Genomic DNA, 115343 nt, shown 5'->3' with positions numbered 1-115343 from the left:
TTGTCAGAGAAATGTTTCATTTCCTTAAAGCCCATTACCTTAGCGTAATATTCGACCCACTCCTCCATCCTCTCCACGTTACCCACTACATGATCGATCCCAATTAACCCGGCATCTTTAATCGGAAGTGGCGCCGAGTATGCGACATATCCGGGTAAAAATGCTCCTTGATAATTTTTCCGTTCAATTAACGTATGGATGGTATCCCCATATGTACCAAGAACGGCTTTTTTAATCACACCTGCTTCATCCTTGATTTCAGATGGGGCAGCAATCACAATGGCACCTCTTTTCACTGCCTCTTCAAAAGCTTTCTCGACATTATCGACTAACAGGGCTATGTCCTTCACACCGTCACCGTGTTTTTTTACAAATTGGGAAACTTCACTGTCTTCGGTATAGGAGCCTGTTAAGACGAGGCGAATATTCCGTTGCTTTAAACAGTAGGAAGCGGTTTCACGATTGCCAGTTTCAAGACCAGCGTAAGCTACTGGTTGAAATCCAAAGGCAGTGCAAAAAAAGTGACATGCCTGCTTGGAATTCCCTGTGTAAATTTCAATATAATCAACATCTCGAACGGGGAAAAAATCATCAACCAATTGGTCTGCCCTTACTCTATTTTCTTTCATTTAGAAACCCCCATCAGTTTAAAAGTAATAATATTCTGAATTAATTCTAAATGAAAGAATCTTGTCCTTTCAAGGATGGGAAGTAAAGCAATAACGCTTTTTTGTACTAAAGTAATTTAGATATCTTTGAATTATTTCCCAAAATACAAAAAGAAACTTGCCCAAAACAGGCAGTTTCTCCTTTAATGATATTGGAAATACTTTTTATAAAAGCAAATCTAAAATAGACACTCAAAAAAAATTTTTTCCCATTAGGAAAGAATGGCACGATCACTTGACATTTGTACCCCACGTATCCTTTTAAACTCCATCAGTAAACCTTCAATTGTTAATTGTTTCTTATTTTCCTCATTGACCTCTAAAATAATTTGGCCCTTATCCATCATGATTAATCGATTGCCTAAATCAATGGCTTGCTGCATGTTATGAGTAACCATTAATGTGGTCAGTTTATATTTGTCAACAATTTCTCTCGTTAAGTTCGTAATTAATTCCGCTCTTGATGGGTCAAGTGCTGCCGTATGTTCATCAAGAAGGAGGATGGAAGGCTCTGTGAAGGTAGCCATTAACAGGGATAGTGCTTGACGTTCTCCCCCGGATAACAAGCCTACCTTTGCACTTAGGCGGTTCTCGAGGCCCAGATGCAGGGATTCCAATACCTCACGAAAATAATCACGTCGCTTTTTTGTAACTCCTTGTCGAAGTGTTCTCATTTTATTCCGAGAATAAGCCATGGCAAGATTTTCTTCAATCGTCATACTTGGAGCCGTACCGGCCATTGGATCCTGAAAAACACGTCCGATCATTTTTGACCGTTTAAACTCTGACATATTAGTGACATTTTTTTCGCCAATCTGTACTTCCCCTACATCCGGGATTAATACACCTGAAATGATATTCATTAAGGTTGATTTCCCCGCCCCGTTACTGCCAATTACCGTTACGAAATCACCAGGCTGAAGGGTTAGGTTCACATGATCAATGGCGATTTTTTCATCAGGTGTCCCTTCATTAAATATCTTATGAATCTGATTTAATTGTAACATGATTGTCCCCCTTCACTTGGCCAGAAGTCTGCAAGATGTTTGATCTCTCAGATCTTCTGCGGGCTTTCCGCTTTCTCTCTTTGGAACTTTCAATAATCTTTGGAGTAGTAAGAGCAAGAATAACAATGAGAGCAGTAATCAGCTTCATATCACCAGGATCCAAGAAATCCACTCGTAATGCTAAGGTAACAACAATTCGATAAATAATCGATCCGCCAATAACAGCGAGAGTGGTCCTAGCAATCGTTTTTGTACCAAATAAGGCTTCACCAATAATAACGGAGGCTAGGCCAATCACAATCATCCCAATCCCCATACCCACATCTGCAAATCCACCTTGCTGGGCGATCAGAGCACCTGAGAAAGCTACAAGAGCATTTGAAAGACCTAAGCCAAGCACAACAAGGAGGTTGGTATTAGCAGAAAGGCTGCGAATCATCCGTTTATTATCTCCCGTAGCCCTGACGGCAAGCCCTATTTCGGTTTTCAAAAACAGATCGGTAAAGAATTTAATCACAAATGTTACGATAATCATAAAAATAAGAATTCCCCATGTTTCCGGCAAGCTGTCGCCAAGACCCACCATGGAGAGAATGTTATTTAAAAATGAATCAATTCCTGTCTTTTCAAAAAATTCACTAATTTTCGTAAAAGCTGTATCTGTATTTAATAATGGGATATTTGAGCGTCCCATGATTCGAAGATTTATTGAATAAAGTGCAATCATCATTAAAATTCCGGATAGCAAGTTATTAATCTTTCCAAATGTATGGAGAAGACCTGTCATACATCCAGCTGCAAAACCGGCGAATAACGCCATGATTGTTGCTAAAAATGGATCGGTTCCATTCGCAATCATTACAGCTGAAATTGCTGCCCCCGTCACAAAACTCCCATCCACCGTTAAATCTGGAAAATCCAGAATACGAAAGGAAAGATAGACGCCTAGTGCCATAATCGCATAGATAATACCTGCTTCAAATGATCCAAATATGGCTGTAAACATTGAGATCATCCTTTCTTTAAATCATTAAGCCTGCTTCTAAGATGCAATAACCTATTTTCAAGCTAATGTTTGGTTCATGGATGGAGCCTTCAAACGAAGGCTCCATTCATGATCAATATTATTTTATTTACCTTCGAAAAACTCGCCTAAACTTTTCCAAGCTTCATTTACTGTTAAGCCTTGAGCTTCAGCAGCCTTCGTATTAATGACAAGTTTTAAGCTGTTTGGAAGTTCTACTGGAATTTCAGATACCTTCTTCTTCCCGCTTAAAATATCAGCAGCCATTAAACCAGATTGATAGCCAAGATCGAAATAGCTGAACCCGCTGGCAGCAACGGCTCCTTTTTTCATGGAATCAAGTTCACCAACGAAAAGTGGAATTTTTTTGCTGTTTGCAACGGCAATAACCGTATCAAGAGCAGTAACTACGGTATTGTCAGTTGGAACATAAATCGCATCAACACGGCCAACTAATGATTCAGCTGCCTGCTTCACTTCTGCTGTAGTTGAAACAGATACTTCAACAAGTTTAGCACCCTTCTCTTCAGCAATTTTCTTAACTTCTTTCACCTGAACCACTGAATTTTGTTCACCAGAGTTATAGATCACACCAATATTTTTTGCTTTCACTTCGTCCGTAATAAAGCTAATTGTTTTTTTCGTTGCTTCTGGATGGTTATCGGTTGTACCCGTAATGTTTTTCCCTGGTTTATCAAAAGCCTCTACCAAACCTGCACCTACAGGATCTGTCACCGATGTAAAGATAATCGGAATATCCTTTGTTGCATTCAATGCTGCCGTTGCACTTGGAGTGGCATTAGCAAAAATTAAATCCACTTTGTCACCGACAAAATTATTGGCAATTGTTTGAGTGTTGTTCATATCTGCCTGAGCATTTTGTTCATCATAGCTTACCTTAATCCCTTTATCCTTTAAGGCTTTTTTAAAGCCTTCTGTCGCAGCGTCTAGAGATGGGTGTGGGGCAAACTGGGTAATTCCAACTTTGAACTCCTTATCCGCTCCTTCTTTTTCAGAACCCCCTGCTTTTTCTTTACTTCCGCAGCCTGCAAGCAACATCATTCCTGCTAAGGCAATCGACAATGCTTTAACTTTTTTCTTCATCTAGCTAAATCCCCCTTAAATAATAAAATACTAATTTTCATAAAATTTAATATATTAAAAATTATTCTAGTATTTTTTTGCACGAAAAGCAATAGAAATGCGTAAAATATTTTTTCGCTTTAAAGCAGCATAAATTAATAGGAATTCTTGACATTATTAAAAAACTTTATTTTCTTTTTAAACAACAAAAAATGCCTTCTTTTAAATGGAAGGCATTCTAGAAAACTATCTGGATAATATTATTTTTACCAATCACGGGTATTTTCAAGTAAGAGGTCAATTTCAACTTTTTTCATTTTATTGTTGCTTTTCTCAGATGTTAGATTTGACGTTGCTTCTAGTAATTTGTCGATATCAATGATCACGGTTCCCATTTCTAACCTCCTGAATTTAGTAAGTTTTTTGTTTGATAGATAATTCGACTATTCCACCAAAATAATGGGGGTACTTTCTCAAATCAATCAAAAAAATATGAAAAGTACTATTACTTATTTGTTTATAAATAGTGAAAGTATGATATATTTCACTAATTTTTCATAAAAAGGTAAATCCAGCCAATAATTTGACTGGATTTTATTAACTAAATTTCCACTTTACTAAATACTGTTTTTTTCATTTCTGTTTGTTTATTACCTTCACTGAAAAAATACTTCATCATTGGGGGTGTAACGATGGTAGTAATTAGTACTACTACCACTAAAACAGCAAATAATTCCTGACTGATTAATTTTGTCTCCAAACCAATCGAGGCAATAATTAAGGCAACTTCTCCACGTGAAACCATAGCAGCTCCAATTCCAAGTGAACTCTTCCAGGAAAAATGAGCTATTTTTGCTCCCATTGCAGCACCGATTAACTTGGTTAAAATGGCTAGGATGCTAAAACCGATAATTAGCCCGAAATTTTTCGATATTCCGTCAAAGCTTACTGCCACCCCTATCGAGGTAAAAAATATAGGTACAAAAATGGAATAGCTGATCGTTTCCACTTTCTCAAATATTTTAAGTTTATATTCTGTTTGACTAATAGCAACACCAGCGATGTACGCCCCTATAATTGCCGCAACACCTGTTATTTCAGCTGCATAGGCAAACAGGAAGCAAATGATTAATGCACCCGTGACGAGCGGCTCTGTGACCTTTAATGGAGCAAATTTCTTTAAAACCCATGGAACCACCTTCCAAGCTACTAAAATCGCAACCATGAAAAAGAGGACCTTTTTAATAATCATCATGCTTAAATTCACTTCTCCACCGGCCATACTCATTAAAAAGGCCAGGGCGACAATCACAAGAACATCATCAATGACGGCAGCCCCTAAAATCGCGGTCCCTTCTTTAGATTTCATCTTATTTAACTCTTTAAGTGCTTGAACGGAAATACTTACACTTGTTGCAGAAAGTAATAATCCTAAAAATAAGGCTTCAAATGTTGTCATATTCATCAAAATTCCTGCTAAGTAACCTGAAACTAAAGGAACAATGATCCCACTGATTCCAACGAAGGTTGATGCCTTCCACGTGCGTTTAAATTCATTTAAATCAGTCTCCATACCTGCTATAAACATTAACAAAATGACACCAATTTGGCTTAGGTCTGCCAATGTTTTCGTATCTGAAACGAGGCCTAACACAGCTGGACCTAAAATAACCCCTATTAACAACTTCCCTAGAACCGAGGGCTGACCTAATTTAACGCAAATATCCCCAGCAATCTTAGAGGCAAATAAAATAATCGCTAATTCAAAAAATAATTCCATACAATCACCTTTCCTTCGTAAAAAATTAAAGGGTCTGCTTAAAAAAATCAGACCCTTTTTGGGAGAAAACAAAAAAAGCCTGTCAACCACGGGACATAGATATCCCTTGGTGACAGGCTCCTCCAAAAACAATAAATAATTTTTTTAATTATTACTATTATAACTAACATTATGTTTTTATTCAATGGAAATTAATTGCAGTCGTCTTTCCCCTTTAGTCCCACTTTTTCATTTTATCAATTACTTTTTCCTTGAAACTGGTAATAAAGGTCGATTCACCTTTATTTACTTTTTGCTTATTCCATTCATTAAAGCTTGCTACGGTAATCAAGATAAGACCAGCAATTAATAAATAGAACCACCAAGGCATATTCCCCCAGTATGGTCTAGTTTGCAGAAAGACATTTAATAATAATACACCAGCCCCAACAAAGAAATAGGATTTAATTTGCAGGAACATACCTGCCATCATTGCTACCAATGAAAGTGTTCCTAAAATGATTGCATCATAAATCGTGTTGCTTGCTAAACCATCTTGGATTAATAATAGGGATACGATTATTAGGACTCCCCATTGAACAGCCTTCGTAATATCAGAATATCTTCCCTTTAAACAACGTCGAATGAAAATGATTAGAATTATAAACGGAAGGACAATCATTTCACGTTCCCATAATGACGGAATATGAAGCATAGCGATTATGGAATAGTATGGTTGTAACAAATAGGCTCCACCAAGTATTGTCAAAAGGACAGAGAACCTGGCAGGCACCCTTTTCCTTTGCAGCAAAAAGGAAGCTGAAATAAGCAATCCTGGCAGTGCCTGACACCAGATGTATTGATTCTCGAAGCTGTACATAAAAGCGAAAAACATGAATGAAACTAGGGTAAATCCATCGAATTTTGTTTGCTGAATGTTCGGTCCATATTCAACTAGCTTTTTATAAACGAATTGGCCAATAATCAAAAGAACAATCCCTAAGCCGCCAGACAGAATCATTTTATCGAGTTCATCTAATTCACCAAGATAAGAGTATTCAATCGTTGCAATAAATGCTAAGAGTAATGGGATGACCCCTAGAAGATCCCATTTGATTTTATGCATATAAAACAGTGTCCCAACAATATAGGCAAGCGTGACAAGATACGGCAGCAAATCAAACGGATAGGTAATTAATGTAAACACAATTCCGATTGTTGAAAATGGCACGAAATAATAAGCTGTCCGTTTCTTAAATTCATCCTTAGCGAAAAATGCAAATAGAAGAATGAAACCGCTAGTGATTGGGAACTCATAATTTCCAAAATATCGATTGATTAATTGATCTAACCCAGTTGAAACAATAAAGTAGAGGGACGTAAAGCTCCCATAAAGAAAAACTTTTATCTTCCATTCTACCTTAGTAAACTTTGTACTAAAAGCATATACAAACACTGCCAAGATAAAGCTATAAATCGAGTCTGTCTGATAGGCAAACCATGTGAAGAATAGCGCTAGTGGATAAATGCTGTGTCCAACCCATGCAAAGGCAATGGAAAGATTCAAGTCATTTTTCTGATTGAGATAAGCGATTAGAAGCATGACCACTGCACTTGTTGAAGCAATTAGTGAATTAATTGTATGACTTAATGAAAATATAAGCCTAATAGCTTGGATAATAGAAAAATACGTAAGCAGTACTGAGATACTTACAATAAAAGGAACCCACTTCGTCCCAACTTTTTTATATAAATAAAAATACATGGCGATTCCAACCAACAAAACAAGCGGCTGAACCCATAAATGGTTAATCGGACTTAGCAAAGCATGGAAAATGGCAAACGTATAGAGTACCTGTGAGGTATATAACGATATACTACCTAATTCCTTTTCCCCAACTTTTTTCCATACAAAACCACATAATAAAACCATGATTGCCCCAGCGGCAAAATTTATTGCATAACCATATTCATTAAGATAAACAGAAAAATTTGTATTAATTTCTTCTCCATAAGCTACGATGGAAAGACCAAGTAAACCAGGAATACTCCATAAAGCGGCTTCCTGAAGATAAATCCGTGTTTCCTTCTTATACAGTAGAAAGGCAACAACCACCAATAGTAATAACATAACGCCTAGTTCCCACCATAATAACCAAGAAATTGCAGACAAAATTGCAAGCACCATTATCGATAAGCCGACATCTCTGGAGGCAGTCTGAATGATCTTTACGTACTTTGAAAGTAGCTCAATGCCTAACCCAAAATATAGGATAAAACCTGCTAAAGACAACTGAAGAGAAAAATTGACCATCTCGAAAGGCTGGCTTACTAATGCAATCGTTTCATAAATGCCAGAAGCTGCAAAAACTGCGCTTAAATAAGGAAATAATCGTCTAGAACCTTGAGAGGATAAATAAATAAAGTTAACTGCAATGATAAAATAAGCAATCATAAGCACAATCGATGGATTGCCTGCACGAAGGAGAATTCCTTCCAGGCTAATGTAAATAAACGCTAAACCTGAGATTACTGCACTTGTATATTGGAAGACTTTATTTAATGTGAATTTATCATCCATTGCCTTTGGAACGAATACAATCCCAAATCCAATTAATGCATAAACAATCGCCCCAAAACTATCGAGGAAGCTATGCTCAATTAATTGATAGGCACCATAAACGATCATGGCACTAAATATGAAATGATATTCTTTTCGACCGCTCACATACATCATTGATAAATAAATAATCGCTGTTAACAGCAGGTTGAAGCTGTATAAGACCTCATTATCGTATAAAAAAAGCATAAATAAGGTACAAAGAACAAGATTTACTTGGACGTACGGAATAAATTCATACGTAAATAATTTGAATGATTCCTTGTGTTTCAACTGATGATATACAAAAATAAAGATAGCATTAAAAACCATCAAACCTAGGTAAAAGAAATCAATTTTCAGATGGAAGCTGGCTAAGAGAAAGGCAGTTCCTATGCTTATCGAGACATAGGTAAACCAAACAAATAATCTAGAAACTAAGTTCTTTGCAAAAACATAGTAAACAATTATTGGCAGCAAACTCCCGAGCGTTCCGAGTAGGTAACGTCCCTCCCCGGATATTGATAAATATGGTCCTAATAACCCAAACCATCCAAGCGATAGGATAAAAATTGGCAAAAACAAACTTCCAAGAACAATGAAGGCAAAGGCCGTCTTTTCAATTTTTAATATTTTCTTCGTTAAAAAAGCAATACCGTAAAATAATAAGGCAACAATTGCTATTGATCCACTTTTCATGAAACTTGTCATTGATTCCCAATTACTCGTCGCAACAAACAATCCACCAATTAATAAAAAGATTACCCCAATGTTTAATAACCAGGTAATATTCCTTTCACGGATTTCTTCTGGTGTTAACGTTTTTTTCACTTTTTGCGGTTTTGGCGGTGCAGCTTTTTTAATTGGCGTATTATTTTCAGTGGATGGGGGTTTTGCCTCCATTTCTAATAAATCCATATGATATTGATAATGTGCCCTTGCTACCGTGTCGACAATTGCCTCAGAAAGGTACCCTTCTTCACGTAAAGTGAATAACTCTTTTCTAAAAATTTTCCTCTGCTCTTCTCTTATATTCGAATCCATGAAATCTCCCCACAATCATACCAAAATGGCGATCATACAAAATTTTCCTCTATAGTGTAATTTTACACCATTACTAAATATTTTCAATATATTCTCAAAAAAACATGTTACTATGCAACACTTTTTTTAAAGATTTTACGTTTGGGTAAAATATCTGTATGATGTAAGAGGATTTACTTAAATAGACGGAGGAAACTATGCTTACATATAATGAAAAATTAGCGATTATCGAATCATTTTCAGAGTTGGAACGAAAGAATGTTTCACTTGGACGAGTCAATTTTCAGTTCGAAGGCAGTATCTCTGATAAGAAGAACATTGTTTATCACTTACACCCAAATGGGAATGGATTTGTTTATGCTGGACAGTTGGACAATTATGATACAGATGAAAAAGGAATGGTCAATATACGTGAGTTCTCCGAAGAACAACTCCGTAAATTGTTAAAACAAACGATTCAATCCCTATCATCAGTCGAAAAAACGGCTGCTGAAGAAGCCATTATTGGAGATTCAAAAGAGGAGCGCTGGGTGGATAGTGAAAATAATGCCCTGATTCTAGTTGAAGAAAATGAATCCTGGAATATCTATTATGGGTTAAACCTTGATGCTACCTTTGATACCTATGAGGAAGCTGAGGCGTTTTTGCAAGAAGAAGGCTTTACAAGGAAGTAATTTGATTTAAGAAAAGCGCAAGCGCCCTGTTCAGCGGCGTATGGCCTGGAGCGCTCCAACTGAGATAAAGGAANNAGAGCGAAGGACACTAGCCGCTAGGGCGCTGGAGCTGGACAATTTTCAAGGTCGAAATTTATACTTTCTTATCTTTAAACAAAGGCGGTGCATTTGCACCGCCTTTTCTTTATTCACCTATTTTGTCGATCCATTCGTCTAGGCGGATAATGCTTTGTTTTGCACGTTCATATTCAATGGTTCTGTAATGGTGCATGCCGCCTTCTTCCTCATCCTTTTCGTCGGCCCATTTAACAATTTGTTGTAATGGTGTCCGAACGATATCGTTTGATGGTAGAAAGGAGTCAGTATGAAATAAAATGGCAAGTGCAATCGTCTTAGCTTTGATTGGATTTTCACCAAGACGAATCAGGAGCTTGTGAGCCCGCTCAGCCCCTTTAATTGGGTGAATGTCATTTTGTTTGTATAAGTCATAATCCCATTTTCCATTTTTATACCATGTATAATGCCCCATGTCATGGAGGAGCCCTGCTTTTGCAGCAATGTCAACATCCAGTTGATGCTCCTTCCCTAATTGAAAGGCATGGTAGGCTACAGCAATCGCATGGGCAAGACCAGAACGGTTCAAATATTTTTGGGCAATATGATGTTCAAATATATTCAATAAGGTAACGTCTCTCATGCGATCTCTCCTAACTTTTTCAAAATAATATATTTCATTTATTATATGATAACAAATGATACATGGCTATTTTTTTATATAAAAAAAACAGAAGGCATTCGAGGGCCCGCCGCTCTTTTAAACAAATGATATTAGCGTTTTGACTTTCTGTACCCTTCATCCTGCGCTTCTTTTTCTGAACAAAACCAAACGATGTTGTCGGTGGTGGAGTCGTAAAAACTACCGCCGGGTACATGATAGATATGAGAATTTGCATTCCCTTTGATCTTCCCTTTACAATCTAAGTTTGATTCTTGATCATCAATTGGGTTATTTTGATAGTTGTTCCCTGAAGATGCTTTTGAATTTGTACCTGTTTCTTCCGTTTTTTTGACATTTTCAGTATTATACCCATCCTCTTGAGCATAATTTTCAATCGACCAGATTCCTACACCTTTTTCTTGTGCTTTCTTTTGAATCGCATAAAATTCATCAACATATTGGGTGTTCGGAGCATAAATATAGGCCACACGAGCAAGGCCTTTTTCCAACAGCATTTCATTAAACATTTTTCCATTAACATAAATATAGGCAAGTAGGCGCCCATATTTATCACGTCCGTCTCCAATTCCAGGTTCAATTTCAACTTTAGTACCAACGGAGAGAATTTCCTTTGTATACTCGGAGGCTTCTGGTCCAAATGGCTGTACCCCTAAGCGGGGATGATGTGTCTCAGGTGTATCCACACAGAGCATTCTTACCTTTTCTATCTTCCCTTTAAGGTTAACATTAATAGTATCACCATCGACATTCTTGACGATAGTTGCGGGAAGTAATTTCTTATTACCGGTTTTCGATTGAGGTACTTCTGTTTGAGAGAGTGAAGGTGTCTTTGGATCGCTCGTTTCATTCGTATGAACTTCATTGTTTTTTACAACAGAGGAAGTTTTAGAGTCACTTTTCTGTATAGATGGTTCGCTACTAGAACACCCTGAGAGAATGATAGGAATAATTACGATAAACGATATTATTAATTGGAGAATTCTGTTGTTCATAGATAGTGCCCCTTTAAATTATTTACTTTATCTATTGTAACAAAATAAAAAGAGAGAAGTTAATGCTCCTCTCTCTTTGACCTAGTTACTTTTCTTCTGTTACTTTATCAACTTTTGGTCCTAGATATTCATAATCGTTAGGATTGATCGGTGTATATCCTTCTGGCTTATAGAACCGCAGCAGGTCTTTGTAAACTATTTCATCGGACATATTTAGCTCTGTATTAACTTTGCTATCTACATCCTTACATGTAGTACTATCTTCTAATAACTCACCTGTTAAAGAGGAGTAACATTTTTCATTAATTTGGATAGCCTCAGATGTTACAAAGTCACCGTTTCTGAATAATGCCCAATTACGGTGTTGTTTAGAAAGTAAATCTGAACCAAATTCCATATAATCTTTCGTATCAATACCTAATAAATGGAGCACTGTTGGACGAACATCGACTTCCCCGCCAACTTGGTGTTGAATTCCACCCTTTACACCAGGTACGTGAATAAATAATGGTACACGCTGTAATTTTGCATTGATTGCAGGTGTAATTTCGTCCACACCCATAACCTTCGCCATTGCATCATTATGGTTCTCAGATATTCCGTAATGGTCACCATACATGACAATTATTGTATTGTCATACATACCATTAGCTTTTAAATCATTAAAGAATTGCTCAAATGCCTGATCCATATAGTTTGCAGATTGGAAATATTGGTTTACAACCGTATCACCGTAATCCCCAGCAGGAAAATCAGTATCTTCCGGATCCATTTCAAATGGGAAATGATTAGACAGTGAAATGAACTTTGTATAGAACGGCTGCTTTAAGCTTTCAAGTAATGGAATAGATTCTTTAAAGAAAGGTTTATCTTTCATTCCATAGTTTTTTGTATTTTCATCTGACATGCTGTAGTATTCTGCATCAAAGAATTGATCGTATCCAAATGCTTTATAGATAACATTTCGATTCCAGAACGTCTTATAGTTCCCGTGTAACACAGCAGAACTATATCCCTGTCCTTTTAGAATAGAAGGCATAGCTTGATAAGTGTTCTGGGCTTTGTTAACAAAAACAGCACCTTGTGCCATTGGATATAATGAATTTTCCATTAGAAATTCGGCATCCGATGTTTTCCCTTGTCCTGTTTGATGATAGAAATTATCAAAATAGAAGGTATTATTGTCATGTGCTAATGAATTCAAAAATGGTGTTACTTCTTGTCCGTTAGGCATTTTATAATCAATCATAAAGCTTTGAAAAGATTCCATCGAAATATAAACTACGTTCATACCTTTTGCTTTACCAAAATATTTTGGATTTGGTGCAGCATAGTTTGCTTTACGATAGTTCTCAACATCTGTAATATCACTGCTATCCGCTAAAGCCCGCTGACTTGATGATTTTATATTTTGGATGACGTCATAAATGGTAAAGTTATACGCTCCAAGATATTTTACTAAATAATTTCGGTCAAAAGAACGTGAAAGTAACTGCGGACGATCCTTTTCTGCTAAACCTAAATTAAATAGAAAAGTAGTAATTGAAAATAATAGAACAATCTTAAAGGTCTTTCTGTTCGTTACCGTAACTTTTTTGAATACGGTTAATGCTAACGCGATTAAAATAAACATATCTGTAAAATAAAAAATGTCAAACGGAGACATTAATGAAAGTGCACTGTCGCCAAGTTGACCAGCATTTGTTTTGGTTTGCATTAGAACCGGAACCGTAATGAAATCATTAAAAAAGCGATAATAGGCAATATTTGCATACAATAAGAATGATAATAGAAAATTTGTTAATATCATAATCAATTTTGAATGCTTTTTAAAAAGCAGGGCAAATCCAAAGAAGAAAAGTGCTGAACTTAATGGATTTATTAAAAGCAAAAACTTCTGTAGGCTATTTTCAATACCTAAGTTAAATTCAATTTGATATGCAGCATAGGTTTTGATCCAAAATAATATAACGGCCGCTATAAAGAATGTAATATGACTATTGGTTAATGTTTTTGGTAGTCTAATTTTATTCATCTTTAAATTCTCCTCTCACTTACCAATTAAGCTTCGGTAAACGAACCTCAATCACTATATCACATTTCTTTAAAAAATAAAAACATAAATCTTGCTATTTTTATCTATACTTTTCTACAACATTCTACACTTTTCCCCGCCATCTCGGGCAAGCAAAATCATTACCTTCAACAGCTTGGGCATTTCTTAAAAATTGAGATATACCTTTTATTTTTATGTCCGTTCTCTTTGGGACATGACTGTTTTCAATCTTCAATAATATAAGACGAAATAAGTTTTATTTAGTTTCAAATTTTTTTCTTGTTAGATTTTCTATGCTTCCATAAATTATATCTTAGTCGGAACAATCCTTGAGTCATCATTTCTACATATCATAAACCCGAACGTATGAAGGAGCAATATGAATTTAGACTTATCTTTAACTGACGGTAAATAGAAAGATTACTTGAATGAACTCCTTAAACATTGGATAGCATATACACAGAGGAATGTAGAAAAATTTTAAAAGGAGAATACGATGCCCAGAATTAGGCCTGAATTTACAAAAAGCCCATATTTTGTTGATGAACCAGGAAATTGGCACTTAAAGCCTGGCGCTCCAAAAGATCTCCAAGTCGAGCTTGAAAATTATCTTAATAGCTTGGGTGATGATGACGAGCCAGGAACTATCAATGGTATACATATCAACTACCCTTAAGAATTTTTAATGCCAATTATATAATAGAAGAAAGCGGCTGCAAATGTATTTTATTGGAATGAAATGAAGATCTTTAAATGACTATTTTATAGGAGTGGATATAATGAATATTAACCGTGTAAAACAAATTTTGTCATCATCTGCAGATATAGAAGTAAAATATAATGGTACATCGGTTTGGATTGACCAATTAAATGAAGATGGACAGACAGCAACAGTACATTTACGAGGCCCATTAGAAGAACGTTCAGTTGTAGAAATCGGAGAACTTATCGAAGAATAATTTTTTCGACCATCTTTTCATTGAAAAGATGGTCTTTACTCATCCAAATTTTGTTAGTGGTTTAATATACTATCCTTGGCAAGTAATTGTATCGTCATGTCATCCATTGGTGGATTATGAAGGCCTGCTCTTACATCTCGATAATACCGCTGTAACGGATTTTTCAATGAAAGACTTTTTGCACCTACGATTCGCATTGCTAAATCAACAACTTCGATTGCGTTATTGGTAACGGTTAATTTTGCTGCACCTAAAGCAGCCCCCATTTTTTCCCTAGCTTGATCGTTTGAATAATCCCACTGTTTTGCAACCCCATATAAGAAATACTCGGACTGCATTAATTTCAACTCAATCTCTCCAAGTTTTTGCTGAACATTTGGTAAATCGATAATTGGTCCGACAATACTATTCGGAGAATATTCTTTAGCAAATTGAATAGCATATCTTTGGGCCGCTTTTGCTATGCCCAGATAACATGCTGGAATATGAAGTAGCCATCCATTCGCTCTTTTTCCGTTCGAACTAAACTTTTCCACAAGATATTCATCATCTACCAAACAATTATCCAAAATTAAGTCATGACTCCCTGTTCCTCTTAACGCGATACTGTCCCAAGTTTCCTCAATAACCACTCCTTTTGTAGATCGTGGAATTAGAAAATTGGCTACTTCATTGGTCTCTTTGATTGTTGCACTAACTATAAAGTAATCTAGGACGGGTGACATGGTAGTAAATGTTTTTCTCCCTTTAATAACCCAGCCATTCTGACTTTTTTCTGCAGTAGTTTCCGGTCTGCCGCCTCGTGTAGGACTACCAGTCTTTGGTTCACTTTGAGCACTATTTATTAATGCTCCATTTTTCACTTGTTTACATAGATACTTAAAGATCGACTCATCCCAAGAGCTTTTTTCATTTAGATTCATAATAATTCCCATATGCCATCCAATCGAAAGTGCTGTTGCCCCGTCACCTTCCGCAATCGTTTCTTGTAGTCGAATAAGTTCATAAAGTGAGATATCCTCTCCACCATGCCTTGAGGGAACAGTTAATGCCGTATAACCTGTATTTTTCAGATCCTGAATATTTGCAAACGGGAAATTACCTTCTATATCTATCTGAGGTGCTCGTAATAGGAATTGTTTTGAAAGTAGTCTCATTAACTCTATTCGTTCTTCCAATGTATCTTTTTCTTGAAAGTTCATCTCTCATCTCTCCTATCCCATTAACAAAAAATCATTCAAACCCCTAGTCTATATACCAGGGGTTTGTTTCTTATTCTAAATTAGCGAATTTTTCCAAATCGCGGTTTTCACCGATTACTACTAGAACATCACCGTAATTAATTTTTTCATCAGGAGATGGTGAAATGTTAATTTCATCTTCATGCCGAATCGCGATGACGCTCAAATTAAACTTTGCCCTTAAATCTAGCTCCCTTAAGGTTTTTTCCATCATCCTATCGGGGATTTTTACTTCCTCTACACTATAATCCTTCGATATCTCAATAAAATTTAACACATTAGGTGATAACAGCTGATGGGCGACTCGAATTCCCATATCTCGCTCAGGAAAGACGACCCAGTCTGCCCCAACCTTTTTTAATACTTGACCATGTAGTTTATTTAATGCTTTGGCAATCACCTTTTTTACACCAAGTTCCTTCAATAATAAAACAGATAGAATACTTGCCTGAATATCGTTTCCGATTGCTACAATAACTGTATCAAAATTACGGATCCCAATCGATTTTAATGCCTCAGCTTCGGTTGAATCGGCAATCACGGAATGAGTAACGAATGGATGGGATTCTTCAACTCGTTCCTCATTCACATCCACTCCAAGCACTTCCTGCCCAGATTCATATAACTTATTGGCAATACTTAGTCCAAACCTACCTAATCCAATCACTGCATATTGATTAGCCACTGTCTCCTTGTACCTCCTTGGTGTTAAAAACTACCCAATCGTGATTTTTCCCTTCGGATACCGGAATGCATCAGGTTTTCTGCGTATTGTCACCGCATAAGCAATAGTTAATGGTCCTACCCTGCCAGCAAACATAGTAAAAATTATTAATGCCTTGCCAAGTGATGATAATTCTGGTGTCAATCCCATCGATAGCCCGACAGTTGCAAAGGCAGAAGTTACCTCAAATACTATTGTTAACAAATCTTGTCCGTGTTCTGAAATGGTTAGAATAAGTGTCATTATCATGACGAGAAATAACCCACTAAATGTGACGGTTAATGCTTTATAAATCGTTTCATATTCAATCCGCTGACGGTAAAAAATAACATCCTCTTTCCCGCGAATTTGTGACCAAACAGCTCCAATGAGCGTTGTAAAAGTGGTGGTTTTGATCCCCCCGCCTGTCGACCCAGGCGATGCACCAACAAACATGAGTAACACAATTAATAATAAAGATGTTTGAGTTAGATCACCAATATTTAATGTGTTAGCCCCCGCTGTTCTTGCCGTAACAGATTGGAATAATGACCCTAGGATTTTCCCTGAAAACGACAATGGTTTTAGCGTTAAACCATTGGAATATTCAAGCAGGAATATACCAGCTGTACCTACTACTATTAAAACGCTGCTCGTCATTAAGACAATCTTTGTATGTAATGATAGCCGTTTTAAAACACGATATTCAAAAAGTTCGTTCATAACGATAAAGCCGATCCCACCTAAGATAATTAATGCACTAACGGTCAACGTAACTGTTGGATCGTTCACATAACTCGTTAAACTATGAAACTCCCCCATTAAGTCAAATCCCGCATTGTTAAAGTTGGAAATTGAATGGAAAATTCCATAATAAATCGCTTTTCCTATCGGCATGTCAAAGGAAAAACGGAAAGATAAAAGCACAGCACCAATTATCTCAATCACCGCTGTAAAAATTAAAATTCGTCTTACTAGCCGTACAATCCCCTCCATTGATAAATTATTTAATGATTCTTGAAGTAGAAGCCTTTCTTTTAAAGATATTTTCTTCCCTAATAGGAAGGCAAAAAACGTTGCAAACGTCATAAATCCAAGTCCACCGACTTGAATCATACATAAAATAACCACTTGACCGAATATTGTAAATGTGGTCCCGGTATCTACGACAACTAAACCTGTTACGCATGTTGCAGAGGTTGCAGTGAACAGGGCGTTTAAAAAAGACAAACCTTGCCCATTTGTAGTCGAAACCGGCATGGTTAGTAGAAATGTTCCTAGTAATATGATCAAACCAAAACCTAGAACAAGAATCTTAGGAGGATCTAGAATTATTTTTTTGCGCAACATAGTTTTCTCCCTTACCACTTTGATGTTATTTTTAACAATCAATTAATAATCATGTGTTATCTATGATCTTAATTTTTTTCTCCTTGTTCATGCCTCTATTTTAAATATTCGTAAATCTATAATACAGGAAAAATATACAACTACGAACAAAGCATGTAAATTAAAGATGTGAATTGGTACACCTTAGAAAAATTTTTACCATGAGTGTGTCAAATGTGTGTCATAACTCACTGTTGATTGACTAAGTGTTGTTCTATAATACAAGAAGTAAAATTATCCATGTTCATAAACACTCTTTCTTAATATATAACGACTTTTTGAGGAAATAATAAAATAGCATGGGAATTGATGGGGGATTGTAATGAAACAAGGATCAAAACAACTATTTATACAAACTGGAAGTCTGGTAGCAGGTTTTATGGTTTGGGTACTGATATCATCACTAATGCCGTTTATTAAAGTAGATATCCAACTTTCTTCATCTCAAATTGCCTGGGCTACGGCGGTCCCTGTTATCCTCGGTTCACTGCTTCGAGTTCCGATAGGGTACTGGACCAATCGCTATGGCGCTCGAATTTTATTTACAATCAGCTTTATTATACTGCTCATACCAATTGCATTGTTAAGCTATGCTAATTCCTTATTAACTTTAATCTTAGGAGGATTTTTACTAGGGATTGGCGGTGCTGTCTTTTCCGTCGGTGTTACCTCCCTTCCCAAGTATTATGAAAAAACAAAGCATGGGTTTATTAACGGAATTTACGGAGCAGGAAATATTGGTACGGCTATTACATCCTTTTCCGCACCCGTACTTGCTACCGCCTATGGATGGAGAAACACCATTAAAATCTTCATGATTATTGTATTAATCTTTGCGCTTTTAAATTTTATATTTGGGGACAAAAAGGAACGAAAAGTTCACATTTCCTTACTTGAACAAATCAAAGAGGTATATAAAAATCCAAAACTTTGGTTTCTAAGTTTATTTTATTTTATCACGTTTGGTTCCTTCGTTGCTTTCACCATTTACTTACCATCGTTTTAGCAAATCACTTTGAATTAGATAAAGTCGATGCAGGACTTCGGACAGATTGCTTTGGCAACCTTTTTTCGACCCATAGGTGGATGGTTAGGCGATAAAGTTAATCCTTTTCTTATTTTAATGGCTGTGTTCTTTAGCCTAACTTTTGCAGGATTTCTTTTGTCATTTACTCCATCACTGCCGATTTATTCCTTTGGTTGCTTATTAGTTGCTTTCTTTGCGGGACTTGGAAATGGCGCTATCTTTAAACTAGTCCCTTTATATTTTTCCAATCAAGCGGGTATTGTGAATGGAATTGTTTCTGCCATGGGAGGACTGGGTGGTTTTTTCCCGCCAATCATTCTCACGATTCTCTTTGGTTGGACTGGTCATTATGCGATTGGGTTTATGTCCCTATCTGAATTTTCTTTAGCAAGTCTGGTTATCGTAGTATGGCTATATTATCAAGATAAGTTGGATATTTCTGCCAAGATTGTAAACCATGCCTTAGATGGTATTTGTGTAACCGATGTTAATGGAATTATTCAAAGTGTTAATCCCGCATTCACAAAAATCACCGGTTATAGTCAAGCAGAGGTAATTGGTAAAACCCCAAGCGTTCTTCAATCCGGTGAACATGACAACGAGTTTTACAAAAAAATGTGGTTCAGTTTAAAAACCAACGGGGTTTGGGAAGGTTATATTTGGAACAAACGCAAAAACAATGAAATTTACAGAGAATGGCTAACTATTACAGCCATTAAAGATGACGTAGGTGAAACAAAAAACTTTGTAGGGATGTTCTATGAAGATAACGAAAAATCCTAAAAAAGGCAGAACAAAAGGAGATCTTCCACATGGAAGATCTCTTTTTTTCGTTCACCAGTTATAAATTATTACAACTTTTTGTCAACTTCCTTAAGTTCACAGTTCGTTCACTGTTTTTGTGACGTACGTCACAAAATTACATTTGCAATTGTTTTATAGTGATTACAACAAGAAACACCATACCAGTAAATTATTAATTGAAAAAAATAAGGGGGAAAATATCATGGCCCGAATTAATTATTGGAATCCTGAGGACGAAAAATTTTGGAACGCTGAAGGAAAAAAACATGCAAGACGAAATCTGTGGATATCAGTACCATCATTGATGATTGCTTTTATCGTTTGGCAGATTTGGTCAGTCGTTGCCGTTAGACTTAACGACATCGGTTTCCATTTCACTGAAGAACAATTATTTACACTTGCAGCAGTTCCTGGTCTAGTTGGTGCGACACTTCGCTTTGTTTATACATTTGCTGTCGGTTCCATTGGCGGAAAAAACTGGACAGTAATTTCAACAGCAATCTTAGCAATTCCAGCGATTGGTATTGGCTTTGCAGTCCAAAATCCGGAAACACCATTTTCTATCATGTTATTGCTTGCAGCTCTTTGCGGACTAGGCGGCGGTAATTTCTCATCTTCGTCAGCAAATATTAGCTTCTTCTTTCCGAAAAAGGAAAAAGGGACAGCACTTGGTATTAATGGTGGTTTAGGAAACATGGGTGTATCTGTCGTTCAATTCGTTACACCATTAATTGTTACCTCAGGAACGTTTGCATTAGTTGGCGGTAAACAAGTTTTGGCAAATGGTCAGGAGGTTTGGTTACAGAACGCAGCATTTATTTGGGTGATTCCTATTGTCATCTTGACAGTTTTAGCAATGTTTAAGATGGATAATGTACCAGGTGCAAAGCAATCAGTTGCGGAACAATTTGTGATTGTAAAACGGAAACACACTTGGATTATGACAGCTCTTTATGTAGCAACATTTGGTTCATTCATTGGTTATTCAGCGGCATTTCCGCTTTTATTAAGATCACAATTCCCTGAGCATATATCACTTGCCTTTCTTGGTGCATTAGTTGCCGCTGCGGCACGACCTGTTGGTGGTTGGATGGGAGACAAACTTGGGGGTGCAAAGGTAACTGCCTATGTTTTAGTCATCATGGGAATTGGCGCTGCAGGAGTTATTTATTTCCTAAATGGAAAACAATTTGCTGGATTCTTATTATCCTTCTTAATTCTGTTCGTTGCATCTGGTATTGGTTCAGGCTCGACTTTCCAAATGATTCCGAACCTTTTTATTCCTAAAGAAGCAGCACCTGTAATTGGGTTTTCAGCGGCATTTGCAGCCTACGGATCATTCTTTATTCCAAAGCTTTTCGGATGGTCAGTTAAGGCGACAGGCACTCCTGTTACAGCTTTTTACTTCTTTATTGCTTTTTATGTAGTGGCATTTGGACTCAACTGGTATTTCTATCAAAGAAAAGCTACAGCAGCTAAATCATTTACACAACAAGTCGGATAAATCCGGCTTGTTTTTTTATGTAAAAGGCTGTGTTAAACTTGGCTGTTGATTTCCGTCCAGGCGGTTCGGGGAGCCTCCTCGGCGCTAAGCGCCTGTGGGGTCGCCCCTTCCTCTCCAATCAACTTGGCTTTAAAAATCAACCTTTAACACAGCCTTTTGAAAAATAAAAAAACGCAGTCATTAAACTGCGTCTTTAAATAAATTCTCTATATCCTCGATATTGCAACAGCACAAGCCTTATATTCGGCTGTTCCTGAAATAGGATCAAACTCATTTAAGGTTAAGACATTGGTCGGTGTTTCACTCCAGTGGAAGCTCATAAAAACGAGCCCTGGGACTACTTGTTCGGTAATCTTCGCCTTTACCTGTAGTTCTCCTCTTCTCGAGCGAACCTTTACCACTTCACCATCTGTTATACCTAAAGCTGCAGCATCGTTTGGATGAATATCAACTGTTTCTTCTGTTTGTTTTAATTTAACTCCAGCGGCATAATGACGCGTCTGAGAATGTGTATTGTAAGATTCATAACGTCTTCCTGTTGTTAGTGTAAATGGATATTCAGCATCAGGGAGTTCCAATGGTGCAGTATAATCTACCGGTACAAATGATGACTTTATTGATGTCGACTCCATTTGGTGGAACCTCTCGTGCAAGATAAGTGTTCCTGGATGGTTTTCATCTGGGCAAGGATAATGAATACCATACTCTTTTTCAAGTCTTTCATACGATATGCCCCCGTACATCTCCCAAGCTAGTTTTCTAACTTCATCCCAGATTTCTTCACTGTTGTTATAGTGAATTGGATAGCCCATAATCGTAGAAAGGTCACATAGGATTTCCCAGTCTTCTTTCACATTTGGGTGTGGTTCTACCGCTTTGCGAACTCTTTGAACTCTCCGGTCGGTGTTGGTATATGTTCCATCCACCTCACCCCATGAACGTGCTGGTAAAACAACATCAGCCATTCTTGCTGTTTCCGTTAAGAAAATATCTTGAACAATTAATAAATCAAGCTTTTCAAACAATGTTTGTGTATGATTCATATGAACATCAGCAAGGAGCGGGTTTTCACCAATGACATAAAGTGCCTTTAATTCACCCGACTCGATCCGATCAAAAGTTCTCGTTTGTGTGTCACCCACTCTTGGGTTTAGTTCAACATTCCATTCCTTTTCAAACCGCGCCCGGGAATCACGATTTACTACGCTCATACCACCTGTTAATTGGTTTGGCAAACAGCCCATATCACCTGCACCTTGAACATTATTCTGACCTCGAAGCGGCATGACACCAGAGCCTGGTTTACCGATATTCCCAGTTAATAATGCAAGATTTGCTATATCAAATACATTATTTACACCACAGTGATGCTCCGTAATCCCGAGCGTGTACGCAATCATCGAACCGTTTGAAGTGGCGTACTCTCTTGCAGTTGCAGCAATGTCTTCTGCATTTAAACCGGTAATCGATGCAGCGTATTCCAGCGTAAAAGGCTCGACTTGCTTTTCTAACTTCTCGAAATCAAGCGTAACCTGTTGGACAAACTCCGGACTGTATAAACCTTCTTTTAAGATGACTCTAATGAAAGCATTGATAAGAGCAATATCTGAGCCCACATTTAATTGCAAATGGCGATGGGAAGATTTTACCATATCTATTTTCCTTGGATCTATGACAATTATTTTCAAACCAGATTTTGCAGCTTTTTTCATACGATTTGCAATAATGGGGTGTGCTTCTGTTGTATTTGAACCCATCAAAAGTAACACTTCTGCTCGATCAATATCATCTAGTGTATTAGTCGGTGAACCGCTTCCAAAAACAGTTGCCAGACCGGCAACGCTAGAGGCGTGTCAAGTACGGTTACAGCCATCAATATTGTTACTATTAATGACCGCCCTCATAAATTTTTGAGTTACAAAATTGGATTCGTTTGTATTTCTCGCGCAAGCGAACATGGATATCGAGTCTGGACCCCACGTAGTTTTTATGTTGGATAATTGACTAGCAATGAATTGATATGCTTCATCCCAAGTGGTTTCAACTAGCTTTCCTGCTTTACGGATTAGTGGAGATGTTAATCTATTTTTTGCATGTACGTATTCATAGGCAAATGCGCCTTTTACACATGTTTGCCCTTTGTTCACTGGTGCTTCTTTGTCACCGCGGATTTTCATGATTTTGTTGTCTTGTACTTCAAGGACTAAGCCACATCCAGTACCACAATAACCGCAGATCGTTTTAACAAAATTTGCTTCTCCCACCATTTTCACTCCCCTATAAAAACATTAATACCTCTATTACCATATTAATCTATTTAGTAAGATTGTGGATTTCTTTTTCAAAGAATATTTGTCTTTTTCTTGAATGAAAATTTTGGATAAAAAAAAAACGAGAGATTAGATCCCCCCGCTTTCAGGCAATTTTTGCCGGTAATAAGATATTAAAAGTTGTTCCTTTATTAGGTTCACTTTCCACAAAAACCTTACCATTATGGCTTTCAATAATTTTGAAACTAACCATTAAGCCTAAGCCGTTACCATTCTTCTTGGTTGTGTAAAAAGGTTCTCCTAGTTTCTTTAATTTTTCTTTGGATATTCCTACTCCTGTGTCTTGAATAGAAATTTGGACATTATTATCATGTATGATTGTTTTAACATGTAATTCGCCACCATTAGGCATAGCTTCAATTCCGTTTTTAATGAAATTCAGAAATACCTGCTTTAAGCGATTCTCATCACATTCAATTTGAATAATTTCATGGTTACAATCAAAGGTCAAAAGAACATTTTTCTTTCTCGCTTCGAATTCAAGCAAGGAGACAACATTCTTAATAACAGGAACAACATTTTTTTCTTCCAATTCCACTGCCTTTGGTTTTGCCAATACCATAAAGTCCTCAACAATCGTATTAACCCGTTCAATTTCATCTAGAATGATACTCAAAAACTCCATTCGCTCCGGATCTTTTTCGTCTAACTGCAAGAATTCCGCGTACCCTTTCATCGAGGTTAGTGGATTCCGGATTTCATGAGCAACACCTGCAGCCAATTGTCCAACAGCCGCGAGCTTATCCTGGCGATGGAGGACCTCTTCTGTTTTCTTCCGCTCTGTTATATCATTGCGAATTGCAAGGTATTGGTATGGCTTTCCTTGACCATTAATAAATGGAACAATGGTTGTGTCCACCCAATAATAAGTTCCATCTTTAGCTTTATTTCTGATTTCTCCCTTCCAGACATTTCCAGAACCAATAGTTTTCCAAAGATTTTTGAAAAAGTCCTTTGAGTGGTAACCAGAATTTAGAATATTGTGGTCTTTCCCAAGGAGTTCTTCTCGATTATATTTAGATATCTCACAGAACTTGTCATTTACACTGGTGATGATTCCTTTTGCATCTGTAAATGCGACAATTGATGATTGATCAAGCGCAAATTTTATATCAATATTCTCTTTAATTGTTTCCTTAAGATGCTCTTCCGCCTTTTTGCGGTCAGAAATATCTGAACGTATTGCAATATATTGCACAGGTTTACCTTTTTTATTCAAAAAAGGAACAATGGTAGTATCAACCCAATAAAACGTCCCATCCTTTGCTTTATTACGAATTTCCCCGCGCCATATTTGTCCAGCTTGTATCGTACGCCATAGGTCTTTGAAAAACTCTTTAGAATGATAGCCAGAATTTATTATTCTATGGTTCTGACCGATAATCTCTTCCTTCTTATACTTAGAAATTTCTTCAAATTTATCATTTACAAAAATGATTGTTCCTACTGGGTTTGTAATCGCAACAATGGTTGAAGCATCCAGTGCAGCTTTGATGTCTTTTAAGTTTGTATCGGTTGCCACTAATTGTTTACTAATTAATGTACTCGATAAGATTAGTCCACCGATAATTAAAATAGACACGAATAATACCAAATAAATAATAAAGGAACTATCAGAACTAGATCCCCCAAGAACCTTTGTTGTCGTAAATGAAGCTCTCATTAAAAGAAAATGACCTTCGATAATTGCTAATGACATAATGATTGCACTAATTGGTTTTAACCAAACCTGATTACTTTGGGTATAACTTTTTGAAGAAAAAAGAATCCATAAAGAAAATAAAAAGGAACCAAAGATTAAAAGTCCTGAAAAAACAAGCAAGAGGAAATTAAATTTAATATTTACATTCATTGCATATAATCCGATTACCTGTATGGCAATTACTGCAAAGGTTAGAAATAAACTGCCCACGATTAGATGATAATATTTAATTTGTTTTCCATAAAATGAAAGGAAAGCCATTCCTGTAAAAGCAATCCCAATAACCATTGAAAGAATCGTAAGTGGAATTTGATAACTTGCGAACCGATTTGTATCTTCTGAAATGAGTCCGATAAAGTTCATGATCCAAATCCCGATTCCCATAGATAATGTTCCACCCAAAAACAGGAGCCTCTTATTTTTTTCAGACGACTTAATTAAGGTAAACATATCTAATGCTGTATATGATGCCATGATGGTTAATCCAATGGCAATAATAATGAAATAAGGTTGAAAAGTCCCGATCATTGCAATCATTTACCAGCATCTCCCCAGTTTCTATATTGCTTTTCTACTATGATTGTAATGTAAATCGTAATGTTATGGAAGGAATAAATATCGAAGATTGTTATTTCCCTTTATTCTAACCGATAAATAACCGTTCATTTAAAACAAGAAAAAAGGAATAAATTAATTCTTATGATAAAAGACTTATTTTTAAAAAAAGGGCTGATTTTTTTAAAAAAAGTCTACACATTTTAATTTTTTTCGGCTATACTGTACTATAACAAGAGCAATTAAAATAAACTGTATTAATAAAGGGGGATTTTTATTATGTTAATGAGTCCTGTTGAGTTTTTTCGTACTTTGCAAAAAAAGGAATGTTCAGAGTGTGGTCAGCACATGGAGGAACAAGCAGAAAGTTACTTTATGGAATGTGACCGCTGTTTAGCTAAAAAAGAGGAATAGTTCAAAAAAAACTCTCCATTTTTGGAGAGTTTTTTTTGATATTAATCATTTATGGTATCTACTGTATTCAATTTATTTCCGTTTTGGAGAGAATTAGGAAGGCATAATCCCTTTTAGGGAAGCAAACCCTTAAGATAAGGAGTTGAATTGAATGTTTAAAAAGGATAATTCTCGAACTGAACGAACAAGTGACCCTCTAAAAGAAACTTTTGCTGGTCGTACGAAAACTGTTTCAGGTGATTCAGTGGATGAACTTAGAAATCTTGAAGAAGCCAACACTTTAATTAGCGGAGATGAGATTCAACAGCAAAATGAAAATCTATAGGAAGGCGGTTAAATTATATGGGAATGATTGAAATAGCTAATGCTAAACCGGGTGATGAAGTTTATATTATTTATCGGAATCCTACTTTTCTAACTGCCGCAAATATTAAAGCCGCCGAAATTGTCCAACATCCAAATAACCCTGATAACTTAGCGTTATATCTTAATGAGAAATTTCTTGACCTTGAAGAGGATGATGCACTTTTTAGCAGCTCTGATGCAGCAAAAAAGGCATATGATACACATTTTTTTGATTTTGGGGAATAAGAAAAGACTGTCATTTATCTATGACAGTCTTTACAAATATATAATTTCTTAAATTTGCGGAAGTTCTCTCATCTCCTGTAGCATTTCATTGCCACACATTGGGCAGAGTAAGTCCTCTGCCACAAAATCTTTCCTCATCCAACCTATACACGCTTCATCTATACAAGAATAGATTTCAGTATCAACCAAGATTGTTTCAATTTCTTCTTCTTTAGCTCTTTTACCGTAAAAAATGGGAACCGCCTCCTTTTTTATTAGTATGCACAAAAAAGCGGCTTTTCATTTCCATAAAATCCATAGGAGTTGGAAAAATAATGTTTACAAATAAAAACCAATACACAATCGTTGGAACGGATATCCAAGAAGTTAAGAGGTTAAATAGCCAATCTGGCTTAAGTTATAATGAAGTCAAGAAGTTACTTGCTGGCATGTACCTTGATAATAAAAAAGAAAAGTAGAGATTTTTTCTATTTAAATTATGAAAAAACTAAAGCCTTCCTATTAAATGGAAGGCTTTAGTTTTTCTATAGGAAATAAGGAATTAGATATGGTACGATAAACGAAATTAATAAGGCGGCAATTCCCATTGCTGCTCCAGCAACAGCTCCCTGGATTTCTCCCTCCTTGACTGCTTCAGCTGTGCCAATTCCATGTGCTATGGTCCCGATTGATAAGCCTCGAGCAAAAGGATGATGAATTTTAAATATAGTCAGAAGCTTTGGACCAAACATAGCTCCAATCATTCCAGTAAGAATAACAAAAGCAACAATGAGTGATACATTAGCTTTAATTATTTTCCCAATTTCTGTTGCAACTGGGACCGTAACTGACTTTATCGTTAACGAAAGAAGTAGCATTTTAGAGAAATAGAAGCTTTTAGCAATAACTAGGGCAGTGGTAATCGTTGTAAATGTCCCAATTAAAAGTCCAACGCAAGCAGCAACCCTATACTTTGCAATCAAATTCCGATTCTTGTAGATTGGCACTGCTAAGGCCACTGTTGCTGGACCGAGCAGGTAAGTCATAATTTTTTTAGCAGGAATATATTCACGATAAGTAATATGTGATCCTACTAATAGGATAATAATGATGAATGTACTTAAAAATACTGGGCTTGTTAAAGGGGAGGAATACTTTTGGCCAAACCAACGAGATAGTTTATAGACAGCAATTGTTAGGAAAATACTATAAACTGTGATCATGATAATTCACTTTCACCTTTTCTTTTTTCATAATCACTGATTGGGTGGCTTTACCTGCCGATAAAAGTCCAATAAAAGTACTTGTTACAAGGACAAATAAGATAATGACGCCCTTATGTATGAAGATGGGCCCCAATGTCATTAATCCTACGGCAATAGGAATGAAAAAAAAGCTTAAATGTTTTAATAACCATGTGGCCGCTACGTCTATTTGTTCGACTTTTATTACACCTTTCCAGAGTAAAACTAAAAGGAGTAGTATACCGATAACATTTCCTGGAATTTGCAAATGAAGAATTCGTGCAATTTGATTTCCAATCTGATAAATCACAATTAATATCAATATTTGACTAGAAAATGTCAGCACTTTTTTCACTAAATCCCCCTCCTTTTCTCTGAAATAAAAAAGTACAATCAGCAATATTCTAAATTTTTAAAAAAATATAATCAATAATACTACAGTATAAAGGAATCACTTTAAATTTGCATTAACTTTTGTTCACAAAATATCCATATCTTTTTTCGAATAACTTCTTTATCTTAATGGTAGGAGGGATACATATGAAAAAGATCTATTTAATATGCAGTCTTACTGTGTTTATTGGGATTGCAGCAGGAATTTCTTTCTTTCTCATTCGCGATGCAAATGCAAAAATACCTGCAGTAGTTACCTTGATAGACCAAAACGGTGATTCATATAATTTTGGTAAGGATCATACCAAATTAAAACTTGTTGAATTCATCTACACTCATTGTCCTGATATTTGTCCAACAACCACCGAAAAAATGATTGACCTGAAAAAAGATTTTGAAAAGATTGGCGTTTTTGGTAAGGATATTGAATTTTTAACAATTACCATCGATCCATATCGAGATACTCCCGAGATATTAACTAGTTATATGCAGGGGTTTGAGATAGAGAATAACAAACAATGGTTATTCTTAACAGGAGACAAGCAAAACATAAAAAGGGACCGCCAAGAAATGAAAAAGGTTGCGGATGCGATGCAATTTCAATTTAAAGATCCTGGCAATGGTCAATTCATCCATTCAACCTTTACCTTCCTGGTTGATGAAAACAATAAATTCATCGACAAGTTTCCAATGGGAAAAGACTTTAATAAAAAAGAAGTTTATGACACAGTAATGGATAAATTAGACTAAACAAAAAAGCGATTAGTCCACTTGGGATTTATCGCTTTTTATTACTTTTTTCTTTAATTCACGGATGAAGGGTATTTTTTTATTTGCTGTAAAGACAATAGGTAATTAGACTTTGGTTTTGTTAAACTCGCTTTTATACCGGCCTTTTTTAACTTGTTAACGAGTTCAGTCAGTTGATTCTTCGCCATATTTCTCACACCTTCTTTTACTTGCTTCATATCCCAATTCTACATCAAAAATATGAATAAAGTGTGAAATTGGAGAAATTTTTTTAGAAAATTTTTCTTTTAAAAAGAACTTCATCTGAAAGAATTCGCTCTTCTACTATTTTAATGGTATAATCAGTAGATATTTTGTTCTTGGAGGATGTTTTAAATATGATTACTGTAAGTAACGTAGGTTTAAGATATGGAGACCGGAAATTATTCGAAGATGTAAACATTAAATTTAATCCTGGTAACTGCTACGGACTAATTGGTGCAAATGGTGCCGGAAAATCAACCTTTTTAAAAATTCTATCTGGTGAAATTGAAGCACAAACAGGAACTGTTCAGCTCGGACCTAACGAACGGATGGCTGTGTTAAAGCAGAACCATTTTGAATATGAAGAATACGAAGTATTAAAGACTGTCATTATGGGTCATACGAGACTTTACCAAGTTATGCAGGAAAAAGACGCTATCTATATGAAGGAAAACTTCACGGATGAAGACGGTATGAAGGCTGCTGAGCTTGAGGGTGAATTTGCCGAATTAAACGGTTGGGAAGCAGAACCAGAAGCAGCTATTCTTCTAAAAGGACTTGGCATTGGTGAGGACCTTCATTATAAGAAAATGGCTGAAATAACTGGGTCAGAAAAAGTGAAAGTGCTGCTTGCACAAGCTTTGTTTGGCAGACCAGACGTTTTACTTCTCGATGAGCCTACAAACCACTTGGACATCAAAGCCATTCAATGGTTGGAAGACTTCTTAATTAACTTTGAAAACACTGTTATTGTTGTTTCCCATGACCGTCATTTCCTTAATAAGGTTTGTACTCATATCGCCGACTTAGATTTTGGGAAAATTCAAGTTTATGTTGGTAACTATGATTTCTGGTATGAATCAAGTCAATTAGCTACAAGATTAACTTCAGACGCTAATAAAAAGAAGGAAGAAAAAATCAAGGAATTACAAGCCTTTATTGCACGCTTTAGTGCCAATGCCTCGAAATCTAAACAAGCTACTTCTCGTAAGAAGCTACTGGATAAAATTACGCTTGATGACATTAGACCTTCATCTCGCCGGTATCCTTTTGTTGGCTTTACGCCAGACCGAGAAATTGGGAATGATTTGTTACGCGTTGAAGGATTAACAAAAACCATTGATGGTGTAAAGGTTCTTGATAACGTTAATTTTATTGTCAATAAGGGTGATAAAATTGCTCTTGTTGGAACAAATGAAGCTGCTAAGACGGTACTGTTTAAAATTCTAATGGGCGAAATGGAAGCAGATAGTGGTACCTTTAAATGGGGAATTACTACTTCTCAAGCGTATTTCCCGAAGGATAACTCCGAGTATTTTGAAAACAGTGACTTAAACCTAGTGGATTGGCTTCGTCAATTCTCACCTAAAGATGACAGCGAGAGCTTTTTACGTGGATTTTTAGGAAGAATGCTTTTCTCTGGTGAAGAAGTTCTGAAAAAAGCAAGTGTCCTTTCCGGGGGAGAAAAAGTTCGCTGTATGCTTTCTAAAATGATGTTAAATGGTGCGAATGTTCTCCTTCTTGATGAACCAACTAACCATTTAGACTTAGAATCGATTACGGCTCTTAATAATGGTCTTATTAACTTTAAGGGCTCGTTGCTTTTTGCGTCCCATGACCATCAATTTATCCAAACAATCGCCAATCGAATTTTCGAATTAACACCAAAAGGCTTAGTAGATAAGCAAATGAGCTATGATGAATACCTTGAAAATGATGAGATTCAGAAGCAAGTTGCACAGATGTACCAATAAATAATTAGACGGCACCCACGGTTTGTAACGTGGGTGCCTGCTTGTTTAGCTTTTTTTCTGTTTTCTGCTTGATGATGGTTCAGTCCGTGAACCTGTTTCGGTTGTAGTTGTTCCCTGACCTTCTACTTGCGGGGAAGTCAACCCGATTGTCGATGGATCCTTTTTACGTTTTCCCATTTTTGTACACCTCCCCTATTAGTTTTTGGATGATTATAGCTACTTATTCCGAATAATTACGGTAAAGTTAGGCAAGATAATTTAGAGGAGGAGGTGTTTTGTATGGCAAAAATTGGTGTGGAACAATCTCTTGCACAAGTTCAACAGGCTTTACGTGAAAAAGGACATGATGTGATCGAATTAAAGCAAGAGTCGGATGCTCAGAATTGTGATTGCTGTGTGGTTACAGGACTAGATTCTAATGTAATGGGTATGCAGGATACCTTTACAAAAGGATCAGTTATAGACGCAAACGGCCTGTCTGCTGATGAAGTATGTCAACAAGTCGAAAGTAGACTACAATAATCAGGTTATTTTTCAAAGACTAAAGGATTTACTTTAGTCTTTTTTTTGTTTCTAATCTTTTATGATTAAATCAATTTGCTATAATGATTTATGAATGAAGATGTTTGAAAGGACGAATTACCTATGTGGAGACGAAAAGTGTTGATGCTGGCATCGTCTATATGACAGATCTAAAAGGATCTGATAAAGTATAGGTTATTACTGTCGCTGAGGAACATTCTCACGAACCAATTATTTATTCTGCAGGTATTATAAAGTCATCTGTTAACAAGAAAGAGGTTTCTCTATTTTATGATTATTTACAAAATCCTACGGCACGAGCGATATTTAAAAAATATGGTTTTAAAGTATTGGATTGATCTTTTTGATGCAAAGTGAATTCTGGTCCCCCATTATTTTATCGCTAAAGGTTGCGTCTATTTCTGTTACCTTAGTGTTTGTGTTTGGAATCTTATTAGCTAGATTACTATCCAAAGGACTCTTTAGGGGAAAAATGCTCATTGAAATTTTTCTGTTGCTTCCAATCGTATTGCCCCCTACAGTGATCGGATTTTTACTGATATTCTTTTTTGGTGGGAATAGTCCGGTTGGATCAATAATAAATAAACTATTTGATAGTTCCATTATTTTTACACCTTTTGCTGCAGTGATTGCTTCAACCATTGTTGCTTTTCCCTTAATGTACCAAACGGTAAAGATTGGTTTTCAAGCTGTTGATAAGGGAATAGAAGAAGCAGCAAGAGTTGATGGTGCAAACGAACTGAATGTATTTTTACTTGTAACCCTGCCATTATCTACAAAATCAATTATTACGGGCCTTATTCTCAGTTTTGCAAGAGCACTAGGTGAATTCGGAGCAACCTTCATGTTCGCCGGCAATATTCCCGGAAAAACACAAACTGCTCCCACCGCCATTTATATAGCCATGGAATCTGGGAACATGAAATTAGCCTGGCTCCTTGTCATATCGATGATTATTATCTCATCCTTAATGTTACTTGCTACCAATGTAACACAAAAAAAGCCATGAAAAGGTTTCATCCTTTCCATGGCTTTTATGATAAGATTAGTATTTTTTTATAAATTTCTTCCTTACACCTATAAAAATTCCCGCAAATGCGATGATAATGATCCCATATATCGCATTAAAATGGGAAACCTGTTGTTTCTTAACACTAATTTTATCGCTTTTAATTGTAACCTTCTCCGGAATTGGCTCTTTATATTTTAATGGTACTAACTGAACTACTTGCCCGTTAGTATTTTTTATCGATAGTTTCCCCTCAGTATTTACCTCTTTAATTGTACCATTTATTGATTCAGTGATCAGGGTGTCCATTTCAGGACAAAATTCTTTATTATCCTTTTTGTAAATTTCATCTTGCTTTAATATTGAATGCTGAAAGTTCTTAAAACCATAATCAAACAAACGGGCTGTATCATCATATTTCTCTCTTTGTTGTTCAGAATTTAAAACGACTGCTGTCAACCCTAATTTGGCATTTCTAGCTGTAGTAGCCAGAGTTTGTTTTGCCTCACTTGTATACCCTGTTTTGCCGCCAGTTATTCCTGGATAAGCTAACTCTCCTTTAAGCATGCGGTGGTGGGTTAGGATTTTCGTTTTCCAAGATTGCCCCTCCCATTTGAGGACTTTTGTTCCAAAGATGTCAGCAAAAATGGGATTCTTAATTGCATAATTAGTTATTATTGCTAAATCCATTGCTGTCGTATAGTGGTTTTTATCAAACAAACCGTTGGGATTGATAAAATGTGTGTTCTTGACGCCAATCGTTGATTTTAAATACCCATTCAAATGAACAGCAAACTGTTCAACACTTCCATCTAAATGTTCCGCGATTGCTACAGCTGCATCATTTCCGGAATTAATTAGCATGCCTTGGATCAATTTTTTTAAAGGGATCTTTTCCCCTTCATCTAAATATACCCTTGTTCCATCTTGTCTAACTGCATTACCACTAACAGTTACGATGCTGTCCAAGTTTCCCTTTTCAATTGCATAGATTGCAGTTGCTATTTTCGTTAGACTTGCAGGGTACATTCTTTGATTGGCATTTTTCGCAAAGAGAATAGCACCTGTATCTGAATCTAACAGAACAGCCCCCTTACTTTTCAGTTCTATCGGACCATTTATTGCCGCAAAGGTGTTTAAATGGTTAGAACAAATAATTAGGATAAAAATAATTAACGATATTAACTTTTTCAATAGATAACACCCAACTTTTACATTATTTCCAAATTAATATTACCAGATAGTTTTGCAAAATAATAGTTTCAAAATAGAAATTATTAATTAAAGATCAATTATAGGAAAAATAAAAGCCGGCAGGTATCATCCGCCGGTAATAGTTCTAATTTCTTTTTTTTGATATCAATAAAGTTATTTGAGCCATTATTAATGGTAATGACGATTTTCTGCGGTAAGCCAAGTATTTAGGCTCCCAAATGTTTGTATATTTCTGCTTAAATTTTCTCAGACCTTGGAAATGATAAATAAAGTGTCCGTGCAGGAAAATTTGCGCAGCAATTTTCTCGCCTAGAAAAGAAAACCTTGATAATCCTACATTCGCAAGTGGGGCCATCCCCATATTAAAGCGGCCGTACCCTTGTTCCTTTGCCCAATCAAATAAACAGAGGAAAAGATAATCAACAGTACCTGATGATACTTCGGGTCTAAATCTCATTAAATCAACAGATATCGTCTGATAGTCATCGTAAACATACATAATGCTCATAAAGCCAAGTGTTTGCATATTTTCATCTTTTAAAATGGCAATCGGCGCCTTATTTAAATATTCTTCATCAAAGAACCCCAAAGAAAAACCCTTCTCAGTTCGCCCTAGAAGCCACTCATTAGATATTTCTCTAAGTTCTTCCACCAGCCCTGGTGAAAATGGAGGGTTAACTACTTCAAAAGAATAGTTTGCTCGCGCAAATTTATTTCTTAATGTCCGTAAGCCCTTCATTTTGTTTCCTGAAAGGGAAAAATTCTTCAGATCAACAAACGCCTCTTCACCCAATTTAAAAAAAGCAAAGCCATGGCCGTGGAGATACGGAAGCATATCATCACTTACCTGATAAAAAACAGGAGTAAAACCATGTAAATCGGCTATTTCCTGAAATTCCTCAATTGCATTAGATAATTCGTTTTTTTCCCCAATCGGGTCGCCGAGAATAACTAACTTGTCTGCATATTGTTGATAGGATAATAAAACATTCTTTTTACTGTTCCAAAAGATTAATTTGTCATGTAAAAAAATTAAATGGGAAAGTACCTTTCCTTGATACTTGGTTAAATGAGCAATAATTTCTTTATCTCGATCATTGGACCTCTCCAATGACCACTTTTTAGGCAAACTGATTAAATAGCCAAACATAAGTATTAATAAAGCAATGACAAGTCCTATAACAGCACTCGTAAATAAATCCCGATAATCGACAATTACATAAGGCAAAAGCTTGGAAGGGATTTCTATTTTTGAGATCGGCAGGTTTGCATACCCTATTAAGAGATACATTGCAGTAATCATTAGAATAATCGTAATATCAAAGATCGTTTTTCCCCATGTCAGTACATAACTCTCACGATAAAATTGACCTTTTGACATCCGTAGTAAAAGGGCAACAATAATTAAAAATATCGCTTCCTCATAATCAATCCCTTTAAAAATAGAGAATAGTGCCGCTAGAATTAGGGCGAACATTGTCAACTCATACGCTCTCTTCACACTATATTCAATTCCTCGAGATAATCCTAGTAACAAAAACCCTGCAGCCACCGATAATTGGTGTGATACGTTAATGATTGGAAACGATAAAAGCTCCTGGGCTACCTTTAGTCTGGACATAATTCCAGGGATACTTGCAGATAAAAGCAAGATTAAACCTGATAAAAAAACAAGCATCGTTAACAAGACATGACTAAATCCTTGGACAACAGCTTTAGGAAGATCATTCCAGGTTTGGTTCCATTTTTCCCAATAAAGCTTAACAAAGAATACAAGGCTTAAAAGGAACGGTAAAAAATAATACCCAATCCGATAAAATAAAAGCAAAACAAGCACTTTTTCTTCGGGAATAAATAACTCTTGCATCCCCCAAATAAACACTAAATCAAAGGACCCTAGCCCTCCTGGAATCATACTTATGATGCCTGCACAAGCAGCTACAATATAGACAGGAAATAGACTGTCTGCAGTAATTGAAATCCCTAAAATCCTGCATAAGATCAAAATTGCAAAAAATACCGCGAGCCATTCGATAATTGAAACCAAGATAAGCTTCAAAGTAATATTTGTACTTAATAGTGACTGACTGCCCTTATTTGATTTAATCATATGGATGATAATAAAAAGCGGTAAGTATAAACCGACCCCAAGGACAGCAAAATAGAGCCATCTTGTATCAACAAGCAGTGGAAAATTTCGATGCTTTATTATAACGATCCATGATAAAACTGATACCCCTGTTAAATAAAATAAGGATACAGAAGCAATAACCCCCAAAAGCCTTCGCTTGTCCTGTTCGAGCTTATGAAAGAAGTACGTCCTTAACATTCCCCCTATTAATCCACCGAAGCCAATTAAATTTGAAAAGGAATTCGCAATGAATGATTGTTCCAAAAGATCCCGAATTGGGACTTTCAATTTTAATATCCTGACTAATATCACATCATAAAGCAACATTGGTAAAACAGCGACAAAGGTGATTGCTATTATTAATAGAAGAAGCCCGATATTAAGCTGATTTAGTTCATCCTTCAGTAACTGTATATTTAAGTTTTGGGTGAATTTTTTTATTTCAATAATTGCAAAGATTAACAGTAACAACGGGAAAATAAATTTAGCGATTTTTAAAATCTTTTCTTTTCGAATCCCCAACAAGCTAACCACCTAATTTTTCAGCTAATTCAACCTAGTCTCCGCAAGTGTTCTTTTAATTCCTGATTTTACTATAAACTTTTCTATAGGAAAAACAAAGAAATATTTCCTCACATTGCTGGGTATTAATACTCATTGTAGACATTTTTTTAAATGTTCAACCATTGATAGTGAACCAAGAGTAAAGAGATTTATTTATCAAAGAGAGTACAAAAATAATAAAAAAGAGACAAGTTTACTCACCTAATAGGCATATGAATAAAGTAGGACAAATATACGAGGGGGGTACCAAATGAAATTTGTAGTATTTAAAAAGGAAACACTACTATTTTTTGCAGCTATTGGTGTTGTACTTGTTTCGCTATCGGCATGGTTCATATTAAAAGCTGGAGATACAACTGTTTTTAATCAGCAAGGAAAAGCAAATATCCGTGAAATTCACATGGTTACTGCGGAATTCAGTACAAAAATGAAAAACGGAAAAGAAATGGAGGCTTACCGCTGGGATCCTGGTACAGTTTTCTTAGAAAAAGACGAAAAAGTAAGGTTATTCATTAATGGGATTAACGGTGAAGAGCATCCTTTTTATATAGAAGGAACAAAAATAAAAGGGATAGTGAGAAAAGGAGAAGAAACCATTGTTCCGCTCCAGTTTGAAAAAGAGGGTACCTATCGATTGATTTGTGAGGTTCATTCAGATCGGTCACAAAATGGCCCAATGATTGCTTATATTGTGGTAGATTAACGCAGGAGATCTTTCTCCTGCTTTTTTTATTCCAATTGTAGTTCTGTTTTAATAATTAATACTATTGACACCTTGTTATTATTGGATTTTTTCTATATAACAGTTTATCTGTTACCCTTAATAATTATAGTACAGTTTTTATTTTTTAATCTAAATGTCAGAAAGAATCTGCCTAGGATAATGAAAAATATCCCTTTAAATCAGACTTCACAAAACCTTAACAATTAGTTACTAATATGCGTACCTTTTTTCACAATATATCTGTTATACTTTATTCATAAAGTAAATACAAAAACTGTTATATAGATTTTATAAAAAATATGAGGTGAAATATGATGGAACAATGGAATGGATTTACCAAAGGTGCATGGTCAAAAGAAGTTAACGTTCGCGATTTTATCCTAAAAAACTTTACTCCTTTTGAAGGAGATGACTCTTTCTTAGCAGGTCCAACTGCAGCAACCACTAAACTTTGGGATCAAGTAATGGAATTAACAAAGCAAGAGCGTGAAAATGGCGGAGTATTGGATATGGACACAGAAACCGTTTCTACTATTACTTCCCATGGTCCTGGATATCTTAATGAAGATCTTGAAAAAATAGTTGGTGTACAAACTGATAAACCTTTTAATCGTTCTATGCAGCCATTTGGCGGCATTCGCATGGCGAAAGCGGCTTGTGAGGCTTATGGTTACGAATTAAACCCTGAAATTGAAAAATTCTTTACTGAGTTCCGTAAAACTCACAACCAAGGTGTCTTCGATGCCTATACCGATGAAATGATGCTTGCACGTAAAGCTGCAATCATTACTGGACTTCCTGATGCATATGGCCGCGGTCGTATTATCGGTGATTACCGTAGGGTTGCCCTTTATGGTGTTGATTTCTTAATCCAAGAAAAGCACAAGGATCAAAAGAACACAAGCAAAGTAATGACTGAAGATAACATGCGTCTTCGCGAAGAACTCGCTGAACAAATTCGTGCGTTAAAAGAACTGAAGGAAATGGCAAACAGCTATGGATTTGATATTAGCCAGCCTGCTAAAAATGCTGCTGAAGCATTCCAGTTTGTGTATTTTGGTTACTTAGCAGCGATCAAGGAACAAAATGGTGCTGCGATGAGCCTTGGTCGTGTATCAACGTTCTTAGATATTTACGTAGAAAGAGACATACAAAACGGTACATTAACTGAAGAAGCTGTACAAGAAATTGTTGACCATTTTATTATGAAACTTCGTCTCGTTAAATTTGCACGGACACCAGATTATAATGAATTATTCAGCGGTGACCCTACATGGGTAACTGAGTCAATTGGCGGTATGGCAAATGATGGTCGTTCTCTTGTAACGAAGAACTCCTTCCGTTTCCTTCATACATTAGATAATTTAGGTGCCGCACCAGAACCAAACTTAACGGTTTTATGGTCACCGCAGTTACCTGAGAACTTTAAAAAGTATTGCGCAAAAATGTCAATCAAAACTAGCTCCATTCAATATGAAAACGATGATATTATGCGTCCAGAATATGGCGATGACTATGGAATTGCCTGCTGTGTATCCGCTATGGAAATTGGTAAGCAAATGCAATTCTTCGGAGCTCGTGCAAACCTAGCAAAAGCACTTCTTTACTCCATTAACGGCGGCGTTGATGAAAAATTAAAAATCCAAGTTGGACCACAATATCAGCCAATTACTTCTGAAGTATTAAATTATGAAGAAGTCATGCAAAAATTTGATCTTATGATGGAATGGCTTGCTGGACTTTATATTAACACATTAAATGTAATTCACTATATGCATGATAAGTACAGCTATGAAAGAATTGAAATGGCGTTACATGATACCAAGATCCTTCGTACGATGGCAACTGGTATTGCTGGCCTATCCGTTGTTGCTGATTCACTTAGTGCCATTAAATATGGTGAAGTAAAGGTAATCCGTGATGAAAATGGTCTTGCGGTTGATTTTGAAACGAATGGAGACTTCCCTAAATACGGAAACAACGATGACCGTGTTGATGCGATTGCTGTTGAAGTTCTTAAAACCTTTATGAAAAAGCTTCGCAAGCACCAGACTTACCGTGACTCAGTTCATACACTTTCAATCTTGACGATTACATCAAATGTGGTATATGGAAAGAAAACTGGTAACACACCTGATGGCCGTCGTATGGGAGAACCATTTGCACCAGGTGCTAACCCAATGCATGGACGTGACACAAAAGGAACATTAGCTTCCCTTTCTTCTGTTGCAAAACTTCCTTACAATTATGCAATGGATGGAATTTCAAATACCTTCTCAATTGTGCCTAAAGCTTTAGGTAAAGAAGAAGAAAGCCAAGTGCGCAACCTAGTATCCATCCTAGATGGATATGCTATCAAATCAGGTCATCACTTAAATGTTAACGTCTTTAATAGAGAAACATTAATTGATGCAATGGAACACCCAGAGCTTTATCCACAATTAACAATCCGTGTATCTGGTTATGCAGTAAACTTTATTAAATTAACAAAAGAACAGCAATTAGACGTTATTAATCGTACTTTCCACGAATCATTATAAAGCGGAAGCGCTGCTAGGCGCTGGAATCAGAGAACTAGTTCAATACCAGGAGCCCTTTATATCGGGCTCCTATTAAATTAAAGGGGGATCATCATCATGAACGGAAATATTCATTCAATCGAAACATTAGGGACAGTCGACGGACCAGGGATCCGATATGTAATTTTTACACAAGGCTGTCTATTAAGGTGCCAGTTTTGCCATAATGCTGATACTTGGGAAATCGGCAGCGGCAAAGAAATGGCTGTTTCCGATATCATGGATGATCTAATGTCTTACCTCCCCTTCATTCAATCGTCGGGTGGCGGTATTACAGTAAGTGGTGGAGAACCACTGTTGCAAATTCCTTTCTTAATAGAATTGTTCAAGGAATGCAAAAAGAAAGGGATTCATACTACCATCGATTCCTCTGGTGGCTGTTTCTCCCATTCCAAGCTTTTTATTGAACAGCTTGAAGAACTCTTACAGTATACTGACTTAATCCTTCTCGATTTGAAGCATATTAACCGAAAAAAGCATATCCAGCTAACTGGCATGGCCAATGATCATATCCTTGAATTTGCAACATTTTTATCAGACCATCAAGTTCCGGTTTGGGTACGCCATGTGCTTGTCCCTACGGTTACGGATGATCCTGAAGATCTGGAAAAACTCGGTGAATTTATCGGAACGCTTAAAAATGTGCAAAAGATTGAAATCCTGCCGTATCACAAGCTCGGTGTTTATAAGTGGGAAGCTCTAGGACTTGAATATCAACTTAACTCTGTCGAACCACCTTCAGAGGAAAAAGTCGAGTTTGCTTATAAATTGATAACTGCAAGCTGGAAGGCACCGATTGGACACTGATTCACTTCTGAATCAGTGTTTTTTTAAGAACTTATTAGTCCAATTAGTAATGTCTTCAAAATATGGTATAATCGCAATTATAAAATTGATTCTTTACTCTTTCTACTATATACTCATATCATTGACAATTAAGTGAGGTGATAATTTTTGTTTCAATTGCTTATAGATATTTCAGATATCAATGCCCTAAACGCCCTTTACGTCAGTATTTATTTAGGAATCACTTTAAAATTCTTATGGGCTTGGAGTGTGGAATATTCTTTTCTTGGCTCCTTATCTAATCAAGCAAGAACAGAAATTATTCACCCATTGGCATTTTACCGTAAGAAAAGTTGTTTAAATGGAAGCTATATTCTGAAAAGAATTGTTATATATTTTCGTAGAAAAGAATATTCTCAGGATGATACTGAAGAGCCTATTTCCTTCCTCTATACTTAACAATTTATTTACAACATTCTAGGAGGAAATATGAAAACAAAACGATCTTCACTACTATTATTCTCACTGCTTGGCTTAATAACATTATTACTATCGGCTTGTTCATCTCAAACACAAAAAGGAACTAACAATACTGGATTTTTTCAACATTATGTTGTCAATCCTTTTTCTATATCTATCCATTCCGTTGCTGAATTCTTTAACGGAAACTATGGTTTGGCCATAATTATTGTTACAATAGTTATCAGACTAGCGTTAATGCCGTTAATGCTTAGGCAGTATAAAAATCAAATGGGTATGAAGGAAAAGATGGATGTATTAAAACCCGAAATGGACGTTATTCAAGCAAAGATGAAAACTGAAAAGGATCCTAAGAAAAAGCAAGAACTACAAGCGGAAATGATGGGCCTTTATAAAAAGCACGGGGTAAACCCATTAAATATGGGCTGTTTGCCAATGCTCATTCAAATGCCTATTCTAACTGGCTTCTATTATGCGATTCGCGGTTCTGAAGAAATTAAAACCCACGAGTTTTTATGGTTTAGTCTCGGAAATCCAGACATTATTATTACAATCATTGCCGGGGTTATTTACTACTTCCAGTTTAAAGTTTCCCAGTCCAATATGCCAACAGCACAGCAAGACCAAATGAAATACATGGGATTGCTATCTCCATTAATGATTGTCATGTTTTCTTTTAATGCACCAGCAGCCCTGCCTCTTTATTGGGTAGTTGGCGGTACATTCCTAATTGTACAAACTATGATTAGCAAAAGTCTTTATCAGATAAATAAAACACCAAAAGTCCAAGTCAAACAAAAATAATCAGATTGAAAAAAGAAGCATCCTTTGATGCTTCTTTTTTTAGATCCAGCTTCCTAACAATAGCCCACAAAAGGTAAGTATGATTCCTATCGTGAAACTGCTTAGCAAATAGCTGTAATAAAGCTTTTTCTTTTTTTCCTTTTTAAGATTTACCGATTCAAGCATTAATGTTGAAAAAGTCGTAAATGACCCCATAAATCCAATACCTATTAAGGAATATAATGACCCTTTTACATTCAGCCCGAGGAGTAACCCCAATAAAAAAGCACCAATTAAATTGACTGTTAGGGTAGCTGAGGGAAAGCCTGTTTTATTTTGGTTTCTGCTAATCGCAAAGCGGCTAATCGCTCCAAAAAAACCACCAATTGAAACAAATATAATCTCAATCATATAACTCTCCTCGATTTTTTTGCTTGTTCACTAAGTAACATTCCTGCCTTAGCCAAAAATAGACCTCCAAATAAACTAACAATTAAATAAAGGAAGCCAAATATGTATTTTCCTGTTTCAAGTAAATGAACTGTTTCAAAGGAAAAAGTTGAAAAGGTAGTATACGAACCAATGACACCAGTGGTAAGTGCGGTAAACAAATACGGATGAAGCTTATTTGAACTAACAAAATGATTTGTCATAAAACCCAATAGAAAGGAACCTGTTAAATTTATTAATAGGGTTCCTATTGGAAATTCTTTCCCCCATACCACTACAGCAAAAACTGATAATAAATAGCGGAGCAAACTTCCAACGACTCCGCCTAATCCAACTAAGAAATATATCAAAAGCACACACCCCTAAACATTTTGCTTTTTATTATTATCAACTTAAACCGGTTAGGATAGTTTTTTACAAAAATGGCAACCTAATTGTAGTACTTTGACAAAGGAGTGTTAATACAACATGAGAAACAGCTTATTCGTCATTGCCACCCTCGTTTCGAGTCTTTATTTAACAGGTTGTGCAAAGAATAATATCGATGGTGATGTAGCAACCGGCAACGAAATGCAAATGAAATAACTAGAGTGAATTTTAATAACCCTAATCAGGTCGGACCAGCTCTTTCAAGTGCAGATACTAGTGATCCGGAATTAGATCGCAACAGAAATTATAACACTATTACCAATGGACGCAATTATAACAAAGTTGGAAGCAATCAAACCAATACTAGAGTAGCGGACAAAGCTGCTGATAAAGTAGTCAACTTAACAGAAGTAGACAACGCAACTGCTATTATAAACGATAATAATGCTTATGTTGCGGCTAAATTGGACGTTTCAGCTCGTAATGAATTGACTTCAGCTATTAAAGAAAAGATTGCTCGAGCAGTTAAAACTGTTGATCGGGACATTGACAATGTTTATATTTCTGTTAACCCTGATTTTTATGATCGAATGAATACTTATTCAAGAGATATTCGAAATGGAAGACCGGTTTCAGGTTTTATCGATGAGTTTTCCGATACCATCCGCAGAGTGTTTCCTAATGCGAAGTAAAATAAAGTGGGACGGGAAGTAAAATGCCTGGCAAATTGACCAGGCATCTTACTCTTCACTGCAGTTTCAATTTAAGCTCTGTTCTTACATTGTCCCATTCATGACAAAGGATACTAAAAAAGACCGTGTCCCTGGTGTATCCATCGGAAATAATCCGATCTTTTCGTAATATTCCTTCCTTTACTGCTCCAATTCTAGCAATAGCTTGCTGTGACCTTTCATTTCGAGAGTCTGTTTTTAATTGAACACGCGTCAGGTTCCAATTTTCAAAGGCATGCGTTAATAACAGGAATTTACATTCTGTATTTACCTTTGTCCGCCATACATCTGGGTGATACCATGTCGAACCAATTTCAGCACTTTTATGTCGCGGGGATATGTCTAAGAATCGGGTGCTGCCAATCACTTGATTTTCGTTATTTACAACGGTGAAAGTGTATTCTGATCCATTTTCTCTAGCTTTCAATGCTGCTTTAATCATTTGTTCCATTTCATTTTTCGATCGAACCTTGGTCGCCATATACGTCCAAATTTCATTTGGTTTTGCCGCTTCCCATAAGCCCTCTAAATGGTCCATACTGATTGGAATCAAATTTACATTTTCCCCTTGTAACGAAAAAAGGTTGTTCCATAATTTATCCATTATTTAATATCTCCCCTTCATTTACCGTACCATTACCACTTTTTCCATATAAAAAGACTGCGGGCTATGCTCCACAGTCCTGTTTATCTATGCATCTTGGAAATATTCCTTGTAGAAGCCGCCTACTTTTCCGGTATTGTCAATAATGTAATAAAATTCTTCTGTCTCATTTTTCACATCATAGATTTTCCCAGCAGTTAAGGCGTTATTGACAAGGTATTTTTTTGCATCCGTGTGAACGCATTTTATTTTTTTTACTGTTTCACGATCACGCCATGATAGATGAATCATTGTTGCCACCGTTCCTTTCGATCAATGTCCAATTTCTAGTATAATCAATCGGGCTGGTCCTGTGCAACCATATCATGCGTCAATTCCGAAAGTATTAGTTTTTTATTTTCACCAATTCTAATTTTATCTGTAATTAATTTAAGAAATTTGAACTTTTTTCAAATTTTATTAATTTGGGGTTCTCAAACAGACTGTAAACCATTACAATTATAAAAACTGAATATTCAATCCATTTACCAAGGAGGCATTCATAAAAAATGAAAATTATGAGTAATGAGCAATTGGTTGTTTCGTATCGGGATGCATTAAAGTCTGACAAGGAAAAAGAATGGATTAAGATCTTAAAGGATGAAATCAAACGGCGTGGTTTAAAACCATTTAAAAATCGTTAGCATAAACCCCATGAAAAAACCGCTGAAAGGATTCAGCGGTTTTTCAATAAATAAATTATCTTCATTTAGCTTACAGGATGTATTTATTCATGATCTCGATTGGAAATAATCTAAATTAAAGTTGGTTATTTAACTCTCTAATAGGCAGAAAGCCTAACCCATTAAGTTTTGAAGCAATTTTGTCTGCTGCATCAACAGGGTGATCTGCAGATATTTCAAAGAATTCCCCTTCATACTCTTGTTTTGCATGGTCATAGCGTGGATCATAATAATGTTCAAGTAAAATTCGAATCAAATCAGGATAATTACGATCTGTTAACATTTGGATGAGCGATTTTTTAATGTCTTGATCTTTAACACGTCTTAACACCTTTTCAATACCATCAGAAATCTTTTCGAAATACCAGTGTTCTTCCTTGTATGGCTGCACATACTCGGCGACAAGATGCTTTACCCGTTGATCAATGTGGGTGTTGAGATTGACGTTAATACCTTGCATTTTTTTATCCATTAATTGTTCAGTTTGGACAGCTTTTCCAATTCTTTTGCTTTCCGCTTCAACCAGAAAATAATCAGCATCTTTTATTTCTTGAAGACCTTTAAATAGAAGGGAGTCAAATGTTTTTTGGTTATGACCGTCACCAAGACCAATCGTTCCAAATATCGAACCGCGATGGCCCGCCATCTCTTCAAGGTCTAAGATCGGATATCCCTTCTTTTTCAATATCTTTAAGACCTCTGTTTTACCAACACCGGTCAGTCCGTGGAGGACGATTGCTTTGTTAGGAAGCATTGTCGGCAATTGTTCAAGAATATAGTGGCGGTATGCTTTATAACCTCCAACGAGTCGCCAAGAATAAATTCCGGCAAACTCTAAAAACGTAACCACTGCCTTACTTCGCATTCCACCACGCCAGCAATGGATAATAAGTTCCGTATTGTCTGAAACGTATTTTTTTATTGTTTGAAGGAGTTCAGGAATTTTAGGCGAGACAATTTCCATTGCCTTCCATTTCGCAATTGCCGACCCTTCTTGTTTGTAAATGGTTCCGATTACTTGTCGTTCCACATTTGTAAATAAGGGAACATTGATTGCTCCCGGAATTGCACCATCTTTAAACTCGATCGGTGAGCGTATATCAATGATTACTGGGTTCTTTATCGTAAAAAGTTCTTCAACCGTCATGTCCTTCATTAATCTACGCTCCTTGTAAAAGTAATATTATCCGAAAAATAACATATCTAATGAAAACAAACAAAACTTCCACAACGGGAAGTTTCAGAAAAGTATACATCATGGAAATTTATTTTCATAATAAAGTATAAACACCATTATACAGGATTTATCACTAGCTTTCAAGAAGCTGGGAATTACTGCTTGTTGTCAATATTTTTTCTACTTGTGAAATGGTGTACCTGTTAAAGTTTCAATAACAATTCCGTAAACTAAATTATATAAATTTTAGAGGGTTCACGCAGTAACAAATGACACTAACTATTAAAAAGTCTACTCTCACCATCGAGAGTAGATTTTTTATCTATACGATCTTTGATTTTGGTTTGAAGACTGACATCAACTGTTCCATCTCGAGCAAATTTTCACTATTAAATAAATCGACAATTTTACTGCCGACAATAACTCCATCACAGTATTTTGTTAGGTCAGTTATTTGATCTTGATTTGAAATGCCGAAGCCAGCCAAGACGGGAATTGGACTTACATCTTTTACAGATTTTAAAAATTGATTCAATTCCGAATCATATTCATTTCTTACCCCTGTAATCCCCTTAATTGTAACCGTGTATAAAAATCCATTGCCCTTGCTTGAAATCGTTTTGATTCGCTCCATTGGTGTTGTCAGTGTTACGAGGCGAATCAACTCAATTTCTGCTTTCTCAAGTTGTGGCGTAATGATTTCCTCTTCTTCTGTTGGCAAATCGGGAATAATACATCCATCCACACCAGCAAGACGAATATCTCGGACAAATTCATCGATTCCATAGGAATAAATGGGATTTAAGTAGGTCATCATGAGGATTGGAACTGACACATCCTTTCGTGCTTTTCCTAGTTCTGCAATAATCCCCTTTAAGGTTGTTCCATTTTCAAGTGCCCTTATTCCAGCTCGTTGAATAGTTGGTCCATCAGCCACAGGGTCTGAAAACGGAACCCCAACTTCAATCGCGGTTGCACCAAATTTCTCCAACAGTGTTAGACGTTCAACCAAACATTCTAGCCCACCATCCCCGGCCATTATGTAGGGAACAAAAGCTTTTGTATTATTTTCTTTTAATGCCGTAAAAGTTTTTTCAAAACGGTTCATTTCTTATCTCTCCTCTCTCAGCCGTGTTTTCACGGTATCTACATCTTTATCTCCGCGTCCTGAAAGGCAAACTACAATCTTTTTTGAATCGTCCATTTCAGCGGCAAGCTTCACTGCAAAGGCTATTGCGTGTGCGCTTTCTAGCGCTGGGATGATTCCTTCAAGCTTGGATAAGAGCTGAAATGCCTCCAGTGCTTCTTTATCGGTAATCGATTGATATGATGCTCGACCAATGTCATGCAAATAGCTGTGTTCCGGTCCTACGCCTGGGTAATCAAGACCTGCCGAGATGGAATGGGCTTCTTGAACTTGACCATCTTGATCTTGTAATAGATACATTAGTGCGCCATGTAGTACACCTGGACTTCCCTTTGTTAAGGAAGCCGCATGATACTCTGTATCTACACCCTGTCCAGCAGCTTCCACGCCATAGAGACTAACCATTTCATCCTCGATAAAAGGATGGAACATCCCCATCGCATTACTCCCGCCGCCAATACAGGCAACCACTGCATCCGGAAGCGCCCCTTCGCTTAATTGGAATTGTTGTTTTGTTTCCTTACCAATAACACTTTGAAAATCTCTGACCATTTGCGGAAATGGATGTGGTCCCATTACAGATCCTAATAGATAGTGGGTATCATCTACATTTTCAACCCAGTATCTTAAGGCTTCGTTTACGGCATCTTTTAATGTTGCACTTCCAGATGTAACACTGACGACCTTTGCACCCAGCAATTCCATTCGAAAAACATTTAGTGCCTGCCTTTTGATGTCCTCCTCACCCATAAATACGATACAATCAAGATTTAATAAGGCACAAACGGTTGCCGTTGCTACACCATGCTGACCTGCACCGGTTTCAGCTACAATTTTCTTCTTTCCCATACGTACCGCTAGTAGTGCCTGCCCAATCGCATTGTTAATTTTATGGGCGCCAGTATGGTTTAAATCTTCTCTTTTTAGAAAAATCTTAGCCCCGCCCGCGTGTTTCGTCAGGTTATCTGCATAATACAATGGGGTTTCTCTACCCACATAGTCTTTTAACAATTTTCGAATTTCCGCTTGAAAGGAAGGATCCTTTTTGGCGCTTTCATAGGCTTCACCAAGTTCAATTACTGCTTTCATTAATGTTTCTGGGACAAATCTTCCCCCGAAAATGCCGAAGTGGCCTTTCTCATTTGGCAATGTATATGTGTTCATTCCCTTTACCTCCCTACAGGTGTGCTTTTGGCTTTTTCTATAAATGTTTGAATCTTTTTTAAATCCTTTTTCCCATCGGTTTCTACCCCTGAGCTAACATCCACCATATATGGCCTAATAATTTTTATCGCTTCTTCAACATTGTCTGCATGCAAGCCACCAGCTAGGATGACTTTTTGGCTATTAATCAAGTGAGGATTGACCTCATTCCAATTAAACACCGTTCCATTTCCGCCTCTATATTTTCCTTTGGGACTGTCGAGTAAAATAAAGTCACTTGGAAAATCAGCCAATTCTTCTAAGCTTTCATTCCCTTGAAAACTGATTGACTTAATGACAGGCAAGGAAAGCGATTCACTGAATGATGCTGTTTCATCTCCGTGTAATTGGATATGTGTCAGACCCACAGTGGAAGCGATTCTTTCGATATCATCTTTTGTTTCATTAACAAAAACACCGATCTTAAACACCTCTTTAGGTATCTTAGCAATTATCTCACGTGCTTTCTCAATCGAGATCCTGCGCTTACTATCTGCAAAGACAAACCCAATAGCATCAGCACCATATTGAGCCGCCGCAACCCCTGTTTCGACATCAGTAATTCCACAAATTTTTACTTTCATCTATTTACACCTTCATTAAGGGGCAAGCGAAAGTCTAAAAAGGATTGTTTCACATTTGCACTTTTCATTAATGCTTCTCCCACTAAAATCCCATTCGCTCCTGCATTTCTAACACGTGCTACATCCTCTTGGTGATGGATCCCGCTTTCACTAATGAGATACGCGCCAGTGCTTTTTACAATGGAAGCTAATGTCTCTGTCACCTCAAGCGAAACATGAAAGGTTTTTAAGTCGCGATTATTTACTCCAATCAGCTTTGCACCTGTCTTAAGTGCACTCTCCAATTCCTTCTGATTATGAACCTCCACCAGTACCTCCAAGCCTAAGTTCTTAGCATATTGAAGGAGTTCAACCAATCTCTGATCGTCTAATGCAGCTACAATAAGTAAAATGATATCAGCCCCATTGGAAGAAGCAAGATTTATTTGCATTTCATCAATGATAAAGTCTTTACAGAGAATCGGCAGATTTACCTTGCTCCGAACAGCTCTTAAATCGGAGAAAGAGCCCTTAAAAAAGGTTTGGTCTGTTAGTACAGAAATAGCAGAAGCGCCATATTCTTCATATAACCCCGCCTGAAAGGAAGGATCAATCAGATTATTAATGATTCCTTTTGAAGGAGATGCTCGCTTAAATTCAGATATTATCGATATTTGTTCTGCTGTTTTCAGTTTTTGAATTAAAGATCTTTTCGGCTGGTTTGTACCTTCGAATAGTTGGTTTCCCTCTCGAAGGAAGAGAACTTCTTTTTTCTTTTGGTCAATGATTTTATCTAAGATTGTTGCCACTTATATCGCCTCTTTCTGACCCGCTGCTTGAGATTTTTCAATCAAAGTAGCTAATTTTTCATAAGCAGCACCAGAGTCAATGATTTCTTTCGCAACATTGATCCCATCCTGAATGGAGTTTGCTTTACCTGCTGTATAAATTCCTAGTCCGGAATTAAGTAAAACCGTATCACGGTAAGCACCTTTTTCCCCTTTTAACACATTAATTAATATGTCAGCATTTTCCTTTGAGTCTCCACCCTTAATACAGCTGTTATCATATTGTGGGAGATTGACTTCTTCTGGGAGGAATGATTGATTAGCAATTTTCCCATCTTCTAAAATGGTTAAATAATTTTCCCCCTGAAGTGATGCTTCATCCATGAAACCTGCACCATTAATAACAATAGCCCGCTTACGTCCTAACTTCAAAAGAACTTCAGCAAACACATTCAATAAATCTCTCCGATATACACCCAACAATTGATAGTCCAACTCAATCGGATTGGTTAGTGGTCCGATAAAGTTAAAAATGGTTGGGATCTTCAATTGTTTTCGAACTGTCATGACTTTCTTTAACTTTGGATGAACGTTTGGTGCGAATAAGAAGGATAATCCTATTTCCTGAAGAATTTCTTCTGTTCTTTCTGCGGAAAGATTTAAATGGATTCCTAAGTATTCCAGCACGTCCGCACTGCCCGTTTTACTCGAAACACTTCGATTGCCATGCTTGGCAACAGGAATTCCAGCACCAGCAATAACAAAAGCAGACGTAGTACTCACATTAAAACTGGAGGATCCGTCCCCACCTGTTCCACAATTATCAAGAACGCCTGAAAATTTCTCATTAAATTTCAGCGTATTTGCCTTCATCGCTTTTACAATCCCCGTAATTTCTTCAACTGTTTCTCCTTTAGATTTCAAGCCCATTAAAAAGGCAGCAATTTCAGATTCGGAAACCTCCTCACCCAAAATGAAATGCACGGCTTCTTTCATCTGGTTTTCAGAAAATGATTCACGTTCAGCTAATTGGAGTAAATAATTCTTCACTTTTATTCATCCTCTCTATCTCAATTAAAAAGTTTTTTAGGATTTGTTTACCTGATGGAGTACCAATCGATTCCGGATGAAACTGAAGACCGAAAACGGGATATTGACGATGTTTTATGGCCATGATTTCCTGGTCATCATCAGAATGAGCAATGCACTCAAGTTCCTCCGGAATACTACTCTTCTCAATAATTAATGAATGATACCGCATCACTTCTAATGGGTTGGGAAGACCGTTAAATAATCCATCGCTCCGATGTGTAATCAATGATGTTTTACCATGTTTGATAAGGGCAGCTCTGTGAATCTCCCCACCGAAAGCTGCACCAATGGCTTGATGGCCGAGACAGATTCCTAAAATAGGGATTTTATTAAAAAACGTTTGAATTAACTCGATACAAATTCCTGCATCCTCTGGCTTCCCTGGTCCCGGGGAAAGAATAATGGCTTTAGGATTTAAATCTCTGATTTGGTCTATGCTTAATTGGTTATTTCGTAAAACCGTAATTTGTTCACCTAATTCCCCTAGATACTGATAAAGGTTGAATGTGAACGAGTCAAAATTATCAATCAGTAAAATCATTTCTCACCCTCCAAGAAAGAATTAAGTTTATTTATTGTCTCTTGATATTCGGACTCTGGATTTGAGTCATAAACGATACCAGCCCCTGCCTGTATATATGCTGAACCCTCTTTTAAAATCATCGTTCGGATGGCAAGGGCAAAATCCATATTTCCGTCTGCTGATAAATAACCAACAGCCCCTGAATATAACCCTCGTTTTGATTTTTCCAAGGAGTTAATAATCTCCATTGCCCGAACCTTCGGGGCTCCTGAAACAGTCCCAGCGGGCAGGCAGGCCGCGAGGGCATCTATTGCTGTTTTATCAGCATTTAACTGCCCGCTTACTTCAGAGACAAGATGCATCACATGCCGGTATTTTTCTACCGCCATATACTTATCTACTTGAACGGAACCAAAATCGCAGATCTTGCCAAGATCATTTCTGCCGAGGTCAACAAGCATCTTATGCTCAGCAAGTTCTTTTTCATCATTTTTTAATTCTTTTTCAATCAACAAATCTTCATCGTTTGTTTTCCCACGTCTTTTGGTCCCTGCAATTGGGTTTGAAATAACTGTGTTGGCTCTTGTTTTAATTAAACTTTCAGGGGATGATCCAATGACGGTATAAGCATCAAAATCAATATAAAACATATAAGGAGTAGGATTATTCGCACGATGTTTACGATATAGCGATAATGGTTCTCCGTTAAATGTTGATTTCATTCGTCTCGAAAGGACTACTTGAAATATATCACCTGCTAAAATATGCTCCTTCGCCATTTCTACATTTTTGATAAAGTCTTCTTTGTTTGTTTCGGATTCAAACCCTGAGAAATAAAATGGCTCCTCTGCTGGGTAGAAGGTAGGCTGTTTTAGCTCCTCTATCCTTTGATTGATTCTTTTTTCAATTAAAGCGTTATCGCTCTCCTTGGCTAAAGGACAACCACAAATCAAGACCTTGTCTTCAAGATGATCAAAGACAATAACTTCTTCATAAAACATTAAGTGTACATCCGGCATTTCCATTCCATTTGAATATTCATCCCCAATTACTTCATATTGCCTGATAATGTCATACCCCACGTACCCAACCGCTCCTCCAATAAATGGAAAGGGAAACTTCTCTTCATAGCTCATTGGCGGCATAAGTTTTTTTAATATTTCGAGAGGGTTGCCTTTTAAAACTTTCTTTTCTCCATTCCGCTGAATAATCTCATTATTATCCCCCTTCGAAATAAGTTCGAAAGCTGGGTCTGCACCAATAAAGGAATATCGCCCAGAGTCATTGTACTTATGAGAACTTTCCAATAAGAACTTCTTTTTCCCGCTAATTTTTTGTAATATGGAGATTGGTGTAAGCATGTCTCCTTCGATCTCGTTTATGATATAACTAGGTTTAATTATCATGTTTCGACTCCTTTCTAAATAAAAAAAAATCGTCCTCTATATGCGCAATTAATTACGCATATAGAGGACGATTCTATGGTCGTGGTGCCACCTCCGTTTGAAGCAGTGGATAAAACCTGCTTCCTCTTCAGATACGGAACAATCCGTTCGATATCCTATCCTTTTAACGGTGGAGTTCCGTGCATCCCTACTCTTACTTCAAGATGCCTCTCACAAGTCCATTCCACAAATCCTTTCTTATCGGGCTCCCACCTACCCCGACTCTCTTGGAAGAAATAAATTAGTGTACTCCTCTTGCTCAACGAGTTAATTATTAAACTTTAGTGTTGTTTGACTTTTATCCTACGCAAATTCCAAGTGAAAGTCAAGTGAAAGATTTAGAAAATTTCAAATCAATCCTTTTCCATTTAAAGGATGCCCTAACTAGGGTTTTTTGAAGCGATTAAGCGAATAGTAATAGTAGCAAATCATGAAGGCGGGATTGAAGATTAATGGAACATATTGAACATTTAAGCCAAAATCCAAAAGCTGTAAAAAAGAAACAATCTGCAGCCGGACAAAAGCGGTCCAATGAGATATCTAATCAAAAGTGGGCAATCGTCTCACTGTCTTCCATTCCTTTAGTCATGACATTGGGAAATTCAATGTTAATACCAGTTCTACCTTCAATGGAAAAAAAATTATCAATTACATCTTTTCAAACGAGTATGATTATTACTGTTTATTCGATTGTCGCCATTTTTTTAATACCTGTCGCAGGATACCTATCAGACCATATTGGTCGAAAAAAGGTTATTATCCCCAGTCTCATCATCGCCGGAATTGGCGGTTTAATTTCAGGATTTGCCTCATGGAAACTTGATGACGCCTATTGGATTATTTTAGCTGGCAGAGCACTGCAAGGGGTCGGAGCAGCAGGTGCGGCTCCTATTGTCATGCCATTGGTTGGTGATATGTTTAAAAACGAAGATGATGTCAGTTGTTGTTTGGGTCTAATTGAAACATCCAATACGTTTGGGAAAGTATTAAGTCCTATTTTAGGGGCTTTTCTAGCGGGATTCATATGGTTTTTGCCGTTTTTTTCATTCCCTGTATTTTGTGCCGTTTCCGTTGTGTTGATCATATTTCTGGTCAAATGTCCAAAAACAACCGAGAAACCAATTCCTTTCAAAGAGTTTTTCATTAACGTGAAAAAAACCTTTACTGAAAAGGGCCGTTGGCTATACGGTATCTTTTTTATTGGTGGAATACTCATGCTAGTCCTTTTTGGGATTTTATTTTATCTTTCGGAAATTTTTGAAAAAGAATACAACATTAAGGATATTAAAAAGGGATTTTTTCTTGCATTACCACTAGGAGCACTTTGCCTATCATCGTTTATAAGCGGTAGGGTGATTAAGAAAAATAAAATATTGATGAAATGGATCACGTTTGCCGGAATCCTCGCAACAGCCTTATCCATTGGTGCACTATGGTTTTCGATTAAGCTTTGGTACATGATTACCATGTTTCTTATTAGCGGAATTGGAATCGGTGCAGGCCTTCCATGTCTAGACGCTTTAATTACCGAAGGCGTTGAAAAAGAAGAAAGAGGAACCATTTCATCAATTTATAGTTCCATGAGGTTTATTGGAGTTGCTGCTGGACCTCCGATTATTGCATTGTTATTAAAGCATGCGATCCATTGGATTTTTATCCTCTTAGGCAGTCTAAGTATCATTGCTGCACTTGTCGCATTAATGGCTATAAAACCCAATGCACAAGGACAAAAGAGCTGAGGAATCCCTCAGCTCTTTCATTTTGTAATTATTTCACTGGTTTTTTTAAGAAACCGATTAATAGTGCTGATACAACTGATCCAACTAAAATAGCTAGTGCGTAAAGAAGGGCACCATTTTCAACCAATGGGACTACAAATATTCCACCGTGTGGTGCACGGAGACCAATTCCGAACGCCATTGAAAGTGCACCTGCGATGGCTGAGCCTGCCATAACGGAAGGAATGACACGCAATGGGTCTGCTGCTGCAAATGGGATTGCCCCTTCGGTAATGAAGGATAAGCCCATTACATAACACGCTTTACCAGCATCTCTGTCTTGGTCATTAAATTTATTTTTGAAGAATGTCGTTGCAAGAGCAATTGCTAGCGGTGGCACCATACCAGCAGCCATAATCGCTGCCATCGGCTCATAAACACCACTTGCTAATAAACCTGTTCCAAATACATAGGCTGCTTTATTCACTGGACCACCCATATCAAAGGACATCATCAGTCCAAGCACAATCCCTAATAGTACAGCATTACCCGTTCCAAGTCCTGTCAACCAATCCGCAATTGTTCCATTAAGCCAGGCAACTGGTTTATTCACTACATAAAGCATAATGAATCCTGTAATGGCAATTCCAAAAAGAGGGTATAATAAGATACTTTTAATACCTTCTAAAGATCTAGGCAGTCCGGCAAATACTTTTTTCAGAAGAAGGACAACATAACCAGCGAGAAAACCCGCAACTAAGCCTCCAAGGAAGCCTGCTCCGCCACTTGCTGCCATCATACCGCCTACCATACCTGGAGCAAAACCTGGACGGTCTGCAATACTAAGGGCAATAAATCCTGCAAGAACAGGTACAATAAGCCCAAATGCGTTGCCGCCGCCAATCGTCATTAATGCTTCTGAGATTTGGTTATAAGATGGATCGTCAGGCTTAAAGGAGTTATAACCAAACATAAAACAAATTGCAATTAGAATTCCACCGCCGACAACAAACGGAAGCATGTTGGAAACACCATTCATTAGGTGCTTATAAAAGCCTGTACGTGACCCTTTTTGATCAGATCCGTTTTCACTTTGTCCGCCATTTCCTCGAAAAATAGGTGCATCCTGCTTTAGCGCTTTGTCAATTAATTGTTCTGGGCGACGAATTCCTTCTGCTACTGCTGCTTGAATGACATGCTTGCCGTTGAATCGTTCCATTTCCACATTGATATCTGCAGCAATAATGACTGCTGTTGCATTTTCAATTTCCTCTTTTGTGAGAACATTTTTTGCGCCCCCAGAGCCATTGGTTTCAACCTTAATATCTACACCCATTTCAGCTGCTTTTGCTTTTAAGGAGTCGGCGGCCATATAGGTATGTGCAATACCAGTTGGACATCCTGTAACAGCAACAATTGAATTCTTTTTACTTATTGTTACTGTTTCTTGTTTTTCTTCTTTATCATTTCGGTTAATGGTGTCAATGATTTCTTCAGGAGTGGTTGCCTTTAGAAGATCGTATCGGACTTCCGCTTTCATTAACAAACCAGAGAGTCGAGCTAATGCTTCTAAATGTGTATTATTCGCACCATCTGGAGCAGCAATCATAAAAAATAGATGTGCCGGTTTACCGTCCAATGATTCATAATCAACACCTGCAGCTGATTTACCAAAGACAATAGCGGCTTCTTTCACTACTTTTGTTTTAGCATGCGGGATTGCGATCCCATCCCCAATTCCAGTTGTACTTTGCTCTTCACGCTTTAGAATCGCTGCTTTAAATTCAGTACGATCCGATATTTTCCCCGCATTAAAAAGAACATCAACCAGTTGATTAATCGTGGCTTCTTTTTGATTGCCTTCAATATTTAAAAGAATCGTATTTTTTGATAACAATTCAGTAATTTTCATGGTTTTCTCTCCCTTAACGAATCTCTTTTATATGAACTTGTGGAAGGAGTTCTTCTACTTTTTCCTTAGTACATAAACCTAGTGAAAAGGCTGTTGCACTACCTGATGCCACACTGTAACGAAATGCTTCTTCAGTATTTCTGGTCCGCACGTAGGCAGCCAGGAAACCAGCGACCATGGAGTCCCCTGCCCCAACTGAATTTTTCACTTTCCCTTTTGGAACTTCCGCAAAAAGTGTCATTCCGTTATTTATCAGTACCGCTCCTGCGCCTGCAAGAGAAATAATTACATTTTTCGCTCCCATATCCACGAGTCTTTTTCCATATGGGATGACTTCATCTGGGCTAGCAATGGTGGTGTCAAATAATTCCCCCAGTTCATGATGATTCGGTTTGATTAAAAATGGGCTATAAGGAAGAACCTTTTTTAATAAATCACCTTCAGCATCAACAACAAATTCTGCTCCACTTTCACTGCAAATTTTCACTAATTCCTCATAGGTTGTTTTAGGTAAGCTAGCGGGGATACTTCCAGCTAGGACTAATAGATCATCTGCTCCTAATTGGTGAATTTTTTGTTTAAGAAGTTTGAAGTTTTGTTCTGAAATATTTGGACCGATAGCATTAATTTCTGACTCTTGACTGGTTTTAATCTTTACATTGATTCGAGTATCTTCATCAACCTGAACAAAGTCTGTATCAATTTTTTCATTATTAAGATATTGCTCAATATAAGCTCCAGTAAAACCACCAATAAATCCAAGTGCCTTACTTTTGGTACCAAATTGGTTTAATACCGTTGAGACATTTATCCCTTTTCCACCGGGAAACTTCGCCTCATTTACTGTTCGATTTAATTCTCCTAGCTGAAAGCTCTCTAATTTGACTATATAGTCGACTGAAGGGTTTAAAGTTAATGTGTATATCATGATGTCACTACCTTTATTGTTGTTCTATTTATATATTGCTTCTGCGTTTCGTCATCTACATCATTAGTGATAATAGTTGCTTCATGGATATCGGCAATTTTGGCAAACGAGATTTCAGAAAACTTTGTATTATCTGCTAAAACATAGGTTTCTCTTGAAAGAGACATTGCTTTTTGCTTCACCATTGCTTCCTCCTGGTCTGGAGTTGTAAATCCAAATTGTGGATGGATGCCATTAACACCTATGAAACATTTATCAAAACGGTAGAGGTCTAAGCCTAAGAAGGCTCCCCTTCCGATGAAAGCATTTGTATTCGGCTTCGCCAAACCGCCAATTAAATAGGTCGATATGCCTTTATCTAATAGTGGCTTTAAATGCATTAATCCATTCGTGACAACAACGATTTCCTTTAATGGCAAGAATTCAATCATTTCAATCACAGTGGACCCCGCATCAAGATAAATACAATCACCTTCCTCCACTAAATTCGCTGCAAATTGAGCAACCAATCGTTTTTCTTGAAGGTTTTTGGAGGATTTCTCAATCATACTTGGTTCTTGAAGTTTCCCCTGTAATCTTGAGGCACCTCCATGGATCCTCTTTAGAAATTTTTGGTCTTCTAGCAAAGAGAGGTCTCTTCGAATTGTTGACTCCGAAGACTCGGTTAACTCCATAATTTCATTGATTTTAATAACATTTTTATCTTTTAACAATTGTAGTATAATTCGATGACGTTCTGGTGTTAACAAGTCATCACCACCTATTTTTTTATTCTTCTTAAGTACATAATACTGAAAACGATTGCAAAAATCAATCATTTTCTTTCAAATTCATTCATAAATTGAATGATTTTGAACGTTATTTGAATTTTCTTCTCTTCCTTACATATTCTTTCAAAAAACTCGACGTTTTATCGTGTTTATAATAATATAAAAAACCGCTAGAAAAAATTTCTGGCGGTTTTTGCATGTTCTTTATTGATACAGACTTAACGGCTGTAACTGAATATGTATTGGCACTGTCGTTGTTGTCATCAATTCTCTCTCCTTACTTGTGAAACAATTCACATGAATATTTATAACCTGTTACTCACTTTTCCTATAAACCCATTTGTTTTTTTACAGATATATATTACCTTATTCCTGCAATATAATAATCCCATTTATGGAATTATTCACATTTATTTCAAATTGATTTGAAATTATTATGTAAAATTAACACTATTCGAGAAAAATATTAATAACAGTGCTACTTCTAGTTTTTCTTGTTGATTTAAATATGTGTATAATAATTAGGATGAATAATTTGAAGAGGATGATACACTTGAACATTACTGGACACTCAGTTGAAAAATTGGAAGATCCATTCGGTTTATTATCAGGTGACCGATATGAGTTTTTCTTAGATCTTGATGTAGATGAAGAGGATGAGCTTTATTCGGATAAAGGAATTGGCCTAAGGGCCATTTTCGTCAGCGACGAAAATGGTGACAAAATAACCAACTTTTATCTTTATGAACAAGGGAGCGAAAAGGTGCTTGACTTTGATCTGGAAAAGGATGAAGAAGAACTGGTCCTTGCCTATTGTAAAGATAACGCAAAAGAATAATAAAAAGGCAGGGAGAATGAAACCTCCCTGCCGACAATTTGATCACATAAAATTCTTACTATGATTGTGAATTACTTGCAATTCTTTAGTACTTTCAGTCATTTCACTTTTGCAGATCGGACATAGTGGCACATCAGTGCTTTTAAAATTGTCGCGAATCCAGCATTTACAAGTCTCTGAACTACATACCCAAATTTTAGTTTCTTCTAATTTGATTTCCTCATCATTTTTTCTACCAAACGCCAAAACGATCACCCCTTGTAATTAGTGCATGACTGTTTTTAAATACTTAGTTTGCTAGCTAAATAATATGGAAAATATCAAATACATCATTTAGCAGTATCCTGTTGACTTTCAAACCATTCTAATTGTGCATAAATCATATATATAAAAGGTGATGCTTAATCATGGTGCATCACCTTTTTTTAAAAGAATTAAACTGTTTTAACGTTAGAAGCTTGTGGTCCGCGAGCGCCTTCAACGATTTCAAAAGAAACTGATTGGCCCTCTTCTAAAGTTTTGAAGCCTTCTGATTGGATAGCTGAGAAGTGTACGAATACGTCTTGACCGCCTTCAGCTTCAATAAATCCAAATCCTTTTTCTGCATTAAACCATTTAACTTTACCGTTGTTCATGGAAAAACCCCCAAAATATAGTTCACTTTTAATTTATCCTACATTTAAAAAAATAAAAAAGACGCACTAACACGTTTGGGCAATAGACATCACCCACATTTTCGTGCAGTTACGACTACTTAAACCAATAAATATTTAACTAACTTAAAAGCGTACCTTTATTTTATCTCATTTCGGCTATTCAGTCAACAAAATTTCAAAAACTAGGAAATTCAGAGAATATATATCAGTTAAAAATATAATAGTTTCCTATCACTCACCAGCAATCAGATTTTTTACTTTGGGGGTGAATTGTATTCCAAGAGCAATGAACCCCAAATTGAGTTCATAGCTCTTTTTTGAAATTACCTTGTAAAAATATTTCCATGAAATTGACGACAAATTTCTGTAAATCCGCTTCCATGCCAATGTAATCAAGAGTATGAACCGGTTCTTTATCAGGTTTTGGTCGAAAATCAGCGATGCTTTTGCCTTTGGCATTACCAAATTCCTCCACTCTTACTCTTCTCGGGATATATTTTACGAAACCCGGTTCCGTTAATGCCATTAACGGGACCACATCATGTAGTGGTGCACCTTTAATTCCAGGCACATTCTTCTGATAGGCTTTATAGTAATAATCAAAGGCTGGTTTTAATAATGGTTTAAAGGGTGTCGGGCTATTTTTGCTAAGAAAGTCAATAATATCAGGAGTAATGAGTGCTTTATTCGTTATGTTTAGAGGAAAAAGATGAATATTATGAGCTTTTTCCATAACGGTATCTGCCGCAATTGGATCCACATAAAAATTCGCCTCAGCTTCAGCAGAAATATTTCCAGGGACCAAAAAAGCCCCTCCCATAATATAAAATGAGTTTACTCCCTTTAATGCGTCATCCCCATATAAGATAAACATCAATGCTAACTCAGTCAATCTTCCGACAGAAACAATCACAAGGTTTCCTTTATATTGAGTAACAATTTCAAGAATTTTGTTAATATCATAAACTTTTACATTCTGGATCGTATCTGGCAGCTTGATTGGTCCTAATCCCTCTTTGCCATGTATCTCAGGGTAAAACACAATTGATTCACCTGATATTGGTCCTGCTGCACCTGCTATGATTGGAATATCTTCTCTCCCACCTAAAGTTAACAGGTAGGCTGTATTCTTAACCGATTTTTCTTTCGGTGTATTTCCATACCCACTGACAATACCAACTAGGTTTATTTTCGGATTAAGTAAGGCATACATGATGGCAAACGAATCATCGATACCAGGATCAGCAATCATGAGCACATTATAAGCCATAGCCTCTCCTCCATTATTCCAATTTTCTATATTTATTAAAATTATGCAAAGAAAATGGTTGAAAGAACATGAAAAACCGATCCGAGAGAATTCGAATCGGTCGTTAGCAAATTTCTTAGATTATGCTTCCTTTTTGACTCTTGTTGCTGCTTTCTTTCTAGGAGCTGCCGCTTTTTTGGGTTTTGTGCGATCAATTGATGCCTGTAATGCTGCCATTAAGTCAGTGACATTTGACGCTACTTCCTTCGTTGCGGCTGATACAGTTTCTTGTCCACTTCTTTTAGACTCAATCAATTCCAACAATGCAGTCCGATATTCATCAGTGTATTTTTCCGGCTCAAAATCTGTTGTTAATTGATCAATCAGTAAGATAGCAGTGTCTAATTCTCTTTTCGTCACTTTGTCTTCTGAAGGTACACTAGGTACATCACCGGCTTTACGAACTTCATCAGGATAATGAATTGTTTCCATGACTAAGACATTTTCATATACCCGTATAACGGCTAATTGCTCCTTTGATCGAATGATGATTTTGGCAAGTCCAACTTTTTGAGACTCCATCAATGCCTTTCGAAGCAAGGAATAGGCTTTTCCGCCCCCCTCACTGGGAGACATATAGTAGCTTCTATCATAATAGATCGGATCAATTTGTTCCATTTTTACAAAATCAATAATTTCGACCGCTTTCTCTTCGTTTTCTTTTCTTAACTTTTCGAGTTCTTCATTATCAAGGACAACAAACTTCCCTTTTGTATATTCATATGCCTTAACGATATCCTCTGGCTTCACTTCTTCCTCACATACAGAACAAACTTTTTCATATTTAATCGGGGCATGACATTTGTTATGCAGGGTCCGGAGCTTTATATCTTTATCTTCTGTCGCCGTATGGAGCTTGATGGGAATGTTTACAAGTCCAAAGCTAATACTGCCCTTCCACATCGTATGCATCGTTAAATTCTCCAATCTTTTTGTTAATATTGTACGTCACCAAAACAATCACATTCCTAAAAACAATTGGAAAAGGATGAAATCGACGATAATTAAACAAAATAAACTAAAAAAGAAGGGACATTATTACGATGAAACCGATGCTGCCAAGTCTTACATTTGATCTACCAGTTCATCCTGATTGGTTCTATGAAGTTAAATATGATGGATTTCGCACTATTTTGGAATGGGATTCACAAGGAATTAAACTGACTAGCAGGAACGGAAAGTCACTTCTCTCCCAATTTCCAGAAATAAGGGAATTTTTGTTAAAACATGAAAAACAATTCAAACCCTACATACCTCTTCAATTAGATGGGGAGCTCGTTTCATTAGAAAACACGCATAAAGCTAATTTCTCAATGATTCAAGTCCGAGGCCGATTAAAATCGGAACGAAAAATTATAGAACAAGCTAGCAAGTCTCCATGCCGCTTGATGATATTTGATGTGCTTGTGATGACCGGAAAAGCATTACATTCTCTTGTTTTCCATAAACGGAAGAAGGAACTCATCAAACTGTTTCAAAAAATCGGATTGGAATTGGAGGCTGACCCCTATGATGAACAATTACTTCAGCTTGTCCAGGCTCATGATGATTTTGATTTGTTATGGGAAAAAGTTGTTTTAAATGATGGGGAAGGAATTATTGCTAAACACAAGAATAGTCTATGGGAAGAAGGAAAACGTTCCTTACAATGGTTGAAATATAAAAATTGGAAATATGTAAGCTGTTTTATTAATGCTTATGATAAAACAAATGGTTATTTTTACGTAAGTGTCTATAAGGAAAATAAGATCCATCCTATCGGCCAGGTACTTTTCGGCTTTAAACCGGAGGAAAAACAAGCTTTGCAACAGACAATTAAACAAAATATGCTCCGTGAAGATGCACAAATGATTATTGTTGAACCTGCCATTTGTATAGAAGTAAAATATTTAGAACTCTATGAAAATCAGCTGCGTGAGCCCCATTTTGATAGGTTTCGCTTTGATTTAGAACCATCCTTATGTACATACGATCGTTTTATTTTTGCACAAAAGAACCTGCCAGAAGACTTAGATATTACCCATCCTGATAAACCTCTTTGGGAAAAACTTTCCATACGGAAAGCCGATTATATCCTGTACTTACGAGAAATATCACCGTATATGCTGCCTTTATTAAAAGACCGCTTATTAACAGTCATCCGCTTTCCACACGGGATGTTCGGAGAAGCATTCTATCAAAAAAACTGTCCAGATTATGCGCCTGAATTTGTGCAGACACATTCAGCCGAGGGGATTGACTATATTCTTTGCAATAATCTTAAAACACTCGTTTGGCTTGGTAACCAATTAGCGATTGAGTTTCACGTGCCATTTCAAACCATTCATAGCAAGGGACCCAGTGAAATTGTCTTTGACTTAGACCCGCCTTCCATCGGCCACTTTCAATTGGCGATAAAAGCAGCACTTCTAATCAAAGAAGTCCTCGATCAATTAAATTTAATAGGTTTTATTAAAACCTCTGGGAACAAGGGGCTGCAAATCTACATCCCGCTACCCGAAAATGAATATTCTTACGATGAAACCAGGTTATTTACAAGCTTTGTCGCTGAGTATTTAATTTCCAAGGATCCTGACTCCTTCACGATTGAGAGGATGAAAAAAAAGCGGGGGAACAGGCTATACGTTGACTATGTGCAACATAGCGAAGGAAAAACGATTGTTGCACCCTATTCGATGCGAGGAAACGAACATGCAGGTGTTGCCACCCCCCTTTATTGGGAGGAAGTAAATGAAAAGCTCGAGCTAGTATCGTTTAACATGGAAAATGCGATCAAGCGAATTCGCCAGCAAGGTGATCCCTTTTCAAATTACTTTCAAACAAAATCAATCCAGGCGTTTGCACCTGTCTTAGAGATCCTAAAAAAAGGCACAAAAAAAGGATAGGAGGGCCCTATCCTTTTATACCGTCTTCGAGATACCTTTTTGCTTCTGATTGTAACTTCTCATAAGAAGTCTGTTCCATCAATTCCGATTTCGAAGTGACAGTAAACGCTCTTTGCTCGAGATCAACATTGACTGTCGCATTATAAAGATAGGTAGCATTTCCGATCAAGTCAATTGTGTATTTCCCCTCGCTTTCGTGGACTACACACTGGACTCTTCCACCATTATTATAGACATTAACAACTTTTTCGAACTCATTTAATTCTTGTAAACAAGTGACTAGCGTGGAGGCAGACATTGCAGTACCACAGGCATTCGTAAAACCAACACCACGTTCAAAGGTTCTGACATAAATTGAACCAGGTTGCAAGTGTTTAACAAAACTTACATTGACGCCGTCAGGAAACAAATTATTGGGACCATTCACCTTTTCACTAAGTTGTTTTTGGAGGTCACCTTTGAGCTGTTCCGCTTCAACAATGGCGATTAAATGCGGATTCGGTACTGCAAGAGCTGTGAACCTTAAATCCCCTGAAAGTTTTTCAATTCTTTCATTGTAAAGAGTTGGTTTATTTAAATTTAATGGGAGGGCTTTTAATTCAAACAGCACCGGTGAAATTTCCACTTGGTAGGTGTGGATATCTTGTAAAAGGTCGTTTTGTTTGCTTACCTTCAGATTGGCTTTCATCGTTTCGATCACAGCGCTATTTCGCCCTAGATGTTCGCAAACATATCTAGCCACAAGACGCAGTCCATTTCCACACATTGAAGCTTCTGACCCGTCAGAGTTAAATACACGCATTCTACCATCTGCGTTTTCGCTTTGCATAACGAAAAGAATCCCATCAGCACCCAAATCGGATTGACGGTTACATAATAACTTTGCGAGGTCCGCTCGTTCACTTTCCGTAAAAGCATATCCATTCGATTTTTCGTCGATTATTAGAAAGTCATTTCCCGAACCATGGCCTTTAATTAAATTGATTTGCATCGTAAAACCCCCACAAAATTGATAAACATGTTTTATTTATCATATCACTCAATGTTCATGAGGGAAACTGTCGGTACTTCTATCTTTCGATAAAATATTCGTTAACAATAAATGACATTCGGAGAAGCTTGTCCTCCTCTGATAAAGTCTCCCTTAGTGAGAGGACTGGTGTATTAGGTTCTGGAAACAGTGGACTCCATTCAACCGGCATCCATCCCCTGCGAAGCCGTCCGTCCGGAAGGTCATTTTTGTTTATTACTTGCTCATCCATAAAAGTAGATGACCCTTCTACAGCACCAATAAACCTGCCCTTCGAATCTAGTAATTCCTTCTTTTTTGTTCTCCAATCTAGTTTCCTTTTTTCAAAGCAGCCTAAATAATGCCTTTTATGGTCAAATACCTCAATCTTTTTGCCAGTAACCTTAAAATATCCGATGGCCTCGCTATCCAAATTATAGAGAGCATAAATTTTCGAAATCCTAAGCTTCTTTAAGCCCTGGTTATGAAACCTTTTAATCATCCCCGCTAGATGCCCGTCAGGAAAATAGAGTAGCAGGCGTGGGGAGTTTGTGTTCAGAAATAAGACAAGTAAATGTTGTGTTTCAAATAAAGACTCCCTAATGCGCTTTGAATTTGCCATATTTCTGTCAATGGATATCGACTGCCTAATTCTAAAAAGATAGATTTGAAAACAAATCAAGCTATAAATCAGGAAAGGTATAGTTAAGATCATTATTTCTTTGTTTTTAATAATAGAAAGATTGCCAGCAACTATCATAACAGCTGGAATCAGAGCAGCAATACTACCATTTAAGTTCAAATGAGCCGTATCCCGGTAATATTCATTTATTTTCATCTAGAAAACTCCTTATCAATTCCTCTAGTCTTAGTTTATTTACTATTCGACTAAAAAATGATAGGAGATTTCGATTAAAGAACAAAAAGAAGGGATGATATGACTTTGTTAAGAGGCTAGCTCTTTTTTTCTAAAAATAACTACACTAAACCCTAGGAGGACTATGATGCATGCGAATGCAATTAGACTAGTCGAGAGTGCCTGTTCAGGAACTGTCTTTGACAATAGCACCTCGTTTGCATAGCTGGTTAATTGGGCTGGGCTCCATTCCAGCCAAGTAGAAAACGTACTGCTGATTATATTGAATATAATAACGATAGCTATAGATAGAAATCCGGCAATTCCTGGGGTCATAAGTGAAGCACTGAAAAAGACCGTTAATGTTAAAACCACAGTAAGCCAAAGTCCATATAGAAGTAATGATTGGATAAGGTCTCCTGCCGGTATCCAGGCAAATAAAATTCCCGTATAATACCAAGTTGCAATGGAGCCAATAAAAAGAGAGAACCACAATAATAAAATGCCACCAGCCCACTTAGCTGTAACAAAGGATAAATAAGAAACAGGTTTTACTAAAATCATTGCAGCAACCCCGCTTTTTCTTTCAGCAGCAATGATTCCCATTGTTGATAGGACGATAATTAATACACCTAGTGATGAATATTGACTTAGAGCTTGTATGAACACCTCAGCTGCACTTGGCGGGGGAATATCAATAACAGCTCCTTCTGGCAAGTCGCCAAATGATTTTATTATTTGCGGAGTATAATATGTTGTTATTGGTTTTGACACCCCTAATAATATAAAGGTAATCGGTACCCAAATCCATTTGAAATTCCTCCACATTTCTAATATTTCTTTTTGGAACAATGTCAGCCACTGGTTCATTTCCCCACCACCATCATAAACACATCTTCAAGGGTCATACTGCTTATTTCAAATCTTTCTAGGGGCATGTTTTGTTCCGAAATCAACCTCAGAAATGCCTGTCTTGCAAGCACGACGTTCGATACAAAAACACTAACCCTATTCCCTTCTACATTTGTGGAGAGAGTAAGTTCATGATTAGAAAATATGTCAGCAAACTCTCCAGACTTTCCTTTAAAAAACAAATCGATTTTTGGCTGTTGATGTCGTTCCCGAAGCTCTTCCATTGTTCCTGATTCCACAATTTTTCCATTATGCAAGAATAAAATCTCATCACATACTTCTTCCGCATCATTGAGAATATGGGTGGAGAATAGAATAGTGGTTTCCTCTTTTAACCCCTCAAGCAGATCCAATACTTCTCTTCTTCCGATCGGGTCCAAAGCAGAAACGGGCTCATCAAGCATAATAAGCTGCGGACGATGAATAAGGGCTTGGGCAATTCCTAGGCGCTGTTTCATCCCGCCTGAATATTTTGCTACCCTTCGATTTTTAGCATCCAATATTCCTACCAATCTTAAAAGCTCTAAGGAACGCTCCTTCGCTTCCTTACGACCCAAACCAGCTAATCTGCCTGCATAGGCCAAAAATTCAAGTCCCGACATCCATTCGTAAAACACTGGAAATTGCGGGAGGTATCCGATTAATCTGCGGTTGTCCTCTCCTTTTTTTGCATCAGTAAAAATGATCGTCCCTTCCGTCGGTTCCATTAGACCAGAAAGCATCTTTAACGTGGTTGTCTTCCCTGCCCCATTCGGACCTAAAAGAGCGATGCATTTCCCTTTTCTTAATTGAAAATCAATCCCTTTAATCACTTCCGTCCCTTGAAAGCTCTTTTTTAAATGATTAATTTGGATAAGAGACATCAGTTACTCTTCCTTCCAATCACGAAATAAAGAATCGGTCCAATAATGTTAATGAATAATATAATGAGTGCCCATAACCATTTTGGCCCATTTGTATTTTCGATTCGTACTAAATCAATAATCGCTACGATTATTAATATTAGTTGAATTATAAGGATTGGAGCTATTATAGGTAGATTATTTACCAGCGCATCCATGAACTTCCCTCCCTTGGTTTCTTCTAAATTACTTTATTTAACATTTATCCCAAAAAACCCTTTATAACCCGACAAATTTTTTGCCGGGTATATTTCTCAAGATTATTTAATTAGCCTAAAAATTAAAGGAAATCGATATTCATTTCCTTCAAAGGCTTTGATTGCTGCAATAATGGTGAATACAAAGAGCATTACGCCTAATATCGCTAGTGCTACAAAACCAATTAAGATGAGTGTTAATAATCCGCTAACAAAAAAGTAAACTGTATAGGAAATCAAAAAGTTAAAATATTCCCTGCCGTGATAATCAATGAATGATGACTCATCCTTTTTTATTAACCAGATAACTAGCGGTGCGATAACTGGGAAAAATATACTTAACACATAAATACCAGCAGCAAACAACCTTTCATCTTGATTAACCATTTTCTATTCCCCCATTGGAATATATTTTTTACATTCATTAATATTTACGGCAGTGCTTTTAAAAGGTTTCGTTATCTTTAAAAAAATTTATGGGGTCAAACTTCTCCCTAGGCACGTAAATTGGTAAAATTGATAAAATAACTATTATCAACGTGCAGAAAGGTTTTATTATGACAAAAATACTTTTAAAAAACGCAAAGGTATATCCAATTTCATCAGAACCAATCCATCACTGTGATGTCCTAATTGAAGCAGGAAAAATTAAAAAATTAGGGAAAAATTTAACGACAGACTTAAAAGTAAAAATAATCGATTGTGAGGATTTATTTCTTTTACCTGGCTTTATTGATGTTCATACTCACTTAGGTCTTTATGATGAAGGAACGGGCTGGGCTGGGAATGATGCAAATGAAACAGTCGAAGCCCTCACGCCCCATATTCGGGCAATTGATGGTGTTTATCCATTGGACCCAGCGTTCTCTGATGCCGTCAAAAGCGGCATTACAACTGTCCATGTCATGCCGGGAAGCGCCAACGTCATTGGCGGAACAACTTCAGTCATTAAAACTACTGGTAAAAATATAAAAAAAATGATTATTCAAGAAGTTTCAGGCTTAAAAATAGCCCTAGGGGAAAATCCAAAAAGAATTCATAGCCATGGGAATAATGATTCCATTACACGGATGGGGATTATGGGGATGCTAAGAGAAGCCTTCTACAAAGCCATCCATGCGGATAATCCCGAGGAGCCTAGAATTACTCCTATCGTGAAGGCCTTAAAAAGAGAAATTCCCGTAAGAATTCATGCTCATCGTGCGGACGATATTATTTCAGCGCTTCGTTTTGCAGAAGAGTTTAATCTGGATTTACGTATTGAGCACTGTACTGAAGGGCATTTAATAGCCAGTGAATTATCTGGAATGGGTTTAAAGGTTTCTGTAGGACCTACATTGACACGAAGATCCAAGGTAGAATTAAAAAATAAAACGTGGAAAACCTATCAAGAACTGACGAATCATGGTGTTGAAGTATCAATTATTACCGACCATCCTTATACACCAATTCAATACTTGAATATTTGTGCGAGCCTTGCTGTACGAGAAGGATTATCCGAGCAAAAAGCACTAGAAGGAATCACCATATTACCAGCCAAAAATTTAAAAATAGACAATACCGTCGGAAGTATCCAAGAGGGTAAGGATGCAGATTTAGTGCTTTGGAGCCATCACCCATTCCATTACTTAGCAAAGCCAAAGTGGACGATGATTGGCGGTGAAATGATCTATCAAGAAAGATAGATTAATGTTGAAAATTGGTAAAAAATATTATCGAAAAATACACAAAAAACCTATTTATTTTTTGGCTTTTTTCTTGTATTATACTCTAAGTGAAATGTTTTAGACCTGAATACTTTGGGGGTTTACGAACACAATTTGTTAACAAAAAAATGATATAGGGAAGGCAAATGGTGCGCCACCAGTTTTACTGGTTCTAGTGGGTTCGATTCCCACCCCGAAATTTTTTAGTAACTTTATAAAAAATTTCGAGGGTGGACCGCTTCTTTTGACATGGGATCGGAATGCCCTAATGGAGGGATTTTCATGCTTAAAAAACGTGATCTTCATGACAGCCACACATTGTACGAATTAATGACGCACCCTGATGTCTTCCCTTTTGTACGCCAAAAAGCTGATTCTTATGAAGAATTTTTATTTATGACAAAACAAACCATAGAATCCGAAGAACGCGGTGAACTAATTTCACGGACCATTCTCGATGAATGGGGAGCGCCTATCGGAACAATTAATCTATTTGATATTGAGGACAACGCTGGTTTTTTAGGAACATGGCTTGGCAAGCCCTACCATGGCAAGGGTTATAATAGCCCGGCTAAGGATGCTTTTTTTCAAGAACTTTTTTATGAAACGGGAATTGAGACAGTTTTTATGCGAATCCGCAAGGTTAATATTCGTTCAATAAAAGCTGCTGAAAAACTTCCTTATGTAATAAAAGCAAATGAAAGTAGAAAATCTATTTATGAGCAATTAAACGCTAATGGCGAAGTATATGATTTATTTGAGATTCCAAAGGATCAATACACCTTTTACCTTATGCGAAACGGTGCTGTTCAATCAGACGATTCACAATTGCTGGAGGCATAAAAAAACAATCGGCCCTCGCCGATTGTTTTTATTTAGTTTTCAAGGAAAGAAGTCTTCTTATTATTCCGTTAAATTTTGTTCCATGCTTTCGTTTACGTCATTAAGACCCATTTGGAGCAAAAATTCATCTAATTCCTCATTCGTCAATGTTTCAAAGCGGCCATCATGAAAAAATACTTGGGTTTGATTAGGGTTAATTCTGTTCATGTTAAAACTCATTTTCTTTGCTCCTTTCATAGATGATTATTTTCTATTGTCCACAAAAGAAGCTGTTTTCATTCCTGAAAATCAAATAGTTCAAAAAATTATACTAATTCTTAAGTACTTTACCTAATACGTTTAGTCCACCTGTGACAGGTATTATACTCCCAGTAATTAAATCGGATTTTTCATCCGTAAGGAAGGCAATTACTCTGGCAATATCTTCTCCTGTTCCTTGCCTTCCAATAGGGCTATCACCCATTGCAGCTATAGCATCCCCGATATTACTGTCTTTCCATTCATTTATTATATCACCCGGACAAACCATATTAGCGGTTATCCCATGTTCTGCTTCTTCAATTGCAATTGTTCTTGTAAGTGACGCTACTCCTGTCTTCGCTGCAGCAAACGCAGAACGAAATATCCAACCTGGTGCGGTTTCGACTCGGTCATATCCGATTGTAATAATTCTTCCCCATTTTTGGTTTCGCATCGAAGGAATAATAAGTTTTGACAAATAAAATACAGCACTTAAGTTCCCTTGTAATATATAGTTCCATTCATCGAAGGAATAGTCTGTCAGCTTCTTTCTTTCATGTATGTATGGACCTGCATTATGAACTAAAACATCCACGGTTGAAAATACAGCAAGGGCTTCATCGACAATTCGGATACAATCCTCCATGTTCGAGACATCACCTTGAATCGCAATGTTATGCGTTCCATAATATTTAGTCAATTGGTTTGCTAAAGAAATAGCTTCTGCTTTACTATTACGATAGTTAATGACTAGCTGATACCCATTTTCCGCGAGATATAAAGCAGTTTTTTTGCCAATACCCGAAGCTCCCCCCGTAATCAAAGCCGTTTTCTTTTTCACAAATCATTACCTCTCAATGTTTAGAATTTCTCTCTTAACTATATGTTAAAAAGAAACAATTATTTATGCAAATTTTAGTTCCATCTCTATAGTGAAAACTTGTTCCTCTGTAAAGGATGTAAGTTTTAATAACGAATGGGCAAAAATTGGCATAGGATAAGATAGCTACAAAAGGTGGAAAGGATGAGATCATTGTTCCCTTGGGATAAATTTCCTTTTGATAACGATTTGAAGGATAAGATAACAAAAATGAAGCCTGAAGAAATCAATAACTATGTTCAGGATATTATGGGGAAAATCATGCCCGCTAACATGAAAGGTGTGATGAACCCTCAAGAGATGTTTAAGGGTTTCCAATCGTCAGTATCCCCGCAGGAGCCAACGAGGAGTATATTGAATTCAACGGCCTTTGAGACCCATGATTTTGTGTATGTTAGAATTCCAATCAAAAAAGAGGAATGGGTTAAACAGCTCCGTATTTTTCATACAGCTAATCAACTAATTGTTGAGCATATTCCACAACATGAAGATAAACACACGATCATCCTTCCTGCAATTGTAAAAAAGAAGGGGGCAACTGCTACCTTCAAGGATCATATGCTTGAGGTGAAAATCCCCAAAAATGTTGATATGCAGTTTTCTCAAATTGATGTTACTGAAATCTCATGAACGTCATTAGAGTAAAGGACAGCCAATTTTTCTGTCCTTTAGATTTAATGACCTTCATCTTCCATCTTCATACCATCCATAGAGTTTTTGGTGTTGGGATCCTCAGGTGCACTTGGGGTCCCAATGGTAAATTCTTTTTTAGGCATATTATGCATATCTCTTGCTGTAACGTGAGAAATGATATAATAAGTACCTTCTTGTGAGAAGGATCTTTCTAAGCGATATATTCCTTTTTCAGCATGCTTAATTTCTACCTTTTCATGCTTGTCATCCTTTGCACGCCAGATCTCAAAAATAACCTCAGCATCCTTCACTTGATCATTCCCCTGAGTAACCTTCGCTTCAAATGAAATCGGTTGATTCATTTTGCCTGGGTCCGGGTTAATAGATAACTCTACTTCTACCATTTGCGGTAGATTATCGGCTTGTTCTTTTTTATTACTGCACGAAATAACAATACTTAAACATAGAACAGTCACCAAAAAAACGAAAAGCTTTTTCAAGGTTCCTCTCTCCTAACTTAATTCTTCCATTACTTCATTATGAATTTTAATTAACAATAGCTTGGCTTCTAGAGAACTCGTAGAATTAATCACTCTTTTGATTGCAGAATAGTATTTCTCATACTTGTTTTTCCGGATCCTCGGGTGTGAGTTTTCATCTTGAAGCTCTCTTTTTATCGCTTCAACTAGAGTCACCTCACTACCTTTTCCTTCTGTTTCTAGTATACGATTATTCCAAATCTGCCGATATTCCTCTAGTAATTCATCGAAGGACACTCTTTCTTTCGACAAACAATCCCTCCTCTTTTATGTCTACACTTGCATTGTTACATATTTACTGACACTATTGCAAAAAATACAATTTAACAAGTCAAAGAAAGGAGAAACCTTATGTCTACCCCTTATAAATGTCCAAATTGCAAAACGAATCGGAGCCGCTTTAATGTTATTCAACAAGTTTCCCAATCTGTTAAACTTGACCCTCAATCGGGAGCAGTAATCCGAGAATATGGTGAAAATGATTTAGAACCCTTCCACCTCCCTTACAATGGACCAGAAATTCGAGTCCAATGCGGTGCCTGTGGTTTAATTGAGGATGAACGTACGTTTATCAAATTTGGCGAACAGCCGATATAGTCTTCTTCTTTACATAAAAACATCCTAATTATTGGGTTGTCCCGTAATTAGGATGTTTTTTTGTTTAGTGAAGATTATTTTCTTTTAGAAAATCCTTTGAATCCACTTTCCAAGCATCAATTGGTGAAAATCTTACCAGATGAATATCCCCTCTAAAGGATTGTCCGCCTCTGTTTTTTATAAACCAATCAATTTCGATGGGGACATCTAAACTAATTTCCTCGGTTAAATCCTCTGCTGGCAAAAGCTCCATTCGAGAAATTCTAACACTTTCTACATTCCCTAAAATCGGCTTCCAGTTTATTTTTTGTAAAGAAGCTTGGGAAGTAATCTGGACATCCTGCTGCTTCAATCCTGCAACATAGGCATTTATGACCTCATAGGGATTCGCCTTTCCTAAATACTGATTTAATTTGCCAGAAGCCTTCAAAACCATGAGCATATGTGATAAGTCCATTGAGTTGGTGCGATGAGTGGTACTACCATAAAAATGAATACAAAAGTGACCTGGAAAGCTATTCGCTAATGCTCCAGCACCATGCGGCATTCCATGCATCGAGCCCGCTATCCATTGATCCTTATGAATAACAATAATAGCTCGGCGTTTCCAACTCCATTTACCCCCGTATATTCTTTTCATTACCTTCGTGTCTTTTGTGGTTAATGGCTGTACATCCGCATGGTGGCTTCCCGCTCGTCGTTGCACCTTGAACTTTCTTCCCGTTTCCACGTCCATTACCGTAAATTTTGTGTACTTTGGCAGGATTTGATTAACTTCTTTCCAATTTAACATCTCAATTTTATAGCTGATTGTTGATGCTGCTTTTACCCCTTGGCCATTTAGGAGGATATGAATTAACATTAAAAAAATGACTACCCTCTTCATCGTATCCTCCTTTTACAAAAAACTTGCTACATTAAAAGAGTTACCTGAAGAGGAAATTATCATTCATTCAATCATGGTATTTTTCTTACTTTTCAAGATTTTTTAATTGTGTTTCAACCCCATTCCAATTTATACCTTCACCAATAAACACAAGGTTTAATCGCATATTCATGTCTTCTTTTAGATAAATCGGCATGCCATAAGAAAACTGAAATAAAAAAGGCAGGTCCGAATGATCAAACTTAACATAGCCCTTTATACGGTAAATTGTATCTGGTAAATGTTTTAAGAAATTCTCAAATTCAGCATGGCTAATAGCAGTTTTAAATTGATAAACAAATGTCGTTAAATTTATAGTTACTCGTTGTGACTCTTTCTTTTCCTTTTCAAAGGATACAGAAAGCTTTCTCAGCTGTTCAATTGACACCTGTGAATAATTAGTAAGAAGGCATCTTGCATTTGAATTAATGGATTGAATCTCGAATATTATCTTTGCTTGCTCACTCTCTTTTAATTCATCCATTTTGTTAATAATAATGAAGTCAGCATGCCTTACTTGCTCAAGAATCAATTGCTGGAGCTGGGGACTTAAGGATTTTCTTTCCATCCATCTCTTGCCATCGACTGTCGTTAGGATGCCTTTAATCAATAATTTATCTGCAAACAATGGGGAAAGGATCGCATCCAAAACCTCCACAGGGTGGGCAGCACCGGTTGTTTCGATATATATCACTTCTGGTTTTTCATCTAATAATAATCCTTGCAACTGGGCTTCAAGTTTGTCTTGGATGGAGCAGCAAATACATCCTCCCAACAATTCTTTTAAGGAAACATCCTCACCCTCAACTGCATCAGAGTCTATGGAAACCTTACCTAGTTCGTTCATCATGACAGCTATTTTTCTTCCTAACCTTTGTTCATCTTCTAACAATCGTTTTAAAAGGGTGGTTTTCCCGCTTCCCAAAAATCCTGATAAAATATAAACCTCAGCTTTTTTCATCCTCAATTCCCTTCCAATGGTCATTAATTGTACTCTAAAAAAATGACCCAACTCCGGGGAGTCGGGTTACTTTTTTTATTTCATTGTTCCCTTTAATACTTTAATCGCTTCTTGCATTTGTGTATCACTTGTTTTTATTTTGTCCCTTAATAACTCCATTAGTTTCATGGTGGAATCACCTTTTAAAACACCATTGACTGGGAGTTTTTGAGCTTTTTGGAAGGCAGTAACAGCATCTTTTGTCTTTTGATCAAAAAATCCATCTGTCCGACCTGGATCAAAACCAATCGCTTTGAGCATTTTTTGGGCAGTTTGAACTTCCGTAGATGATGTAGATAGTTTCAGTTCCTTATCGGGATTAATAATTGTTAGAGTTGCATATTCAGGCAGGGCTACAGCTACATCAGGATTTATCCCCTTTTTATGAATCCAATTCCCGTTCGGTGTCAACCATTTCGCCGTGGTGAATTTAAGATTTGAGCCATCCTTGAAGTCAGAAGCAGTCTGGACTGTTCCCTTACCAAAAGACTTCTCTCCGACTAGCTTAACACCAGCAGATTCTTTTACAGCTGCAGCAAGTATTTCTGATGCACTTGCACTACCTTTATCAATTAAAACAACCAAAGGAAGATTTGGGTTCCCTTCATTTTGAGAAGGATATTCCTTAATCTTTCCATTTCGGTCTTCTACTTTTAAAATAAGTTTCCCTTTTGGAACGAACATGCTCGAAATCGAGATGGCTTGGTCCAATAAACCTCCTGGATTTTGACGCAAGTCTAATACTAGCCCCTTCATTCCTTTCTTATTCAAGTCATTCAAGGTCTCAACTAGCTCCTTAGACGTATTACTGGAAAAGCTCGTAATTTGAACTTTAGCAATCCCGTCTCCCACCATTTCACCATAAACAGTTTCAATTGGTATCTCATCGCGGATAATTGGCACAGTCATTGGAGCTGCTGTACCAGGGCGTTGGACAGACAACTCAACCTTTGTACCCTTTTTCCCACGAATCAGTGTTACTGCTTGAGTAGAATTCATCCCTTGGAGGCTTTTTCCATTTACGGACATGATCATGTCATTTGGTTTTAAGCCAGCTTTTTCCGCAGGAGATCCTTTTATGGGAGACACAATCACGATGTGCCCATCCTTTTCCTGAATTTCAGCGCCAATCCCTTCAAAAGATGAAGAAATGCTGCCATGAAAGCTTTCTGCTTCTTCATTACTCATATAGTCTGAATAGGGATCATCCAGCGACTCCACCATCCCATTTATTGCACCATTAATGACCTTTTTTTGATCAATATCCTTAAAATAACCACTTTTCAATGTATCATATGCTTCATAGAGTTTATCAAATTCTGGTCTTTCTGTTCCAACTGTAACGACCTTTTCTTCTCCAAATGCTAGTGCAAACGCTGTAATTCCCGCAGATAGAAACACAACCATAAACAACAGCATGATAAAATGGAATTTTTTTAAACGAATGTGTCCTGATTTGTTTGCTGATCCTTGCTCTTGTTCAACGTTTGCTTCTTCCGCTTTTATCTGTTCTATTTTCTCGTCTTTCAAATCCTTCACCACTTTCATTAACCATAAAAATAAGAAATAATCCAGCGAAAATTTTCTTATTAGGTGCTAGATGGATTTCCAAATTTTCAAAAGCTATTATCAGATACTTTTAAAAAATAACCCTTAGTGATTAGAATAACATCTTTCGTATAAAATTAACAAAGAAAAGTTAATGAAATTATAATAAGATCACAAATAAATTTTCACAATAAAAGCACCTACCAAATGGTAAGTGCCGTTTATTTTTATCCTACATCATAACCTTGATCTTCGACGGCCTCTTTAAGCTTCCCAACTGAGGCTTTGCTTAAATCATGACCAACCATAACCTTGCCATCTTTTAATGAAACATTAACTTCTGTTACACCTTCTAAATTGAGAAGGGCTGTTTTCACTGCCTTTTCACAATGTCCGCATGTCATTCCTGTAACCTGTAATGTTGTTTTCTCCATGAAAATTACCTCACTTTATATTTATATTTTCACTCGCTTCAAACGAAGGGCGTTGGACACTACTGATACTGAACTAAACGCCATGGCTGCACCAGCAACCCAAGGGGCTAACAAGCCAAGTGCCGCAATTGGAATCCCCCCTGAATTATAAACAAGCGCCCAAAAGAGGTTTTGGCGAATATTTTGCATCGTTAATTTACTTAAACCCATTGCCTTTGGAATCAAGGTTAATTCCCCGCCAAGAATTGTTATATCAGCCGCTTCAATCGCTACATCAGTACCCGTACCGATTGCAATCCCTATATCAGCTACGACAAGGGCTGGAGCATCATTTATTCCATCGCCAACCATGGCCACTTTTAGACCTTGCAGCTGTAATTCTTTGACATGATTGGCCTTTTCCTCGGGAAGGACTTCTGCAATAACATTAGAAATGCCGACTTGATTCGCAATCGCTTTAGCCGTACGTTCATTATCACCAGTTAACATAAACACTTTAATTCCTAATTGGTTTAATTGCTGAACCGCCATTTTAGCTGTCTCTTTTACTGTATCGGCCACAGCAACTACACCCATAATAGTGGAGTTTATGGCAATAAACATAGCTGTTTTCCCTTCGTTCTCCAATCGGGTTAGGTCTTGGTCTCCCGTAATGCTGGGAATATTTTTTAGAGCCATAAGTTTACTGGTGCCTACAAATATTTCATCATTGCCTATTTTTGCTTCAATTCCATAACCAGGTACTGCCTTAAACCGTTTGACAGGCAGGGTACTTGATCTTTTTTCAATTCCATATTTTACGATCGCTTCGGCAAGTGGATGTTCAGAAGACTTTTCTGCTGAAACGAGGTATTGGAGTACTTTTTTCTCGTCCTGATAAGCTATAAAATCTGTTACTGTAGGATGTCCTTTTGTAATCGTGCCGGTTTTATCAAGGACGATTGCATTAATTTTATGGGCTGCTTCTAAATGCTCTCCACCTTTAAAAAGAATCCCCATTTCAGCTCCTTTACCTGTACCAACCATGATAGATGTTGGAGTGGCTAGTCCTAACGCACATGGACAAGCTATAACAAGAACAGCGATCGCTGTTTCTAATGCGGAAGGGAAATCTCCAGGATTCACAAAGAAATACCAAATTAAAAAAGTAAACATTGAGATTGCAACCACAACAGGCACAAAATAACCTGAAATTGTATCTGCTACCCGTTGGATTGGGGCTTTGCTGCCCTGGGCTTCTTCGACAATTTTAATTATTCCAGCAAGTGCTGTGTCTTTGCCAATCTTCATTGCTTTTATGGTCAGGGTGCCATTCTTATTGATCGTTGAACCAATGACATTGTCCCCAACAGATTTTTCCACTGGAATTGACTCACCGGTTATCATTGCTTCATCAACAGAAGATTGCCCAAAGGTTACCATTCCATCGACAGGAATTTTTTCCCCTGGCTTTACCAATAAGTAATCAGAAACTTTCACTTTCTCAATTGGAATTTGAAGTTCCTTACCTTCTCTTAGTATAGTGGCTTCTTTTGCTTGGAGACTTAACAACTTCGATATGGCAAGCGTTGTTTTCCCTTTGGCCATCGTTTCAAATAATTTCCCTAATAGAATTAAAGTAATCAGTACAGCACTTGTTTCAAAATATAGATGTGGCATATAGTTAGTGTTACCAATTGTTTTCATTCCTTCAGCTAAGCTATAAAAATATGCTGCTGATGTTCCTAACGAGACTAGGACATCCATATTAGCACTTTTATTTTTCAGGGCCTTAAAAGCACCCATATAAAACTGACCACCTATATAGAATTGCACAGGCGTTGCCAATAGTAATTGAAACCATGGATTCATCAAAAAATGTGGCATTGGTAAACCAAAATCAACAGGCAAATGGGAAAGCATCGTATATAGAAGCGGTATTGCCAGAATTACCGACAGAAGAAATATACGTTTTTTTTGTTTAATTTCTGCATCTTTATTCTGCTGTTTGGTATCCCTGTGAACCTTTTCTGTTGCTTCATAACCAAGATTTTCTATTTTAGTAATAATATCATTACTTGAAACCAGTTCTGTATCGAAAGAAATAGCTGCACTTTCCATTGCCAAATTGACATTTGCCTCAACACTGTCCATTTTATTGAGGACTTTCTCGATTCTCGTTGAACAGGCTGCACAGGTCATTCCAGAAATGTCTAATTTGAGCTGCTCTTTCATTTGGATCACCTCTTTTATATACTATACCCCCGCAGTGTATATTTGGTCAAAGAATTTTTACCGAAAATAATACTATATTTAATTTAAGCCTTATTTTAACGTCTTTCGATGATTTTTGTCACAGAGGAGTTTTGTTTTTTATTTATTCTCCATTTTGGTAGTGAGTTCCTGTTAATTACTAAAATAAAAAGCCTCATCCAATTTGGAAAAGGCTCATTTTGATTATTCTTTTATCGCTGCTTCTAAAGCAACTTCTATCATATCGTTAAAGGTTAATTGCCTTTCTTCAGCTGTTGTTTCTTCACCTGTTAAGATATGATCACTAACTGTTAGAACGGAAAGTGCTCTCCGATCAAATTTAGCGGCTAATGTATAAAGGGCTGTGGTCTCCATTTCGATCGCCAGGATTTGATATTTAGCCCATTTTTCAAGTTCAGCATTATCATTATAGAATGAATCTGCTGTAAAAATATTTCCTACTTTCAAGTTAAGTCCTTTTGCCACCCCTGCATCATAGGCCTTACGAAGTAAATCAAAGTTTGCTGTAGGGGCAAAATCGACATGACCAAACGTTAAACGATTCATATTTGAGTCGGTTGAGCTTGTCATTGCCAAAATGACATCACGAACCTTTACATCTTTTTGAATGGCTCCACATGTTCCAACACGAATTAGATTTTGGACATTATAGCTTTGCATAAGTTCATTTATATAAATTGAGATGGAGGGAACACCCATTCCAGTCCCTTGTACAGAAATTCTTTTTCCTTTATACGTTCCTGTAAACCCGAACATATTTCGAACTTCGTTGTAACATTTTGCATCTTCTAGAAATGTTTCTGCAATATATTTTGCGCGAAGCGGGTCCCCTGGCAGTAATACTGTTTCAGCAATTTCGTTTTCCTTCGCACCAATATGTACACTCATCTATATTCCTCCAATCAATAACTCCAGCCGTATTAAAACTGTTTCATTGACAATATATCATAAACAATTTCTAATGAGAAACTCTGCGATGAAAAAGACATGAATTTATTATTTTGTGGGAAGCTATTTTTAAGATTGGAGGGAGATCGTTCATGGGTAAAAAACATCGAAGCCGCACTAATTCACCGAAGAAAAATAATCACATCCCTGCTGAGGCCATTGTGGCTGAACATGAAGCACATGCAAAAGAGCACAATGCAACTGGTGGAAGAAAGCACTGAGCTAAAAAAACCTAAGGAATATTGTCCTTAGGTTTTTAGTTTACAGAAGAACTATTCTGTTAATAGGAAACCAACCACCAGGTTTTAATTGATAATAATGCTGTCCTCCCCTGCCTTGGTCAATTAACACAATATCCCCGGTTGAGAGAAATCTGCCTTGATAATCTGCAGGGATTCTGTCAGTAACATTAAAGCGGCTGAAAGTTTCCTCTAAGCATTGCACTCGGCTATTTGCTGAAATAGTGGTTCGAAAAACCTCTTTATGCCCTTTATTTTCACGGTATTTTGGAGTTTGAAAGATCGTCACATCATATTGTGTACATGCTCTTTTTATTAATACTTTGATCATCATATACCTCCAATTATTAGAATTAATTGCTTATTCTAATAATTAGCGTTGGACATTGTCGATTCCTTCTTGAAAATCCCATTTTTTTGTCGAATTGCACTTTTTTTATCCAGCAAAGATGATTTTTATCGAATCAAGCGTTTCAATATACATAAAAACAATAGGACCAAAATAGCCCTATTGTCAGGATTTTATGAATATCGTTGAATTACACTTTGAATTTTTTGTTGTAAATTCGGGATATCTGCATTTGAAACTGACAAGCGTACATTGGTCTCATCTGCACCCATTGCCTCTGAAAACAATCCTGATAGCCCTCTTGCCCGACGGTCCACTTGGAACATGATATCAAGCATGCCATTTCCAGAAGGGAAAAAAACTACTTCTAGTTCATCTAATCTGCCACGAAATAATCCTGCAGTAGGTACAAACTCAAATTCTTGAACAAACGGTAAACGTCCCCGTAATCGCCGCGGTGCTTCTTCACAATCGGCTTCTCGAATCCTAAATCCTAAATTATCAATAGCATTAAACACAGCAGACATAAGTGGGTTAGGGACAACTTTTAGATAATCTTTATCGCTTGGGTCCACACCGCCTTTAATATCTAGACCGGTAGTTACCCAAATCTTTGACCTGCCAATGGAAAGCGGCGTATCAAAAGGAAGTTGAAAGGAAAATGGAATGTCTTTTTTCTCATTTGCACGAATGACAAAAGAAGTAGTTAATCGAAACTTTTCGATCGCAGCGGTGACGGTATACTTTTTGTCATCTGACTCTCTTAAATAGGTGGTATTTAAGGTGAGATAGATCTCATCAACCTGCTGATCGATCTTGCCTCCTTTAATTTCAACTACACCGTTAACAGTCTCCCCCGGCATATAAGTATCTTTTTCAAGCTTTGTGTCCACTGCTGCTGACCCAATTCCTACGCTGGCAAATACTTTGTTAAAAAAAGACATTTTTTCTCCCCCTAGATTAAGTATAAATTTATTATTTCAGCTCTTATTTGGGCACAGTTTTCATATGCTGGTTCAATCTGTAAGAGCTTTCTAATTATGTGTTTGGCCTGGTTCGAAATTTCTAATTCCTCTTCCCAGCTCTTTTCCTGTTTGTGTTGTGGAAAAGTAAAATTTGAATACAGTAAAAACAATAGGAAATGTCCCAATCCATAAAAATCCGCTTGGCAGTTAACCTCTTTACGGATATTTTTTTCCTTTGTTGTCTGAACTGCTGTTTTAAAATTAAGATGTCTTCCTAACCCTAAATCAATTAGCCTAATCTTAGCACCATCCGAAATGACATTTGGGATTCGGATATCTCTGTGGATTATTTTATGATTGTGCAGATATTCAATCGGATTTAATAATTCATAGACGATTTGAAAAGCTTCTTTTTCAGTGACTTTCTTTCCTTCAGCAAAAATAAGCTGTTCAAAGTTCATCCCCTCAATAAATTCCATTGTGTAGTAAGGAATGTTGTTAAAGGTACCACCCTCAAAATATCTTGGAAAACCAGGATGTTCAATCGAACTTAACAGTTCTTTCTCATATTCAAAGTCAATTCGACCCGATTGCGTTAATCTTTTATGGAGTCGCAAGGCTTTTAGAACCTTTTTTTGCTTCGATTCCAGATCATATACCAAGTAACTATGACCGTAACCACCTGCTCCCAGATGTCTAATGACATTGTATCGATCAGCGATGAGCTTATCATTTGGGAAAAGTTGTTCAAATAAATTGGAAAATAGGAATGCAATTCTTTTTATCATGAGAAGGGCACCTTGCTAGCTGCTAAAAAAACTTCTACTTTTATACTTCTTTTTATAATGATGATGTCCTAGGTTGTTGTGCTTATAATGATTTCTTCTCTTCCAGGCATCACTTGAAGAACTATATTGATGGTGATGTTGAAGCTTACTTTTGAAAATTAATTTAAGGATTTTTTTTAACAATTCTTTCCCCTCCTTAGCTTCGTAAACATTCATACGTTTAGAAAAAATAAAGGTTTCATGATTAGCGAAATTTATTAAATATGATGATGATCCAATGTACTTTGGCTAATGTTTTTTTTAACGAGCACAACAAAAAGCGAGCACCGAATGCTCGTCTTCTGTATTAATCTATATTAAAAGGAAAAGACTATTTCCTTCTATTTGATTAATTAATTTTTTATTCATCCTCTTCTTCTTCGTCGATAATACTCTTCTCAATTAAATATTCGAAAGTTATGTCTGCAATTTCCTCTAATTCTTCTTCACTAGGAACGTATCCCCTTTTTACAAGCTCATGAAAGAAAAATTCGGCAATCTCTTCAGTATCAATAAATACTTCAATTTCTCTCATAGCATCGCCCCCTTTTTAGAGAATGTATGATGTACATGGCTTTTTCATGCTATTTACTTTATGGACCTAACTGAATATCCATTTCCAAAGAGAACGAGGATTTATTAACCCTTTAAATTTCAATAAGAGATGAAGTCTTTTTTGGATTGGACAAGCATAGGATGAATGAAAAGAACTTTCCCTGAGGTGATCTGATGTTAAATTTACAATTAAAATTAGAGGCATGGATAAATGATGTTAATCGGGAGGATGGTCTCACCCTCCAAACATTTGAGAAGATTCTAGATGTGATGTTTTTTCTTATTAAATGGGCTGGTATCCCGTTTGTTGTTTATTTACTATTTGAAATTTCAAAGTGGTAGCTTCTCTCTTAGACGTGACTCTTGCCATCGTTACTGACAAGACTTTCTAATTTCCTAAGAATCACACGCATTACTTGATAATATTCCTGATCCTGAAACATTTCATATAAAATCCGGTAATCATTAAATATGTCCAATAAGTTGTCAATTAATTCCTTTTTTTCCTTTTTGCGTTCAATTTCTTCGAATTCTGCTTTTCTAATAATGTTCTGGACTTTTGGATTATCGACTGCCTTTTCCTGCTTATTCACTAAGTATAGGAGACCCAGTTTTTGAATAAATGTGTCAGCATTTTCAGCATCTGCAACAAGTGTCAATTCTTCTTCACCAGCTTCAAGCCATTCACCATCACTTACCCTAGATAGCTCATAAATGACATCTTCCCAGGCATCTTCTTTATAGCGCCAAATTTCTGTACGGAAGCCTACAACTTTAAACAAGTCTGCACCATAACCGCTTACTTGAACTAAATCGCCGAAGAAAAAACTATATTCGATGTCAATTTGTTCTTGTTCCATTACAACGCCATCGAATTCTGATAGTAATTGTAAGGCGGATTCAATGAATAATCCGTCACTTTTATTCACTTCATATACATACTTCCCGTCTAGCCACTTTACATCTGTTACCTTGCCAACTGTTCCATAGATTGTAATCACGACCGTATCACCGATCTTATACTTCGGTTTTTTTCTATTTCCCATTTCCTCCCATCCTCTCAATAATAAGTCGTGAATTTTGATTACAATAGTATATGCGCAGTTTAAATAAAAGCGCATGTGAATTGTAAAATGAAAAAATCGCCTCATTTCTGAGACGATCAAATTGTGCTATATTTTGCTTTCAGTAATCAAATATTGCTGCCATGCCTCATCAAAAACGGACATTGATTCTAAGTATTGACCATTCAGTTCTAGATAAGAACTTAACTCATGATAGTCCTCGGAAGTTTTCGGAAAACTATGATCTAAATAGGCATGATTGGCAAAGTCACTAATAGCATCCTTTGGAGCAGGATGCCTAAATTTCATTAAAAAATGATAAAATGATTTAATCATTTATAAACGCCTTCCTCATCCAGATTCACTCTATATGTATTTCTTATGAAATACTATAACGGATACTATGGTAAGCGTCCAGCGATTAGAAATACCAACAAGCATAAAAGCAGCCTACAATTGAGGCTGCTTTCATTATGATGAAAAGTCAAAATAATTTTTCTTTAATAACCTTGGAACCGCCATTAACTCTTCGAAGCTGACCACTTTTCCAATCAGTTTACAATCAATTAAATACAACTGATTCTCAATTTCTTTTACAATTGGTTCACTTTGATAAATCATTGCACAATCAGGGCAGGAAAAGGTGGGGGTTTCTGAGATTTCAATCGCTCGCGTCCCATCTGGCAGCTCCCAAAAAACTGAAGTGGTTACTCTTTCTACATTTGTGCTTGAACACCATTCACATACGGTTTCCAATTACACTCCTCCTATTCCTTCAACGTCTCGGCTGATGTTCCATCCCTTTTTGTTTCCTGACTACCTGCTTCTTTATGAGACAATGCTTTAAATTTCTTATCCTTTAATTCATCCCGTTTGCTGCGCCTATCCTTTAACGTCGTGTGTGCCGGGTCTTGGTAATAATCCTTACGGCGATTTAACCTTGTTAATCCCTCTGGAACAAGGTTAAAGTGTTGATCATTCATAATACCTGAGATTCCTGTAAGAGACCTTTTCTCGTCCATATCAGGGAAAACCTCTAGAAAATAACCCTCTGCCCTTCCAGGCACATAATTTTCTGGCTCTGGGTATGAGGTGATTACGCCTTCAAAATTCCGAAGGACCACTTTCTCTGGACTTTGCGAGATCAAGTAATTCGGCTGAAGGGCAATTTTACCCCCTCCGCCTGGTGCATCGACGACAAAGGTCGGTACGGCATAACCAGAAGTATGTCCGCGAAGCCCCTCGATAATTTCAAGTCCTTTTGATACAGGAGCCCTGAAATGACCGATCCCTTCAGATAAATCACATTGATAAATGTAATAAGGCCGGACGCGAATTTTGACAAGATCATGCATTAGTTTTTTCATGATTGGCACACTGTCATTGATTCCTGCAAGGATAACAGACTGGTTACCTACTGGAACACCAGCATTGGCAAGCATTTCACAAGCCCTTTTTGAGTCCTCGGTAATTTCGATCGAAGTATTAAAATGAGTGTTCAGCCAAATTGGATGATATTTTTTCAAGATATTACAAAGGTTTTCGGTAATTCGTTGTGGGAACACAACAGGTGCTCTTGTCCCAATCCGGATAATTTCAACATGATCAATTTCCCTCAGGTTTTTAAGGATATATTCCAAAATAGTATCATTAATCAGCAGGCCGTCCCCGCCAGAAATTAATACATCTCTTACCTGAGGGGTTTGCCTGATATATGAAATAGCTGCATCAAGCTGCTTTTTCGGAACACCCATTCCAATTTGCCCTGAAAAACGTCGCCTTGTACAGTAGCGGCAATACATCGAACACTGATTGGTAACAAGAAAGAGGACCCGGTCTGGATAGCGGTGCGTTAACCCAGGGACAGGTGAATCTTCATCTTCATATAATGGGTCCTCAAGATCATATTTAGTTTTATTAATCTCCTTCGAAATAGGCACAGACTGCATTCTGATCGGACAACGTGGATCATCAGGGTTCATTAAGGAAGCATAATATGGTGTGATATTTAAGGGGATGGTTTTTGTAGAAATTCTTACACCCTCCTCTTCATCTGGAGTTAAATGGATCACCTTTTTTAAATCATCTAACGTACGGATCGTATTCGTTAGTTGCCAAAGCCAATCGTTCCACTGCACTGAAGTAACATCTTTCCAAAGTTCTATATCTTTCCAATGCCTTTGTGGTTTATATAAAAATTGTTTCACTATAAGTTCCTCCCATCTTGCTTCACTAAAATAATATGCAAGATATGTGCCAATGTCATAAAAAGGCTTAGAACTTACTCTTTTAGCTTTTTGCCAAATAAAAAACGCCGAAAACTCGGCAGCTTAGTCTATTATTTTTTTCAATTTATATTGTAAGGTTTGCCGAGGAATCTCTAAAAGCTTCGCTGCTTGGTTAATGTTCCCTTCAGATAATTCAAGGGCATTCAAAATTAGATCCTTCTCTAATGTTTCAATATTTTTCCTTAATGATAGACTTTCCATTACGACATTGTTAGTTGTGGTTGTGCTTGGAAGATGTCTTAACATGCTTGGAAGATGTCTTAACATGCTTGGTAAATCTTTATACTTCAACTGCTTTTCTTCACACACATTCATCATGTATTCAATCGTATGTTTCAGTTCCCTTACGTTACCAGGCCATTGATAATTCATCAAGAATAGCTCAAGTTTCTTCTCATAACCGCTAATATTTTTATAGAGTTTTTGATTAAATTTCTTGATAAAATGATCTGCTAAAAAAAGAATATCTTCTTTTCTTTCTCTTAAAGGGATAAGTGAAAAGGTAAATACATTTAATCGGTAGTAAAGGTCCGCACGAAGTGTTTGCTCTTGAAGGGCCTTGTTTGGATTGACATTCATGGCTGCAATTACTCGTACATTTACAGAAACGCTTTGCGAACTTCCAACTCTTCTTACCATTCCATCCTCCAAAACCCGTAATAGCTTCGCTTGAAGTTCTATCGGCATCGTATGTAATTCATCAAGGAATAGTGTTCCCCCATCCGCAAATTCAAATAACCCTTTGCGGTCTATTGCCCCTGTATAGCTTCCTTTAGCCGTACCAAACAGGATACTTTCTAACAGTGTTTCAGGTATGGCAGCGCAATTTTGAGCAATAAACGGTTCAGATGAGCGAGGGGATTCATGATGCACTCCTTGAACAAATAATTCTTTCCCTGTTCCTGACTCGCCATAGACGAGAATAGGAGAATCCGATTTCGCCAGTTTCTTAGCCTCATTTTTGATGCTCTGAAATGGTGGATTAACCGTCAATAGATCATTTAATGTATAGTTTACTTGAATGTTTACCTTCTTTTTACTGCTTTTATTTAATCCCTTTTGTAAATCTAATAGTCGTTCCGCAAGTAGTTTCATTCGGGAATAATCTTTCGCTATTTCAACCGCTCCAATAATTTCTTCCCCGAGAAAGATTGGCAGGGTTGTATTGATGGTATCAATTCTTGTCCCATGCAAATTCATATAAACCTGTGTTTGGTTGTAGATCGGCTGTCCCGTTTTAATTACTTTTAGTAAGGTACTGGACTCTTCCGTTAGGGAGGGAAATGCGTCAATTAAATGCTTTCCCTCCACTTCCTTCACATCCATCCCATCGTGCTTTGCTGCCACTTCATTATAAAAAATTGTCTTTCCCTGAGTATTGACTACATGAATTCCTTCATCAATGCCTTTTAGAATGGCTGTCAGAACTTCTTGCGTTAATGCGGTTAACGGAACCATTTGATTCACCTGCCCATCCTTTCCAATTTAACAAGGTGCCGAAAAATTGGCACGGTAAGCCGAAATTTTAGCAGTTTGCCAGATTCTTTACCCACATATTCATATTTTCAAGCTTGTCATAGATAAAGCAATTATTCATCAGCCTGCCCCGATACGAATATCCCAGCTGAAATAAAACAGCATTCATCCCAAAGGATAACGATCTTGCAATCGAATAGGCACAAAAGATTCCTTTCCTTTTCAACTCACCTTCAAGTTCCTGAAGAATAATTTTCATAAGCCCATATTTCCGATGTTCAGATAATGTTGCACAATCCGTTAATTCTGCATTTTTATAAAAAGAATTCACTTCGGCTGAAGCTGCACTGACTATTTTTCCTTGAAGGAAAAAAGCGTAATAGATGGTCCCATCCTTGATGGTCTTTATTAAATATTCCGGTTCATGCAAAGGGGTTGGGTAAATTTGAAACACTTGCCTGTACAGTACTGCAAGTTCCACAGCACTGCCCTCGTCGACCTTTCGTAATTCATATTCCTTTGGTGGATACCCTTTCTGAATGGACGTGTCTAATTGATATATACTGTTGACCATCCCGTCTTCGATCACCCAATGATCATTTTTCTTCCGGTCTGACGTGTAATACTTTGAAAAAAAATGGGCATCTGAGCCAAGAAAATAACGATCCACAACAGCCTCTGGCTGAAGTCCCTTTTCCAAAAAACTAATAAAATCCTCGCTTCTTACCTTGACAATTAACTTTTCAGCCTTGTGCTTTACTGCGAGCTCTTCCGCTCGTTCAATTAGCATTTTTGTGTTTCCACGATAATCATCCACACGAATACGTTTATTATATGGATCAAGATATATTTCAAGGAAATAGCCGTTTTCCTCTAGAAAAATAGTGGATGCCGTTTGATTCATCGAGTTCACCCCATCGGTAAATGATAATTTCTCTAGCATTCTCGAAAAAATGTCTGGCCTAGATTAGCCAGACATTCCCACTAGGTCGGTATAAATCAATTATAGCAATCTTTTGATATATAAATGGAAAAAATCAGATGTTTACTCTGCCGCCTCACACCATTTTAATAAAGTAAGGGCAATAATCTCACTGGCGATAAACATATCTTCAAGTACAATATGCTCATTTGCATCATGTGCAGTTTCTGTTATCCCAGGACCGAAAATGACCACGGGAGTATTACCAATATTAGAAAGGATACCGCCGTCTGTTCCCCAAGGGCTTGCCTCGATGATAGGACTACTACCCTTTACTTCTATAAAACTCTTTGTCAATTCATTCATTAAAGGATGGTCATTTTCAAGACTTCCTGGCAGCCACCTGCCGCCAAACCATTCTATCCTAAGCGGATTTTCCCTGAGCCACTCATCATTTTCACTTATTTCTCTCAAACAAGTTTCCATTTCAAGTTGTGCTGATTGAATCGTTTCTTCCGGAGAAACTCCCATTCTCCCCTCAATAATTGCGGTGTCAGGCACCGAAGAAGGCCATTCGCCGCTTGAAAGCTTTCCGATATTAATTGGAATAGGAATGGGGATTTTTTCAAAGAGAGGGTCTGTAATCCTCGCATTTCTATCGTTCTCTAACTGTTGTAAACTTTGAATGACTACTAGTGCTTTTTCAATTGCGCTTACACCTTTATACCTGGTTCCTCCGTGTGCTGCTTTGCCTTTTACGGTAATTCTAAACCACATTGAGCCCTGCTGCTTCGGGAATATCTTCAAATTGGTCGGTTCTGGAATAATGGCCCCATCCGCCTGGTAACCTCTAAGAACGGCCGCTAGGGAACCAGCTCCGCCGCTTTCTTCTTCAATGACACTTTGAAAAATAACATCCCCTTTAAGTTTGATACCATTTGCTATCAAGGACTCAATCGCCATTAACAGGGCAGCATTCCCACCCTTCATATCCGTCGCGCCTCTTCCATAAAGCTTGCCACACTCAATGGTCCCGCTAAATGGGTCATGTTTCCAGCTTAATTCATCACCAACTGGGACCACGTCAATATGACCATTTAAAATCATCGATTTGCCGCCGCCTGTACCTTTTAACACCGCTACTAGGTTAGGATTCCCGCCGAAGTTCTGGCGGTCACAACAATAAGCAGGGTGGGATTTTAATTCATCACCACCGATTTCCCAAATATCGAGTGTTAATCCTAACTGTCTGCATTTTTCAATGATAATCGCCTGGGTACTACTTTCGTTTCCCCGTGTGCTGTTTTCTCGGACGAGAATTTGTAACAGTCTTGCCCCTCGCGCTCGATTCTCTTTTATCCATTGTTTTATGCGTATTTCATTATTGTCCAAACGATTCACTCCTTATAGAAATGATTCAGCTTAATACGGAATCATACGAACAGTTTCCCGTATCTTAAATTCGCACCCGGTTTTGTTGACAACAGTTTCTAAACTGTAAGGGGCAAACAATTCTGTTAATAGTAAACCCTCCTCAGTTACCTTGAAAACAGCTAGATCAGTGATAATTAAGTCGACACAGGCTGACGATGTTAATGGTAACGTGCATGATGTGACAATTTTGGGCCTACCTTGTTTATCACAATGATTCATGACAACAATGACTTTCTTAGCTTTTTGAGCAAGTTCCATCGCTCCGCCCATCCCTGGAACCTTCTTTCCTGGGACAATCCAGTTAGCAAGGTCGCCCTTTTTACTGACCTCTAGCGATCCTAAAATCGTTATATCCACTCTGCCCCGGCGAATCATTCCAAAAGAAATTCCACTATCACAGTAAGATCCGCCCCAGTTTAGGGTGACTGGAAATCCTCCTGCATTACACAAGTTTTCATCTTCTTCTCCCTTTATTGGGGTCGGTCCCATGCCGGTAATGCCGTTTTCAGCGTGAAACATCACCTTTGTCTCGGTTGATAGATGGTTCGGAACGAGCGAGGGAATCCCGATTCCAAGGTTGACAACCATTCCCGTTTGAATTTCCTCTGCAGCCCTTTTAGCCATTTGATTTCTCATATCTACTGCCATGCCCATTTCCAATTCACCCCCTTAGATGGAATGACATAATCTACAAACACTCCTGGCGTAATGATAGCATCGGGGTCAAGACTACCAAGCGGGACAATTTCCTCTACTTCTGCTATCGTGATATCCCCTGCCATAGCAACGAGCGGATTTGTATTGCGGGCACTTTTGTCATAAATTAAATTCCCATATTCATCTGCCTTTTTCGCATAAACAATCGACACCTCAGCCGTTAAAGCTGTTTCAACAAGAAACTTCTTATCTCCTAGAGTAAAAAATGGTTTGTTTTTCGTAACCATTTCATTGTCTGTACCGATATCTGACAATATCGCTGGCAGGCCAACACCGCCCGCGCGTATTCTTTCTGCTAATATTCCCTGCGGTGAAAACTCTACCTCCAGCTTTCCCTCATGCATGAACTGGCCAGCAAAGGGATTGGAGCCAATATGAGAAGCAATTACTTTCGCTGCCCTTTGTTGACTGACTAATTTCCCTATGCCAATTTGCGGGAATCCCGTGTCGTTCCCAATTAAAGTAATATTACGAACTCCTTTTTCAAGAATACCATCGATTAATGCCGGCGGAGAGCCGACCCCGCCAAACCCGCCAAACATCAATGTCATTCCGTCATGAAAATATTCCATAACAGCTGCTAAGGTTGTAATTTTTCTGAATGGATTTTCCATTTACATCACACCTTCCCTTCATTTAGATGGTTAGAAAAATCTTCAAATGTTTCTTTTAATAAGTGGACCAATTCCTCCATTTCTTTTTGAGTGATAGTAAGAGGAGGAGAAATAATAATAGAGTCTCCGTTTATCCCATCAATGCCAGCACCAGCTGGATAAACAAGCAGTCCTTTTTCCTTTGCAAGAGCTACAATCCTTTGTGTGACCTGGACGTTTCTAGGGTAGGGTGTTTTGGATTCTACTTGCTGGACAAACTCTATTCCCAGTAACAGCCCTTTGCCGCGGATATCACCAATAAACGTGAAAAGTGGTTTTAATCCTTCAAGTTGTGCTCTTAAATAGGCACCTTTACTTTCAACCTCTTGAATAATATTGTTTTGTTCTAAATATTCGAGAACGGCTAAGGCAGTTGCACAAGCCAGTGGATTGGCACTTAAGGTATGGCCGCTCATGACCACCTTTGTTCCTGCCATTATCGGCTCGATGACTTTTTCGGTTGCAATAGCAGCTGCAATCGGTGCGTAGCCTGCACCCATCCCTTTTCCTAATGCGACAATATCAGGATTGATTCCCCACTGTTCACTCGCAAGCATTGTGCCAGTTCTGCCACAGCCAGTCATGACTTCATCAGCGATAAAAAGAATGTCATAATCCTCACAGATTTTCTTTATGACCTTGTAGTAATCTATTGGTGGGGCAATTGCTCCGCCTGCAGCTCCGATGACGGGTTCTGCGATAAAAGCAGCGATTTGTTCGGCGCCAATCCGCTTAATAGCTGTCTCTAACTCATGGGCACATAAATAGCCACAGTTAGGTGCCTCGAGGTTATAAGGGCAACGGTAGCAATACGGGGGATTAATGACAGGGAAATCCTCTAAAAGTGGAACAAATCTTGCTCTCCTCCCAGTATGACCTGACATCGAAAGCGCACCTAGGGTAATCCCGTGGTAGCTTACCCATCTCGATAAAACCTTGGTTTTCGTTTGAACACCCTTTTCCTGCCAATATTGAATCGCCATTTTCATGGCCGTTTCAGTAGCTTCAGAACCGCTGTTAACGAAAAAACACCAATTGAGATCTCCTGAAAGCATGTTTGCAATTTTTTTCGCTAAATTTTCAGCAGCATCACTCGTAAATTGTGAGCGATACACAAACGAAACTTTTTTTGCTTGTTCATTCATTGCTTCAATAATCTCTGTTACACCATGACCAATATTGGCAGTTACAGCGCCGGAAGCAGCATCTAAATACCTTTTTCCATCCATATCAAATAAATAAATTCCTTTGCCGTAGTCAATCACAGGGTAAATGTCATCGAGTATTGGTTTTATTAGAAACGAATGATCCATAGGGAAACACTTCCTTATTAAATTAGGCAGGCCTTATAGAAATTGTATGAACTTTTACTTTTTAAGATGATTAATATAAAATTACTTTTAGAATTACAGAAGGAAAGGATCCTATGAGCACAATAAAAAAAATAAAGTTAAAAACGAAAGATATTTCAACCATTCAATTAATCGTTATTTTTTATTTATCCGCATTAATCATTTCTACTCTTTTATTAAAAATCCCAATGGCTCACCGTCCAAATGTTTCGCTAAGTTTTATTGATGCGATGTTTACCTCCGCTAGTGCGATCAGTGTAACCGGTTTAAGTGTCATTTCAATTAAGGATACCTTTAGTAACTTTGGAATCTTTCTCTTATGCTTAATTCTGCAATTGGGAGGCTTAGGGGTTATGTCCTTAAGTACATTCCTATGGATTATGCTGGGTAAAAAAGTGGGATTAAAAGAAAGACAACTGATTATGATTGATCAAAATCAATCCAACTTAGCTGGTTTGGTCCACCTGGCAAAACGGATCCTGATTATCTTTATTTCGTTTGAATTTGTGGGGGGAATTATCTTAGGGATTCGCTTTTTAAACTATTTCGAAAGCCCATTGTCTGCTTTTAAACATGGATTTTTTTCATCCATCAGCGCTACGACCAATGCGGGATTCGATCTAACAGATGCGTCACTTAGTCCATATAGTGAGGATTATTTTGTACAGACGATAATAATTTTGTTGATGATTGTTGGGGCAATTGGCTTTCCCGTGATGGTTGAGGTTTTTGAATTCTTTTTAAACCTAAATAGAAGGAAGAAATTTCATTTCACCTTATATACTAAGTTAACCACGATAACGTTTGTTCTCCTTACCATAGTAGGTGCATTTTTGATTTACTGTTTTGATAATCAACACTTTTTTTCTGATAAAAATTGGCATGAATCCTTTTTCTACTCTTTATTTAATTCCGTAACAACTAAAAGTGCTGGATTAGCAACAATGGATATCAATGATTTTACTCCGAGCAACCAACTTTTCCTGTCGATTTTAATGTTTATTGGCGGTTCTCCAAGCAGTGCGAGCGGAGGTATACGAACCACCACGTTTGCCATCGTTATTTTAGCGATCATATTTTACGCACAAGGAAAAAGTTCGATCAAAATCTTTAGACGTGAACTGCTAAGTGAGGATGTCCTTAAATCATTTATCGTGATCGCTACCGGAGCATTTTTATGTTTGTTCTCCATTTTAATCCTATCGATTACAGAACAAGGCACTGTGATAGAGGTTATTTTCGAAGTTTCTTCTGCTTTTGGCACCAATGGATTATCGTTGGGTTTAACACCAAGACTTACTACCTTTGGACAAATACTCATCATTATCCTGATGTTTATAGGAAGAGTAGGCATTGTTACCTGTTTACTTATCTTAAGAGGCAAAGGCAGCAAGGAAAAGTTCAACTACCCTAAGGAAAAGGTTACTATAGGGTAAAAGTCATTAATTGCAGGAGTGGAGATTGTCCGCTTAGAGATCTCATGAGAACAGGTCAGGCCCGATTCTTCAGAAATCTGTCCACATGAACTCATCTTTCGGTTTTTTCAAAAATCGACCCCTTGCATAAAAAAATAACCCGCAAAAATTTGCGGGTTAGACAAGTACAGTTTCTTGTTTTCGTTCAGTTGTTGTTTTTTGAATAATGTCTCTAGCAATCCAGACTCCGCATGCACTTGCTTGCGCAAGACCACGAGTAATCCCAGCTCCATCGCCACCGACATAAAGTCCGCTGATTTCTGATTCAAATCGGTCGTTTAAGCGTGGTCGTGCCGAATAGAACTTAGCCTCAACACCGTAGAACAAGGTATGCTCTGAAGCAAGACCTGGTGTCACCTGATTCAACGCCTCGGTCATTTCTATTAAGCTTTTTAATGTATTATAAGGAAGAACTAATCCAAGGTCACCTGGGACAGCTTCTTTCAATGTCGGCTCAAGGAAACCTTCTTTAATCCTTTTTGAAGTGGATCTTCTGCCCTTTAAAATATCTCCGTATTTTTGGACGATTAGACCGCCATTTGAAAGGCTGTTAGCTAAGCGGGAAATTTCATGTGCATATTCATTCGGCTTATCAAATGGATCTGAAAACGTATGGGAAACAAGTAAGGCAAAGTTTGTATTCGGACTGCCAAGTTTCGGATCTTTGTAGGCATGTCCGTTGGCAAGCATAATCCCGGAATGATTTTCAACCACCACATGCCCAGATGGGTTACTGCAAAATGTTCTTACAGTTGTCCCAACGGATGTATTAAAAATAAATTTCCCTTCATACAAATGCTCATTGATTTCTTGCATGACAATATTGGAAGTTTCAACACGAACACCAATATCTACTTGGTTACTTATCATGCGTAATCTGCGCGATTTTAAGATACCAGAAAGCCATTTAGAACCATCTCGGCCTGGTGTAATGACCACCTTATCCGCATAAATATTTTGGTCCCCTTTTAGATTAATACCTTTCACCACAAGACCATCTGGTGTTTTTTCAGTTATTAAATCCACCACTTCTGTTTTATATGACATGTCAATCTTTGTCTTTAAGTATTCGTAGATACTTTTCATGATTTCAAGATTTTGTTCCGTACCAAGGTGTCGTACCTGCGCACGTAATAGCTTTAATCCAGCTGCATAGCCGCGGCGTTCGATGTCTTTTACCTCATCTGTTAATGGGTCAGTAATGCTTTTCGTCGCCCCATGCTGTAAATTGATTTCATCAACATAACGAATTAATTCAACTACCTGTGAATCTGGAAGATAATCTGTCATCCAGCCGCCAAATTCACTTGTGATATTAAACTTCCCGTCCGAATAAGCACCAGCTCCACCAAAACCATTAGTAATCGAACATGCCGGCAGACACCCAGCAAATTCTTTTTTCCCCGCAGCCGGTGGGCATTTTTCAATTTTCTTTTGTAAAATCGGGCAATTTCTCCAATAAATATCATGTCCTTTATCCACTAATAGAACCTTTGCGTTCGGCATTTTTAGTGTCAGTTCATAGCAGGCGAATATCCCTGCAGGGCCAGCACCCACTACAATCACATCATATCTCGTATCCATTGTCCAATTACCTCCAAAGTCGTTTTACTCAACATTTGTAAATATATCAGACTATTTTCGTTCCGTCAACAATAAATACGAACTATTCTTTAAAAAAATATTATATCGTTCGGATTTCACTCGTTTATCAGAAAATTATATAAAAAGAAACGGCTGACTCGTTTTGAGTCAGCCTTTTTTTCATCAAATTAATAGCCCCAGCTTGCCCCGATAATAATCAATAAGATAAACAGGACGACAATTAACGCAAATCCACTGCCGATTCCGCAACCTCCTACAGGGTAACCGCAACCTCCTACAGGGTATGCAGGGTAACCACATCCACCATGTCCGTAATACATACACTTCACTCCTAACGAATTGTTTCTTAACACTGTACTTTATGTAGTAGGTACTTGACCCGTATGTGCATTCGCCTATATTATGAAATACAATGATAAAAATTGTAGGTGAAACCATGAAAGGTATTTTGAAAAATTTTATTAACGGTATTTTAACGATTGTCCCTATCATCCTTGTAATTTATGTGATTTACAAAACGTTTCTATTTTTAGACGGTTTACTTGGTAACACTCTAAAGCCTTATTTAAAGGAAGACTACATTCCTGGGATTGGCTTACTAACTACCATCATCTTAATAACTGTTTTAGGGTGGCTATCTACGAAATATATTTCGGGTAAAATCATACGCTTGATCGATATTCTTTTAGACAAGATTCCAGTTGTTAAGACCATCTATTCCGTAATTAAAGACACGGTCCAATCCTTCCTTGGCGAGAAAAAGTCCTTTTCCAAGGTAGCTCTAGTGGTGATTCCAGGAACAGAAATGCGGAGTCTGGGGTTTATTACTTCTGAACAATTAGAGGAATTTTATTCTCCTTTAAAGGACCATGTGGCTGTCTATATCCCGCAAACATTCCAGGTGGCCGGGTTTACCTTTCTTATACCAAAGGAACAAGTAGAAATTATCGACGTCAAACCCGAGGAAGCGATGAAATTTATCTTATCAGGCGGAATGACGTCAAGTTCAAAACAAAAGGTAAAATAAAAAAGCCGCAAAATCGCGGCTTTTTATATTGCTCCGAAAAATTTCGTGAATTCCCCGTATCCTTGCTTTTCGAGCTCGTCTTTTGGAATAAACCGCAATGCGGCAGAGTTGATACAATAACGCAATCCAGTTGGGTTTGGTCCGTCATTAAAGACGTGACCTAAATGGGAATCAGCTGATTTACTCCTTACTTCTGTCCGAGTCATATAATGACTGAAATCAGCTTTTTCAATCACTTCTTCGTCTTGAATCGGTTTAGTGAAGCTCGGCCAGCCGCAGCCGGCATCGAATTTATCCAACGAACTAAACAGCGGCTTCCCAGAAACAAGATCTACATAAATCCCCTCTCTCGTTTCATTCCAGTATTCATTTCGAAACGGAGGTTCTGTGCCATTATTTTGTGTGACTTCATACTGGATCGGTGTTAATTCCTTTTTTAGCTGTTCTACATCCTTATTTTTCATTTTTCTCCCCCCAATGACTTTGAACAAAGCCGGCGCGACCCGAGCCTACATGATAGGATTCATAATGTGCCCGATTTTTTTTATAGTACTGCTGATGATAATCTTCGGCTGGATAAAAGGTCTGTGCTGGCAAGATCGGCGTCACAATCGGTTTAGTAAAACGGCCGCTTTCTTGTAATGCTTGCTTGGACTGTTCGGCAAGCCTTTTTTGTGTGTCATCATGGTAGAAAATTGCCGTTTGATACGATTGCCCTCGATCATGGAATTGGCCGCCCGGGTCGGTAGGGTCAATTTGCTGCCAAAATAACTCCAATAGTTTTTCATAAGGAAAAATCTCTGGATCATAGGTGATTTGCACGGCTTCAAAATGGCCAGTAGTATCCGTACAAACTTGTTGATATGTCGGGTTTTCTACGGATCCCCCTGTATAGCCTGAAGTAACACTATTAATTCCGGGCTGTTCATCAAATGGTTTCACCATACACCAAAAACAGCCGCCAGCAAACGTTGCAACTTGATTTGTTTTTTCCAAGTTCCCACACCCCTTTAACTTTATTTCACTTTGAGTATGAGTATACAGAATGTTTTAGGAAAAATAAAATCTCCTGACTGAAAGAAAGGCAGAGTCCTCTAAACGCTGGGCCTGGGGCTAGACAATAATAAAAGGCTAAACAAGTCAGGGTCGACATCGACCTAACTTGTTCAGCCTTTCCTATTTTAATAGCTCTTTCGCTGCTTCATCTGTTTGTTTATATTTTTCCATTGTTTTTTAACTTCTGCTTGTGCACGTTTATCAGCTTTCCTTTCGATAAACGCCAACTCCTTTTGCAGCTTGTTGTAGCTTGTCAGCCGCTCAGCCGCAATCAATCCTTCTTCAATTGCCTTCACCACAGCACAGCCGGGCTCATTCTTATGCTGACAATCTCGGTAGCGACACTGGGTAGCTAATTCTTCAATTTCTGAAAAGGTCTCTGTTAAACCGTCTGAGCTTTCCCAAAGTTGCAGTTCCCTCATTCCTGGCGTATCAATCAAAACACTGCCATTCGGGAGAAGGATTAGTTCACGGTGGGTAGTTGTATGACGCCCTTTATCATCTGCCATTCGAATATCCTGAACTAGCTGTTTCTCCTCTCCTAAGAGACGATTCGTTAAAGTCGATTTCCCAACCCCTGAAGAACCAAGCAAGGCAATTGTTTTTCCTGGCTTCAAGAAAGGTTCTAGTTCCTCAAAGCCAGTCATCGTTTTTGCACTAACTGCAATAACTGGAACTCCGCCAAGGCTAATCGCTTCAACCTCAGCCAGCATATTTTCGAGATCCTGACAAAGGTCTGCCTTACTTAAAACAATAACTGGGTTTGCCCCACTTTCCCAAGCAAGCAAAAGGTAGCGTTCGATTCTTCTTAGATTCAAATCCTCATTCAGTGAATTTACGAGAAAGACAGTGTCGATATTGGTCGCAATGATTTGCTCTTGTGCGGTAAGACCAGCTGATTTTCGCGAGAACTTACTTTTTCGCGGCATGATGGCCAAAATGGTGCCTTTTCCTTCGTTACTCCTCGGCATTAGAGCAACCCAATCACCTACAGCTGGGAAGTCCTCTCTGTTAAGGGCATTGAAGCTAAACCTGCCCGATACCTCACATAATAATTCACCCTGTTCTGTCCACACCCTATACATTCGTTTGTGCTCGAGTGCCACACGGCCAAGAATCATCTCATCATTTGTATTTAATTTATGAAAATCATTTTTTACTGTTTCAGTTAAACCCATTGCTACTAAATTCATCTTTATTCCTCCAGCGAATCATTATTTTTTCATAATAAAAAACCATAGGCACACACAGCCCATGGTTTTATTCGCATAATGGAATAAAGGGTACAAAGGATCCCTAACAGGAAAATCTTTGGGCTGTGCAAACAACAATATTCAAATTACGGTTTGGACTCATCGATTCAATTGCCATTGCACTTCACCCACTTTCAATCATATTTGTTATCAGTATATGTGTAATATTCCGATTTGTAAATAAAAAATGAAAAATTTCCAAATTACTGCGATATAAGTTAGACACCTACCTATTTAAGCTTGAATAAATTATGGTGTAATCCATTAGATAGGAGTTGATAAAATGACCGAGAAAAGAACTCATTCCGATTATCTTCAAAAAGCGGCGATGTATGATTTGTTAGCTCAATTTTATAAATACTCATTTCCAAACTTACACATGCAGTATTATTTAAAACATATAAAATACATGAATAAAGCGATGAACTTCATGCGTACAAATTCCCAACCAATACAATTAGAAGCGAAGGTGCGTTTCCTTCACACCTCCCCAGATTCCCCAAACGTTGATATTTATATAGACGGGAAACGAGTGATAAGGGACTTACCATTTAAAGAAGTAAGTACAGTTCTGTCATTACCTGCTGGAAAACATCATATTGACATTTACCGAACGGGAAATATGGTGGACAGCGTTTTAAATAAAACGATAACTGTTGAACCTGGAAATTCCTATACACTTGCTGCAATTGACTCTGTTAAGAAATTGCGCCTGCTCGTGTTTCAGAATCAACCATCAGTACCAAGAAATGAATCGAAGGTTCGCTTTATCCACTTATCACCAGATACTTCGCCACTAGACATTGCAGTCAAAGAACGAGATGTGATTTTCCCAAATGTTTCTTATAAGCAGGCAACCCAATATTTAGGGTTAACACCGATGACAGTCGATTTGGAAGCAAGGGCCACTGGCAGTAGGACCATACTTCTACCCCTGCCGAGGGTTCAATTTATGGCAAATGAAAGCTACACAATTGTTTTTATTGGCTTAGCCAATGGTCAACCAGAATTCCAATTCATCACTATCAAGGAATAAAAAACAGGTGCCTCCTAGTGATGAGGCGCCTATTTCACTGGTACTAAAATCGTAAAGGCAATATCATCCTTCTTTAAATCAAATTTATCAGCCTTTATTCTTATATCACTTTTTTGTTTTAACTGTTGCATATTAACATAAATAACTTTATCAGTAGGTCTTATGTCGACTCCCTTTGGAATCTTATAATTTTCGCTAATAAAATTTAGGACATACGAAATGGGGAGGTGTAAACTGCCGATTGTCATTGATTTCTGTCTTAAAACCAAATCACCATTTTCAAGTGCCTTAGGCTCGAAGGTTAACCTCATATTCAATTCCTCACTAAAGAAGGGCAAGGTACCATATAATTCAACCTCATCTCCCAAAATGATTCGATAATCAATCGGTGAATCAGCGGCCTCTTCCTTTAAATAATGATTGATGAGTTTATTTAAATCATTCTTATTTGAATTAACATGGAAGGAAACATGTTCACCCATTGGCACATTCAATTTGCTCGTTTGCCGGCCATCCGACGGGAACATTACCAGCGACAACATAACAATAGCGAACAAAAGGTTGATTCCTATCAACAGCAGGAATCCGATTTTCCATTTGTTTTTCATCTAATTCTCCTCTGTATTGACCATATAAGGCGTTTTGTCCAATTCAGGTAATACTTGTTCTTCTAATGTCTTGTTCAACCTTTGCGCAATCAACTCATAGCCTTTGTCATTTGGATGAAAATTATCTGTAAATAATAAATTTTCGTTAGAATTTAAAAACATGTCTTCTATTGAGACAAAATAGGCATTGGGGTAATTAGCAACCACTCTTTGACCAGTCTTATTCCAATCAGCAACAATCTCATCCAACTCTTTAATTTCTGAAAACCATTTAGAAAATGGATTATATAACCCCACTAATACAACCTGAGAATGGGGATTTTCCTTAATGATAACCTCGATAATTTGCTTTAAATGAGTTCGATAGGATTCTTTTTCGGTGGTAAACGTGGAAAGTTGAAGGTTTTCAATATTGTCCTTGACGACTTTCATAATGTCGTTTCCACCTATCGTTAGAATAACAAGATCTGCCTTTTGTATCACAGCTTTAATTTCTGGTGTTTTCAATCGTTTTAAAAGTTGAGTTGTCCGATTACCTTTTACGCCATAATTATAGAAGTCAACTTCTTTTATACCTTTTTCTTTTTCAAGCATTGATTCTAAATATGGCAAGTAGCCGCCTTTGTTTGTACTATCGCCTACCCCTTGAGTAAGTGAATCGCCTGCTGATAAAACTGTTAATTTGCGGGGGACGAAGTCAGCGGGAACTTGTGCAAATGCCTGTGCTGCAGTTTTCTTTTCAGAATGTAACGCCCATTGGCTAACTTGATTACATGAACATAGGAATAATACCGTGAGAATTAGAAGGGGGAAGAGCTTTTTCATCTTAAATTCACCTGCCTTCTAGATTATAATTATTATAACACGGCATGAATCATTCAAAACAATATGTACTATATCCTATTCCTGCCAAAAAAAATAGACCTGTCCGAAGGTCTATTGTAATGCTTTCATATCATGAATTATTTCATCAAAGGGAACATTCTTGTAACCATCATAGGATTTCTTAATATGTCCTTCTTTGTCTACTAAATATATAGAGGTCCCATGAATCACTTGATTACCCTCGACAGGTTTTTTGACAAGTGCTTTATAATTTTTCAGGGCGAAGTTTTCAATAAACTCCTGCGAGTATCCAGTCACAAAGGTCCAATTTTTAAAATCCACTTGGAATTGTTCCCCATAACGGGTTAATACTTCAGGGGTATCGACAACTGGATCGACACTGAAGGAGACCAATTCAACATTCTTCAAGCCTTCATCCTTGACCATTTTTTGTAATTTTGTCAAGTTAGAAGTCATCGGCGGACAAACATCTGCACAGCTTGTAAAAATAAAGTCTGAAATCCATACCTTACCCTTTAAATCCTTTAATCCAAAGGATTTATTGCCTTGATTTGTAGCTGTAAAGTCCTTAATTGGCCAGTCGACGGCATTTTCTATTTCTTTTTGTCCACATGCCGACATAATGAGTGTTGTAAGAACTAAGACCACTATTAAAAACCGAGCTTTCATACCATCACCTGCAACCTTTTTTTCTATTCCATATCGTGAATAGTTTAACAAAGATTTGATGAAGATGAAAGGAAATGGCTTGTTAATCGATAACACCCGTTCGTTCAATCGTATTCTTTACATGGACATCAAAGGTAACATCCTTATACTTGCGGTCCCACTCCTCCTGCGTGATCGGTTTGCCCCTTAAGTGGGCTTCGTATTCATTTCCAAGACCGACTGGGTCTATTTCTAATTCCTTAAAATGAAGAAGTAAATTTTCTATTTTTTTTTTCATCGACTCATCTAACTTTTTTTCAAGAAACTTTACCGAAGTCGGTTTACCTAAATCTAAGGCTTCAGTCATTTCTAATACCCTTGAATCTAAGTCTACATCCACTCTAAAACGGAGGTTTTTTTTATCGACTATTTCAATTTTAGTCTTACTTCGAATGTTATCAATGCTGACATATATTTTACTGAATATTGGTTTTTGAGTGTAATTTTCGTTTTTTATAATGATTTTTTTTAATTGATCTGTCTTATACCCCATTTCTTTTGTACCAGCTTTATATTTATCAATTAATACTTTCAAATAAAAAAGATCCCCTTGCCTTAATTCATCAACTAAACGGTCACCTTTAAAAAGACCCACACCAGAAATAATAACATCTTTATCCTTTACTTTAAGGATTGGGAGAACAGGGTCCTTCCCAATGTCATAATAATTATGGTTAAACTCATGCAGGGTCGGGGAGATAATTTGTTCACCCTCCACATTTTGTTTAATTAAATTGTACATATATGTACCAAGGTTTAAACTCCCTTTATTATTAGTTTCTATTTCCATAATTTCTGAAGCGGATTTATCAGCAATCGTTAAATAGACCATATTCCCAATGGCGGCATCACGATTCAACGTGTCGACAAGCTGGATAATTCCTTTTTTGGCAAGCTCTCTACTGTAGACAACCGAACGGAGCTGCCCTGAAACGAGTTTTTGGTTTGATTGAAGATTTTGTTGTTGTCTTAATCCTTTGCTTGTTTTTGCCACAGAAGTGATTACTTTTGTAGCGGATTGGGTCATCGGATCAAATTTTTGAACGACTGCTGTTCCTCTAATTTGATTTGTCCCTTCCATATCGTACCCTGATGTTGTAATTAGCCCTAATTTTTCAAGAGGCTTTTGCTCAACACAACCAGCACTGATAACCATCGTTATCGAACAAACCAACAATAGTATATGTCTGCCATTATGAAGCTTCCGCACTTGATTTCTTCCTCCTTAGGAACCATTTTTTAACCAAAACGAGCACTGAAAGGAGTACCGGATAACAGAAGGCAGTGAAAAAACCGAGTTTCCCAACAAAATCAGTTATTTCATTCATTTGATACCTTGCTTTGATAAAGAATGAACCCACCCAAACAAGGATGCCAAGGATCCATATCCCATGATTTTGTTTCCAATTTATGATCCGTTTAAATCCCTTAGATGCAGCCCATAAATAACAGCACATGTTTGGCAAGATGACTAACATCCAAAAAGAAACAGCAATAAATTCAAACCGTTCTAAGTTTGGTAACCTAACGATTTTAAACATTGATAAAACAGGCCAAATAGTCCGAGCTAATCCATTTTCAGCAAAGAATGTAATGGATATCATTGTAATCGACGTGAAAAGAATGGTTGTTAAAAAATTCCCTATTTGTGAGTACAGAAAGACCTTTTTTTTCTCTTTCACATATGGATATAAAAACATAAGTAGTTCAAAGCCCATTAGCGAAAGGGATGTTTTATACACACCATTCACAATATGCTTCAAATCTGTATTTAAAAGAGGAAGCAGATTCTTAGGGTCTGCATATTGCATCGGAACGATTAAGATAAACATCAACCAGATTGTCCCTATTACCGAGAGAAAAGCAACTCCGACAATGATACGAATGCCGCCATTAACGGCATAGGTTGTTAAAAGGATTAGTGCAAGAGCGAGTTGCCATGTTGGTAAATCTGGAAAAATCCACACTTGGACAATTTCAACATAGTTCATCAGGACAACAAAAAAACTTAAGGTCATATAGAGCATATAAAAAATGTTCATGGCATTCCCAAGCCATTTTCCAAAAACATCTACCTGGATTCCATATAAATCAGCACTATCATATTTTTGAAGCATTAAAACCATCATCGCTAAGACAAAGGCTGATAATACTCCCCCAAGAAAGACAGATATCCAAGCATCATGTTTTGCCGCCAAGAATACAATCCTCGGTAATCCGACAATTCCGACGCCAGTTTGCGTAGCGTTTATAAAAAACATGACTAGGAATGCATTTACCAATAATCCTTCCTTTGGCTGTAAATTCACTTTCATCCTGACCGCTCCTATTCATCTACATCCTTTTTTTCACGACCTTTTTGTTTTGGAAAAAGTTTGTTGTCTACCGGACGGTTCGTTAATGGCCTGTAAGATAGAAATTGAGACGGAAATTTGATAATACTGTATCCTAAGTCCTTCCACCTAAATGGATAGACAGGCATAAGGTAGGGTCTGCCTAATGTGGTTAATTTCAACAGGTGAATGAGCACAAAACAAAACGATAACATAATTCCAACCCCCCCCCATATACCTGCTAAAATGATAATTGGAAAACGAATCATACGAACAGCAGTACCCATGATATAACTGGGAGAAGTAAAGGAGCCGAGGGCACTTAGTGCGATAATGATAATTAAGATATTACTTGTAAAGCCCGCTTGGACCGCTGCCTGACCGATAACAATACCACCGACAATACCCATTGTTTGACCAACTTTGGTTGGCAGTCTTGCTCCAGCTTCTCTTAATAGCTCGATGACAAATTCTAAGAGAAGGGCTTCAATTACTGGTGGGAACGGAACATTCGCCCTAGATTGACCAAGAGAAATAAGTAATGCTGAAGGAATGACCTCATAATGATAAGACAATACAGCCACATAGGCTGGCGTCAACAGAACCGATAAAAAAATTGAAACAATTCGCAGCATTCTTAAGAAAAAACCCATATTCCAACGCATGTAAACATCTTCGGTTGATTCAAAAAAACTAAGAAATGGTGTTGGACCATAAATTGCAGACGGAGAACGGTCCATCAATACGGCAACTCTCCCCCTCATTAATGAAAGGGTGACTCGGTCAGGTAGTTCTGTTGACATGATTTGTGGGAAAATCGTCCAACTATTATCCTCTATCAACTGGCCAAGCACCGTTGTATCCGGTATATAATCGTATTCTAAATCAGTTATCCGTTGTCTAAAGGTATTTACATTAGCTTCATCGGCAATATCTTTAATATAGACCAGCTTTCCTGGTGTTTTCACCCTTTTCCCAATCGTAATATCTTCCATGCACAATTGTGGATCTTTCAAATTACTCCTTATAATATTTAAATTTCCAATTAATGATTCTGTAAAAGAAATCTTCGGACCATAAACAAGGGACTCTGTTTCTGCCTTTTCAAGGGACCTTTCAACAGTTGTCCCGACATTTGCTAGGATCCCGTACGGCTCACCATCCGCATAAATGTATGCTTTTCCTTCTATTAACGATGAAACGATTTCTTTTAATTGATTGGCAGCAGAAATTTCGGCAATCGGCAAAATTTGCGCAATACTCTCGGTGGTCCATTCACTTTGAGTATTTTGTTGAATTGGTAACAGGACAAATTCATCAAAGCTAGTTTTATCTATAAGGCTGCTTAAAAAGCAAAAAACAATCTTTTTCCCGTTCTTTTTTAAAGTCCGAAAATTAAGGTCTGAACAGGCACCTATCTCATTTTGTAGCTCTAATTTAAGGTCTTCCACATTCAAACTATGCGGTTTTTTATCTTCTGACTTTTTATTCTCTGACTTACGCTTAAACATTGGCAGCACCTTAACTCTTCAATTTTTTTTATCTTTACCAAAAACTCTATTATTAACCAAAAGAAAATAAAGGGTGTCAGGCACCATGTGAAAACTTCACATGGTGCCTGACACCCTTCGTCTGATAAATTTATTCAAAATAATACATGAGGGCAATTGTCCCAGGTCCAGTGTGAGTGCTTATCGTAGGACCCGTGAAATCAATCGAAATATCTTTATACCCGGTTAATTCAGTAATTGCCTTTTTTAGTTTAGAGGATAATTCGTATGCTTCCGCATGAACAATGCCAGCACCACAAATCGTTTTTCCTTGGACATCCTCCGCAAATTGCTTGGCCATATATTTAACCACCTGTGTATGGCTGCGAACCTTGGCGACGGGATTGTATTCCGCGCCTTCAAGCGAGGCAATCGGCTTGATATTTAATAATGAACCTATAAAGGCTTTTCCCTTACCAATCCGTCCACCCTTCACCATGTTCTCAAGGGTATCTATCATTATATACAATTTTGTATGTTCGCGCACCCTATCAAGCCGGTTAAGGATTTCGTCCATGCTCTTACCCTGCAAGGCCATTTCCGCTGCTTCCTTTACCTGGAACTGGAGGGCTATCGAGATAAACATCGAGTCAATGACTGTAACTTTCGTTTTCGTCATTTGGGCTGCACTCTCAGCAGATCGAACTGTCCCGCTCATTTTGCCTGTCATATGGATTGATAAAACCTCGTAGCCTTCTTCTCCAAGCCGATCGTAAACTTCAAGAAAAGTACCCGCAGAAGGTTGGGAACTTTTCGGTAATTCCTCAGATTTTTTCATTACTTCTATGTATTCAGCTGCATCAATTTCCACTCTGTCTAAGTAAGATTCACCATTTATCGTTACGGACAAGGGCACAACCACAATACCCAGTTTTTCGGCCATTTCTAGCGGCATGTCCATTGTTGAATCGGTTACAATTTTAATTTTGCTCATAACAATCACTTCCCTAACAGTACTGCTATGTATTATACAGTTAACTACTATTGAAAGGAATAACATCCATCACTTTTCGTGCTTTTTAAAATAAAAGAGCACCGCTGGGGGATACCCTGCGGTGCTCGAATGGCATTAAGCGTTATTCTTTAATTCTCCAACTTTAAACAATTGTTCATAATCTGGCCACTTCATGACCTTTTTCAAATAATCTTTAAAGGAGTAGCATTTTTTCAAGTTTTTTTCGTTGTAAAGCGACGTAACAAACGTCTGTAAACGGACTTGGATCATAAATTTATAAGTGCTATCTTCCTCCAATACAGGAATGTCCATGACTTTAACCTTCTGTCCAACAACATTTTTGAACTCTAGGCTTTTGAATAACAAAATATCAATCCTCTTTTTCACCCGTTTGAGTATATTATACACTCTTTGCACGACGAATTGTGTCTAATTATGCATAGATTAAAAAATATTTATGAATTAAATGTCTACAGTATGTGTTGTAGTTCATGAAAAAACAGGTCACTTTTTTCAACATATTCTCGGAAACATAGTTCCTGATAATCTAGAAAGCAATCGCTTTGAACCCAGTGGAGTTTCCAATAATAACTGGCCTTTTTCATTTTCCGATAATCGAACCTTTTAGATATTAAGTTGGAAATATTGGTAACTCAACAAAAAAAAGACCTTAAAGGATTTAACCCTTAAGGTCTTTTTGCATTCCATTTATGCTTCGACTACCTCATCTTCTTTGTCTTCTTCCTGCAGCTTTTTCAAGCGTTTGCGGTAGACAAACTTCGATAAATTAATACTAATTTCATAAAGGAGCAAGAGTGGCAAGGTTACCACAAAATCAGACATAAAGTCTGGTGGTGTAATAACGATTGCAATAATAATCAGAACGAAATACGCATATTTACGAATTTTTGCTAAAACAAACGGATTAATGATGCCAAGTGAAGTCAAAAACATAACGACGACTGGAAGCTCAAACAGTACCCCGAATGGCAAGGTCATATTCATGATAAAGCTAAAATATCTTTCGGCAGTGAAGTTTGTGACAAACATATCTTTTCCCATATTCACCAAAAAGTCTAGAACCATCGGAAAGATAATAAAATAGCCGAAGGCAAGACCAATGATAAACAAGAAAAATAAAGCCGGAACATAAGAAATCGTTATTCTTCTTTCTATCGGTCTTAATGCTGGTCTAACAAATAGCCAAATTTGCAAAGCGAGAACTGGAATAGTACCCGCCACAGCTACAACAGTTGCCAGCATGAAATAAATCCACATTATATCACTTGGTCCGAGAACCATCAGTTTTGTATTTCCAACAAACCATTTATAGATATCGTCTACATAAATAAAACCGGCGATAAAAAAGACTACAAATGCAAGTGCAGATAAAATAATTCTTTTACGTAGTTCTTCTAAATGATCAACTAAATTTAATTCTTTATCTTCCATGTACTTCCCCTGCCAATTTCAAAAGGTTAAAGATGTGCACGTATATATCGCTCATAGAGTTGACTCTAAACGAAATAGTACCATTGTTTTAATAGGATGAACAAGTTTTCATGCGTTTTTATAGGTTAAACCTAGAGAAGAAAAAGGTGTAAGACTTGAAATCTCACACCTTATTTAATCAAATTTTTCTTTTCTTCATCAATATCTTTCATAACATCGTCTGTTAGTTCACGGGTCGACTTTTTAAATTCTTTTAATGTTTGTCCGAAGGCGCGGCCAATTTCTGGAAGTTTCTTAGGCCCAAAAATAATCAATGCAAGTGTTAAAATCAAAATCAATCCTGGTATACCGATATTAGAAAACATGGATTTACATCCCCTTTAATTGTTGTATTATATCTACTATGATTATAGTACCGAAAAATCGTTTTGAGTTAGTTATATGCAATAATTCATAGTAAATTCACAATATCTAGAAAAAGTAAAACAATAAAGCATTTTCGTATCACATTATTAATTACTAATGACAATTTAACAATTACAACTAACGAAGTCAATGATTAAATGCGTTTAAGGAATTGTTAAAATATTTTGAAAACTTTCTTTTATTTGAATATAATTGGTTCATTACTAACATATAATTTTTAAAATGATAAATAATAAGGATAGGATGTGATGAGGATGGAATTTTCACTTTGCAGTTATGATGGGGCTCTTCCTGTTGAGGTAACACTTGATGATGATAATGGAAGATACACCATTCGCAAAAGCGATCGTAGCGGGGAATATTTTAATAGCCCACTGGAATTAATAAGCTGGGTTAAAACACATTTCAACGAAAGAGAATTTTGCCATCCACATGAATTTAGGGGTATGCTTGCTAAATTAGCAGATTACGAATTAAATGGATCCTATTTCTAATATCAAACAAAAGAAAGCACCAGCGATGCGCTGATGCTTATTTTTATGAATCCAAACCTGATCAATCCGCGCTACGATTTTCTTTCATATATTTTGAATTCATAATCGTACGGATTCTTCTCATCCATTAAGCCCTTTTCACTAGACACTAGTTCCCATTTGCTACCATCAAATTCAGGAAAAAACGTATCTCCTGCAAATTTTTCATGAATAAGCGTGATGTATAGACGATCCGCAAACTCAAATGTCTCGTTAAATATTTCCGCTCCACCAATGACGAAGATTTCTTCGCTTTGCTTTTTGCTTTTCTTTACAAAATCCTCAATGGAATAAAAAACCGTACAATCTTCACTCTGATAATTAACCTGGCGGGTGATCACAATATTTTCTCTGCCAGGAAGGACACGACCAATGGATTCATGCGTTTTTCTTCCCATCGCAATTGGGTGGCCCATCGTCACCCTCTTAAAGAATTTTAAATCCTCCGGCAAATGCCATGGTAATTGATTATCTTTCCCTATTACTCTATTTTCGTCCATCGCGACAATAAAGGAAATCATACACTCACTACTCCTTTAATGTGAGGGTGTGGATCATATCCCTCTAATGTAAAGTCTTCATACTCAAAAGAGTAGATATCCTTGACTTGTGGATTAATTTTAAGAGTCGGCAATGCTCTCAGCTCTCTCTCCATTTGCATCTTAACTTGTTCGAGATGGTTTTGATAGATATGAACATCACCAAAGGTATGGATAAATTCACCTGGCTCCAAGTTGCACACTTGGGCAACCATCATTGTTAGCAGTGCATAGGATGCGATATTAAACGGGACGCCAAGAAATACATCGGCTGAGCGTTGGTAAAGCTGGCAGGACAGCTTCCCATCTGCCACATAAAATTGGAACATACAGTGGCACGGCGGTAACGCCATATTATCTACTTCAGCAACATTCCAGGCATTGACAAGTAGTCTTCTTGAGTTAGGATTCGTTTTAATCTGGTTGATAAGCTCCGTAATTTGGTCAACGGTTTTTCCATCCGCACCTGTCCAAGAACGCCATTGGTGACCATAGACAGGACCTAATTCCCCATTTTCGTCTGCCCATTCATTCCAAATGCGGACCCCGTTTTCCTGTAGATACCGAACATTCGTATCCCCATTTAAAAACCAAAGCAGTTCATAGATAATCGATTTTAAATGTAATTTTTTGGTCGTCACGAGTGGAAATCCTTCTGCCAAATTAAATCTCATTTGATAACCGAAGGTGCTAATTGTACCCGTACCAGTTCGGTCACCCTTTATGTTTCCATTTTCAAGTACATGCTTACATAATTCTAAATATTGCTTCACCGTGGACACTCCCTTATCTGCACATATTTATCTATTTTAACAATCAAGGGCAAATTAGTGAAGCGATAGCTGTTTCAAAAATTCAAATGTTTTTGGTGCTTTCTTCCGTAATAATTCTTTTGTTTCATTATTTAAATAGTACATTGCGAAGGTCTCTGCAAAATATTCTTCTGGATATAAAAAATAGCTGTTTCCCGGAAATAATTGTTCATGTTCCTTTTCCCATACGCTCTTAAAGTCCTTGGAACCACTAATCTCCCCATACACAAAGCGATCGATCGAATGGGCCAGCTCATGTAATTCTAGATTTACAGAACTATGACCCTTTCCTGATTCACTGGAACCAATCTTAACAAGGACCACCTTCGATCCTCCAATCCCTGGGACATCATCCCAGGTTACGTTAGATGTATAACCCCGCGGAACCTGCCCAGCTAATTGCCTTGCAGTGGGATTATCCGTTAGCTTTCCATTAAAAAGTTTCAGGGTAATTCCCTGATTGTTTATTTTTTTTAAAAGGGAGAAAGGTAAAGAATTGATTCTGGAAATCATAGCAGCCGCTTCTTGTTGATCAAAGTGCTCCTTTGGTAATACAATTATTTGATCTAAAAGTGCTACTGACCGATCATCTTTAAGAGATTGGTAGATTAGCGAATTTCTAGGATAATCTCCAAGCAAAATACCATCATAAGAAGCTTGTGATGTAGTTATGGATGATAGAAATAAACCAGCGATTAGTAGAGTAATTACCGATTTACGCAAATTATCATCCCCTAATAATTCAATATATTAATTGAATTATAACATAGGACTTAGTTAGTTAATTTGAATTTACAAGCCAAAAGTGGGGAATAAAGGAAAAAAAGCTGCCGAATACAGCAGCTTCACAATTTTAATAAATTTAAACTTCTAATCCATAATTTCGGCAAAGGGAGGCTAATCCACCTGCAAAACCACTGCCGATCGCGTTAAATTTCCAATCACCGTTATGGCGGTAAAGTTCACAAATAACAACCGCTGTTTCGACCGAAAAATCCTCGCCAAGGTCAAATCTTAAGACCTCATTATTAGTATCTTCGTCAACCAAACGAACAAAGGCATTAGAAACTTGGCCGAAATTCTGGAATCTTGCGTCCGCATCATGAATGGTCACAGTAATCGCAATTCGATGTACATGCGTGGGAACTTTACTAAAGTCAATCTTGATTTGCTCGTCGTCGCCGTCGCCTTCTCCGGTTCGATTATCACCCGTATGTTCAACAGAGCCTGAAGAGTGAATCAAATTATTGTAAAAAATAAAGTCGGAATCCTGGATAACTCTTCCATTCGCATCTGTTAAAAACGCGGATGCATCCAAGTCAAAGTCATTTCCACCATGATAACGATTCGTATCCCAGCCGAGGCCAACAATTACCTTAGTTAGCCCAGGGTTCGTTTTTGTTAAATCAATTCTTTGTCCCTTTGCTAAGTTTATACCCAAACGTATCACCTCTTTTTGAACTTTATTTAATTACCTAACTAAAGGAACGAACAACTTCACTAAGGCTGGCTGCATTTGTACCGCTGCCGATTGCCGCAAACTTCCAGTCATTGCCATGACGATAAATTTCTCCAGTCACAAGGCATGTTAGCCCGCTGTAATTATCCGATAAATTATAATGGATGAGCTCTTGATTGTTCCCAGGATTCACGACTCGGATAAAAGCATTTTTCATCATCCCAAAGTGCTGCTTTCTCTTCACACAGTCATAGATATTAACAACGAAAACAAGTTTCTGTATATTGGACGGTACTCTGCTTAAATCGATCATTACCTGCTCGTCATCACCGTCTCCGTCACCTGTTAAATTATCACCTGAGTGTTGTACACTGCCGTCATTGCTCTTTAAGTTTCCAAAGTAAATAACGTCCTTATTGTTTTGGAGCTTGTCGTTTGCACCAAGCATAATAACGGAAGCATCACAATCTATATTAGCTGCACCACCGCCACTGAATAAACCGCCGAATAAGCCGCCGCCACCGCCGCTTTGTACTGGATCCCAGCCCAAACCTACCATGATTTTAGATAATCCTGGATTACTCTTCGTTAAATCAACACGTTGCCCTTTTTGTAAATTAATAGCCAATTCAATCACCCCAATAAGAAATTTAGTAAATCAAAACCTATTTATTAACTAAGATTGTTTCAACTGTTTAAAGTTATTTTGCAGTTGTTCTAAACGTTTGGTGCCTTCAATCCGCATCCGTTTATTTTCATCTTCGATAGCCCTTGTTTCCTGCATGCCTTTGATGATAATATTCCAAGATTCTTCAATCGTCTCGATTTTTATACTTGGACCTCCGGCAAGCCTAGCAATATCCGTGCTTTGCTGGGAAATGTTTTGCGCATTTTTCAGAAGCATTTCATTTGTCCTGCGGTCAAGTTCACTCATTGAATCAGCAACCAGCTTTTGTCTTTTCGCCGCCATCGCTTGAATCAGACCATTTTTAAAAATCGGGATAGTCGTCACAAATGCCGAATTGATTTTTCCAATCAGTTTCGTATTTCCTCTTTGCAAAAGACGAATCTGCGGAGCAGTCTGCAGTGAGACCATTTTGGCCATTTCTAGATCATAGATGCGTTGTTCTAATAACTCAATGACATTTTTCAGCGAGTCCAATTGCATGGAGGCAAGTTGATCACCTGCTCCAGCTCGGGATTCAAGCTGGGGAAGTTGATTATTTTTTAGTTCCTCAACTTTTATCTCACCCGCAACAATATACTTTTCAAGTGTTAAATAGAATTGATAATTTTGCTCATACATTTGCTCGAGCATATTTGTTGCATCAACCATTTCATGCTGATATTTCGATATTTCTATGTATACCTTGTCAATCTCGGAGCCCATGGTTTGGTATTTGCCGAACAGCTTTTCGACCACCTTTTCACCCTTTTTAAAGAGCTTACCAAAAAATCCACCTGAAGTTTTTTGAAAGTCCTTAGCATCAAACTTATCCATAATCCGGCCCAGTTGTTTAAGTAGTTCACCAGAATCCTCCACTTTTGAAGTCTTCATATTGTTTAATATCTGATCCGAAAAACGGGAAATTTGGACGGCTGGTTCCTTCCCAAACTCTAAAACCTGGATTTGGTCACGCTCATCAATCGTACGGGCTAAATTTTGAATTTCTGGTTCTTTCCGAAGTGCAAGTTTAATGTCAGAGACTTTTGTTTCTGTTAGGATGTCATCCGTACCTGCTGGCGTTAAACCGCTTGATGGATTCGGCATAAGAGTCACTTATTAATCTCCCCTTAAATTTTTTAAGATTCCTTGAAAAAGCCCTTTTTTAAAAATAGACGGTTCTTTAAATTCTAAATCAAAAACAACGTCTTCAAGCCAATGCTTGTCAAATAAACGATCGTCCAAGAAATTTTCAATATCATTATGCCCAGGAGGATTATACAGGATGATATCAATACCAAATTGATTTAATAGCAAGATAAGTGCTGCATCTGACCTTGAGAATATACCTGCTAATTCATTATTGTAAATGATTAATTTAGGTATATGTTGCGAGTAGTCAAATCTCTCGATTAACTGAATGATGGGTTTTGGCATAAACAATGCCTGTGTAAATATATACATTTTTACGTCTTCTATACTTTCCTTCGGTAAGGGCTTTAAACCTGGTTTTTCACAGATTCTCCTAACGGCATTAGCGATTCCTTTTTGTAAGCCAGAAGATAAAAAGGAATATGGCCAGTAATGTGCTTGCATCATATTAGCCGGATTAATTAAGCCATCCTTATCAAGGGCATTTCGATAATGAAAGCGAAAATCACTTGTGCTTGTCATCGTGATTGGCAAACGGCGAATCAGTAAACTATGCTCTAATTCACTGAGTGATTGCAGACGGTCCCAGTACTCTTTGCGATTTTTACTAACACCCTGTACTTTAGCAAAGATAGAAGGTATTTTGACTTGTCCGTTCCCCACCTCAAAATCTGGTCTTACCATCGCCATTTCTTTCCCAAGAATAAATAGTTCATCATA

General features: G+C 37.4%; 124 protein-coding genes, 2 pseudogenes and 1 other annotated feature (2 of these 127 cut by a window edge). Of the genes and pseudogenes, 34 read left to right on the top strand and 92 right to left on the bottom strand.

Features of this window, described 5'->3' with window-relative positions; translation table 11 throughout:
- The 7 genes from hppD to COE25_RS06230 all read right to left on the bottom strand — a co-directional run.
- On the bottom strand, positions 1 to 629 hold the 5' portion of the coding sequence (hppD, locus tag COE25_RS06255; RefSeq protein ID WP_098931870.1) for a 4-hydroxyphenylpyruvate dioxygenase. It extends 487 nt beyond the left edge of the window; 629 of the gene's 1116 nt are visible here — the first part of the coding sequence; the start codon lies at positions 627 to 629; its stop codon lies beyond the left edge, outside the window.
- Between the two features lie 251 nt (positions 630 to 880).
- Complete coding sequence (locus COE25_RS06250; protein WP_088088588.1) at positions 881 to 1675, bottom strand: ABC transporter ATP-binding protein; 795 nt, start codon at positions 1673 to 1675, stop codon at positions 881 to 883.
- Positions 1650 to 2681 carry an ABC transporter permease gene (locus COE25_RS06245; RefSeq protein ID WP_098931868.1) on the bottom strand — a complete coding sequence of 344 codons (1032 nt, stop codon included), beginning with the start codon at positions 2679 to 2681 and terminating at the stop codon, positions 1650 to 1652. Before COE25_RS06245 ends, COE25_RS06250 begins: the two co-directional genes overlap by 26 nt.
- Before the next feature lie 123 nt (positions 2682 to 2804).
- Positions 2805 to 3803 (bottom strand): ABC transporter substrate-binding protein, encoded by a 999-nt coding sequence (locus tag COE25_RS06240; protein WP_088088590.1) that lies wholly within the window; start codon positions 3801 to 3803, stop codon positions 2805 to 2807.
- Between the two features lie 245 nt (positions 3804 to 4048).
- On the bottom strand, positions 4049 to 4177 hold the full coding sequence (locus tag COE25_RS31385; protein WP_256942446.1) for a hypothetical protein: 129 nt from the start codon (positions 4175 to 4177) through the stop codon (positions 4049 to 4051).
- A gap of 206 nt (positions 4178 to 4383) precedes the next feature.
- Positions 4384 to 5562: a cation:proton antiporter gene (locus COE25_RS06235; RefSeq protein ID WP_098931866.1), complete on the bottom strand. Its 1179-nt coding sequence runs from the start codon at positions 5560 to 5562 to the stop codon at positions 4384 to 4386.
- Positions 5563 to 5776: 214 nt separating this feature from the next.
- Positions 5777 to 9184 (bottom strand): hypothetical protein, encoded by a 3408-nt coding sequence (locus COE25_RS06230; protein ID WP_098931864.1) that lies wholly within the window; start codon positions 9182 to 9184, stop codon positions 5777 to 5779.
- Between the two features lie 197 nt (positions 9185 to 9381).
- On the opposite strand from COE25_RS06230, the gene COE25_RS06225 reads away from it, so the two are divergent.
- Positions 9382 to 9858, top strand: coding sequence for a hypothetical protein (locus tag COE25_RS06225; protein WP_098931862.1), 477 nt, complete (start codon positions 9382 to 9384; stop codon positions 9856 to 9858).
- 184 nt (positions 9859 to 10042) lie between these two features.
- On the opposite strand, the gene COE25_RS06220 is transcribed toward COE25_RS06225, so the two are convergent.
- From COE25_RS06220 to ltaS, 3 genes are all read right to left on the bottom strand, one after another.
- Positions 10043 to 10555, bottom strand: a complete 513-nt coding sequence (locus COE25_RS06220; protein ID WP_098931860.1) for an HD domain-containing protein — start codon at positions 10553 to 10555, stop codon at positions 10043 to 10045.
- A gap of 131 nt (positions 10556 to 10686) precedes the next feature.
- Complete coding sequence (locus tag COE25_RS06215) at positions 10687 to 11589, bottom strand: thermonuclease family protein (RefSeq protein WP_098931859.1); 903 nt, start codon at positions 11587 to 11589, stop codon at positions 10687 to 10689.
- An 85-nt stretch (positions 11590 to 11674) separates the two neighbouring features.
- Positions 11675 to 13624 (bottom strand): lipoteichoic acid synthase, encoded by a 1950-nt coding sequence (gene ltaS, locus COE25_RS06210; RefSeq protein ID WP_098931857.1) that lies wholly within the window; start codon positions 13622 to 13624, stop codon positions 11675 to 11677.
- Between the two features lie 517 nt (positions 13625 to 14141).
- Between ltaS and COE25_RS06205 the strand changes: the two genes are divergently transcribed.
- Complete coding sequence (locus COE25_RS06205; RefSeq protein ID WP_088088598.1) at positions 14142 to 14321, top strand: hypothetical protein; 180 nt, start codon at positions 14142 to 14144, stop codon at positions 14319 to 14321.
- A 103-nt stretch (positions 14322 to 14424) separates the two neighbouring features.
- Positions 14425 to 14604: an H-type small acid-soluble spore protein gene (locus tag COE25_RS06200; protein ID WP_088088599.1), complete on the top strand. Its 180-nt coding sequence runs from the start codon at positions 14425 to 14427 to the stop codon at positions 14602 to 14604.
- 53 nt (positions 14605 to 14657) lie between these two features.
- Here the strand turns inward: COE25_RS06200 and COE25_RS06195 are convergent, their stop codons facing one another.
- From COE25_RS06195 to COE25_RS06185, 3 genes are all read right to left on the bottom strand, one after another.
- A complete protein-coding gene (locus COE25_RS06195; protein ID WP_098931855.1) occupies positions 14658 to 15806 on the bottom strand; it encodes an acyl-CoA dehydrogenase family protein in 1149 nt (382 codons plus the stop codon).
- Positions 15807 to 15876: 70 nt separating this feature from the next.
- Complete coding sequence (locus COE25_RS06190) at positions 15877 to 16530, bottom strand: potassium channel family protein (protein WP_088088601.1); 654 nt, start codon at positions 16528 to 16530, stop codon at positions 15877 to 15879.
- A 30-nt stretch (positions 16531 to 16560) separates the two neighbouring features.
- The gene (locus COE25_RS06185) at positions 16561 to 17898 is read right to left on the bottom strand and encodes a TrkH family potassium uptake protein (RefSeq protein WP_098931853.1); all 1338 of its coding nucleotides are present in this window, start codon (positions 17896 to 17898) and stop codon (positions 16561 to 16563) included.
- A gap of 361 nt (positions 17899 to 18259) precedes the next feature.
- Here COE25_RS06185 and COE25_RS06180 point away from each other — a divergent pair.
- Both COE25_RS06180 and COE25_RS06175 read left to right on the top strand, forming a co-directional pair.
- A pseudogene (locus tag COE25_RS06180) lies at positions 18260 to 19747 on the top strand (MFS transporter).
- A gap of 223 nt (positions 19748 to 19970) precedes the next feature.
- Positions 19971 to 21272 (top strand): MFS transporter, encoded by a 1302-nt coding sequence (locus COE25_RS06175; protein ID WP_088088604.1) that lies wholly within the window; start codon positions 19971 to 19973, stop codon positions 21270 to 21272.
- 206 nt (positions 21273 to 21478) lie between these two features.
- Here the strand turns inward: COE25_RS06175 and fdhF are convergent, their stop codons facing one another.
- Complete coding sequence (gene fdhF, locus COE25_RS31370) at positions 21479 to 23539, bottom strand: formate dehydrogenase subunit alpha (protein ID WP_373605340.1); 2061 nt, start codon at positions 23537 to 23539, stop codon at positions 21479 to 21481.
- 148 nt (positions 23540 to 23687) lie between these two features.
- A complete protein-coding gene (locus COE25_RS06160; RefSeq protein ID WP_098931849.1) occupies positions 23688 to 25841 on the bottom strand; it encodes a PAS domain S-box protein in 2154 nt (717 codons plus the stop codon).
- 297 nt (positions 25842 to 26138) lie between these two features.
- Between COE25_RS06160 and yhfH the strand changes: the two genes are divergently transcribed.
- The 3 genes from yhfH to COE25_RS06150 all read left to right on the top strand — a co-directional run bounded on the left by yhfH (position 26139) and on the right by COE25_RS06150 (position 26864).
- Positions 26139 to 26273, top strand: a complete 135-nt coding sequence (gene yhfH, locus COE25_RS06155; RefSeq protein ID WP_088088609.1) for a protein YhfH — start codon at positions 26139 to 26141, stop codon at positions 26271 to 26273.
- Between the two features lie 151 nt (positions 26274 to 26424).
- Positions 26425 to 26598, top strand: coding sequence for a hypothetical protein (locus tag COE25_RS30550; protein WP_179195901.1), 174 nt, complete (start codon positions 26425 to 26427; stop codon positions 26596 to 26598).
- Positions 26599 to 26615: 17 nt separating this feature from the next.
- Positions 26616 to 26864, top strand: coding sequence for a transcriptional regulator SplA domain-containing protein (locus tag COE25_RS06150; protein WP_088088610.1), 249 nt, complete (start codon positions 26616 to 26618; stop codon positions 26862 to 26864).
- Between the two features lie 48 nt (positions 26865 to 26912).
- On the opposite strand, the gene COE25_RS06145 is transcribed toward COE25_RS06150, so the two are convergent.
- Entirely contained in the window at positions 26913 to 27131 is a 219-nt protein-coding gene (locus COE25_RS06145) for a cold-shock protein (RefSeq protein ID WP_257208699.1), read from the bottom strand.
- Between the two features lie 47 nt (positions 27132 to 27178).
- Between COE25_RS06145 and COE25_RS30545 the strand changes: the two genes are divergently transcribed.
- Entirely contained in the window at positions 27179 to 27322 is a 144-nt protein-coding gene (locus COE25_RS30545; protein WP_098931847.1) for a hypothetical protein, read from the top strand.
- Between the two features lie 66 nt (positions 27323 to 27388).
- Here COE25_RS30545 and COE25_RS06135 read toward each other — a convergent pair whose 3' ends face one another.
- Both COE25_RS06135 and COE25_RS06130 read right to left on the bottom strand, forming a co-directional pair.
- Positions 27389 to 28066: an LrgB family protein gene (locus COE25_RS06135; protein WP_088088612.1), complete on the bottom strand. Its 678-nt coding sequence runs from the start codon at positions 28064 to 28066 to the stop codon at positions 27389 to 27391.
- Positions 28050 to 28442: a CidA/LrgA family protein gene (locus COE25_RS06130; protein WP_098931845.1), complete on the bottom strand. Its 393-nt coding sequence runs from the start codon at positions 28440 to 28442 to the stop codon at positions 28050 to 28052. The genes COE25_RS06135 and COE25_RS06130 overlap by 17 nt, the downstream gene beginning before the upstream one ends.
- A 185-nt stretch (positions 28443 to 28627) precedes the next feature.
- On the opposite strand from COE25_RS06130, the gene COE25_RS06125 reads away from it, so the two are divergent.
- Together COE25_RS06125 and COE25_RS06120 are read left to right on the top strand one after the other, a co-directional pair.
- Positions 28628 to 29230 carry an SCO family protein gene (locus COE25_RS06125; protein WP_098931843.1) on the top strand — a complete coding sequence of 201 codons (603 nt, stop codon included), beginning with the start codon at positions 28628 to 28630 and terminating at the stop codon, positions 29228 to 29230.
- Positions 29231 to 29607: 377 nt separating this feature from the next.
- Complete coding sequence (locus tag COE25_RS06120) at positions 29608 to 31227, top strand: ABC-F family ATP-binding cassette domain-containing protein (RefSeq protein ID WP_088088615.1); 1620 nt, start codon at positions 29608 to 29610, stop codon at positions 31225 to 31227.
- A gap of 45 nt (positions 31228 to 31272) precedes the next feature.
- Here the strand turns inward: COE25_RS06120 and COE25_RS06115 are convergent, their stop codons facing one another.
- On the bottom strand, positions 31273 to 31404 hold the full coding sequence (locus COE25_RS06115; RefSeq protein WP_088088616.1) for a YuzL family protein: 132 nt from the start codon (positions 31402 to 31404) through the stop codon (positions 31273 to 31275).
- A 102-nt stretch (positions 31405 to 31506) separates the two neighbouring features.
- Here COE25_RS06115 and COE25_RS06110 point away from each other — a divergent pair, with 102 nt between their 5' ends.
- From COE25_RS06110 to modB, 3 genes are all read left to right on the top strand, one after another.
- Positions 31507 to 31749, top strand: a complete 243-nt coding sequence (locus COE25_RS06110) for a YkuS family protein (RefSeq protein WP_026563751.1) — start codon at positions 31507 to 31509, stop codon at positions 31747 to 31749.
- Positions 31750 to 31946: 197 nt separating this feature from the next.
- The gene (locus COE25_RS32190; RefSeq protein ID WP_098931992.1) at positions 31947 to 32108 is read left to right on the top strand and encodes a molybdate ABC transporter substrate-binding protein; all 162 of its coding nucleotides are present in this window, start codon (positions 31947 to 31949) and stop codon (positions 32106 to 32108) included.
- Between the two features lie 8 nt (positions 32109 to 32116).
- Positions 32117 to 32779, top strand: a complete 663-nt coding sequence (gene modB / locus COE25_RS06100) for a molybdate ABC transporter permease subunit (protein WP_180247425.1) — start codon at positions 32117 to 32119, stop codon at positions 32777 to 32779.
- Positions 32780 to 32815: 36 nt separating this feature from the next.
- Here modB and COE25_RS06095 read toward each other — a convergent pair whose 3' ends face one another.
- Positions 32816 to 33973 carry a D-alanyl-D-alanine carboxypeptidase family protein gene (locus COE25_RS06095; protein ID WP_098931839.1) on the bottom strand — a complete coding sequence of 386 codons (1158 nt, stop codon included), beginning with the start codon at positions 33971 to 33973 and terminating at the stop codon, positions 32816 to 32818.
- Positions 33974 to 34118: 145 nt separating this feature from the next.
- Positions 34119 to 36647: a bifunctional lysylphosphatidylglycerol flippase/synthetase MprF gene (mprF, locus tag COE25_RS06090; RefSeq protein ID WP_257208698.1), complete on the bottom strand. Its 2529-nt coding sequence runs from the start codon at positions 36645 to 36647 to the stop codon at positions 34119 to 34121.
- A 292-nt stretch (positions 36648 to 36939) separates the two neighbouring features.
- Here mprF and COE25_RS06085 point away from each other — a divergent pair, with 292 nt between their 5' ends.
- The 5 genes from COE25_RS06085 to yidC all read left to right on the top strand — a co-directional run bounded on the left by COE25_RS06085 (position 36940) and on the right by yidC (position 42062).
- Positions 36940 to 37392 carry a cupredoxin domain-containing protein gene (locus tag COE25_RS06085; protein WP_088088621.1) on the top strand — a complete coding sequence of 151 codons (453 nt, stop codon included), beginning with the start codon at positions 36940 to 36942 and terminating at the stop codon, positions 37390 to 37392.
- 335 nt (positions 37393 to 37727) lie between these two features.
- Positions 37728 to 39953 carry a formate C-acetyltransferase gene (gene pflB / locus COE25_RS06080; protein ID WP_098931990.1) on the top strand — a complete coding sequence of 742 codons (2226 nt, stop codon included), beginning with the start codon at positions 37728 to 37730 and terminating at the stop codon, positions 39951 to 39953.
- Between the two features lie 96 nt (positions 39954 to 40049).
- Positions 40050 to 40799 carry a pyruvate formate-lyase-activating protein gene (gene pflA / locus COE25_RS06075; RefSeq protein WP_098931835.1) on the top strand — a complete coding sequence of 250 codons (750 nt, stop codon included), beginning with the start codon at positions 40050 to 40052 and terminating at the stop codon, positions 40797 to 40799.
- A 147-nt stretch (positions 40800 to 40946) separates the two neighbouring features.
- Positions 40947 to 41237 (top strand): hypothetical protein, encoded by a 291-nt coding sequence (locus COE25_RS06070; RefSeq protein WP_088088624.1) that lies wholly within the window; start codon positions 40947 to 40949, stop codon positions 41235 to 41237.
- 30 nt (positions 41238 to 41267) lie between these two features.
- The gene (yidC, locus tag COE25_RS06065) at positions 41268 to 42062 is read left to right on the top strand and encodes a membrane protein insertase YidC (RefSeq protein ID WP_088088625.1); all 795 of its coding nucleotides are present in this window, start codon (positions 41268 to 41270) and stop codon (positions 42060 to 42062) included.
- A gap of 39 nt (positions 42063 to 42101) precedes the next feature.
- Here yidC and COE25_RS06060 read toward each other — a convergent pair whose 3' ends face one another.
- Positions 42102 to 42452 (bottom strand): fluoride efflux transporter FluC, encoded by a 351-nt coding sequence (locus COE25_RS06060; RefSeq protein ID WP_088088626.1) that lies wholly within the window; start codon positions 42450 to 42452, stop codon positions 42102 to 42104.
- Positions 42449 to 42841, bottom strand: a complete 393-nt coding sequence (crcB, locus tag COE25_RS06055; RefSeq protein ID WP_088088627.1) for a fluoride efflux transporter CrcB — start codon at positions 42839 to 42841, stop codon at positions 42449 to 42451. The genes COE25_RS06060 and crcB overlap by 4 nt, the downstream gene beginning before the upstream one ends.
- Before the next feature lie 240 nt (positions 42842 to 43081).
- Between crcB and COE25_RS06050 the strand changes: the two genes are divergently transcribed.
- Entirely contained in the window at positions 43082 to 43552 is a 471-nt protein-coding gene (locus tag COE25_RS06050) for a YhcN/YlaJ family sporulation lipoprotein (protein WP_180247421.1), read from the top strand.
- 55 nt (positions 43553 to 43607) lie between these two features.
- Here COE25_RS06050 and COE25_RS06045 read toward each other — a convergent pair whose 3' ends face one another.
- Together COE25_RS06045 and COE25_RS06040 are read right to left on the bottom strand one after the other, a co-directional pair.
- Entirely contained in the window at positions 43608 to 44195 is a 588-nt protein-coding gene (locus COE25_RS06045) for a GNAT family N-acetyltransferase (protein WP_098931831.1), read from the bottom strand.
- Between the two features lie 87 nt (positions 44196 to 44282).
- Complete coding sequence (locus tag COE25_RS06040) at positions 44283 to 44486, bottom strand: DUF6501 family protein (RefSeq protein ID WP_088088630.1); 204 nt, start codon at positions 44484 to 44486, stop codon at positions 44283 to 44285.
- 257 nt (positions 44487 to 44743) lie between these two features.
- Between COE25_RS06040 and sda the strand changes: the two genes are divergently transcribed.
- Positions 44744 to 44878: a sporulation histidine kinase inhibitor Sda gene (sda, locus tag COE25_RS06035; protein WP_088088631.1), complete on the top strand. Its 135-nt coding sequence runs from the start codon at positions 44744 to 44746 to the stop codon at positions 44876 to 44878.
- A gap of 115 nt (positions 44879 to 44993) precedes the next feature.
- Here the strand turns inward: sda and mnmH are convergent, their stop codons facing one another.
- From mnmH to trpE, 8 genes are all read right to left on the bottom strand, one after another.
- The gene (gene mnmH / locus COE25_RS06030) at positions 44994 to 46073 is read right to left on the bottom strand and encodes a tRNA 2-selenouridine(34) synthase MnmH (protein WP_098931829.1); all 1080 of its coding nucleotides are present in this window, start codon (positions 46071 to 46073) and stop codon (positions 44994 to 44996) included.
- A 343-nt stretch (positions 46074 to 46416) separates the two neighbouring features.
- The gene (trpA, locus tag COE25_RS06025; RefSeq protein WP_098931827.1) at positions 46417 to 47202 is read right to left on the bottom strand and encodes a tryptophan synthase subunit alpha; all 786 of its coding nucleotides are present in this window, start codon (positions 47200 to 47202) and stop codon (positions 46417 to 46419) included.
- 3 nt (positions 47203 to 47205) lie between these two features.
- Positions 47206 to 48405 (bottom strand): tryptophan synthase subunit beta, encoded by a 1200-nt coding sequence (gene trpB, locus COE25_RS06020; protein ID WP_088088634.1) that lies wholly within the window; start codon positions 48403 to 48405, stop codon positions 47206 to 47208.
- 5 nt (positions 48406 to 48410) lie between these two features.
- The gene (locus COE25_RS06015; RefSeq protein ID WP_088088635.1) at positions 48411 to 49028 is read right to left on the bottom strand and encodes a phosphoribosylanthranilate isomerase; all 618 of its coding nucleotides are present in this window, start codon (positions 49026 to 49028) and stop codon (positions 48411 to 48413) included.
- Positions 49025 to 49816 carry an indole-3-glycerol phosphate synthase TrpC gene (gene trpC, locus COE25_RS06010; RefSeq protein ID WP_088088636.1) on the bottom strand — a complete coding sequence of 264 codons (792 nt, stop codon included), beginning with the start codon at positions 49814 to 49816 and terminating at the stop codon, positions 49025 to 49027. The genes COE25_RS06015 and trpC overlap by 4 nt, the downstream gene beginning before the upstream one ends.
- On the bottom strand, positions 49817 to 50845 hold the full coding sequence (gene trpD, locus COE25_RS06005; protein WP_088088637.1) for an anthranilate phosphoribosyltransferase: 1029 nt from the start codon (positions 50843 to 50845) through the stop codon (positions 49817 to 49819).
- Entirely contained in the window at positions 50817 to 51428 is a 612-nt protein-coding gene (locus tag COE25_RS06000; protein ID WP_088088638.1) for an anthranilate synthase component II, read from the bottom strand. Before COE25_RS06000 ends, trpD begins: the two co-directional genes overlap by 29 nt.
- Positions 51425 to 52816, bottom strand: coding sequence for an anthranilate synthase component I (trpE, locus tag COE25_RS05995; RefSeq protein WP_088088639.1), 1392 nt, complete (start codon positions 52814 to 52816; stop codon positions 51425 to 51427). The genes COE25_RS06000 and trpE overlap by 4 nt, the downstream gene beginning before the upstream one ends.
- A gap of 60 nt (positions 52817 to 52876) precedes the next feature.
- Positions 52877 to 53127 (bottom strand) — a binding site (T-box leader).
- 180 nt (positions 53128 to 53307) lie between these two features.
- Here trpE and bcbE point away from each other — a divergent pair.
- Complete coding sequence (gene bcbE, locus COE25_RS05990) at positions 53308 to 54594, top strand: bacillibactin exporter BcbE (protein ID WP_088088640.1); 1287 nt, start codon at positions 53308 to 53310, stop codon at positions 54592 to 54594.
- Positions 54595 to 54622: 28 nt separating this feature from the next.
- Here the strand turns inward: bcbE and COE25_RS05985 are convergent, their stop codons facing one another.
- The 3 genes from COE25_RS05985 to COE25_RS05975 are packed head-to-tail and all read right to left on the bottom strand — an operon-like array spanning position 54623 to position 58162.
- The gene (locus COE25_RS05985) at positions 54623 to 56485 is read right to left on the bottom strand and encodes a PTS fructose transporter subunit IIABC (RefSeq protein ID WP_088088641.1); all 1863 of its coding nucleotides are present in this window, start codon (positions 56483 to 56485) and stop codon (positions 54623 to 54625) included.
- Between the two features lie 13 nt (positions 56486 to 56498).
- Entirely contained in the window at positions 56499 to 57413 is a 915-nt protein-coding gene (gene pfkB / locus COE25_RS05980) for a 1-phosphofructokinase (protein WP_098931824.1), read from the bottom strand.
- The gene (locus COE25_RS05975) at positions 57410 to 58162 is read right to left on the bottom strand and encodes a DeoR/GlpR family DNA-binding transcription regulator (protein WP_098931822.1); all 753 of its coding nucleotides are present in this window, start codon (positions 58160 to 58162) and stop codon (positions 57410 to 57412) included. The genes pfkB and COE25_RS05975 overlap by 4 nt, the downstream gene beginning before the upstream one ends.
- Before the next feature lie 565 nt (positions 58163 to 58727).
- Here COE25_RS05975 and COE25_RS05970 point away from each other — a divergent pair.
- Positions 58728 to 59021: a DUF6509 family protein gene (locus COE25_RS05970; RefSeq protein ID WP_098931988.1), complete on the top strand. Its 294-nt coding sequence runs from the start codon at positions 58728 to 58730 to the stop codon at positions 59019 to 59021.
- Positions 59022 to 59063: 42 nt separating this feature from the next.
- Here the strand turns inward: COE25_RS05970 and COE25_RS05965 are convergent, their stop codons facing one another.
- The 4 genes from COE25_RS05965 to ku form a co-directional block, all read right to left on the bottom strand.
- Entirely contained in the window at positions 59064 to 59267 is a 204-nt protein-coding gene (locus COE25_RS05965; RefSeq protein ID WP_179195903.1) for a cold-shock protein, read from the bottom strand.
- Between the two features lie 188 nt (positions 59268 to 59455).
- Entirely contained in the window at positions 59456 to 59656 is a 201-nt protein-coding gene (cspD, locus tag COE25_RS05960; protein WP_088088644.1) for a cold-shock protein CspD, read from the bottom strand.
- 325 nt (positions 59657 to 59981) lie between these two features.
- Positions 59982 to 60947, bottom strand: coding sequence for a nucleoside hydrolase (locus COE25_RS05955; protein WP_098931820.1), 966 nt, complete (start codon positions 60945 to 60947; stop codon positions 59982 to 59984).
- A 120-nt stretch (positions 60948 to 61067) separates the two neighbouring features.
- The gene (gene ku, locus COE25_RS05950; RefSeq protein ID WP_088088646.1) at positions 61068 to 61898 is read right to left on the bottom strand and encodes a non-homologous end joining protein Ku; all 831 of its coding nucleotides are present in this window, start codon (positions 61896 to 61898) and stop codon (positions 61068 to 61070) included.
- A 131-nt stretch (positions 61899 to 62029) separates the two neighbouring features.
- Between ku and COE25_RS05945 the strand changes: the two genes are divergently transcribed.
- A complete protein-coding gene (locus tag COE25_RS05945; protein WP_098931817.1) occupies positions 62030 to 63871 on the top strand; it encodes a DNA ligase D in 1842 nt (613 codons plus the stop codon).
- A gap of 7 nt (positions 63872 to 63878) precedes the next feature.
- On the opposite strand, the gene dapF is transcribed toward COE25_RS05945, so the two are convergent.
- The 6 genes from dapF to COE25_RS05915 form a co-directional block, all read right to left on the bottom strand.
- A complete protein-coding gene (gene dapF / locus COE25_RS05940) occupies positions 63879 to 64862 on the bottom strand; it encodes a diaminopimelate epimerase (protein ID WP_088088648.1) in 984 nt (327 codons plus the stop codon).
- Between the two features lie 79 nt (positions 64863 to 64941).
- Positions 64942 to 65718 (bottom strand): hypothetical protein, encoded by a 777-nt coding sequence (locus COE25_RS05935; RefSeq protein WP_088088649.1) that lies wholly within the window; start codon positions 65716 to 65718, stop codon positions 64942 to 64944.
- 108 nt (positions 65719 to 65826) lie between these two features.
- Positions 65827 to 66606: an ABC transporter permease gene (locus COE25_RS05930; protein WP_098931815.1), complete on the bottom strand. Its 780-nt coding sequence runs from the start codon at positions 66604 to 66606 to the stop codon at positions 65827 to 65829.
- Positions 66603 to 67511, bottom strand: coding sequence for an ABC transporter ATP-binding protein (locus tag COE25_RS05925; protein ID WP_098931813.1), 909 nt, complete (start codon positions 67509 to 67511; stop codon positions 66603 to 66605). Before COE25_RS05925 ends, COE25_RS05930 begins: the two co-directional genes overlap by 4 nt.
- Positions 67511 to 67708 (bottom strand): PLD nuclease N-terminal domain-containing protein, encoded by a 198-nt coding sequence (locus COE25_RS05920; protein WP_088088652.1) that lies wholly within the window; start codon positions 67706 to 67708, stop codon positions 67511 to 67513. The genes COE25_RS05925 and COE25_RS05920 overlap by 1 nt, the downstream gene beginning before the upstream one ends.
- A gap of 102 nt (positions 67709 to 67810) precedes the next feature.
- Positions 67811 to 68134: a DUF4870 domain-containing protein gene (locus COE25_RS05915; protein ID WP_088088653.1), complete on the bottom strand. Its 324-nt coding sequence runs from the start codon at positions 68132 to 68134 to the stop codon at positions 67811 to 67813.
- Positions 68135 to 68304: 170 nt separating this feature from the next.
- Between COE25_RS05915 and COE25_RS05910 the strand changes: the two genes are divergently transcribed.
- Positions 68305 to 69432 (top strand): amidohydrolase, encoded by a 1128-nt coding sequence (locus COE25_RS05910; protein ID WP_098931811.1) that lies wholly within the window; start codon positions 68305 to 68307, stop codon positions 69430 to 69432.
- A 303-nt stretch (positions 69433 to 69735) separates the two neighbouring features.
- Positions 69736 to 70296, top strand: coding sequence for a GNAT family N-acetyltransferase (locus COE25_RS05905; protein ID WP_098931808.1), 561 nt, complete (start codon positions 69736 to 69738; stop codon positions 70294 to 70296).
- 60 nt (positions 70297 to 70356) lie between these two features.
- On the opposite strand, the gene COE25_RS30540 is transcribed toward COE25_RS05905, so the two are convergent.
- The gene (locus COE25_RS30540) at positions 70357 to 70515 is read right to left on the bottom strand and encodes a hypothetical protein (protein ID WP_179195904.1); all 159 of its coding nucleotides are present in this window, start codon (positions 70513 to 70515) and stop codon (positions 70357 to 70359) included.
- A 91-nt stretch (positions 70516 to 70606) separates the two neighbouring features.
- The gene (locus COE25_RS05900) at positions 70607 to 71377 is read right to left on the bottom strand and encodes an SDR family oxidoreductase (protein WP_098931806.1); all 771 of its coding nucleotides are present in this window, start codon (positions 71375 to 71377) and stop codon (positions 70607 to 70609) included.
- Positions 71378 to 71560: 183 nt separating this feature from the next.
- On the opposite strand from COE25_RS05900, the gene COE25_RS05895 reads away from it, so the two are divergent.
- A complete protein-coding gene (locus COE25_RS05895; RefSeq protein ID WP_306298960.1) occupies positions 71561 to 72046 on the top strand; it encodes an Hsp20/alpha crystallin family protein in 486 nt (161 codons plus the stop codon).
- Positions 72047 to 72090: 44 nt separating this feature from the next.
- On the opposite strand, the gene COE25_RS05890 is transcribed toward COE25_RS05895, so the two are convergent.
- A complete protein-coding gene (locus tag COE25_RS05890; RefSeq protein ID WP_098931803.1) occupies positions 72091 to 72549 on the bottom strand; it encodes a FixH family protein in 459 nt (152 codons plus the stop codon).
- A 12-nt stretch (positions 72550 to 72561) separates the two neighbouring features.
- Positions 72562 to 72840, bottom strand: a complete 279-nt coding sequence (locus COE25_RS05885; protein ID WP_098931801.1) for a hypothetical protein — start codon at positions 72838 to 72840, stop codon at positions 72562 to 72564.
- A 99-nt stretch (positions 72841 to 72939) separates the two neighbouring features.
- On the opposite strand from COE25_RS05885, the gene COE25_RS05880 reads away from it, so the two are divergent.
- Entirely contained in the window at positions 72940 to 73185 is a 246-nt protein-coding gene (locus COE25_RS05880; RefSeq protein ID WP_088088659.1) for a DNA alkylation repair protein, read from the top strand.
- 64 nt (positions 73186 to 73249) lie between these two features.
- Here the strand turns inward: COE25_RS05880 and COE25_RS05875 are convergent, their stop codons facing one another.
- The 6 genes and pseudogenes from COE25_RS05875 to deoD form a co-directional block, all read right to left on the bottom strand.
- Positions 73250 to 74071, bottom strand: a complete 822-nt coding sequence (locus tag COE25_RS05875; RefSeq protein ID WP_088088660.1) for a hypothetical protein — start codon at positions 74069 to 74071, stop codon at positions 73250 to 73252.
- Between the two features lie 85 nt (positions 74072 to 74156).
- Positions 74157 to 75071, bottom strand: coding sequence for a CobW family GTP-binding protein (locus COE25_RS05870; RefSeq protein ID WP_098931986.1), 915 nt, complete (start codon positions 75069 to 75071; stop codon positions 74157 to 74159).
- A gap of 75 nt (positions 75072 to 75146) precedes the next feature.
- On the bottom strand, positions 75147 to 76640 hold the full coding sequence (locus COE25_RS05865) for a lmo1851 family serine protease (protein ID WP_483861190.1): 1494 nt from the start codon (positions 76638 to 76640) through the stop codon (positions 75147 to 75149).
- 245 nt (positions 76641 to 76885) lie between these two features.
- Positions 76886 to 77092 carry a copper chaperone CopZ gene (gene copZ, locus COE25_RS05860; protein WP_088088662.1) on the bottom strand — a complete coding sequence of 69 codons (207 nt, stop codon included), beginning with the start codon at positions 77090 to 77092 and terminating at the stop codon, positions 76886 to 76888.
- 21 nt (positions 77093 to 77113) lie between these two features.
- Positions 77114 to 79300, bottom strand: a pseudogene (locus tag COE25_RS05855) (heavy metal translocating P-type ATPase); the annotation flags it as partial.
- 228 nt (positions 79301 to 79528) lie between these two features.
- Positions 79529 to 80233, bottom strand: coding sequence for a purine-nucleoside phosphorylase (deoD, locus tag COE25_RS05850; protein ID WP_088088664.1), 705 nt, complete (start codon positions 80231 to 80233; stop codon positions 79529 to 79531).
- Positions 80234 to 80385: 152 nt separating this feature from the next.
- Here deoD and COE25_RS31365 point away from each other — a divergent pair, with 152 nt between their 5' ends.
- Positions 80386 to 80514 (top strand): hypothetical protein, encoded by a 129-nt coding sequence (locus tag COE25_RS31365; protein WP_088088665.1) that lies wholly within the window; start codon positions 80386 to 80388, stop codon positions 80512 to 80514.
- A 40-nt stretch (positions 80515 to 80554) separates the two neighbouring features.
- Here the strand turns inward: COE25_RS31365 and COE25_RS05840 are convergent, their stop codons facing one another.
- The 4 genes from COE25_RS05840 to COE25_RS05820 form a co-directional block, all read right to left on the bottom strand.
- Complete coding sequence (locus COE25_RS05840; protein WP_098931796.1) at positions 80555 to 80863, bottom strand: YodL domain-containing protein; 309 nt, start codon at positions 80861 to 80863, stop codon at positions 80555 to 80557.
- A 191-nt stretch (positions 80864 to 81054) separates the two neighbouring features.
- Positions 81055 to 81825, bottom strand: a complete 771-nt coding sequence (locus tag COE25_RS05835; protein ID WP_098931794.1) for a sporulation protein — start codon at positions 81823 to 81825, stop codon at positions 81055 to 81057.
- Between the two features lie 11 nt (positions 81826 to 81836).
- Positions 81837 to 82634, bottom strand: coding sequence for a serine/threonine protein kinase (locus COE25_RS05830; protein ID WP_098931792.1), 798 nt, complete (start codon positions 82632 to 82634; stop codon positions 81837 to 81839).
- A gap of 400 nt (positions 82635 to 83034) precedes the next feature.
- Positions 83035 to 83208, bottom strand: a complete 174-nt coding sequence (locus COE25_RS05820) for a YozD family protein (RefSeq protein ID WP_066256754.1) — start codon at positions 83206 to 83208, stop codon at positions 83035 to 83037.
- Positions 83209 to 83402: 194 nt separating this feature from the next.
- Between COE25_RS05820 and COE25_RS30535 the strand changes: the two genes are divergently transcribed.
- The gene (locus COE25_RS30535; RefSeq protein ID WP_179195906.1) at positions 83403 to 83570 is read left to right on the top strand and encodes a hypothetical protein; all 168 of its coding nucleotides are present in this window, start codon (positions 83403 to 83405) and stop codon (positions 83568 to 83570) included.
- 8 nt (positions 83571 to 83578) lie between these two features.
- On the opposite strand, the gene COE25_RS05815 is transcribed toward COE25_RS30535, so the two are convergent.
- The 10 genes from COE25_RS05815 to COE25_RS05770 form a co-directional block, all read right to left on the bottom strand.
- On the bottom strand, positions 83579 to 84274 hold the full coding sequence (locus COE25_RS05815; protein WP_088088670.1) for a hypothetical protein: 696 nt from the start codon (positions 84272 to 84274) through the stop codon (positions 83579 to 83581).
- Positions 84275 to 84400: 126 nt separating this feature from the next.
- Complete coding sequence (locus COE25_RS05810; protein ID WP_179196031.1) at positions 84401 to 84625, bottom strand: YozE family protein; 225 nt, start codon at positions 84623 to 84625, stop codon at positions 84401 to 84403.
- Positions 84626 to 84763: 138 nt separating this feature from the next.
- Positions 84764 to 85048: a YokU family protein gene (locus tag COE25_RS05805; RefSeq protein WP_088088672.1), complete on the bottom strand. Its 285-nt coding sequence runs from the start codon at positions 85046 to 85048 to the stop codon at positions 84764 to 84766.
- An 11-nt stretch (positions 85049 to 85059) separates the two neighbouring features.
- A complete protein-coding gene (kamA, locus tag COE25_RS05800) occupies positions 85060 to 86499 on the bottom strand; it encodes a lysine 2,3-aminomutase (protein ID WP_098931790.1) in 1440 nt (479 codons plus the stop codon).
- 123 nt (positions 86500 to 86622) lie between these two features.
- On the bottom strand, positions 86623 to 88038 hold the full coding sequence (locus COE25_RS05795) for a sigma-54 interaction domain-containing protein (protein ID WP_098931788.1): 1416 nt from the start codon (positions 88036 to 88038) through the stop codon (positions 86623 to 86625).
- Between the two features lie 67 nt (positions 88039 to 88105).
- Positions 88106 to 88960, bottom strand: coding sequence for a putative beta-lysine N-acetyltransferase (gene ablB, locus COE25_RS05790; RefSeq protein ID WP_098931786.1), 855 nt, complete (start codon positions 88958 to 88960; stop codon positions 88106 to 88108).
- A gap of 141 nt (positions 88961 to 89101) precedes the next feature.
- Positions 89102 to 90370, bottom strand: coding sequence for a peptidase (locus COE25_RS05785; protein WP_098931784.1), 1269 nt, complete (start codon positions 90368 to 90370; stop codon positions 89102 to 89104).
- A gap of 30 nt (positions 90371 to 90400) precedes the next feature.
- A complete protein-coding gene (locus COE25_RS05780; RefSeq protein ID WP_098931782.1) occupies positions 90401 to 91066 on the bottom strand; it encodes a 3-oxoacid CoA-transferase subunit B in 666 nt (221 codons plus the stop codon).
- Positions 91051 to 91743 carry a CoA transferase subunit A gene (locus COE25_RS05775; RefSeq protein ID WP_088088678.1) on the bottom strand — a complete coding sequence of 231 codons (693 nt, stop codon included), beginning with the start codon at positions 91741 to 91743 and terminating at the stop codon, positions 91051 to 91053. The genes COE25_RS05780 and COE25_RS05775 overlap by 16 nt, the downstream gene beginning before the upstream one ends.
- Before the next feature lie 5 nt (positions 91744 to 91748).
- The gene (locus COE25_RS05770; RefSeq protein ID WP_098931780.1) at positions 91749 to 93095 is read right to left on the bottom strand and encodes an aspartate aminotransferase family protein; all 1347 of its coding nucleotides are present in this window, start codon (positions 93093 to 93095) and stop codon (positions 91749 to 91751) included.
- A gap of 113 nt (positions 93096 to 93208) precedes the next feature.
- On the opposite strand from COE25_RS05770, the gene COE25_RS05765 reads away from it, so the two are divergent.
- Positions 93209 to 94570 (top strand): TrkH family potassium uptake protein, encoded by a 1362-nt coding sequence (locus tag COE25_RS05765; protein WP_098931778.1) that lies wholly within the window; start codon positions 93209 to 93211, stop codon positions 94568 to 94570.
- Positions 94571 to 94726: 156 nt separating this feature from the next.
- Here the strand turns inward: COE25_RS05765 and COE25_RS05760 are convergent, their stop codons facing one another.
- Together COE25_RS05760 and COE25_RS31200 are read right to left on the bottom strand one after the other, a co-directional pair.
- Positions 94727 to 96193: an NAD(P)/FAD-dependent oxidoreductase gene (locus tag COE25_RS05760; RefSeq protein WP_098931776.1), complete on the bottom strand. Its 1467-nt coding sequence runs from the start codon at positions 96191 to 96193 to the stop codon at positions 94727 to 94729.
- Between the two features lie 188 nt (positions 96194 to 96381).
- Entirely contained in the window at positions 96382 to 96534 is a 153-nt protein-coding gene (locus tag COE25_RS31200; RefSeq protein ID WP_088088682.1) for a YjcZ family sporulation protein, read from the bottom strand.
- Positions 96535 to 96650: 116 nt separating this feature from the next.
- Here COE25_RS31200 and COE25_RS05750 point away from each other — a divergent pair, with 116 nt between their 5' ends.
- Complete coding sequence (locus tag COE25_RS05750) at positions 96651 to 97241, top strand: DUF502 domain-containing protein (protein ID WP_098931774.1); 591 nt, start codon at positions 96651 to 96653, stop codon at positions 97239 to 97241.
- Positions 97242 to 97264: 23 nt separating this feature from the next.
- Here COE25_RS05750 and msrB read toward each other — a convergent pair whose 3' ends face one another.
- The 3 genes from msrB to rsgA form a co-directional block, all read right to left on the bottom strand.
- The gene (gene msrB, locus COE25_RS05745) at positions 97265 to 97705 is read right to left on the bottom strand and encodes a peptide-methionine (R)-S-oxide reductase MsrB (protein WP_098931772.1); all 441 of its coding nucleotides are present in this window, start codon (positions 97703 to 97705) and stop codon (positions 97265 to 97267) included.
- Positions 97695 to 98237 carry a peptide-methionine (S)-S-oxide reductase MsrA gene (msrA, locus tag COE25_RS05740; RefSeq protein ID WP_098931770.1) on the bottom strand — a complete coding sequence of 181 codons (543 nt, stop codon included), beginning with the start codon at positions 98235 to 98237 and terminating at the stop codon, positions 97695 to 97697. Before msrA ends, msrB begins: the two co-directional genes overlap by 11 nt.
- Positions 98238 to 98422: 185 nt before the next feature.
- The gene (rsgA, locus tag COE25_RS05735; protein ID WP_098931768.1) at positions 98423 to 99490 is read right to left on the bottom strand and encodes a ribosome small subunit-dependent GTPase A; all 1068 of its coding nucleotides are present in this window, start codon (positions 99488 to 99490) and stop codon (positions 98423 to 98425) included.
- Between the two features lie 343 nt (positions 99491 to 99833).
- On the opposite strand from rsgA, the gene COE25_RS05730 reads away from it, so the two are divergent.
- On the top strand, positions 99834 to 100586 hold the full coding sequence (locus COE25_RS05730; RefSeq protein WP_098931766.1) for a DUF4397 domain-containing protein: 753 nt from the start codon (positions 99834 to 99836) through the stop codon (positions 100584 to 100586).
- Between the two features lie 29 nt (positions 100587 to 100615).
- On the opposite strand, the gene COE25_RS05725 is transcribed toward COE25_RS05730, so the two are convergent.
- From COE25_RS05725 to COE25_RS05680, 10 genes are all read right to left on the bottom strand, one after another.
- Complete coding sequence (locus COE25_RS05725; protein ID WP_088088688.1) at positions 100616 to 101194, bottom strand: YpmS family protein; 579 nt, start codon at positions 101192 to 101194, stop codon at positions 100616 to 100618.
- Entirely contained in the window at positions 101195 to 102019 is an 825-nt protein-coding gene (locus COE25_RS05720; protein WP_098931763.1) for an SGNH/GDSL hydrolase family protein, read from the bottom strand. It lies immediately after the preceding gene.
- 111 nt (positions 102020 to 102130) lie between these two features.
- Entirely contained in the window at positions 102131 to 102709 is a 579-nt protein-coding gene (locus tag COE25_RS05715; protein WP_098931982.1) for an SCO family protein, read from the bottom strand.
- Positions 102710 to 102791: 82 nt separating this feature from the next.
- Positions 102792 to 103958, bottom strand: coding sequence for a Ger(x)C family spore germination protein (locus COE25_RS05710; RefSeq protein WP_098931761.1), 1167 nt, complete (start codon positions 103956 to 103958; stop codon positions 102792 to 102794).
- Positions 103942 to 105063 carry a GerAB/ArcD/ProY family transporter gene (locus COE25_RS05705; protein WP_098931759.1) on the bottom strand — a complete coding sequence of 374 codons (1122 nt, stop codon included), beginning with the start codon at positions 105061 to 105063 and terminating at the stop codon, positions 103942 to 103944. Before COE25_RS05705 ends, COE25_RS05710 begins: the two co-directional genes overlap by 17 nt.
- Before the next feature lie 11 nt (positions 105064 to 105074).
- The gene (locus COE25_RS05700; protein ID WP_098931757.1) at positions 105075 to 106592 is read right to left on the bottom strand and encodes a spore germination protein; all 1518 of its coding nucleotides are present in this window, start codon (positions 106590 to 106592) and stop codon (positions 105075 to 105077) included.
- Positions 106593 to 106722: 130 nt separating this feature from the next.
- Positions 106723 to 107565: a DegV family protein gene (locus tag COE25_RS05695; protein WP_098931755.1), complete on the bottom strand. Its 843-nt coding sequence runs from the start codon at positions 107563 to 107565 to the stop codon at positions 106723 to 106725.
- Between the two features lie 135 nt (positions 107566 to 107700).
- Positions 107701 to 107952, bottom strand: coding sequence for a DUF2535 family protein (locus COE25_RS05690; protein WP_088088694.1), 252 nt, complete (start codon positions 107950 to 107952; stop codon positions 107701 to 107703).
- A gap of 342 nt (positions 107953 to 108294) precedes the next feature.
- Complete coding sequence (gene tatC / locus COE25_RS05685) at positions 108295 to 109038, bottom strand: twin-arginine translocase subunit TatC (protein ID WP_098931753.1); 744 nt, start codon at positions 109036 to 109038, stop codon at positions 108295 to 108297.
- A 170-nt stretch (positions 109039 to 109208) separates the two neighbouring features.
- A complete protein-coding gene (locus COE25_RS05680) occupies positions 109209 to 109403 on the bottom strand; it encodes a twin-arginine translocase TatA/TatE family subunit (protein ID WP_098931751.1) in 195 nt (64 codons plus the stop codon).
- A gap of 315 nt (positions 109404 to 109718) precedes the next feature.
- Between COE25_RS05680 and COE25_RS05675 the strand changes: the two genes are divergently transcribed.
- A complete protein-coding gene (locus COE25_RS05675; RefSeq protein ID WP_088088697.1) occupies positions 109719 to 109958 on the top strand; it encodes a hypothetical protein in 240 nt (79 codons plus the stop codon).
- A gap of 71 nt (positions 109959 to 110029) precedes the next feature.
- Here the strand turns inward: COE25_RS05675 and COE25_RS05670 are convergent, their stop codons facing one another.
- The 7 genes from COE25_RS05670 to COE25_RS05640 all read right to left on the bottom strand — a co-directional run.
- A complete protein-coding gene (locus tag COE25_RS05670; RefSeq protein ID WP_088088698.1) occupies positions 110030 to 110518 on the bottom strand; it encodes a dihydrofolate reductase in 489 nt (162 codons plus the stop codon).
- Positions 110515 to 111309, bottom strand: a complete 795-nt coding sequence (locus COE25_RS05665; RefSeq protein ID WP_098931748.1) for a thymidylate synthase — start codon at positions 111307 to 111309, stop codon at positions 110515 to 110517. Before COE25_RS05665 ends, COE25_RS05670 begins: the two co-directional genes overlap by 4 nt.
- Before the next feature lie 54 nt (positions 111310 to 111363).
- Positions 111364 to 112071, bottom strand: a complete 708-nt coding sequence (locus COE25_RS05660) for an anthrax toxin lethal factor-related metalloendopeptidase (protein ID WP_098931746.1) — start codon at positions 112069 to 112071, stop codon at positions 111364 to 111366.
- 139 nt (positions 112072 to 112210) lie between these two features.
- The gene (locus tag COE25_RS05655; protein WP_088088701.1) at positions 112211 to 112789 is read right to left on the bottom strand and encodes a TerD family protein; all 579 of its coding nucleotides are present in this window, start codon (positions 112787 to 112789) and stop codon (positions 112211 to 112213) included.
- A gap of 34 nt (positions 112790 to 112823) precedes the next feature.
- Positions 112824 to 113435 carry a TerD family protein gene (locus tag COE25_RS05650; RefSeq protein WP_088088702.1) on the bottom strand — a complete coding sequence of 204 codons (612 nt, stop codon included), beginning with the start codon at positions 113433 to 113435 and terminating at the stop codon, positions 112824 to 112826.
- A 48-nt stretch (positions 113436 to 113483) separates the two neighbouring features.
- On the bottom strand, positions 113484 to 114578 hold the full coding sequence (locus tag COE25_RS05645; RefSeq protein ID WP_088090522.1) for a toxic anion resistance protein: 1095 nt from the start codon (positions 114576 to 114578) through the stop codon (positions 113484 to 113486).
- A 12-nt stretch (positions 114579 to 114590) separates the two neighbouring features.
- On the bottom strand, positions 114591 to 115343 hold the 3' portion of the coding sequence (locus COE25_RS05640) for a YceG family protein (RefSeq protein ID WP_098931744.1). The gene runs 885 nt beyond the window's last position; only the last 753 of its 1638 coding nucleotides appear in the window; its start codon lies beyond the right edge, outside the window — the gene reads right to left on this strand; the stop codon is at positions 114591 to 114593.

The organism is Bacillus sp. AFS031507, assembly GCF_002584635.1.
Taxonomy (GTDB): Bacteria; Bacillota; Bacilli; order Bacillales; family Cytobacillaceae; genus Neobacillus.
Note: the sequence above shows the minus strand (reverse complement) of the source record. Positions and strands in the feature narration are given on the sequence as shown.

Coding starts and splice junctions, on each gene's coding strand:
- COE25_RS06135 (WP_088088612.1), bottom strand. CDS start 28,066: ATGATCACAGTTTATAGTATTTTCCTAACAATTGCTGTCTATAAACTA.
- COE25_RS05920 (WP_088088652.1), bottom strand. CDS start 67,708: ATGGATGCGCTGGTAAATAATCTACCTATAATAGCTCCAATCCTTATA.
- pflA (WP_098931835.1), top strand. CDS start 40,050: ATGAACGGAAATATTCATTCAATCGAAACATTAGGGACAGTCGACGGA.
- COE25_RS05680 (WP_098931751.1), bottom strand. CDS start 109,403: ATGTTTTCTAATATCGGTATACCAGGATTGATTTTGATTTTAACACTT.
- COE25_RS05770 (WP_098931780.1), bottom strand. CDS start 93,095: ATGGATCATTCGTTTCTAATAAAACCAATACTCGATGACATTTACCCT.
- trpB (WP_088088634.1), bottom strand. CDS start 48,405: ATGAACACATATACATTGCCAAATGAGAAAGGCCACTTCGGCATTTTC.
- COE25_RS31200 (WP_088088682.1), bottom strand. CDS start 96,534: ATGTATTACGGACATGGTGGATGTGGTTACCCTGCATACCCTGTAGGA.
- COE25_RS05915 (WP_088088653.1), bottom strand. CDS start 68,134: ATGGTTAATCAAGATGAAAGGTTGTTTGCTGCTGGTATTTATGTGTTA.
- COE25_RS06240 (WP_088088590.1), bottom strand. CDS start 3,803: ATGAAGAAAAAAGTTAAAGCATTGTCGATTGCCTTAGCAGGAATGATG.
- COE25_RS31365 (WP_088088665.1), top strand. CDS start 80,386: ATGGGTAAAAAACATCGAAGCCGCACTAATTCACCGAAGAAAAATAAT.
- COE25_RS06230 (WP_098931864.1), bottom strand. CDS start 9,184: ATGGATTCGAATATAAGAGAAGAGCAGAGGAAAATTTTTAGAAAAGAG.
- trpE (WP_088088639.1), bottom strand. CDS start 52,816: ATGATAATTAAACCTAGTTATATCATAAACGAGATCGAAGGAGACATG.
- COE25_RS05925 (WP_098931813.1), bottom strand. CDS start 67,511: ATGTCTCTTATCCAAATTAATCATTTAAAAAAGAGCTTTCAAGGGACG.
- COE25_RS05935 (WP_088088649.1), bottom strand. CDS start 65,718: ATGAAAATAAATGAATATTACCGGGATACGGCTCATTTGAACTTAAAT.
- COE25_RS05730 (WP_098931766.1), top strand. CDS start 99,834: ATGACCGAGAAAAGAACTCATTCCGATTATCTTCAAAAAGCGGCGATG.
- deoD (WP_088088664.1), bottom strand. CDS start 80,233: ATGAGTGTACATATTGGTGCGAAGGAAAACGAAATTGCTGAAACAGTA.
- COE25_RS30535 (WP_179195906.1), top strand. CDS start 83,403: ATGTTAAATTTACAATTAAAATTAGAGGCATGGATAAATGATGTTAAT.
- COE25_RS05670 (WP_088088698.1), bottom strand. CDS start 110,518: ATGATTTCCTTTATTGTCGCGATGGACGAAAATAGAGTAATAGGGAAA.
- COE25_RS05870 (WP_098931986.1), bottom strand. CDS start 75,071: ATGAAAAAAGCTGAGGTTTATATTTTATCAGGATTTTTGGGAAGCGGG.
- COE25_RS06195 (WP_098931855.1), bottom strand. CDS start 15,806: ATGAACTTTCAAGAAAAAGATACATTGGAAGAACGAATAGAGTTAATG.
- COE25_RS05985 (WP_088088641.1), bottom strand. CDS start 56,485: ATGAAAATTACTGAATTGTTATCAAAAAATACGATTCTTTTAAATATT.
- COE25_RS06040 (WP_088088630.1), bottom strand. CDS start 44,486: ATGATTCATCTATCATGGCGTGATCGTGAAACAGTAAAAAAAATAAAA.
- COE25_RS05645 (WP_088090522.1), bottom strand. CDS start 114,578: ATGCCGAATCCATCAAGCGGTTTAACGCCAGCAGGTACGGATGACATC.
- COE25_RS05955 (WP_098931820.1), bottom strand. CDS start 60,947: ATGGCTTATAATGTGCTCATGATTGCTGATCCTGGTATCGATGATTCG.
- COE25_RS06085 (WP_088088621.1), top strand. CDS start 36,940: ATGAAATTTGTAGTATTTAAAAAGGAAACACTACTATTTTTTGCAGCT.
- yhfH (WP_088088609.1), top strand. CDS start 26,139: ATGTTAATGAGTCCTGTTGAGTTTTTTCGTACTTTGCAAAAAAAGGAA.
- COE25_RS06215 (WP_098931859.1), bottom strand. CDS start 11,589: ATGAACAACAGAATTCTCCAATTAATAATATCGTTTATCGTAATTATT.
- COE25_RS05815 (WP_088088670.1), bottom strand. CDS start 84,274: ATGGGAAATAGAAAAAAACCGAAGTATAAGATCGGTGATACGGTCGTG.
- COE25_RS06115 (WP_088088616.1), bottom strand. CDS start 31,404: ATGGGAAAACGTAAAAAGGATCCATCGACAATCGGGTTGACTTCCCCG.
- COE25_RS06110 (WP_026563751.1), top strand. CDS start 31,507: ATGGCAAAAATTGGTGTGGAACAATCTCTTGCACAAGTTCAACAGGCT.
- COE25_RS31385 (WP_256942446.1), bottom strand. CDS start 4,177: ATGGGAACCGTGATCATTGATATCGACAAATTACTAGAAGCAACGTCA.
- msrB (WP_098931772.1), bottom strand. CDS start 97,705: ATGAAAAATAAGGATGTAGAACAGCTAAAAAAGGAATTAACACCGATC.
- COE25_RS05780 (WP_098931782.1), bottom strand. CDS start 91,066: ATGGGCATGGCAGTAGATATGAGAAATCAAATGGCTAAAAGGGCTGCA.
- ablB (WP_098931786.1), bottom strand. CDS start 88,960: ATGAATCAAACGGCATCCACTATTTTTCTAGAGGAAAACGGCTATTTC.
- COE25_RS06160 (WP_098931849.1), bottom strand. CDS start 25,841: ATGATTGCAATGATCGGGACTTTTCAACCTTATTTCATTATTATTGCC.
- COE25_RS05840 (WP_098931796.1), bottom strand. CDS start 80,863: ATGATCAAAGTATTAATAAAAAGAGCATGTACACAATATGATGTGACG.
- COE25_RS06120 (WP_088088615.1), top strand. CDS start 29,608: ATGATTACTGTAAGTAACGTAGGTTTAAGATATGGAGACCGGAAATTA.
- COE25_RS05775 (WP_088088678.1), bottom strand. CDS start 91,743: ATGGAAAATCCATTCAGAAAAATTACAACCTTAGCAGCTGTTATGGAA.
- trpA (WP_098931827.1), bottom strand. CDS start 47,202: ATGAACCGTTTTGAAAAAACTTTTACGGCATTAAAAGAAAATAATACA.
- COE25_RS05875 (WP_088088660.1), bottom strand. CDS start 74,071: ATGAAGAGGGTAGTCATTTTTTTAATGTTAATTCATATCCTCCTAAAT.
- pflB (WP_098931990.1), top strand. CDS start 37,728: ATGGAACAATGGAATGGATTTACCAAAGGTGCATGGTCAAAAGAAGTT.
- COE25_RS06205 (WP_088088598.1), top strand. CDS start 14,142: ATGCCCAGAATTAGGCCTGAATTTACAAAAAGCCCATATTTTGTTGAT.
- COE25_RS05725 (WP_088088688.1), bottom strand. CDS start 101,194: ATGAAAAACAAATGGAAAATCGGATTCCTGCTGTTGATAGGAATCAAC.
- COE25_RS30550 (WP_179195901.1), top strand. CDS start 26,425: ATGTTTAAAAAGGATAATTCTCGAACTGAACGAACAAGTGACCCTCTA.
- COE25_RS05945 (WP_098931817.1), top strand. CDS start 62,030: ATGAAACCGATGCTGCCAAGTCTTACATTTGATCTACCAGTTCATCCT.
- COE25_RS05765 (WP_098931778.1), top strand. CDS start 93,209: ATGAGCACAATAAAAAAAATAAAGTTAAAAACGAAAGATATTTCAACC.
- COE25_RS06235 (WP_098931866.1), bottom strand. CDS start 5,562: ATGGAATTATTTTTTGAATTAGCGATTATTTTATTTGCCTCTAAGATT.
- COE25_RS06200 (WP_088088599.1), top strand. CDS start 14,425: ATGAATATTAACCGTGTAAAACAAATTTTGTCATCATCTGCAGATATA.
- ku (WP_088088646.1), bottom strand. CDS start 61,898: ATGCATACGATGTGGAAGGGCAGTATTAGCTTTGGACTTGTAAACATT.
- COE25_RS05905 (WP_098931808.1), top strand. CDS start 69,736: ATGCTTAAAAAACGTGATCTTCATGACAGCCACACATTGTACGAATTA.
- COE25_RS05835 (WP_098931794.1), bottom strand. CDS start 81,825: ATGTCTTTTTTTAACAAAGTATTTGCCAGCGTAGGAATTGGGTCAGCA.
- COE25_RS06245 (WP_098931868.1), bottom strand. CDS start 2,681: ATGTTTACAGCCATATTTGGATCATTTGAAGCAGGTATTATCTATGCG.
- COE25_RS05675 (WP_088088697.1), top strand. CDS start 109,719: ATGGAATTTTCACTTTGCAGTTATGATGGGGCTCTTCCTGTTGAGGTA.
- cspD (WP_088088644.1), bottom strand. CDS start 59,656: ATGAACAACGGTAAAGTTAAATGGTTTAATGCAGAAAAAGGATTTGGA.
- COE25_RS06000 (WP_088088638.1), bottom strand. CDS start 51,428: ATGATTTTACTGATTGATAATTTTGACTCGTTCACATTCAACCTTTAT.
- COE25_RS05760 (WP_098931776.1), bottom strand. CDS start 96,193: ATGGATACGAGATATGATGTGATTGTAGTGGGTGCTGGCCCTGCAGGG.
- modB (WP_180247425.1), top strand. CDS start 32,117: ATGCAAAGTGAATTCTGGTCCCCCATTATTTTATCGCTAAAGGTTGCG.
- COE25_RS30540 (WP_179195904.1), bottom strand. CDS start 70,515: ATGAGTTTTAACATGAACAGAATTAACCCTAATCAAACCCAAGTATTT.
- ltaS (WP_098931857.1), bottom strand. CDS start 13,624: ATGAATAAAATTAGACTACCAAAAACATTAACCAATAGTCATATTACA.
- pfkB (WP_098931824.1), bottom strand. CDS start 57,413: ATGATATACACATTAACTTTAAACCCTTCAGTCGACTATATAGTCAAA.
- COE25_RS05705 (WP_098931759.1), bottom strand. CDS start 105,063: ATGAAAGTGAATTTACAGCCAAAGGAAGGATTATTGGTAAATGCATTC.
- COE25_RS05820 (WP_066256754.1), bottom strand. CDS start 83,208: ATGAGAGAAATTGAAGTATTTATTGATACTGAAGAGATTGCCGAATTT.
- sda (WP_088088631.1), top strand. CDS start 44,744: ATGAAAATTATGAGTAATGAGCAATTGGTTGTTTCGTATCGGGATGCA.
- COE25_RS06150 (WP_088088610.1), top strand. CDS start 26,616: ATGGGAATGATTGAAATAGCTAATGCTAAACCGGGTGATGAAGTTTAT.
- COE25_RS06125 (WP_098931843.1), top strand. CDS start 28,628: ATGAAAAAGATCTATTTAATATGCAGTCTTACTGTGTTTATTGGGATT.
- copZ (WP_088088662.1), bottom strand. CDS start 77,092: ATGGAGAAAACAACATTACAGGTTACAGGAATGACATGCGGACATTGT.
- bcbE (WP_088088640.1), top strand. CDS start 53,308: ATGGAACATATTGAACATTTAAGCCAAAATCCAAAAGCTGTAAAAAAG.
- COE25_RS05700 (WP_098931757.1), bottom strand. CDS start 106,592: ATGTTTAAGCGTAAGTCAGAGAATAAAAAGTCAGAAGATAAAAAACCG.
- COE25_RS06220 (WP_098931860.1), bottom strand. CDS start 10,555: ATGAGAGACGTTACCTTATTGAATATATTTGAACATCATATTGCCCAA.
- COE25_RS05720 (WP_098931763.1), bottom strand. CDS start 102,019: ATGAAAAAGCTCTTCCCCCTTCTAATTCTCACGGTATTATTCCTATGT.
- COE25_RS06015 (WP_088088635.1), bottom strand. CDS start 49,028: ATGAAAGTAAAAATTTGTGGAATTACTGATGTCGAAACAGGGGTTGCG.
- COE25_RS06060 (WP_088088626.1), bottom strand. CDS start 42,452: ATGATTGAGATTATATTTGTTTCAATTGGTGGTTTTTTTGGAGCGATT.
- dapF (WP_088088648.1), bottom strand. CDS start 64,862: ATGCAAATCAATTTAATTAAAGGCCATGGTTCGGGAAATGACTTTCTA.
- COE25_RS06185 (WP_098931853.1), bottom strand. CDS start 17,898: ATGTTGCGCAAAAAAATAATTCTAGATCCTCCTAAGATTCTTGTTCTA.
- COE25_RS05930 (WP_098931815.1), bottom strand. CDS start 66,606: ATGAACCAGTGGCTGACATTGTTCCAAAAAGAAATATTAGAAATGTGG.
- COE25_RS05895 (WP_306298960.1), top strand. CDS start 71,561: ATGAGATCATTGTTCCCTTGGGATAAATTTCCTTTTGATAACGATTTG.
- yidC (WP_088088625.1), top strand. CDS start 41,268: ATGAAAACAAAACGATCTTCACTACTATTATTCTCACTGCTTGGCTTA.
- COE25_RS05795 (WP_098931788.1), bottom strand. CDS start 88,038: ATGGTTCCGTTAACCGCATTAACGCAAGAAGTTCTGACAGCCATTCTA.
- COE25_RS05695 (WP_098931755.1), bottom strand. CDS start 107,565: ATGAGCAAAATTAAAATTGTAACCGATTCAACAATGGACATGCCGCTA.
- COE25_RS06045 (WP_098931831.1), bottom strand. CDS start 44,195: ATGGATAAATTATGGAACAACCTTTTTTCGTTACAAGGGGAAAATGTA.
- COE25_RS06225 (WP_098931862.1), top strand. CDS start 9,382: ATGCTTACATATAATGAAAAATTAGCGATTATCGAATCATTTTCAGAG.
- tatC (WP_098931753.1), bottom strand. CDS start 109,038: ATGGAAGATAAAGAATTAAATTTAGTTGATCATTTAGAAGAACTACGT.
- rsgA (WP_098931768.1), bottom strand. CDS start 99,490: ATGAATTTAGTAGCAATGGGTTTAACTGAAACAGTAAAAAATGATTTT.
- mnmH (WP_098931829.1), bottom strand. CDS start 46,073: ATGAAGGACATGACGGTTGAAGAACTTTTTACGATAAAGAACCCAGTA.
- COE25_RS05970 (WP_098931988.1), top strand. CDS start 58,728: ATGATACACTTGAACATTACTGGACACTCAGTTGAAAAATTGGAAGAT.
- COE25_RS06250 (WP_088088588.1), bottom strand. CDS start 1,675: ATGTTACAATTAAATCAGATTCATAAGATATTTAATGAAGGGACACCT.
- COE25_RS05830 (WP_098931792.1), bottom strand. CDS start 82,634: ATGATAAAAAGAATTGCATTCCTATTTTCCAATTTATTTGAACAACTT.
- COE25_RS05880 (WP_088088659.1), top strand. CDS start 72,940: ATGTCTACCCCTTATAAATGTCCAAATTGCAAAACGAATCGGAGCCGC.
- COE25_RS06175 (WP_088088604.1), top strand. CDS start 19,971: ATGGCCCGAATTAATTATTGGAATCCTGAGGACGAAAAATTTTGGAAC.
- COE25_RS05910 (WP_098931811.1), top strand. CDS start 68,305: ATGACAAAAATACTTTTAAAAAACGCAAAGGTATATCCAATTTCATCA.
- COE25_RS05750 (WP_098931774.1), top strand. CDS start 96,651: ATGAAAGGTATTTTGAAAAATTTTATTAACGGTATTTTAACGATTGTC.
- COE25_RS05715 (WP_098931982.1), bottom strand. CDS start 102,709: ATGAAAGCTCGGTTTTTAATAGTGGTCTTAGTTCTTACAACACTCATT.
- COE25_RS30545 (WP_098931847.1), top strand. CDS start 27,179: ATGTTTACAAATAAAAACCAATACACAATCGTTGGAACGGATATCCAA.